This is a genomic window from Streptomyces sp. NPDC050674, from assembly GCF_040654575.1.
Classification (GTDB): domain Bacteria; phylum Actinomycetota; class Actinomycetes; order Streptomycetales; family Streptomycetaceae; genus Streptomyces.
The window spans coordinates 1-112,794 of the sequence record NZ_JBFAIG010000008.1; the positions used below are offsets into that span (position 1 = coordinate 1).

The following is a 112,794-nucleotide window of genomic DNA, read 5'->3' on the forward strand; positions in this document are numbered from 1 at the left end:
GCACCGGGCGCAGCCCCAAGTACGTCCAGTACGAGGGACTCCACCCGGCACGCCGAGAGCACGCACCAGACGCCGCAGGGCCCGCCCTCCGGGCGAACGGAGGGACTTTGCGGACACGACCTAGGGGCGCTTCAGCCGGCTGAAGCGCCCTCGGTGGAAGAGCAGCGGGCCGTCCGGGTCGTCCTCGCCCGGGCCGAGGGCGGTGACCCGGCCGACCACGATGAGGTGGTCGCCGCCGGTGTGGACGGCGTGGACCGCGCAGTCGATCCACGCCACGGCACCCGTCAGACGCGGTGCACCCGACCGCGGCGCCGCGTCGTACGCCACGCCCGCGAACTTGTCCGCACCGCTCACCGCGAACGCCCGGCAGAGCTCGCCCTGGCCCGCGCCCAGGACGTTGACGCAGAACACCCCGGCGCGGGCGATCCGCGGCCAGGTCGTCGACGTCCGGCCGACCATGAAGGCGACCAGGGGCGGGTCGAGCGAGAGGGAGGTGAAGGACTGGCAGGCGAAACCGGCGGGTGGCGCGCCGGGGGCGGCGGGCGGTGCCGTGATCACGGTGACGCCCGTCGCGAAATCGCCCAGGACCCGGCGGAACTCGGCGGGGTCGAGCGGAGCGCGCTCGTCGGCGCCGACGCAGCGCAGGTCGGGGCGCGGCAGCGCCTCGACCGGCTCCGGGGCGGGCGTGCCGACGGACCTGAGGTAGCGCACGGCTGCTTCCGCCGTCCCTGCTTGTCCCATCATCCGAGCATTGAAACTGACAGGCCATCAGATGTGAAGGGCCGGGGACCGGCGGGAAGGGTCAACGGCCCCTGAACTGCGCGTCGCGCCGCTCCACGAAGCTGCGCACGCCCTCCCGCGCGTCCGCCGTCGTCATGTTGATCTCCTGCGCGGCGGCCTCGGCGGCGAAGGCGGTGGCGCGGTCGGTGTCGAGGGAGGCGTTGACGAGCTGCTTGGTCAGGGCGAGGGCGCGGGTCGGGCCGGAGGCGAGCCGCTCGGCCCACGCGTGTGCCGTCTTCTCCAGCTCCTCGTCCCGGACGACCCGGTTGACGAGCCCGAGGCGTTCGGCGTCCGGGGCGGTGAGCGCGTCCCCGAAGAACATCAGCTCCTTGGCCCGCAGCGGGCCGACGAGGCGGGGGAGGAGGTACGCGCCGCCCGCGTCGGGCACCAGGCCGCGTCGTACGAACACCTCGACGAATCGGGCCGACGCGGCCGCCAGGACCAGGTCGCAGGCGAACGCGAGGTGCGCGCCGAGCCCGGCCGCCGTGCCGTTCACCGCGGCGATCACCGGTTTCTCGCAGTCGAGCACGGCGGCGATCAGACGCTGGGCGCCGGTGCGCAGGGTGCGGGCGACGTCCCCGGCGGCGCGTTCGCCGTTCGCGGCGGTGCCCCTCAGGTCGGCGCCGGAGCAGAAACCCCGGCCCGTCCCCGTGATCACGACCGCTCGCACCTCCGTCGTCGCGGACGCCTCCGACAGCAGACGGATGATCTCCTCCCGCCCGCCGGGAGCGAGGGCGTTGAGGCTCTCGGGCCGGTTGAGGGTGACGGACAGGACGTGGTCGCGGGTCGTGTGCAGCACGGCGGCGCCCGTCATCAGCGGCACACCGCCAGCGCGTCCAGCGCCACGGCGCCCTGCCCCCGCGGCAGCACCAGCAGCGGGTTGATGTCCAGCTCGGCGAGCTGGTCGCCGAGTTCCAGGGCCATCCGCTGGACCCGCAGGACGACCTCGACCAGCGCGTCCCGATCCGCCGGCGGCCGTCCCCGCACCCCGTCGAGCAGGGCCCGCCCGCGCAGCCCGGCGAGCATGTCCCGCGCCTGTTCCTCCCCGAAGGGCGGCACTCCGACGGCGGTGTCGCGCAGCACCTCGACGAGCACGCCGCCGAGCCCGACGGTCACGGTCGGTCCGAACAGGTCGTCGTGGGTGACACCGACGACCATCTCGACGCCCTGCTCCACCATCTGGCAGACCAGGACGCCGTCCAGACAGACGTCCTCGTAGCGGGCGATGTCGGTCAGCTCGCGGTAGGCGTCGCGGACCTGGCTGGCCGAGGTCAGCCCGATCTTCACCAGGCCCAGCTCGGTCTTGTGGGCGATCCGGGCGCCGGAGGCCTTCATCACCACCGGGTACCCCACGAGTCCGGCCGCGCGGACGGCCGCCGCCGCGCTGGTCACCAGTTGCTCGCGCGGGACGCGGATGCCGTAGGCCCGCAGCAGCTGCTTCGCCGCGTGCTCGCTGAGCTGCCGGCCGGGCTGCATCAGGGCCTGCGCCTTGCGGTAGGACGGCGAGGGGGTGCGCGGGGCCTCGTCGAAGGGGGAGCGGTAGGCGGCCGCGAAGCGGTGGTGGGCGAGGTGGGCGCGGACGGCCGTGAGGCAGTTGCCGACCGTGCGGAACGTGGCCACGCGGGAGGAGCCGAGCAGGACCTCGCGGTAGGCCGGTTCGGTACCGACCGGCGAACCCCACACCACGCAGACGAGCTTGTCGGTCCCCTCGGCCGCGTCCACCAGGTCGCGCACGAGCCGGTCGCTGAGCGGGGGGAACGGCCCGGTGATCGGGCAGATCAGCACGCCGACGCCGGGATCGTCCAGGATCGCGTCGATGATCTTCCGGCCGCGGTGGTCGCCGACCGGGTGGCCGCCGTTGTCGACCGGGTTGGCGACGGACAGGTACGCGGGGATCCACTGGTGCAGTTCGGCCTGCTTGGCCTCGGACAGGACCGGCAGGCTCAGTCCCGCCCCGGTCGCCAGGTCGGCGACGTGCGCGCCCGTGCCGCCCGAGATCGAGTAGACGACGACCCCTTCGGCGCGCGGCGGCCGCGCCCGGGCCAGCAGGGCGGCCGTGTCCTGGAGTTCGTCGAGCCCGTCGACCCGGATCACGCCGTACTGGCGCAGCGCCGCGTCCACCACCGCGTCCGCGCCGGTCAGTTTGCCGGTGTGGGAGGCGGCCGTGCGGGCGCCGGTCTCGGTGCGGCCCACCTTGACGGCCACGACCGGCACCCCGCGCCGGGCGGCCCGGTCGGCGGCGAGCAGGAAGGAACGGCCGTCCTTGAGCCCCTCCAGGTAGCAGGCGATGGCGCCGACCTCGGGCTGCTCGGCGAACCAGGAGAGGAAGTCGGCGCTCTCCAGGTCGGCCTCGTTGCCGGTGGGCGCCCAGTGGGAGAGGCGGATGCCCAGTTCCTGCAAGGCGAAGACGGGGCGGCCCTGGTGGCCGGACTGGGTGATCAGCGCGATCGCCGGGCCCTGAAGGTCGTCGCGGAACCGCTCGAAGGCGTTGAGGTTGGTGTTGGGCCCCAGCAGCCGCAGCCCGGACCGCTCGACGGCGGCGGCCAGCCGCTGCTGGGCGGCCTCGCCCTCAGGACCGGTCTCGGCGAACCCGGACGCGAAGACGACCGCGAACCGCGTCTTGGCCTCGGCCAGTTCCTCGATCACCGGGAGGGGGTCGCCGACCAGGACCACGGCCAGATCGATCTGCTCGGGCAGGTCGGACACGGCAGGGCGGCAGGGGATGCCGAAGACGGACGGCCGGGTGGGGTGCACCGGGTACAGGCGGGCGCCGACGCGCTCCGCCCAGTCGGCCAGTTGCCGCGTGATGCCGGTGTTCGGGCGGCCCTCGGCGTCCGAGGCGCCGATCACGGCGACGGACCGGGGGCGGAAGAAGCGGTCCAGGTCGGGTGCGTCGGCGTGCAGCGGCCGTCCGCTGACGTCGAGGTCGCCCGCCTGGGCCGGTCTGCCCTGCACGACGGGTCCGGACCGCTCGCCACAGGCGATGGCCCGGGTCCGGCGGGAGTCGGTGGTGAGGGTGCCGTGAGTCGATCCAAGCATCGTTTCCGCCCGCTCCTGTGAGACAGCCGCCAACTGACGCATTGTCAGATTACTGAACTGATGCGACGTCAGGAACGGTGTGAGCGGGCGAAGTTGCCGAAGCCGTCGACCGGGCGGCCCGGGTCGCTCAGCCCGGCAGCCGGGACACGTCCCCCGGGGCGTTCCGCGCGACGGCCTTGGCGATCTTCACCGCGTCCAGTGCCAGCTCGCGGAGGTTGCCGCTGATCGGGTTGGTGAAACCGGTGAAGTACAGGCCGGGGGCGTTCTTCGGGGCGCGGGCGCCGTGGGTGACGGGCCTGCCGCGGTCGTCGAGCACGTCGAGGTGACCGACCAGGTCCTCCAGGGCGCGGACGTACCCGGTGGCGGCGATCACCACGTCCGGGGAGATCCGGGTGCCGTCGGCGAGGGCGACCTTGCCGCCGTCCTCGAAGCCGTCCACGGCGGCCACGACCTCCACCCGGCCCTTGCGCACGGCGTCGATCAGGCCGACGTCCTGCACCGGGATCGCCCCCTGCTTCACCCGTGTGTACAACCCGGTGTCCGGGCGCGGCAGTCCGTGCGCCGACAGGTCGGGCACGGCCACCTTGGCCTGCACCCGGGAGATTCGGTCGACCAGTCCCACCGGCAGCCGGCGGACCAGGACACCGCTGTACTGGGCGGCCCACCCGGCGGTCGAACGGCGCACGATGTGGGGGACGGTGCGCACGGCGAGCCGGACCCGGGCGGCACCGCTCTCCACCAGGTCGACGGCGATCTCGGCCCCGGTGTTGCCCACGCCGACGACGAGGACGTCCCGGCCGGCGTAGGGCTTGCCGTTGCGGTACTGCCCGGCGTGCAGGAACTCGCCGGGGAAGGCGGAGCGGCCGGGCCAGTCCGGCACGCGCGGGGTGTGGTTGTAGCCGGTGGCCACGACCACCGCCGCGCCGGTCAGCTCCCGGCCGCCGGTGGCGCGCAGCAGCCAGCCCGTGCCGTCGGGGGCGCGTTCGACGCGGGACACCTCGACGCCGGTGACGATCTCCAGGCGGTGGTGCTCGGCGTACTTCTCCAGGTACCGCACCACGTCGTCCCGGGACACCCACCGCCCGAACCGGCGCGGCATCGGCAGCCCGGGCAGGGCCGAGAGGCGCCGGGTCGTGTGCAGGTGCAGCCGGTCGTAGTGGCGGCGCCAGGACGCCCCGACGCGGTCGGACTTCTCCAGGACGACGGCCCGTACGCCCCGGGCCCGCAGCGCGTACGCGACGGCAAGCCCTCCGGGGCCGCCGCCGATGACGTAGACGGGGCGGTCGGCGGGGGGCTGCGCGGAGGCGGGTGTGGGGGGTGTGGAGTCGGCCATGAGCGGGAGCGTAATCCCGGGACCGCTTGATGGGTCTCGGTCAAGACCGGAATTGGTTTCGGATTGATCACGGCTGTGGGGGGAGGGAGAGGGGCTCGTGGCCGAAGGGCCTGCTGGTGACGGCTCGGTGATCGTTTCCGGTGCTCGCGCCGGGTCGCGCACGGGGTTTCCCGTGTCCTCGCCGGGTCTTGCGCTTCGCCGTATCTGACGTACCGTCAGATTTCATGGACACGATCTGGCTCACCGGGGCGCAATGGCTGGCCGTGCTGCGGATCGGGCTCGGGTTGTGGTGGCTGGAGAGCTGGCGGCACAAGGACCGCAAGGCCTGGTTCGAACGGGGCACCGGCATCGCGTGGGCGGCCGGCATCGCCGCTGAGCACCGCTGGAAAGCCGTCCGCGCGGGCTTCGAGACGGCCGTCGCGCCGCACCCGCGCGTGACGGCGTACATCGTCGTCTACGCCGAACTGGCCCTGGGGCTGGGCCTGATCAGTGGCTTCCTCACCCCGGTCGCCCTGGCCGGGGGGCTCCTCCTCAACGCCCTCTACTTCACGCTCATGGTCCACGACGTCGCCGAGCAGGGACAGAACTCGATGATGGCGCTCATGTCGGTGGTCGGCCTGTTCGGGATGTCCTGGCAGACGTGGTCGCTGGACAGCGCGCTGGGCCTGTTCTGATGGCCGCCCGCTTCGACCTGCCCGAGCCCGACGCCTTCACGTCGGTGTACTGGGACGCGGCCGCCGAGGGCAGGCTGCTGATCCGCCGCTGCGGGGCCTGCGGCCGGGCCCACCACTACCCGCGCGAGTTCTGTCCCCACTGCTGGAGCGAGGACGTGACCTGGGAGAGGGCGAGCGGCCGCGCCACCCTCTACACCTGGTCCGTCGTGCACCGCAACGACCTGCCGCCGTTCCCCGGCCGCGTTCCGTACGTCGCCGCCGTGGTCGAACTCGCCGAGGGGCCGCGGATGATGACGGAGATCGTGGGGACGGACGACGACCGCCCGCCCGGCGAGGGCCCGCCGCTGTCGGCCGGGGCACGTCTGGAGGTGGCGTTCCGGGAGGGCGTCCCGGTGTTCCGGGTGGTGTCGGGGGTCGGGCCGACGCCGTCCGCCGAGCCGCGCTGAGCGCAGGGGCGGCCGGACGGTGCGGGAGGTCACGCTCTCCTCGTCCCGGCCCACCGGATCACGCCCCACGGGTTTCAATGGGACCCATGGCCCCCCTACGCGACTCCCTGACCGGCTCCGGCCCGGACCTGCACGGCCACGGCCTCCGTCTGCGCCCCTGGGACGCCGGGTCCGGGGCCGACGTCGACACCTGGCTGCGCGGCCTGCGGGATCCGGAGTTCCAGCGCTGGAACACCCCGCTCAGGCCGGTCACGGACCGGGCGAGCGCGCGGGAGTCGCTGCTCGCGCGGGCGCAGAGCGCCATGGAGGGGACGTCGGTGTCGTTCCGCGTCGCGGACGCGCGCACCGATACGGCACTGGGGCACATCGGCGTCAACGAGATCAAGTACCACCTGAAGGCCGCCCGGATCGGCTACTGGGTGCTGCCCGAGGCCAGGGGCCAGGGCGTCGCCACCCGGGCCCTGCTGCTCGCCGCCCGCTGGGCGCTGAAGGAACTGGGGCTGCACCGCCTGGAGTTGGACCACGCGGTCGGTCACGACGTGTCGTGCCGGATCGCCGAGCGGTGCGGGTTCCCCTACGAGGGCACCCTGCGGGGCGCGATCTTCCAGGAAGGGCGCCATGACGCGTTCCGGGACGCCCATCTGCACGCACGCCTGGCCACGGATCCCGAACCGGATCCCGGGGGCCGGTGAGCCGGGCCGGACGGACGGGTGAGCCGGGCCGGACGGACGGGTGAGCCGGGCCGGACGGCCCGATGTGACGCGGGTCATACGCCCCGGGCGGTGAGTCCGCCCGGCCACGCCGGTCATACCCGGCGCCACCACTTACCCGCAACGCCACCGCAGAAGGGACCGGCCGAGATGACCGCACCCGTGAAGGGCCCCGCCAGTTACTTCCCCTCCATCGAGAAGAAGTACGGCCGCCCGGTCTCCGACTGGCAGGACCTCATCCGCACCTCGCCGCTGACGCGGCACATGGAGCTCGTCACCTGGCTCAAGACCGAGCACGGCCTCGGGCACGGCCACGCCAACGCGCTGGTGGCGCACACGCTCGCCGAGGACAGCGGCGCGTGAGCGGGCCGGGCGCCGCCGAAAAACCAGAGGTGCCCGGGAGGCCGCCGACGGCACCATGAACCATGGACACGGACACGGACACGGACACCGAGGCCGCTTCCGCCACCGGCGGGTGGCGCCTCACCCATGACCTCGACGACTTCCTGACCCGCGCGGGCGCCTTCCTCCGCTCCCGCCCGGCGCTGCACACCGTGCCGCTGACGGTCACGGAGACGCTGCGCACGCGCGGGCGGAGCGTGTACGGCGACGGACCGCCGGAGTTCGGCGTACTGGAACGGGACGGGGCGGTCCGGGCGGCCTTCTTCCGCACCCCGCCGCACGGCCTGGACCTCACCTCCCTCGCCCCCGGGGACGCCGACGTTCTCGCCGCGCGCCTGGCCGCCTCCGGCCGCCGTCTGCCCGGTGTCCAGGCGCAGTGCGACACCGCCGCCGCCTTCGCCGAGGCCTGGCAGCGGCACACGGGCACGACAGCGACCCTCCGCCGGCGCCAGCGGCTCTACCGGCTCGGCACCCTGACCCCGCCCGGCCCCGTACCGCCCGGCGGCCCCCGGGTCGCCGTCGCGGCGGACCGCGAGCTCCTCGTGCGCTGGCACGACGCGTTCGGCGAGGACGTCGGCCAGGGCACCGTCCGCGACTCCGCGCAGTGGGCGGACGCCCGGATCGACAGCGGCGCGATCACCTTCTGGGAGACCCCCGACGGCACACCCGTCGCCATGGCCGGCACCAGCCCCCGGGTGGCCGGACAGGTCCGCGTCGCCCCGGTCTACACGCCGCCCCACCTGCGCGGCCGGGGCTACGCGGGCGCGGTGACGACCGAGGTCACCCGCGCCGCCCTGACCGCCGGCGCGGACGAGGTGCTCCTCTTCGCCGACCTGTCCAACCCCACCAGCAACGGCCTCTACCAGCGCATCGGTTACCGGCCGGTGGCGGACTTCGAGGAGTACGACTTCGGCTGACTCCTAGGCGGCGTCGGCCCGGGGGACCACCCTGATGTTGAACGTGTGGGAGCCCAGGCCGTGTGCGATGCCCATGAAGAGGAAGGCGAAGTGCTCCTGGCCGCGGGCCGTGGTGATGTCGCCGATGTCCAGGTGGGACGAGTCAGGCCAGCCGAGGTCGGTGAGCAGGCGCCCGACGGTCCGTTTGGCCTCGGGGTCGTCGCCGGAGAGGAAGACGGTGGACGGGCCGGCCAGACCGTCCGGGGCGATCATCGCGGTCGAGTCCATGGTGCACAGCGTCTTGACGACGGGGGTCAGCGGGAAGGCCTCCTGGATCTGTTCGGCCAGGCTGCTGTTGGGGTGCGAGAGCCGGGTGTAGTCATCGGAGAGTCCGACCCCGACGTCGATCAGCGGTGTCCCGGCCAGGGCGGGTGCCCCGAGGGAGCGGAGCAGGTCCAGGGAGACGTTCCCCGGGGTCGCGTTGACCAGTACCTCCGCGTGGGCCGCTGTCTCGTCGAGGCCTGCCACGGGCAGACCCAGGTCCGTTCGGTCCTCGGGCTTGCGTGAGCCGAGGAGTACGTCGTGTCCCGCCGCGCCCCACCCGTGGGCCAGCGCGCGGGCGACGTTGCCGGTGCCGAGAAGTCCTATACGCATGCTGCGACGCTATGCGGGGTCACAGTCCCGCGGATCGGGCCACGGACCTGTCCGGCCCGGTACCGAGGGCCTAGTTCGGAGGTCGCCGGTCCCCGGCCGCGCGCTCAGGGCCAGAGCAGTTCGCGGGACCATCGCGCCCCGGGCGTCTCTTGAGCCGCCCGCCGGTAGCGGAGCCGGACGTGCCGGCGGCGCTCGTCGCCCTGGAAGAACTCGACCTCCTCGGCCCGCAGCCGGTACAGCGTCCAGGACGGCACGGGTGCCTCGGGCTCCCGCGACGCCCGCTCCCAGGCCGCCTCCGAGGCCCGGGCCAGCTCGTCCAGCGAGGGCAGCGGCTCGCTCTGGTGCCCGGTCAGTGCCGCCGCCAGCGCACCCGTGGAGCGGGCGTGCAGGTCACCCTGGGACTCCGCGGACGGGGCCGCCGACACCGGGCCGCGCACCCGGACCTGGCGGCCCAGCACCGGCCAGTAGAAGGCGAGCGCGGCATACGGCCGCCCGGCGAGGTGCCGGCCCTTGCGGCTGCCGGCGTGGGACGCGAAGGACCAGCCGTCGGCGTCCGCGCCGTGCAGCATCACGATCCGCACGTCGGGCAGGCCCGACTCGTCCGAGGTCGCCAGTGACATGGTGTGCGGCTCGGTCTGCCCGGCCGCCACCGCCGCCGCGAACCACTCGGCGAACAGGGGCACAGGAGTGTCCGGGGCGGTGTCGGGCGCGAAGGCGGGCAGGCCGGTGACCTCCGGGTCCCAGACCCGCAGTGACCTCAGCAGCTCGTGAAGATCGGTTGCCATGCCTCGATTGTCACCGGTGCCGGCATGCGTCGGGGCTGTGCCGCGTCACACCTGCCCCAGGTCCGACGACACCCACCGCTCCGGCCGCATCCGCAGCACCACCTGCTCACCGTGGCCGGTCCAGGCGGAGTCCACATAGCCGTCGACCTTCTCGGCCGGCAGGTAGCGCGCCGAGATCTCCCGGAGCTGTTCGAGGGTGGCGGGGGAGGAGTCGACGACCGGCCCCTCGACCGACACGTACCGGATCGTGGGCTCCAGCCGGTCCACCATCAGCGAGAACCGGCCCGCCGCGCTGATCAGCTCGTTCTTGCGGGAGTCCCGGCCGGTCATGATCCAGATGTCGCCGCCGGGACGGTACTGGTACCAGATGGGCACCGTCAGGGGCGCGCGGCCCGCCCCCGCGTCGACCGCGAGCGCCGCGATGTGCGGTTCGGCCAGGAACTGTTCACGTTCTTCACGGCTCAGGGCCATTCCGGTCTCCTTCGACGAGACGGTCGGCATGCGGAGCACTACAACGCCCCGGCGGGCACCGCCTGTTCCCGGGCCCCGGTCCGGCATGGACCGCCTGTTCCCGGGCCCCGGCCCGGCAGGGACCGCCTGTTCCCCGGCCCGGCGGCGGGCGGCTCTCACCCGGCCCCCAGCACCACCGTCCCCGACGAGCAGAACCAGCCCCCGGTCCCCGACGCCACCGCCAGCCGCGGCAGCGACCCGTCGCCCCGCCACACCTGCCGCTGCCCGCACTCCCCGCGCAGCTGCCGCACCGCCTCCACCAGCAGGAACAGCCCGCGCATCCCGGGGTGCTGGGCCGACAGCCCGCCCCCGTCGGTGTTGACCGGCAGCTCACCTCCCTCGACCCGCAGCCGCCCCCCTTCCACGAACGCCCCGCCCTCGCCCTTGGCGCAGAAGCCGAGGTCCTCCAGCGTCACCAGGGTCATGTACGTGAAGGCGTCGTAGAGCTCGGCGACGTCGATCTCCGACGGCCGTACGCCCGCCCGTTCGAACGCCAGCCGTCCGCTCACCGCCGCCGGTGACACCGTGAAGTCCGGCCACTGGGACAGCGCCGCGTGCGAGAGGGCCTCGCCCGTCCCCAGCACCCACACCGGCGCCGTACGGCAGTCCCGCACGTACTCCCGCGCCGCCAGCAGCACCGCCGCCCCGCCGTCGGAACGGACACAGCAGTGCAGCTTGGTGAAGGGGTCGGCGATCACGGGCCCGGACAGGACGTCGTCGACGGTGATCGGGGTACGGAACATCGCCTCCGGGTTGAGGGCCGCGTTGGCCCGGGCCTGCACCGCCACCTGTGCCAGCTGCTCGATCGTCGTGCCGTGCTCGATCATGTGGCGGCGGGCCGCCATGGCGTACTTGGCGATCAGGGTGTGGCCGTAGGGGACTTCGAACTGCGAGGGGCCGCGGGTGCCGAAGGACAGCGTCCCGGTGCGGCGGCCCGCCCTGACGTCGGCGCGGGCGGTGGAGCCGTAGACGAGCAGCACCGCGCGGGCGTGCCCGGCCTCGATCGCGTCCGCCGCGTGGGCCGCCATGACCTCCCAGGTGGAGCCGCCGACGGAGGTGGAGTCGACCCAGGTGGGACGCAGGCCCAGATAGTCGGCGATCTCGACGGGGGCCAGCGTGCCCAGGCCGGCCGAGGCGAAGCCGTCGACCAGCGAACGGTCCAGGCCGGCGTCCGCGAGGGCGCGGCGGGCCGCCTGGGCGTGCAGCGCGTACGGGGTCGCGTCGTCCACGCGGCCGCAGTCCGAGAGGGCCACGCCGACGACGGCCGCCTTCCTCCGGGAGGTCATGAATCTGACGGTACATCAGATCAGGGCGGACAGGGGCGGCAGGGCTCTGGGATTCCCCGTTCCGGCGCCCTAATATGACGCACCGTCAGATACGGAGAGAGGGGTGCCCATGGACGCCCGCTTCACCGGCGAACAGGACGAGATCCGCCGCACCCTGCGCGCACTGCTCCACAAGCGGTGCGGCCCCGAAGAGCTGCGGGCCGCCGTCGACACCCCGGCCGGGCACCACCGGGCCCTGTGGGCCGCCCTCGCCGAACGGCTCGGCCTGCCCGGGCTGGCCCTCCCCGAGGCCTACGGCGGTGCCGGCTGCTCGGTGACCGAACTGGCCCTGGCCTGCGAGGAGACGGGCCGGTTCCTCGCCCCCACGCCCCTGCTCGCCACCGCCGTCCTCGCCGCCCCGCTGCTGCTCGCCCTCGGCACCGGCGCCCAGCGTGCCGAGCACCTGCCGCGCATCTCCTCCGGCGCGCTCACCGCCGCCCTGGCCGTGCCGGGGCCCGCCCTCGCCACCGCCCTCGCGCTCACCGGCCACGACCGGCGCGGGGCCTGGGCGGGCGGCGGGCGGGCCGGGGGCGTGCAGGCCCGGCGGGCGCAGGGCGGCTGGCGGCTGTACGGGCAGGCCGAGCAGGTTCTCGACGGACACAGCGCCCGGCTGCTGGTGGTCGCCGCGCACGCCGGGGGATTCGCCCGGTCCCGGGTGCTGCTCTTCCTCGTCCGCCCGGACACCGCCGGCCTCACCCGCGTACGGCAAACCGCCCTGGACGCGACCCGCCCGCAGGCCCGGGTGCAACTGCGCGACGTACCCGCCGAGTTGCTGGGCGCCGAGGACACCGACGTGCTCCCCGCCCTCGCCCGGCTCGGTGACACCGCCGCGGCCTGTCTCGCCGCCGAGGCCGTGGGGGCCGCCGACCGGGTGCTGGAGCGGACCGTCGAGTACGTCGGGCAGCGCGAGCAGTTCGGGCGCCCGGTCGGCTCCTTCCAGGCGGTCAAGCACCGGCTGGCCGACGTGTACGTCCAGGTGCAGGCGGCCCGCTCGGCGGCCTACTACGCGGCCTGGGCCGCCGCCGCCCCGGCCGCCGGGGAGCCGGCCGGCGGCCTCGCCCTCGCCCAGGCGCTCCAAGCCCTGCGCCGCGCCGCGGCCGAGGGGATCCAGCTGCACGGCGGCATCGGATTCACCTGGGAGCACGAGGCGCACCTGTACTTCAAGCGTGCCGCGGGCGACGAGCTGCTGTTCGGGCCGGTGCACCGGCTGCGGGCCCACGCGGCCCACGCGGCACACGTCGTCGAGGAGGCCGGCACATGAGGGGTGCGCGCATGGTGCAGAAGGTGTCGTCGACCCGGGGCTTCGCCCGGGTGGCGCCGCACGTGGTGCCCGCCGTCGACCGGGCCGTCCACCGGCTCACCAGGGGAAGGGTGCTGCTCAGCGCGCACCTGCTGCCCGGTGTGGTGCTGACCTCGACCGGGGCGCGCAGCGGACTGCCCCGGCACACCCCGCTGGCCTGCATGCCGGAGGACGGCGGACGTACCTGGATCCTCGTCGGGTCCAACTTCGGGCGGCCGGGGCACCCCGCCTGGAGTCACAACCTGCTCGCGCACCCCGACGCCGAGATCAGCTGGAAGGGGCGGGACGTCCCGGTCACGGCCGTGCTGCTGGCGGGGGAGGAACGGGCGGCGGCGTGGCGGGCGCTGCTGGCGTTCTGGCCGCCGTACGCGGCGTACCAGGCCCGGGTGGAGCGCGAGATCCGGGTGTTCCGGCTCGTACGGAGGTAGGAAGCGCGACAGGCGGTGGTCCACCCGGGTGGACCACCGCCTGCCAGACAGGACTTGGATGGGTAAGAGGCCGTCGCGCCGCGCTACTTCGTCGGCTTCCGGCCGGTGACGCCCAGGTACACCAACAGGGCGAGGTTCGGTTTCAGTTCGGCCTGCTTCACGCCCCAGGAGGAGAAGCCCTTCTGGTGGGAGGCGACGGCCGCGAGCATCGCGACGAGGGAGCCGGCGACGGCCGCCGGGTTCACGTCCTTGTCCACCCTGCCCTTGGACTGGAGCTCGGCGACGGCGTCCGCGAGGGAGTTGTTCACCGAGTTGAGGATCTTCATACGGAGCTTGTAGAACCGCTTGTCGCCCTCGGCGGCACCGAGATCGACGACCCGGAGGATCGCGTCGTTCTTGCGCCAGAACTCCAGGAAGCCGTCGACGAGTTCCTGGGCCGTCTGCCAGCCGGCCTTGCCGGCCCAGGAGCGGCCCTGAAGGAGTTCCGTCAACGCGGCGCCCTCGGTCGCCATTTGCTCGGCGATCTCCAGGACGGCGCCCTCGACGTCCGGGAAGTACTGGTAGAAGGTCGCGGGCGAAGTGCCCGCCTTCCGGGCGACATCGATGACTTTGACGTCCCGGTACGGGGAGGAGCTGAGCATCTCGCTGAGGCAGTCGAGCAGCTTCTGCCGGGTCGCCTGCCCACGCCGGCCGGCCACGCGGCCGTCGACGGTACGCACTTGTCCTGTCATGCCGTCAGCTTACCGAGGCGCGATCGGGGCGCGATTCGGCCGACTGCAAATGGGGTGTGAGGGAGTGCGGAGGCTGGTGTGCCTGGTCTGCGGGGTGCGGCCGTCGCGGTTACGTTGTCGGCATGGCCGAAAACAGGGCATCGGTGTACGCAGAGGGCGTCCCCTGCTGGGTGGACGCGCAGCTTCCCGACGTGGAGGCGGGCAAGCGGTTCTACGGTGAGCTCTTCGGATGGACCTTCGAGGACTGGTTCGGCTCCTTCGCGCAGGCGCTGAAGGACGGCGAGCCCGTGGCCGCACTGGTCCGCAAGGTGGACGGCCGGCTGCCCACCGTCTGGACGGTGTACTTCGCGACCCCGGACGCACCGGCCCTGGCCCGGCGCGTCCGGGACGCGGGCGGGCAGGTGATCTCGGCGCCGGTCCCGGCCGGCGAGCTGGGCGTGACCGCGCTGGTCACCGACCCGGAGGGTGCCGTCTTCGCCCTGTGGCAGCCGGAGGACCACCCCGGCTTCGGCAGGCGGCACGAGCCGGGCACCTTCGCCTGGGCGGAGCTGTACGCCCGGGACACCGAGGCGGCCAACGCCTTCTACGGCGATCTCTTCCACGAGGCCCTGTTCGGACCGGACGCCGAGCCGGACTTCGGCCGTGCCCCGGTCTCGGACGTGTTCCCGGCCGAGATGCCGCCCCACTTCCTCGTGCACTTCGCGGTCGAGGACGTACCGGCCGCGCTGGAGGACGTCAAACGGCTCGGCGGCCGGGTGCAGGCCCCGCCTTTCGTGACCTCGTACGGCGAGGTCGCCGTCGTCACGGACGATCAGGGGGCGTCCTTCGCGCTGTTGCGCCGCTGAGCGGGCATGGTTTTGGTCATTGTTTGGCCGCCTCTGCACTGAGACATCCGAATTGTCACCGGGTTCGCAACCAGGGCTCCGGCCAGGAAGAATCAGGGTGCGTGCCGCCATGGCGGTGCGGTGGTGAGACGCTGCACGAAGGTCGCGTGGAACATGTGGCTTGGCGCGGCTCGTACGGGGAGGTGGCAGGCAGAGTGGTGGATCAGCTGACGCAGCACGATCCGCGGCGGATCGGGCCGTTCGAGGTGCTGGGACGGCTGGGTGCCGGCGGCATGGGGCTGGTCTATCTCGCGCGTTCGGCGTCCGGCCGGCGCGTGGCGATCAAGACCGTCCGGACGGAGCTGGCCGAGGACCAGCTGTTCCGGGTCCGCTTCACGCGTGAGGTGGAGGCGGCCCGCGCCGTCTCCGGCTTCTACACGGCCGCGGTCGTGGACGCCGACCCGCGCGCCGCCGTGCCGTGGCTGGCCACCGCGTACGTGCCCGCGCCCTCCCTCGAGGAGATAGTGAACGACTGCGGGCCGCTGCCCGCCCAGGCGGTGCGCTGGCTGGCGGCGGGCGTGGCCGAGGCGCTCCAGTCCATCCACGGCGCGGGCCTGGTGCACCGCGACCTCAAGCCGTCGAACGTCCTCGTCGTCGAGGACGGCCCCCGGGTGATCGACTTCGGCATCGCCTCCGGCGTGTCGAACACGCGTTTGACGATGACCAACGTCGCCGTCGGCACCCCCGCCTACATGTCCCCCGAGCAGGCCAAGGACTCGCGCAGCGTCACCGGCGCGAGCGACGTCTTCTCCCTGGGCTCGATGCTGGTCTTCGCCGCCACCGGCCACCCGCCCTTCCACGGCGCCAACCCGGTCGAGACGGTCTTCATGCTGCTGCGCGAGGGCCCGGACCTCGAAGGGCTCCCGGACGAGCTGCGGCCGCTCATCGAGTCCTGCATGCAGATGGACCCGACGGCCCGCCCCAACCCGGCCGACCTCCAGGCCCAGCTGGCCCCCCACCTCTTCGGCTCCGGCTCCGACGACAGCGGCACGGCCTCCGCGTGGCTGCCCGAGCGGGCCGTGGGCATGATCGAGTCCCGCCGCAACGGCCGCGCCGCGGGCAAGCCCGCGCCCGGCGCCGGACGCAGCGGCGGCGGACGCCCCGCCCCCGGCCCCGCGCCCATCCCGCCCCCGCCCTCGCACGACCCCGTCGTCCCGGCGCCCGTACCGGCCCCGGCCGGCGGCCCCGACACCGGCCCGGTCCGGCTGGCCGGCGGCCAGGTGCCCATCGGCCCCGGCCCGCGCGTCGCCGACGTGCGTGCCGCCGCCGTCAAGGCGCCCCCGCCGGAGGCCGCCCTCGCCGCCTCCTGGTCCAAGCCCCGCCCCGGCGTCAACGGCACGGACCCCGCGGTGGGCCCGGCCGTCGCCGCGCCCCCGGCCCCGGCGGCACCGCCCGAGCAGGCCGGCGGCTGGCGGCCCTGGCGCTTCCGCATGTCCAACGACGTCTGGGGCACCCCCTCGGTCGCCGACGACCTGGTCTACGTCACCTCCTTCGAGGTGCACGCCCTGGACGTCGCCACCGGCCGCCGCCGCTTCAAGACCCGGGACGTCGCCTGGTCCATGGCGGTCGCGGACGGCCGTATCCACGCCTCCGACGGGCCCACCCTGTTCGCCCTGGACGCCCGGGAGGGCGGTGACCTCTGGCGCCTCCAGACGGACGCCTGGGTGTACTCGCTCAAGGCCGGCCGCGGCACCGTCGTCACCGGCACCCGCGGCGGCGGCGTCCAGGGCTGGGAGGCCTCGGGCGGCCAGAAGCTGTGGGAGATCACCGGCTGCCAGTCCGACTTCGAGTCCCCCGAGGCCGGGCCCGCCCTGCACGACGGCACGGTCTACGTCTGGCAGGACGCCCGGCTGCGCGCCCTGGACGCCCGCACCGGCGAGGAGCGCTGGTCGTACCCGATCGGCGACGCGGCCTCCTGCGGCGGCGTCCCGGTCCGGCTGACCCAGGCCACCGACGGTTACGTCTACGTCTGCGCCGGCACCCGCGTCCTCGCCCTCGACGTGGCCGCCGGGCACGTGAAGTGGCACTTCGAGGCCCCGGCCGTGTTCCTGTGCCCGCCCACCTTCGTCCCCGGCCCGGCCGTCACCGGCGGCGGCATCTACCTCGCCGACTACCTCGGCACGGTCTACGCCCTCGACGCCACCGACGGCCGCGACCGCTGGCGCATCGCCACCGAGGCCCGCTCCTGCGTGGACCCCGTCCTGGTGGCCGCCGGCCATGTCCACGTGGGCAGCGGCAAGGGCCTCTACACCCTGGACGCGGTCACCGGCACGCCCAAGTGGCGCTTCCAGGCGGGCGGCGACATCGTGGGCGCCCCCTCGGTCGCCGAGGGCCGGATCCACTTCGGCTCCACCGACCACCTGCTGTACACCCTGAAGGCCGACGACGGCCGGCTGCGCTGGAAGCTCGCCACCGGCGGCGAGATCACCGGCTCCCCGGTCGTCCGGGACGGGGTGGTCTACGCGTGCAGCAAGGACCGGTGTGTGTACGCCCTGGACGCGGAGAAGGGCACCGGCACGGCACGCACCGCCTGACCGGCCCGGGACGGCCGTCGTACCGGCGTACGGAAGGGGATCCGGACGGCGGCCGCCGCTTCTCGGAAGCGGTCCGTCCACCGCTTCCACCCCAGACGCTACGCCGGGTGCGTACCGGTCGCCATGCAGTGACATGGTCGTGACAGGCGATCACTAGGCTTTCCGTCATGCGGACACGGGGGAGCGGGCTCAGGTTCACGGCGGTGCTGGTGCTGGTGGTGCTGGCACTGACCGGTTTCTCGTCCGGCCGGGGCCGCGGCGGCGGTCACGGGCACGGCGGCGGAGGCGGCGGCGGGTGCAGCAGCTCCCGCCAGGACCACGACAGTTCGAGGTCGTCGACGTCGAGCGGCGGCTCGTACGGCTCGGGCGGTTCGAGTGGCGGTTCGTACGGCTCCGGCGGTTCGAGCGGCGGGTCCTACGGCTCCGACGACGACTACGCGGGCAGCGGCGGCGGCAGTTCCTCCGCCCGCAGGCCGCACTACGGCTCCACGCCGACCTCCTCCTCCGGCAGCGGCACGAAGCGGCTGAAGGACGGCACGGCGAGGCTGCTCGGCTGCGCGAGCCCGGCGGCCCCCTACGCGACCGTCGAGGTCAGCAACCCCAACGGCCGCAAGGCGGACTTCTCGGTCTCGGTCACCTTCGAGGACGCCCAGGGCATCACCGTCGTCAGCCGGTACGGGGAGGTCACCGTCCCCGCGAACGGCACGGCCACCGTCGACGTCCGGGTGGGCGGCAGCGCGGGCCTGGTGGACTCGGTCGACCACTGCGAGGTCGACCGCCAGGCCCTCGTCGACGACTGACGGACGACTGACGGACGACTGACGGAACCGGGGGCTCAGTCCCGCAGCTCCGTCAGGAAGTCGATCAGCGCCTCGTTCACCTCGGCGGGCCGCTCCTGCTGCGTCCAGTGGCCGCAGCCCGGCAGCACGAGCGGCTTGCGGCGCAGGTTCGGCATCAACTCCGGCAGCCGCTCGATCAGTTCGGGCGTGCCCGGGAAGGCCGGCACGAGGTCCCGGTCTCCGTACACGTAGAGCGCGGGCGGGGAGACGACCGCGCCGTGCCAGGGGGCGGTCAGCTCCCAGTTGCGGTCCAGGTTGCGGTACCAGTTGAGCGCGCCGGTGAAGCCAGGCTCGAAGCTCTCGGTGAGCACGTCGAGGTCCTCCTCGGTGAGCCACTCGGGCAGCACCTCGGGGTTGGGCGCGTCCGCGAGCCAGCCGCGCTCCAGGTCGTCCACCAGGGCCTGCTCGGGACGCCCGGCGTCGGGGGCGTCCCCGGAGGCGGAGTACAGCAGCTTGCGCAGGGTCGTGCGGGTGTCGGCGGTGAACTCGGCCTCCGCGGCCCCGGGCTGGTTGAAGTAGTTCCAGTAGAAGTGCCCGCCGAACCGCTCCCGCATGGCCTCCAGCGGTGGCTGTGCGCCCCGGAACGGCGGCGGCACGCTCAGCCCCGCCACCCCGCGCACCACGTCCGGCCGCAGCAGCGCGGTGTGCCAGGCCACCGGCGCGCCCCAGTCGTGCCCGACCACGAACGCCCGCTCCTCGCCCAGCGCGTGGATCAGCCCGACCACGTCCCCCACCAGGTGGAGGATGCTGTACGCGGACACGTCCTCGGGGCGGTCGCTGCCGCCGTACCCGCGCTGGTCGGGCGCGACCACCCGGAAACCGGCCTCGGCCAGCGGACCGAACTGGTGCCGCCAGGAGTGCCAGGACTCCGGGAATCCGTGCAGCAGCACCACGAGCGGGCCCTCGCCCTGCTCCGCGATGTGCAGCTGTATGCCATTGACGTCGATCATCCGATGCTCAACCACGCTCCCGAGCATACGCATGTATGGGCCACCTGCTTCACTCGCGCAACCGGTACTGCCGCGCCCGCCCGGCGAACAGCCGGGCCTGCCGCTCGGACCCCGCGTTCCCGAGTGCGATGAGGTGCGGTGCCTGCGCGATCCCCTGCGCGCGCCCCGCCTCGGTCGCGGCCCACAGGGCCCGCACGGTCCCCTGCACGGCCTCGGTCGGATACCCGGCGAGGACGGCCGCACACGCCGTCGCCTCGCCCACGGCCTCGCCGCGCGCCGTGAGTTGCGACACCAGCCCGGTCTCGTAGGCCCGCCGGGCCGAGATCCGCTCCGCCGTCCCCATCAACGCCATCCGCGCGACCTCCCCGTAGGGCATGCGCTGCGCCATCAGCACGGACTCGTAGGCGCTGACCATGCCGTAGGTGGTGTGCGGGTCGAAGAAGCAGGCGGTGGTGTCGGCGACGACGAACTCCGCCTCGCCGAGCAGGTAGAAGGCCCCTCCGCAGGCCATGCCCCGCACGGCGGCGACGACCGGCTTCCACAGGTCGTTCGCCTTCGGCCCGATGCCCAGCAGCGGATCGTCCTGTGCGTAGGGCGAGTTCGGCTGCGGCACGACGGCATCCCGGTCGATGCCGGTGCAGAAGGCCCGCTCACCGGCCCCGGTGAGGACGATCGCCCGCACGGTGTCGTCGAACCGCAGCTCGCCCCAGGTGGAGGCGAGTTCGTCGGCCATGGCGAGGTCGACGGCGTTGAGCCGCCCGGGCCGGTTCAGCGTCACCACCGCGACCCCGCTGTCCCGGTCGATCCGCAGGAGGACACTGCTCATGACCGCTCCGGGACCCACTGGGGAAGCCCGTCGTGGAAGACGGCCCGCACCCGGGCGCCGATGCGCAGGTGCTCCCCCGGCAGGGAGCCGAGTGGCCGCCCGGCCGCGGGGACCAGATTGCCCACCAGCCGGATCCGGGGCGCCTCGTCCAGCTCGACGACGACCACGTTGTACGGCGCGTGCGCGGCGTAGTCGGGCAGCAGCGGCGGATGGGCGACGACGTAGGACCAGATCCGGCCCCGGCCGGACACCGGCCGCCACTCGCTCGCGAAGGACTGGCAGTGCGGGCAGCAGGGCCGGGGCGGGAAGCGGAGCTCTCCGCACGCCGCGCAGGCCTGGACGCGCAGTTCGCCCTGGGCGGCGTACTCCCAGAAGGGGGCGCCGTCGGTGTCGGGGACGGGACGCAGCATGGGGTGCTCCTCAACTCCTCAGCAGCAGGGCGGAGGTCGGGACCCCCTCGCCCGCGGTGACCAGGCAGACGGAGGCGCCCGGCACCTGCGCGGTACTGGTCCCGCGCAGTTGTCTGACCCCTTCGGTGATGAGGTTGAAGCCGTGCACATAGGCCTCGGACAGGCCGCCCCCGGCGGTGTTCAGCGGCAGCGGCCCGCCGGTCTCCAGCGCCCCGCCCTCGGTGAACGCCCCGCCCTCGCCGCGCGCGCAGAAGCCGTAGCCCTCCAGGGAGAGCAGGACCAGCGGCGTGAAGGCGTCGTAGATCTGGGCGACGTCGACGTCCTCGGGGGTCAGGTCGGAGTGTTTCCACAGCTGCCGGGCGGCGGCCCAGGCGGGGCCGGTGAGGGGGTCGTCGTTCCAGTAGTTGACCATGCCGTGGTGCTGGGCGGGCAGTGACTGGGCGGTGGAATGGACGTACACGGGCCGGCGCCGGCAGTCGCGGGCGCGCTCGGCGGAGACCACGACACAGGCCAGCGCCCCGTCGGTCTCCAGGCAGTTGTCGAACAGGCAGAGCGGCTCGCTGATCCAGCGGGAGGTCATGTACATCTCGCGGGTCAGGGGCCGGTCGTACATGATCGCGGCGGGGTTCTGGTTGGCCCGGTTGCGGCAGGCCAGGGCGACGTTGAAGAGGTGGTCGCGGGTGGCGCCGTACTCGTGCAGATAGCGGCGGGTGAGCATCGCGATCTCGTCGGCGGGCCGCAGCAGCCCGAAAGGCCGGGTCCACTGGGCCGGGGTCGGCAGCTGGACGGCGGTGTTCGTCCAGGGCCGGGGCCCGCTGCCCCGCTTGCGGGAGCGCCAGGCCACCCCGACGCTCGCCTGTCCCGCGGCGATGGCGGCGGCGAGATGGGCGACGGTGGCGCACGAACCCCCGCCCCCGAAGCCGACCTTGGAGAAGAAGGTGAGGTCGCCGAAGCCGCAGGCCTTCGCCAGCTCCACCTCGTCCGTCTCCTCCATGGTGTAGGAGGCGAGGGCGTCGACCTCGCCGGGCGCGATCCCGGCGTCGTCCAGAGCGGCCAGGACGGCGCGGCAGGCGAGGGTGCGTTCGTCCTCCGGGAGCCGTTTGGCGAAGGGCGTCTGGCCGATGCCGACGATGGCGGTGGCGTCCTTGAGGCCTGTCGATCCTGCTGCCATGCTGCGCGCACCTCCGGACCCGAACGGTCGCTGACAGACCGTCAGATTACAGATAATCTGACGGATGGTCAGCTCCTGTGGCGTGGGGAGGCGAGCTGTGCGGGCGGATACGGCATGGGGAAGCGTTCCGGACCTGGTCAGGACGGCGGCCGAGCGGTACGCGGACGTCGAGGCGGTCGTCGAGGGCCGGACCCGCGTCACCTACGCGGAACTGGGCGCCCGCGTGGAACAGGCGGCGGCCGCCTGCCTGGCGCTCGGAACCGAGCCCGGCGACCGGGTCGGCGTCTGGGCCCCGAACTCGCTCGACTGGATCGTCGCCGCCCTGGGCGCCGTCTCGGCGGGCGCGGTGCTCGTGCCGCTGAACACCCGCTTCAAGGGCGCCGAAGCGGCGGACGTGCTGCGCCGCGGCGGCGTGAGGCTGCTGTTCGTCACCGGCACGTTCCTCGGCACGTCGTACGTGGCGACCCTGCGCAGGGCGGCGGGGGACGGCCCGGGGACCGGCCCGCTGCCCGGCCTGCCGGACCTGAAGCACGCGGTCGTCCTCTCGGAGGACGCCCCGGCGGGCTTTTCGACCTGGAAGGAGTTCCTGGCCGACGGGCAGGGGGTCGGCCCGGCGGCCGTGCGGGAACGGGCCGCGGCCGTGCGCGGGTCCTGGCCCTCGGACATCGTCTTCACCTCCGGCACCACCGGCCGCCCCAAGGGCGCGGTCATCACCCACGACCAGACGCTGCGGGCCTTCGACATCTGGGGCGACCTCGCGGGCCTCACCCGCGGCGACCGCTATCTGATCGTCAACCCCTTCTTCCACACCTTCGGTTACAAGGCCGGGGTGATCGCCTCCCTGATGCGGGGCGCGACGATGATCCCGCAGCCGGTGTTCGACGTCGACACCGTCCTGGCCAACATCGCCGCGGAACGGGTCTCGGTCCTCCCCGGCCCCCCGACCCTCCTCCAGTCCCTCCTGGACCACCCCGCCCGGGACGCCCACGACCTCTCGGCCCTGCGCCTGGTGGTGACGGGGGCGGCGGTCGTGCCGCTGCGGCTGGTGGAGCGCCTGCGCGGCGAACTCGGCGTCGGGACGGTCCTCACGGCGTACGGCCTCTCCGAGGCGAGCGGCGTCGTCACCATGTGCCGCCGCGACGACGACCCGGAGGTGATCGCGTCCACCTCCGGCCGGGCCATCCCGGGCACGGACGTACGGGTCGTGGACGCCGAGGGCCACGTCCTGGGGCCCGGGGAGCCGGGCGAGGTCCTGGTCCGCGGCTTCCACGTCATGGCCGGCTACCACGAGGACGAGCGCGCCACCGCCGAGGTGCTGTCACCGGACGGCTGGCTGCGCACCGGCGACGTCGGAGTCCTGGACGCGGCGGGGAACCTGCGCATCACCGACCGCCTCAAGGACATGTTCGTCGTCGGCGGTTTCAACGCCTACCCCGCCGAGATAGAGCGGCTCCTCGGCCTGCACCCGGACGTGGCGGACGTCGCGGTGATCGGCGTGCCCGACGCGCGGCTCGGCGAGGTCGGCAGGGCGTACGTCGTACGGCGCCCCGGCGCCCTGCTGACCGCCGACGACCTGATCGCCTGGTCGCGCAGGGAGATGGCGAACTACAAGGTCCCGCGGACGGTCAGCTTCGTCGCGCGGCTGCCGCGCAACGCCGGCGGGAAGGTGCTGAAGGGCGTGCTGCGCGACGGCGTCACCGGCTGAGCGGCAGGGCCGGGGTGCCGGTGACCGACATCATCAGGGAGTACAGGGTGGTGTCGGCGGCGATGAACAGGCGGTTGCGCCGGGCCCCGCCGAACCGGATGTTGGCGACGGTGCCCGGCACCAGGATGCGGCCCAGCAGCGTGCCGTCGGGGTCGTAGCAGTGCACGCCCCCGTCCAGGGCGGCGGCCCACAGCCGTCCCTGGTCGTCGAAGCGGATGTTGTCGAAGTTGCCCTTCCCGCACGCGGCGAAGACATCGCCGCCGGAGAGGGTGGTCCCGTCCTCGTGGACATCGAAGACGCGGATGTGGTTGGCCACGCTGTCGGAGACGTACAACTGCCGTTCGTCCGGCGAGAAGACCAGCCCGTTGGGTCCCTGGAACCCGTCGGCGACCAGCCGCACCTCGCCGTCGGCGGGGTCGACGCGGTAGACGTTGCGGGCACCGATCTCGCTCTCGCCGCGATGTCCCTCGTAGTCGGTGGCGATACCGAACTCGGGGTCGGAGAACCACACCGACCCGTCCGACCTCACGACGGCGTCGTTCGGGCTGTTGAGCCGCTTGCCCCGGAACCGGTCCGCGATCACGGTCACGGAGCCGTCGTGCTCGGTCCTGGTCACGCGCCGGTTGCCCTGCTCACAGGTGATGAGACGGCCCTGGCCGTCCAGAGTGCTGCCGTTGGGGTACCCGGCGGGGGAGCGGAACACCCCGACGGCCCCGGTGGTCTCGTCCCACCGCAGCAGCCGGTCGTTGGGGATGTCGCTCCACACGAGGTACCGCCCGGCGGGCACGTACACCGGCCCCTCGGCCCAGCGGCACCCCTCGTACAGGGTCTCCAGCCGCGAGTCCCCCGCCTGACACCTCCCTGTCCGGAACCGCTCGTCGAGGGTCTCGTACAGATGGGGCTGCTCGCCGGGCATGGGGGCCGCCTTCGGGATCGGGCCGACGGGTGATCTGCGCGGGTCCACTATCGCGCGCCGCAACGAGCGGCGCACTCTGCCGGGCCTCGCAGTCCAGCAGATAGCAGGACGGCTCCACCAGCCCGCCCTCCGGTGTCGCTCGCCGCCCGCCCCCGGGCCCTGCTCGGTGAAGTGGCGCTCGAACCCCCTGCGCTCGGCCTCCGCCGAGGCGAGCTCATCCTCGAAGCGCTGTCCCGGGTCGCCCTGGGCGACCGGGTGATGCTGGCGCGGCTCAAGGACGCGCACCGTTCCGGCATCCGCGTCGTGACCAGCTCGATGACGCTGATCGAGGCCTACCACGGCCGGGTGAAACGGGCGGCCTGGGCACGGGCGATGTCACGTGTCGTCGTGGAGCCCGTGACCAGGGAGGTCGCCGAGGCGGCTGTCACCCTGCTCCAGGACACCGGGCTGCACGGCCACAGTTACGCGATCGACGCGGCCCTGGCCGTGATCGCGAGCCGGCAGCCCGCGGGCGTGGTGCTCTTCACCTCCGACGAGGACGACATGGGGAAACTGTGCGGACCGGGCGTGCGGGTCGTCGCACTCTGACGCGTCGCCGTCCGCCCGCGGACACACCTCGGCCGCGACGGCTCCCCCTCCGCGCCGCCGCGGCCGAACCCCGTGTTCCGGTGGTGGCTTACTTCGTCGGCTTGAAAGGCTCCGACGTCGCGTGCAGGTCCTTGACCTCCAGCGGCTCCTCGGTCGCGTGCAGGTCCTGCTTCTTGACGGCGCCCTCGTCCTTGGTCTCCAGCGGCTCGTCCGTGGCGTGCAGGTCCTGCGGCTTGAGCTCGTCGCCCATGATCGTCATCTCCCCTTGGCATGGATCAAGCAGTGAGGTCGGCGGGCCCGCCCGGTCACTCCCCCGAGGACGACCGGACGGGCCCACCCGGGCCGCTCGCCCCGGAACATCAGGGCGTGGCCCGTGCGGTGACCCGTCTGCCCCCCGACGCGACGGATCGACTGCGTCCATCATGGCGGGCGGCGATAAACGAATGATGAACGCCCCGACGAGGCCTCAGGCCGCGCGCACCGGGGACAGCAGCGCCCGCACCTCGGTGATCTCGGGCGAGCCCAGCTCCTCGTAGATCGCGGCCGCTTCCTGCCAGCAGACCTGGGCCCGGCCGGTCTGGCCGAGGCCGTCCAGCGCGCGCCCGAGGACCGTGAGGACGTTGCCCCGCCGCCACTGACCGCCGATCCCGCGCAGGACCGTCAGGGCCATCTCGGCGTTGGACGCGGCCCGTGCCGTGCGCCGGGCGGCGAGGTCCACCTCGGCCAGCCGGAACAGGCTCATGCCCTCCCACAGGCGCTGCCTGCTGTCGCGGAACACCTCCAGCGCCTCCTGGAGCCGGTCGGCCGCGTCGCACAACTCGCCGCTCTGGGTGAGGGCGAGACCCAGGGCGTAACGGGCGTTCGCCCCGCGCAGGGCATTGCCCATGCCGTCGTAGATGTCGATGCCCTCCCGGGCCAGCGCGACCGCGCTCTGGGTCCGTCCGGTCGCGAGGTGGATCCGGGACAGGTTGCACAGCGCGGCGGCCTCGCCGGGACGGTCGCCGAGCGCCCGGAAGTGCTCGATGGCCCGGGAGAGATGCTCCTCGCCGTCCGCGTGGCGGTTCTGGTAGAGCGCGATGATGCCACGCGCGTTGCTCGCCCAGCAGACGGGCAGCAGGTCGTCGGCCTCCTGCGCGAGGAGAATGGCGCGCTCGGCCTCCTCCTCGGCCCGTTCGAAACGGCCGCCGACATGATGGACATTGACGAGCGTCATCAGCGCCCGGGCCTCCGCCCGCCCGAGGCCGTGCGACCGGGCCGCGCCGACGAGCGCCTCGGCCGTCGCCTCGTACTCCTTGGAGTTGGCCCCCGACTCCGACAGGTCGTGGGCGGCCCACAGCATGTCGATGGCCCGGGGGAGGGTCTGCGGCAGTCCTGCGGACTGCCGTACGCACGCCAGGAGGCAGATGGCCTCCGCGTACAGCCAGTCCTGCGCCGCGTGCCGGTCGTCGAAGCGCAGCCCCGGGTACGACGTGCGCTCCAGGTGGTCCACCAGCCGGTCGCCCGGGCGCTCGATCGCGTAGACCCCGGCCGCGGACGCCAGATAGAAGTCCAGCAGCCGGGAGAGCGCCGAGCCCCGTTCGCTCGGGGGCAGTTCGTCCCTTTCCGCACAGGCACGCGCGTAGAGCCTGACCAGGTCGTGGAAGCGGTAGCGGCCGGGGGCCGCCGATTCCAGCAGGGAGGTGTCCACGAGGGACTCCAGCAGGTCCTCCGTCTCCTCGGCCGGCAGGTCCAGGACCGCCGCGGCGGCGGCGAGGGAGATGTCGGGGCCGTCCGCCAGGCCGAGCAGGCGGAACGCCCGGGCCTGGGCGGGCTCCAGCTGGCCGTAGCCGAGCTCGAAGGTGGCCGCGACGGCCAGGTCACCGGCCTGGAGCTCGTCCAGGCGGCGGCGTTCGTCGGCGAGTTTCGCCGCGAGGACCGACACCGTCCAGGTGCGGCGGGCGGCCAGGCGGGACGCCGCGATGCGGATCGCCAGCGGCAGGAAACCGCAGGCCGCCACCACGTCCAGGGCGGCCTTCCGCTCGGACGCCACCCGCTCCTCGCCCACGATCTTCGTGAACAGCGCCAGCGCCTCGTCCGGGGACATCACGTCGAGGTCGATCAGATGGGCCCCGGCCAGGTCGAGCATCCGCACCCGGGAGGTGACCAGCGCGGCGCAGCCGTCCGTGCCGGGCAGCAGCGGGCGCACCTGGGCGGCGTCCCGGGCGTTGTCCAGCAGGACCAGCACGCGGCGCCCGGCCAGGACCGAGCGGTACAGGGCCGCCCGCTCCTGAAGGGAGTCGGGGATCGCCGAGTCGGCCGTGCCGAGGGCGCGCAGGAAGGAGCCCAGGACCGTCTCCGGCTCCGCCGCCCGGGCGCCCGCGCCCTGGAGGTCGACGTAGAGCTGCCCGTCCGGGAACGCCGCGCGCGCCTGGTGGGCGACGTGCACCGCGAGGGTCGTCTTGCCGACGCCGCCGATGCCGGCCAGCGCCGAGACCGCCATGACCCGGCCCTCGGCGGAGGCGAGGATGTCGCCCAGCTCGCGCACGAAGGCGGATCGTCCGGTGAAGTCCGGGACGGTGGCGGGAAGTTGCGCGGGGCGTACCGGGGCCGTGGCCTGTTCGGGGGCCGGGGAGGAGGGTTCCGCGAGCCCGGGGTCCGCCTGGAGGATCCGCTGTTGCAGCTCGCTCAGGCCGGGGCGCGGGTCCACACCGAGTTCGTCGGCGAGCAGGCGGCGGGTGTCGGCGTACACGGCCAGGGCCTCGGCCTGGCGGCCGCTGCGGTACAGCGCCAGCATCAGCAGTTCGCGCAGCCGCTCGCGCAGCGGATGGGCCGCGGTGAGGGCCGTGAGCTCGGAGACGGCCTCGGCGTGGCAGCCCTGCTCCAGGTCCATGTCCAGGCGTGATTCGAGGAGCTGGAGCCGCCACTCCTCCAGCCGGACGCGCTGGGCCTCCGCGTAGGGGCCGGGCACGGCGGCCAGCGTCTCCCCGTCCCACAGGGCGAGGGCGCGGCGCAGGGCGGCGCGGGCGTGGTAGAGGTCGCCGGCCGAGCGGGCCTTCTCCGCCTCGGTGGCCAGGTCCTGGGCGACGGTGAGGTCCAGGGCGTCCTCGGCGAGGCCGCGCACCGCGTAGCCGCCGGCCTCGCTGACCAGGACGGCCGGGGCGGCGGCGGTGCCGCCCGGGTCCAGCACCTTGCGCAGCCGGGAGGCATAGGTCCGCACGGCCGCCAGGGCCTGCGAGGGCGGTTCCTCGCCCCACAGGGCGTCGATCAGCTCCGCCGCCGTGGCCGTACGGCCGCCGCGCAGCAACAGGGCTGCCAGCAGGGCGCGTTGCTGAGGTGACCCGGTGGCCACCGGGTCGTCACCGCGCCAGGCGCGCACGGGGCCGAGCACGCTGAAGCGCAGGGCCGCGGACCGTGCCGGTCCGGCCGGCCCGGCCGTCATCGCCGGCTCCGACGTGGAATCGGGACGCCGCTGCTCCGGTACGAGCGGCACACCGTCCGGTACACCGTCCATGCAGTCCCCCTAGACATCCTGAGCAACCAGGCCAGTTTGCCTTGTTGGCGGTGGATACGTCAGCCGTGGGAGACGCCGATCACAGGGTGACACGCGGGAGTCCACAGAGTCTGCACACTCTCCGCGCACGCTTCCGGCCGGACCGCACGGATCGCGCCATCGAGGCCGGACCGGCCCGCGCCCGCAGAGCTGACGCCCCGTCAGATCGGCGCTACCGTGAGCGCCATGGACACCCACGACAGCACGTTTCCGCTGATCATCTCCGTGGACGACCACACCGTGGAGCCCGCGAACGTCTGGCAGGACCGGCTTCCGGAGCGGTACCGGGGCGTCGGGCCGCGGGTCGTCCGGGCCCCCGTGAAGGAGATGACCTTCCTCGGAGGGCGCTTCAAGCCGGTCATGGGGCGACCCGGGGATGACGGCCCCGTCGGCGACTGGTGGGTCTACGAGGACCTGCGCCGGCCCCTGACCCGGCTCGACACCGCGGTCGGCTGCGACCGGGACGAGATCCGGCTCGAAGTCATCACCTACGAGCAGATGCGGCCCGGCTCCTACGACGTCACCGCGCGCCTCGCCGACATGGACGTCAACCACGTCCAGTCCGCCCTGTGCTTCCCGACCTTCCCGCGCTTTTGCGGACAGACCTTCACCGAGGCGAAGGACCACGAGCTGGGCCTGCTCTGCGTGCGGGCCTACAACGACTGGATGGTGGAGGAGTGGTGCGGCCCCGACGCGCACGGGCGGCTCATCCCCCTGCCCCTGATCCCCCTGTGGGACGCCGAACTGGCGGCGGCCGAGGTCCGGCGCAACGCCGCCCGCGGGGTCCGCGCCGTCGCCTTCTCCGAGATACCGCCGTTCCTCGGACTGCCCTCCATCCACACCGACGACTGGGACCCGTTCCTCGCCGCCTGCGACGAGACCGGCACGGTCGTCGCCATGCACATCGGCTCCAGCAGCCGCATGCCCTCCACCTCCGCGGACGCCCCGCCCGCCGTCGGCTCCACCATCACCTACGCCAACTGCTGCTTCTCCATGGTCGACTGGCTGATGAGCGGCAAGTTCGAGCAGTTCCCGAACCTGAGGGTCATGTACGCCGAGGGGCAGATCGGCTGGATCCCCTACATCCTGGAGCGGGCCGACGTGGTGTGGGAGGAGAACCGCGGCTGGGGCGGCGTCGCCGACAAGGTGCACCGGCCGCCGTCCGAACTGTTCGCCGAGCACGTCTACGGCTGCTTCTTCGACGACGCCTTCGGGCTGCGCAACCTCGACTCCATCGGCGTCGGCAACGTCCTCTACGAGACCGACTACCCGCACTCCGACTCCACCTGGCCCAAGTCCCGCGAGGTCGGCGAGGCGCAGATGGGGCACCTGGAGCCCGACGTGGTCGAGCGGATCGTGCGGGGGAACGCCATCGAGCTGCTCGGGCTGACGGACGAAGGGCTGTGGCCGGGCGGCGGCGGAGGCGCGCGGTGAACCTGCGCTACGGGATGCAGCTGCCCGTCCAGTCGCAGAGCACCCTCTACGCGGAGGCCTGGGAGGCCGCCGCCGGGCCCGCCGACCTGCTGGAGATCGCCCGCGCCGCCGACCGGGCCGGGTTCCACTACCTGGCGGCCTGCGATCACGTCGGCGTCCCCCGCAGGCTCGCCGCCGCCATGAGCACCGTCTGGTACGACCCCGTCGCCACCCTCGCCCACCTCGCCGCCGCCACCGAGCACGTCCGGCTGCTCAGCCATGTCGCGATCGTCGGCCTGCGGCACCCCCTCCTGACCGCCAAGCAGTACGCCACGCTCGACCACCTCAGCGCGGGCCGGCTGATCCTCGGGGTCGGCGCCGGGCACGTCCAGGAGGAGTTCGAGGCCCTGGGCGTCGACTTCCACCGGCGCGGTGCCGTGCTCGACGAGTGTGTCGACGCCCTGCGTGCCGCCCTCGGGCCGGAGGAGTTCCCCGAGCACCACGGCGAGCTCTACGCCTTCGAAGGGCTCGGCCAGCGGCCCCGGCCCGTGCAGGACCCCGTCCCCCTGTGGGTCGGCGGCTCCTCGCCGGCCGCCCTGCGACGGGCCGCCCTCAAGGGCGACGGCTGGCTGCCGCAGGGAGATCCGCGGGACCGGCTGCCCGCGCAGATCGCCCGGATCGGGGAACTGCGCGAACAGGCGGGGCGGCGGGACCCGTTCACGGTGGGGGCCATCGCCGAGCCGCTGTACGTCGGCACGCCCCGGTGGGACGTGGGGCGCCGGACCCTCACCGGGGACCCGCGGCGGCTCGCCGAGTCGCTGCGGGCGTACCGCGCCATGGGCGTGCACCAGATCCAGGTGCGGTTCCGCAGCCGGAGCCGCGCCGAACTCATCGACCAGATCACGGCGTTCGGCGCCGGGGTCGCCCCCGAGCTGTGAGGAGAGCCCATGGGCAAGCTCGACGGACGGGTCGTCATCGTCACCGGCGCCGCACGCGGCCAGGGCGAGCAGGAGGCCCGGCTCTTCGCGGCCGAGGGGGCCCGGGTGGTCCTCGCCGACGTCCTCGACGACCGGGGTGAGGCGCTCGCGAAGGAGATCGGCGCGCTGTACGTCCATCTGGACGTGGGGCGGGAGGACGACTGGAGGTCCGCCGTCGCCGCCGCCAAGGACGCGTACGGCCACGTCGACGGGCTGGTCAACAACGCCGGCATCCTGCGCTTCAATTCCCTTCTCGACACACCCCTCGACGAGTTCATGCAGGTCGTCCAGGTCAACCAGGTGGGCTGCTTCCTCGGCATCAGAGCGGTCGCCCCGGAGATGCCCGAGGGGGGCACGATCGTCAACACCTCCTCGTACACCGGCCTGACCGGGATGGCCGCCGTGGGTGCCTACGCGGCCACCAAGCACGCCGTGGTCGGTCTGACCCGGGTCGCGGCCCTGGAGCTGGCCGGGCGGGGGATACGGGTCAACGCCGTCTGCCCGGGGGCTGTCGACACCGCGATGTCCAACCCGGCCCGGCTGGACCCGGACGCCGACCTGGAGGAGACGGCGAAGGGGCTCGACCGGCTGTACCGCAAGCTCGTGCCGCTGGGCAGGGCCGGGCGGCCCGAGGAGGTGGCCAGGCTCGCGCTGTTCCTGACCTCGGAGGACTCCTCGTACATCACGGGGCAGCCGTTCGTGATCGACGGAGGCTGGCTGGCCGGGGTCAGCGTCATCTGACGGGCCGTCAGCTATTGACGCTCCCGGGAGCCGGTGGAACAGTCGGAGCCATAAATCTGACGCTCCGTCAGAACCAGACTCTGGGGCGGTGAACCTCCTTGGAATTCGGCATCTTCGTTCAGGGATACGTCGGCAAACGGGCCGAGACCGACCCGCTGGCCGAGCACAAGGCGCTGATGGAGGAGACCGAGTACGTCATCGAGGCGGACAAGTGCGGCTTCAAGTACGCCTGGGCCTCCGAGCACCACTTCCTGGACGAGTACTCGCACCTGTCCGCCAACGACGTCTTCCTCGGATACCTGGCCCACGCGACCGAGCGGATCCACCTGGGCTCGGGGATCTTCAACCCGCTCGCCCCGGTCAACCACCCGGTGAAGGTCGCCGAGAAGGTCGCGATGCTCGACCACCTCAGCGGCAACCGCTTCGAGTTCGGCAGCGGGCGGGGCGCCGGGTCGCACGAGATCCTCGGGTTCATGCCGGGCGTGACCGACATGAACCACACCAAGGAACTCTGGGAGGAGACCATCGCCGAGTTCCCCCGGATGTGGCTCCAGGACGAGTACCAGGGCTTCCAGGGCAAACACTGGTCGCTGCCGCCGCGGAAGGTCCTGCCGAAGCCGTACGGCCGGGCGCACCCGGCGATGTGGTACGCCGCCGGGTCGCCCCCCTCGTACGCGATGGCGGCGAGGAAGGGGCTCGGCGTGCTCGGCTTCAGCGTCCAGAAGGTCTCCGACATGGAGTGGGTGCTGGAGCAGTACAAGACGGCGATCGTGGACGCCGAGCCGGTCGGGGCCTTCGTGAACGACAACGTGATGGTGACGACCACGGCGATCTGTGCGCCGACCCACGCGGAGGCGGTGCGGATCGCCGCGAGCGGGGGGCTGCACTATCTGCCCTCGCTCGTCTTCCGGTACCACGACACCTTCCCCCGGCCCGAGGGCTTCCCGGTGTGGCCGGAGACGCTGCCGGAGTACACCGAGGAGTTGGTGGAGGTGCTGATCGAGGAGGAGTTGCTGATCTGCGGCGATCCGGACGAGGTGCTGCGGCAGTGCCGGCGGTGGGAGCGGGCCGGGGCCGATCAGCTGAGTTTCGGGTTGCCGGTGGGGGTGCCCAAGGAGGAGACGTTGCAGACGATCCGGCTGGTCGGGGAGCACGTGATTCCCGAGATCGATACGGATCCCGTGCACCGGACTTCGCGGTTCCGTCAGGGGGCCTGAGCGTTCGTCGGCGGGTGCGGCGTTCGTGGTGGCTTGTCGCGCAGTTCCCCGCGCCCCCAGGGCGCCTACTCGAGGGAGTTGAGTGGTCATGCTCGATCACGTGATCAGGGGGGCGACCGTCGTCGACGGGACCGGTGCGCCCGGCTTCACCGCGGACGTCGGCATCAGGGACGGCCGTATCTCCGTGGTGGGGACGGTCACCGAGGAATCACGGTCGGTCGAGGACGCCACCGGCCTCGTCCTCACCCCCGGCTTCGTCGATCCCCACACCCACTACGACGCCCAGCTCTTCTGGGACCCGTACGCCACGCCGTCCCTCAACCACGGGGTCACCACCGTCGCCGGCGGGAACTGTGGGTTCACGCTGGCCCCCCTGCATCCCGACCGGCCCGAGGACGCCGACTACACCCGGCGGATGATGTCCCGGGTCGAGGGCATGGCGCTGGTGGCGCTGGAGGAGGGGGCGCCCTGGACCTGGCATTCGTTCGGGGAGTACCTGGACGCCCTGGAGGGGCGGATCGCCGTCAACGCCGGCTTCATGGTGGGGCACTGCGCGCTGCGGCGGTACGTCATGGGGCCCCGGGCCGTGGGCGGGCAGCCGAGCCGGGAACAGCTCGCCGCGATGGTGCGGCTGCTGCGGGAGGCCATGGACGCCGGAGCCTGGGGGCTGTCCACCACCCAGTCGACCAGCCACTCCGACGGCGACGGACAGCCCGTCGCCTCACGGCACGCCCAGCCGGCCGAGCTGCTGGCGCTGGCGCGGGCCGTCGGGGAGTGCGAGGGCACCCAGATCGAGGCGATCGTCGCGGGCTGTCTGGATCAGTTCAGCGACGCGGAGATCGACCTGTTCGTGGAGATGAGCGCGGTGGCGGGACGGCCGCTGAACTGGAACGTGCTGACGATCGACGCGGCCGTTCCGGAGCGCGTGCCCCGGCAGTTGCTCGCGAGCGAGCAGGCGAGGAAGGCCGGCGGCCGGGTCGTGGCGCTCACCATGCCGATCCTCACGCCCATGAACATGTCCCTTGGCACCTTCTGCGCGCTCAACCTCATCCCCGGCTGGGGTCCGGTGCTCGGGCTGCCCGTGCCCGAGCGGATCGAGAAGCTGCGGGACGCGGCCGTACGGGACGAGCTGCTGCGGCGGGCCCGGTCCAAGGAGGCGGGCGTCTTCCGGCGGCTGGCCAACTTCGGGCGGTACGTCATCGGCGACACCTACAGCGAGGCGAACGCCGGGCTGAGCGGGCGCGTGGTCAGGGACATCGCCGAGGAGCGCGGGCAGGAACCCTTCCAGTGCCTGGTGGAGATCTGCGCCAACGACGGGCTGCGCACGGTGCTGTGGCCGATGCCGACCGACAACGACCCGGCGTCCTGGGCGCTGCGGGCCCAGACCTGGCAGCACGAGGACGTGCTGCTCGGCGGGTCCGACGCGGGCGCGCACCTGGACCGGATGTGCGGGGCGCCGTACACCACCCGGTTCCTCGGGGACTGCCTGCGCGGGCGGCGGCTGGTCGCTCTGGAGCAGGCCGTGAGGATGCTGACCGACGACCCCGCGCGGCTCTTCGGGCTGCGCGAGCGCGGGCGGATCGAGGAGGGCTGGCACGCGGACCTGGTGCTCTTCGACCCGGAGCGGATCGACGCGGGCCCGGCCACCCTGGTGCACGATCTGCCGGGCGGCAGCCCGCGGCTGGACTCCCGGGCGCTGGGGGTGCGGGCCGTGTGGGTCAACGGGGCCGAGGCGATCCGGGACGACGTGGTGACCGGGGCCGTACCGGGCCGGGTGCTCCGCTCGGGGCGGGACACGGAGACGGTGAGCACGAGGTGACGGCACGGCAGCCGCTGTTCGTCGGCGGCTCCTGGGCGGAGCCGGACGGCGGGCACTACGCGGTGATCGACCCGGCGAGCGAGCGGACCGTCGGGTGGGCGCCCGAGGCCTCGCGGGATCAGGTGCTCACGGCCTGCGCCGCGGCCCGCGAGGCCTTCGGGCCGTGGTCGCGCACATCGCCGCAGGAGCGGGTGGCCGTGCTCGGACGGGCGGCGGGGATCATCGCCGCCCGGCTGCGGGAGTACGCGTCGCTGGCCCGGGCGGAGACCGGAGCGACCCTCGCCACCGCACGCGGCATGCAGGTCGGCGTCGCCGCCGCCCGCTTCCGGCGCTACGCGCGTGTGGAGCCCGCCGAGTGGGCGATCCCGCCGCAGATCAACGAGGCGGGGCCGATGGGGAGGGCCGCTGTGCTGGGCGCCCTGGCCGTCCGGCAGCCCGTCGGGGTGGTCACCTGCGTCACCTCGTACAACAATCCCTGGGCGAACGCGGCCGGCAAGATCGCCCCCGCCCTGGCCATGGGCAACACGGTGGTGGTGAAACCGGCCCCGCAGGACCCGCTGTCGGTCTACCGCATGGCGGGGGCCCTGGAGGAGGCCGGTGTGCCGCCGGGTGTGGTGAACGTGGTCAGCGGTGCCCGCACGGAGGTCGGCGAGGCGGCCGTGGCGTCGCCGGACGTCGACATGGTCAGCTTCACCGGCTCCACGGCGGTCGGGCGGCGCATCGCCGAGGTGTGCGGGCGGGACATGAAAAGGCAGTTGATGGAGCTGGGCGGGAAGGGCGCGGCGGTCGTCTTCGACGACGCCGACCTCGCCTCGGCGGTGGCCGGGATCGGGACCACCTTCTCCTTCTACAGCGGGCAGATCTGCACGGCACCGACCCGGGTCCTGGCCCAGCGCGGCATCCACGACCGGCTCGTGGCACAACTGTGCGGCTACGCGGCCCGGTTGAAGGTCGGTGACCCGGACGAGCCGGACACCGTGGTCGGCCCGGTCATCTCGGCGGCGCACCGGGACCGGGTGGAGTCGTACGTCGGACTGGGCCGCGAGGAGGGCGCGGTGGTGGTGACGGGCGGCGAACGACCCGGCCTGCCCAGCGGCTTCTACGTCGCCCCCACCCTCCTGGCCGGCTGCACCAACGACATGCGGGTGGCCCGCGAGGAGATCTTCGGCCCGGTGGTGACCGTGATCCCCTTCGACGAGGAGGAGGAGGCCGTCACGCTCGCCAACGACACCGACTACGGGCTCATCGACTACGTCTGGTCCGGGGACGTGGCCCGAGCCTTCCGGGTGGCACGGCGGCTGCGGGCCGGCGGGGTGGGCGTGAACACCGTCGGGCGGAACATGGAGGCACCCTTCGGCGGCTTCAAGCACAGCGGCGTGGGCCGGGACGTCGGCAGCTACGCGCTGCACGCCTACAGCGAGACGCAGGCGATCGTCTGGCCGGGCTGACGCGGCTCAGGCGTCCAGATCCACCCGCACGGTCAGCAGGTTCGTCCCGAGGGCCCGTACCCCCAGGCTGTTGACCCGGGGCAGCGTCCGCAGCCGGGCCAGGGGGTCGTCCTGCGGCATCAGGTGAGCGGTGCCCTCGTGCCACCGCCCGCGGATGCGGACCCGTACCCGCGGATCGGCCGCGATGTTGCGCACGTACTGCGACCGCTCGCCGAACTCCGACACCAGCCAGAAGGAGTCGCCGACGCGGCGCCCGCCCACCGGTGTCCGGCGGGGCAGTCCGGAGACGCGGCCCGTCGTCTCCAGGACCGTCTGGAGGGGGAGGCGGCGCAGGAGGGGGTTGAGTCGGCGCTGGACGGCCGTGGTCGCGCGGAACCTCAGGTCGGGGCGGCGGGACATCGTCGGCGGGTCTCCTTCACACGAAGCTCTCACAGAACGCGCGATGGTTCCTGCTTCAATGATCCCGGACGCGGCATCGAGGAGAGCGGGTGGCTGCGGATGCGGATCGTGACCTGGAATCTCTGGTGGCGCTTCGGGCCGTGGCAGGCGCGGCAGAAGGCGATCCTCACGGCCCTGCGGGAGCTGCGGCCCGACGTCGTGGGGCTCCAGGAGGTGTGGGCGGCCGACGGCGAGAACCTCGCCGAGTGGCTGGCCGGTGAGCTGGGCCTGCACTGGGCCTGGGGCGCCTCGCCCGCCCCGGAGCGCTGGCAGCGGCGGATCGGGGACCCCACGGTCGGCATCGGCAACGCCGTGCTCAGCAGGTGGCCGGTCGTCGGCCAGGACGTGCTGCCGCTGCCCGCCCCGGCCGACACGGACGACGGCCGCGTGGCCCTGTACGCCCGGCTGGCCGGACCGGCCTACGAGGTCCCCTTCTTCACCGCCCACTTCAGCTCCGCCCTGCACGCCTCGGCGGTGCGCTGCCGGCAGGTCGCCGCGCTCGCCGAGTTCGTCGCCCGGCACGGCGGCGACTCCCCGTTCCCGCCCGTGGTCACCGGCGACCTCAACGCCTGGCCCGACTCCGACGAGATCCGCCTCCTCGGCGGCTACAAGACGGCCCCGACCGTGCCCGGGCAGGTCCTCGTCGACGCCTGGGAGTACGCCGACCCGGCCGCGCCCTGCGCCACCTGGGACGCGGCCAACCCGCACGTGGTGGCCGGCCGCAAACCCGGCGCGCGCATCGACTACATCCACGTGGGCCCGCCCGGCCCCGGCGGACTCGGCCGGGTCCGGGACGTACGGCGGGCCTGCGACGGCCCGGTCGACGGGGTGTGGCCCTCCGACCACGCGGCCGTGGTCGCCGACCTGGCGGACACCCCTAGCGGCGCCCCAGGAACACCGGGTTCGTGAACGCCGCCAGCGGCCCGGGCAGCGGCCCCGCCGCCGCCTCGTGGCGCAGTTCGGCCCGTACGTACGCCGCGTAGGACGGCGTCGTGCGCCACTCGACCGTGCCCGAGCCGGACACCGGCAGCGGGGCGCTGGTGTGGACGACGCCCTGGTCGGTGACGAAGCGGACCGTGCAGCGCGGGGCGCCGGTGACCTCCAGGCGGACGGTGACCGGGCTGTCGGGGTCCACGGTGAGCCGCTCGCCGATGCCCGCGTGCTCGCTGCGTCCGCCGGACACCCGCAGCGACAGCGTGACCCGCGCGGACTCGGCGACGTAGGACCGCCCCGCCCGGATGCCCTCCTGGATCGCCTCCCGGGTCAGGTCGTCGGCCAGGACGACCGTCTGGGGGCTGCCCACGGCGTCCGGGGAGCGGTGGGCGTCACTGCTGCCCATCGCCGGGAGCCAGCCGCGCCCGTCCCGCACGGACGCCACGAGCATGCTGTCCCAGTCGGCCAGCGCCACCTCGTCGTCGGGCGTGTAGGGGCCGTTCCACACCTCCACCGCGTCCGCCTCGTCGAAGCCGAACTTCCAGTTGCAGCCGACGCAGGTGGCGTGCGGATGGGCCGGGACGACCAGGCCGCCGGCGCGGCGGATCTGCCGGGCGAACCGGCCGAAGCGGTTGTCGCGGGCCCGGTAGCGCCAGTCGACGAAGGTGCCCGGGTCGGTGCCGAGCGCGACCACGTGCCCGTTGCGGGTGGTGACCTCCTCGCCCAGCATCACCAGCAGGTCGTCCCCGGCCACGTCGGCCCAGTGGGCGTGCGCGGAGTGCGTGTTGTGCTCGGAGGAGTTGATGAAGTCCAGGCCGGCGGCCCGGGCCAGCTCCCCGATCTCGGCGGGGGTGCGGCGGCCGTCGGAGTGCCAGGAGTGCAGATGGCAGTCGCCCCGGTACCAGGCCCGCCCCCGGCCCTTCGCCCGCTCCGGCGGATACACCGGCCGTGCTCTCTCGCCCGGCTCCCCGTACGTCAGCGTGAGGGTGATCTCGTACGACAGGCCCTGCGGGGCGACCGTGTACGGGCCGAGCGCGATGTGCCAGGTGCCCTCGCGGACCGGGCCGGGGAGGTAGCCGGGCGTCGCGTCGTCCGCCCGGACGAAGAATTCGGTGCGCGCCCCGCCCGACCAGCCGCGGAAGCCCCGGCCGCCCAGTTCGGTGCCGCGCTCGTCGAAGAGGCCGATGTCCAGGGCGTTGCCCAGGGTGCCGGCCGGGACGGACGGCCGGTCGTAGGTGTAGGCGACCCTGAGCTCCCGCACACCGGCCGGGATCTCGACGGGCACGTACACGAAGTCGGGGGAGCCGGGCGGCAGCGTGCCCCGCACGGTCCTGCTCTCCCGGCCCCCGTCGGCCGCTGATGCGAAGCTCACGCTTCCCAAGGTAAGCGCGGCCGCCGCTCCGGTGGCGAACAGAGCGCGCCGTCCCAACCCGCCGTGGCTGTCCTCGCACATGCTGCTGCTCCCCAGGTGTCGTCGGTGACGTGGCACGGGTGGTGCGGGGTGGTGCGTGTGCACCCTTGTAGTCAGCCGTGAACGGGCGTGCAAGGGAGGGGAATTGGACGGCGGGCGGCAGGGAAACAGGCGGGGGGCCCCGGCGGCCGTGTCATGAGAAAGTCCGACCGGTCGGTATGGACACCCGGGCCGCCCTCGGGTAGAGATGGGTCATGCGCATCGCCGTGACGATCTTCCTCACCGACGAGACGATCACCCCGACCCGGCTCGCCCGGGAACTGGAGGATCGCGGTTTCGCCGGGCTGTACCTGCCCGAGCACACCCACATCCCGGTCGAGCGGACCACCCCCTACCCGGCGGGCGGTGAGCTGCCGCCCGAATACGGCCGCACCCTCGACCCGTTCGTGGCCCTCGGCCAGGCCGCCGCCGTCACCGAGCGGCTCGGGCTCGGCACGGGCATCACGCTCGTCGCCCAGCACGACCCGATCGACCTGGCCAAGCAGATCGCCACCCTCGACCATCTCTCCGGCGGCCGGTTCACCCTCGGGCTCGGCTTCGGCTGGAACGTCGAGGAGGCCGCCGACCACGGCGTGCGGTGGAGCACCCGGCGCGAGCTGGTCCGGGACCGGATGGCGCTGATGCGCGCCCTGTGGTCCCGGCAGCCGCTCGCCTACGAAGGGGAGTTCGGCAGCGTCCGGGCCAGCCACGCCCATCCGAAGCCCGTGCAGCAGCCGCGCGGTCCGGTCGTCGGCCCGCGCACGCTCGTCGGCGGGGCCGCCGGGCCCAAGCTGTTCGCGCACATCAGCGAGTACGCCGACGGCTGGCTGCCGATCGGCGGCCGGGGCCTCGGTGAGGCGCTGCCCGTCCTGCGCGCCGCCTGGGCCGACGCCGGCCGTGACCCCCAGGCCCTCCAGGTCGTCCCCTACGCCGTCCACCCGAGCCCGGGCAAGCTGGCCCACTACGCCGACCTCGGCATCGAGGAGGTCGTGGCGCAGCTGCCCCCGGCGGGGGAGGCGGAGGTGCTGAAGACGCTGGACGGCCTGGCCGGATACCTCTGACCAAGTGCCCTGCCGGGCAGGGCACTTGGATCCCCCTACTAAACTGCGGATCAGTTCGCCACGGGGGGAGAGCGTCTTGAGGCTTTGGTGGTTTTCCTGGCTCCTGCGTCATTTCACCGAGTACGGCTACAGCCAGGGGCTGCTGCGCGCCGCGATCGGCACGACGGCCGTACTGGTGACCTCCGCGCTGGTCTGGCTCACCCTGCACTGCAACCGGCCGGCCGCCGTCGCCGCCGCGGGCCTCACCTCGGCCCTGGGCATCGGGTGGCTGGCCTTCCACTGACGGGGCTCCCCTGAGCCTGATCAGCGCACTCGTATGCTCGAAGGATGACGACTCCCGCGACCTCCGGAACCGGCCCCACCGAGAACTCCATGCGTCGCGCCCTGAAACGGGCCAGGGACGGCGTCTCCCTCGACGTCGCCGAGGCGGCGGTGCTGCTCCAGGCCCGCGGTGAGCACCTGGAGGACCTGTCGGCCTCGGCCGCCCGGGTGCGGGACGCGGGGCTGGAGGCGGCCGGCCGGCCCGGCGTCATCACGTACTCCAAGAGCGTCTTCATCCCGCTGACCCGCCTGTGCCGGGACAAGTGCCACTACTGCACCTTCGTCACCGTCCCGGGCAAGCTCCGCCGGGAGGGTCACGGGATGTTCATGTCCCCGGACGAGGTGCTGGACATCGCCCGCAAGGGTGCCGCGCTCGGCTGCAAGGAAGCCCTGATCACCCTCGGCGACAAGCCCGAGGACCGCTGGCCCGAGGCGCGCGAGTGGCTCGACGCGCACGGCTACGACGACACCCTCGCCTACGTCCGGGCCGTCTCCATCCGCATCCTGGAGGAGACGGGCCTGCTGCCGCACCTGAACCCGGGCGTCATGTCCTGGACCGACTTCCAGCGCCTCAAGCCCGTCGCGCCCAGCATGGGCATGATGCTGGAGACCACCGCGACCCGCCTCTGGTCGGAGCCGGGCGGCCCCCACCACGGCTCGCCCGACAAGGAGCCCGCCGTCCGCCTGCGGGTCCTGGAGGACGCCGGGCGCTCCTCCGTCCCCTTCACCTCCGGGGTCCTCATAGGCATCGGCGAGACCTTCGAGGAGCGCGCCGAGTCGCTGTTCGCGCTGCGGAAGGTGTCGCGGGCCTACCACGGCGTCCAGGAGCTGATCATCCAGAACTTCCGCGCCAAGCCGGACACCGCGATGCGCGGCATGCCCGACGCCGAACTCGACGAACTGGTCGCCACGGTCGCCGTCGCCCGCCTCCTGATGGGCCCGAGCGGCAACATCCAGGCCCCGCCCAACCTCGTCGACGACGAGTACGAGCGGCTGATCCGCGCAGGCATCGACGACTGGGGCGGCGTCTCCCCGCTCACCATCGACCACGTCAACCCCGAGCGCCCCTGGCCGCAGATCGAGCGGCTCGCCGAGAAGTCCCGCGCCGCCGGGTTCGAGCTGCGCGAACGCCTCTGCGTCTACCCCGAGTTCGTCCGGCGCGGTGAGCCCTGGCTGGACCCGCGGCTGCGCCCGCACGTGGCCGCACTGGCCGACCCGGAGACCGGACTCGCCCGGCCCGAGGCCCTCCCGCAGGGGCTGCCCTGGCAGGAACCCGAGGAGGTGTTCACGGCCTCCGGCCGCACCGACCTGCACTCCTCCATCGACACCGAGGGCCGCACCTCGGACCGCCGGGACGACTTCGACGAGGTGTACGGCGACTGGGGCGCCCTGCGCGAGGCCGCCGCCCCGGGCATGGCACCCGAGCGCATCGACACCGACGTACGGCAGGCCCTGCGCACGGCGGCCGACGATCCGACGAAGCTCACCGACGACGAGGCCCTCGCCCTGCTGCACGCGGACGGCCCGGCGCTGGACGCCCTCGCCCGGGTCGCCGACGACGTGCGCAAGTCGGCCGTGGGCGACGACGTCACCTACATCGTCACGCGGAACATCAACTTCACCAACGTCTGCTACACCGGCTGCCGTTTCTGCGCCTTCGCCCAGCGCCGCACCGACGCCGACGCCTACACCCTCTCCCTTGACCAGGTCGCCGACCGGGCCCAGCAGGCCTGGGACGTGGGCGCGGTGGAGGTGTGCATGCAGGGCGGCATCCACCCGGACCTGCCCGGCACGGCGTACTTCGACATCGCGCGGGCCGTGAAGGAGCGCGTCCCCGGCATGCACGTCCACGCCTTCTCGCCCATGGAGGTCGTCAACGGCGCGACCCGCACCGGCCTGTCCGTGCGCGAATGGCTGACCGCGGCCAAGGAGGCGGGCCTGGACACCATCCCGGGCACGGCCGCCGAGATCCTCGACGACGAGGTCCGCTGGATCCTCACCAAGGGCAAGCTGCCCGCCGCCGACTGGATCGACGTCGTGACGACCGCCCACGAGCTGGGCATCCGCTCGTCCTCGACGATGATGTACGGCCATGTCGACCAGCCCCGGCACTGGCTCGGGCACCTGCGCACCCTCGCGGGCATCCAGCAACGCACCGGCGGCTTCACCGAGTTCGTGACCCTGCCGTTCGTGCACACCAACGCGCCGGTCTACCTGGCGGGGATCGCCCGCCCGGGCCCGACCATGCGGGACAACCGCGCGGTCACGGCCATGGCCCGGCTGCTGCTGCACCCGTACATCCCCAACATCCAGACCAGCTGGGTCAAGCTCGGCACGGACGGGGCGGCCGAGATGCTCCGCTCGGGCGCGAACGACCTCGGCGGGACGCTCATGGAGGAGACCATCTCCCGCATGGCGGGTTCCTCGTACGGCTCGTACAAGTCGGTCAAGGACCTCATCGCGGTGGCCGACGCCGCGGGCCGTCCGGCCAGGGCCCGGAACACCCTGTACGGGGAGGTCCCCGAGGAGCGGCAGCGGGCTGCGGCGGCCTCGGACGGGCATCTGCCCCAGCTGCTGCCGGTGCTGGACTGACGGCTCCTACTGGCCCCCGGCGTCCGCCGGCTGCTGCTCCGTCAGGGGCCGGCCGGTCGTGGCGCCGGGGCTCGACGGCCGCGCGGGAGGCGTGCCCCGGCCCAGCCACAGCAGCAGCAGACCGAGGGCGCCGGCGATCGCCGGCCAGTAGACGTAGCGGAAGTCCGTGGCGGGCATGATCGGCGGATAACCGAGGATGTAGGCCGCCGCACTCACGCCCAGCGCCCGGACCGGCATCGCGAAGGCGCCCCGGCCCGGCCGGACGGCGAGCACCAGCGCGACGGCCAGCCAGAACCATCCGCGGAACAGCCAGGGCAGGTCGGCGGCCATCCCCTTGACGTACGAACCGAGCATGTCCTCGAGGCGGGGGTGCGCCACCTCGATGCCCAGGTCGTTGCGGGTGACGCCCGCCTTGTAGGGGTAGCCGGTCTCGAACAGCAGCGACGCGAACAGGCGCAGCCGGTACTGGAGGTACTGCGGCACGTGCCCGCCCATCTCCCGCAGCCACAGGGAGGTGATCTCGCCCGAGTCGCCGCGCAGTCCGTCGGCCGGCCGTTCGTAACAGGCCCAGTAGGCGTCCGACAGGGCGCCGATGCGCCGGCACTCGCGCGCCGAGGCCACGAGCCGGTCCCTGAGGGCGGGCGGGACGTCCGCCGACCGCAGCTCGTCCACCCGCAGCACGTGCACCAGGTCGTCCAGCATGATCTGCGCGCCCTGCTTGGTCTGCAACGGCTCGGCGAACAGCGCGATGGCGGCGGCCGGCACGACCAGCGCGGCGGCGAGCGCGGCCGCGCACCGCACCCAGGTGCCGCGCCCGGGGGCACGCCACAGCGCGAGGACGAGCAGGACGAAGACGGGGATCGCGGCGAGGAAGGCGTTCTTGCGCACGAGCATGGCGTAGGCGAGGAACAGCACACCCAGCCAGAGCAGACCCCAGCGCAGGGCGGGACGGACGTCCCGGTCGCGGATCCGCAGCCCCGTGAACGCGACCGCGCACGCGGCGAGCAGCGCCTGCGCCGCGTGGACGTCCTTCCAGACCACTCCGGCGAACGTCAGCACCCACGGGGCCAGGCCGAGTCCGAGCACGGCGAGCGATCCGCCGCGCCTGCCGGTCAGGTCCCACACGCACCGGGCCAGCACCCACAGCGCTCCCCAGAACACCAGCGACTGGAGGACCAGCAGAGACGTGATCGAGCCGGTCACCGCGATGAGCGCCCGCCAGACCAGGCTGAGCACGGGCGGGTGCCAGTCGGTCAGGGGTTTCTTCCCCTCGGCCTGCCGGAGCTGGTCGAGGCTGTCGGGACTCAGGTAGCCGGGCGCGAAGACGAGGATCGTGGCCAGGCAGCACACGGCGGCGACGGCGGCCAGGACCCAGCCCCAGTGCCGCGCCCGAGGCATCCATCCCATTTGTCCCATGTGCCGGATGCTAACGGCTCAGGGGGCGACGAAGACGTAGCGCCGGTAGGCGTAGAAGCGGAACAGGGTCGCGAGCACCCAGCCGAGGATGCGGGCGGTGTTGTCGCTGAGCGGCGAGTCGAGTCCGAGCAGGTGCCGGGAGGCGTAGACGGTCCCGGCGGTGATGGCGAGCCCCACGGCGTTGGCGACGAGGAAGAGGACCAGTTCGCGGGTCACCTTCTCGCGGTGCCGGTCGCGGTAGGTCCAGTAGCGGTTCCCGGCCCAGCTGAACAGCGCGGCGGCGCAGGTCGCGACGACGGACGCCTGGACCGGAGAGGCGCTCATCGGCCCGCCCCGCGCCCCGCCGGGCAGCCCGAAGACCAGCAGGTTGTACCCGCCGTTGTCGACGACGAACGCCAGGGCCCCGACGACGCCGAACTTGGCGGCCTCGCGCCAGACACCCCGCACGGCGTTGCGCACGGAGGCGGCCGCGGAGGTCATGGCGGAGGAGATCGCGGAAGGGATCACGGAGGGAGGAACCGGCACAAAAGGGAGAGTAGCCACCCGGCGTGCCCCCGCTCGGCGGGCTCGCTCATATCGCATCATTTCCTACTATCCGACAGCGCCTCGGGCGAGGAGTGGGAGTGGCAGTGGAACCGACGATCGCGTGTGTCGTGCCGTGTCACAACGAGGAGGCGGCCGTCGGCAAGGTGGTCCGCGACCTGCGCGCGGCCCTGCCCGAGGCCGTGGTCTACGTCTACGACAACGCCTCCACCGACCGCACGGTCGAGGTCGCCCGGGCGGCGGGCGCGATCGTGCGGGAGGAGCCCCGCAAGGGCAAGGGAAACGTCATCCGCCGTGCCTTCGCCGACGTCGACGCGGACGCGCTGCTCATCATCGACGGCGACGACACCTACGACGCCTCCCGCGCCCGGGACCTGGTGGACCTGCTCTTCGAGGGACCGTACGACCAGGTCGTGGGAGCCCGCCGGGTGACCGACGACGGGGCCTACCGGGCCGGGCACGCGGTCGGCAACAGGGTGCTGACCGGGGCCGTGCGGTCCCTGTTCGGCAACGACGTGACCGACATGCTCAGCGGCTACCGGGTCTTCTCACGGCGGTTCGTGAAGTCCTTCCCGGCGCTCGCCCGGGAGTTCGAGACCGAGACCGAGATGACCATCCACGCGCTGCACCTGCGGCTCCCCACGGCGGAGGTGGTCGTCGACTACCGGGTCCGGCCCGCCGGCGGCGAGAGCAAACTGCGCACCTACCGCGACGGCTGGCGCATCCTGCGGGTCATCCTCGACCTGGCCCGGCGCGAGCGCCCCTCGCTGGTGCACACCGTCCTCGCCGGAGTGCTGGCCCTCGTCTCGGTCGTCCTGGGCATCCCCGTCATCGCCGACTTCATCGAGACGGGCACCGTGCCCCGCGTCCCCACGGCGATCCTGGCCGCCGCGATCATGACGATCGCCGCGCTGGTGCTGCTCTCGGGCTACATCCTCGAATCGCTCACGCACATGCGCCAGGAGCAGACCCGGCTGGTGCACCTGTCCTACCCGGCCCCCGTGCGCACCCCGCGCTACACCGCCCGCGGCGCCGGCACGGGCCCGGTCCCGGTCCGCAAGACCCCCGACGGCCCCTGAGACGGCCGAGCGTCACAGAGGCGGGCCGGGAGCCCCCGAGGCGCCGGGGAAGCGGCGGGTGCGCAGTACGATGATCGGAACCCCGTGTCGGTGCGGGGTCCCGTGACTGAGGAGATGCGTGCCGGTGCCTGCCCGACTGCCTTCGTGGGCCTGGGTGACCGGGCTGACCGTGGGAGCGATAGCCGCGGTGACGGTCCTGGGTCTTCAAGCCGACAAGGGCCCGCACCCCACCGCCACCTCGGTCAAGCCGAGCAGCACGGCCTCGGCGCAGCCCACCCCCACCCCCTCGGCGGCCCCGGCGAGGGTTCCCGACGGCTCCGGCACCGGCCGGCGCATCGTCTACTCCCTCGGCGACAAGCGGGTGTGGCTGGTCGACGCCAGCGAGGCCACGCGCCGCACCTTCACCGTCTGGCCGGGCTCGGTCAGCCCCGACCCGGGCAGCTACACGGTGTCCTCGCGCAACCCGGCCACGACCGGCTCGGACGGCGTCCAGATCGAGCACATCCTGTACTTCGCCGCGAAATCCGGCGTCTCCGTCGCCTTCTCCAACGCCGTCGACGGGGCCTCGCCGCCGCCCGCCGCCTCCGGCTCCAGGACGGGTGGAGTCAGGATGCAGAAGGCGGACGGCTCGGCACTGTGGGCGTTCGGCACGGTCGGCACGACCGTGACCGTGGTCAAGTAGCGGCGGCGCTCAGGAGGCGGAGGTCTCCGTCCGCGGCGCCGACAACTGGTTGACGATCAGCACGACACCGCTGAACAGGAAGATCCGCGTCGCGGCGTCCAGCCCGTTCCAGCTCTTCGACTGCCACATCGAGAACCACTCACCGCCGATCGCGATGAACCCGGCCCCGAACAGCAGCATCACCATCAGCAGCCCGTACGTGGACATCCGCCGGGCGCGCAGGTCATCGCGTCTGGCCCACAGCCAGCTCCCGTATATGAGGACCAGCGCGGCCGCGGTCTCCCAGACGATGATCCCGACGTAGGCGGCGTCCTGGAGCCCCTGGCTCGTGATCGCCCGCCACATCAGGTCCTCGTCCTTGAACGTGGTGTCCATGGCCAGCACGTGCCGGACGAACTGCTGGTTGGTCCCGAAGTCGGTGATGTTCCCGAAGGCGACGAGCGCCATGTAGAGGGCGATGGTCGCGGTCAGCAGGGTGGCGGCGAGCGACAGCGTGCCGCGTGATGTGGAGGTGGCCATGCCGATCATTCTCCCCGCGTGCGGACCTCCGGTGTACCCCACGGGAGTTGGGCGAGAATGACGAGCGGAGTCCGGCAGGGCGAGTCGAGGGGACGTACGGATGGCGCAGGCGAGACCGTCCATGCAGGAGCTGATCCGGCAGCGCGGCCGGGCCGGGTTCGTCGGCCGGAGCACCGAACGGGCCGCGTTCCGGGCCAACTTCACCGTCGCGCCCCATGACGAACGCCACCGCTTCCGCTTCCACGCGCACGGCAACGCGGGCGTCGGAAAGACCTTCCTGCTCCGCGAGTGGGAGCACATCGCCCGCGAACAGGGCGCCCTGACCGCGTACGTCGACGACAGCGCGGGCGGTGTGCCGGAGGTGATGGCACAGATCGGCCGTCAGTTCGCCGCCCAGGGCGCGCGGTTGAAGGAGCTGGAGCGTCTGCTCGCCGCGCACCGGGAGCGTCGGCACGAGGCGGAACTGGCCGCGCTGGCGGTCCTGGACACGCAACCGGAGGCGTCCGCCCCGTCCATGGGCGGCAGGATGGTGGCACGGGCCGGACTGGTCGCCGCCGGCCTGGTGCCGATGGTCGGACCGCTCGCCGGGATGCTGGACGCCGACCAACTCGCCCAGGTCGCCGACCGGTTGCGCGCCAGCCTCATCGCCCGCTTCCGCAACCACGAGGACCTCCAGCTGGTCCTCGCCCCCGAGCAGGTGCTCACACCCGTGCTGCTGCGCGAACTGTCGGACACCTCCGCCCCCTGGATCGCCCTCTTCCTGGACACCTTTGAGCGGACGGGCCCGCACCTGGACGTCTGGCTGCACGAGATCATGACGACGGACCGCCATGGTCCCCTGCCCGCCACCACGGTGGTGGCCACCGCGGGCCGCACTCCGCTGGACCCGGCCCGCTGGGGCGGTCTGGCGGACTTCGTCACCGAGGTGCCGCTCGCACCCTTCACGGAGACGGAGGCACGCGGCCTGCTGGCGGCCAAGGGCGTGACCGCCGAACCGGTCGTCGAGGAGGTGCTGCGCCTCACCGGCGGCCTCCCCGTCCTGGTCTCCACCCTCGCAGAGTCCCGCCCCACCGACCCGGACGACGTGGGCGACCCGAGCGTCACGGCCGTGGACCGCTTCCTTGAGTGGGAGGAGGATCCGGTGCGGCGGACCGCCGCCCTGTCCTGCGCCCTGCCCAGACAGCTGGACGGGGACGTGTTCCGGGCGGTGGCCCAGTGCCCGGAGGAGGACCTGGAGCGCGTCTGGTCGTGGCTGCGGGGCATGCCGTTCGTCACCGACCGCGCCGGCGGACGCCTGCGCTACCACGACGTCGTACGGGCCCCCATGCTGCGCGCGGAGCGCCACCGGTCCCCGCGCGACTGGGTGCGGTGGCAGCGGCGCCTGGCGGAGCTGTTCGGAGGCTGGCGCGAGGAGGCCGCGGCGGGCCGCGGCACCGAGGAGCTGTGGGCCGACGACGCCTGGCGGGAACTGCGGCTGGAGGAGACCTACCACCTGCTGTGCGCGGGGGAACGGGACGCGCTGCCCCAGGCGTTGCGCGACTTCGTCCAGGCGTGCGACGCGGGCGTGGCCGGGCGGTGGGCGCGCGCGCTGGTGGACGCCGGAGGTGACGCGGACGCGGAGGCGGCGTCCCGGTGGGGCGCCGAACTGACCACGGCCCTCGACACCGAAGGGGTCGTCGCCGCCCTCGGGCTGCTCCTGCGCCGTGCCGGACTCGACCCGCGGACCCAGGCCAGGGCCCGGGTCGTGCGGGGCGACGAACTGCGCGGCGAGGGCGCGTACGAGCAGGCCCTCGCCGAGTACGACCGGGCCGTCGCCCTGGACCCGGAGTCGGCCGTCGCCCACCGGAACCGGTCGGGCATCCGGGGAGACCTGGGCGACCACGACGGGGCGATCGCCGACCTGGACCGGGCCGTCGCGCTGGAACCCGGCAACGCCTGGTATGTCGCCCTGCGCGGCGAACACCAGCGGATCGCCGGACGCGACGCCGAAGCGCTGCGGGACCTGACCAAAGCCGTCCGCCTCGACCCCGCCCTCGCCTTCGCCTGGGCCTCCCGGGGCGCCACCCACGAGCGCGCCGGAGACCACGAGAAGGCCCTCGCCGACCTCGGGCGGGCCCTGGACCTCGACCCGGACTACGCCTGGGCGCTCGCCCGCCGGGCCCGGGTGTGGCGTGCCCGGGGAGACAGGGGCCGTCAACTGGCCGACCTCGACGGCGCCCTCACCCTGCTCCCCGACTGGCCCTGGGCCCGCTGCGAACGGGGTGACGCGCTGCGCGCCGCCGGCCGCGACGAGGAGGCGGTCGCCGACCTGGACATCGCCCTCACCCTGGACCCCGCGTACGCGTCGGCGTACGCGAGCCGGGGCGCGTCCCTGGCCCGCCTCGGCCGCCATCCGGAGGCCCTGGCCGACCTGAACCGGGCGGTGGAGATGCGGCCGGGCTACGTCTGGGCGTTGTGCCGCCGGGCCGTGCTGCACGCGGCCATGGGGCGGCCGGAGGAGGCCCGGGCCGATGTGGAACGCGTCCGGGAACTCGACCCCGGGGCGGTGCCGGGTCTGGTCAGCGAGCTGCCGTGAACTTCAGGAACGCGGACCAGGCGTCGCCGGTGAACGACAGTCGGGCGCCGTCCTTGTTCTTGGAGTCGCGGATGTGGATGGGACCCTGAGCGGGGGATATGGCGGCCTCGACGCAATCGGGCCCGTCGTTGCTGCTGTAGCTGCTCTTGAACCAGGCGAGTTCAGTGGTCACGTCTCGTCTCCCAGAACTTTCTCAATGAAGGCCAGGGACTCTCGGGGTGAGAGGGCCTGCGCCCGGATCATTCCATAGCGCATGTCGAGGATCTGGGCGTCCCGAGGCTCGCTGATCACGCGGCTGTGCAGCTGGGCTTCGGAGTGGCCCAGCACCTTGCCGTCCTGGAATTTCAGGAGCCGAAACGGACCTGCCATGCCCGCGTGGTCCTCCCGATCCGTAGGCATGATCTGGATGGACACGTGCCTCAACCGGGCTACGTCCAAGAGGTGTTGGAGCTGGCGGCGCAGTACCATTCTGCCCCCGACCGGCCGCCGCAGGGTCGTCTCTTCCTGGACAAAGGTGATGAGCGGGCGTGGTACGCGGTCGAAGACGGCCTTCCGCGCCATGCGCGCTGCGACGTGCCGTTCGATCTCGTCCTTCGTGTAGGCGGGACTGCGCATGGCGTACAACGCCTGGGCGTACTCCGGTGTCTGGAGCATCCCGTTGATCTGGTGGGTGTCGTAAGCCCCGAGTTCGAGGGCCTCGTCCTCCAGCTTGGCCAAGTCCCGCACCGTCTTCGGATACCGCGCCCTCTCCACGTCCTCCTTCATCACGGAGATCTTGCCGCCCGCGCCCAGGACCTCATCGGCCTTGTCGAGAAAGTCCGGCTTGGGGATGCGCCGCGCCCGTTCGACGGACGACACCATCTCCTCCCCGTAGCCGATCGCCGAGCCCAGCTCCGCCTGCTTGAGCCCCGCCGCCTCGCGCCACATCTTGATCTGCCGCCCGACCGTCCTGAGCACGGCCGCCGCTTCCTCGTCCTCCACGCCTTCCCCTCCTGACGTACGAGCCGTACGACCCCGTCAGGCGTCCGGACAGTCACGCTCCGTACCGAGGTCATAACTGTTCAGGGTAGGGACGGGCGACCACGCTGGGTGACATGAGTCAGAAATCCCTCACCGAAATCGGCGCCCCCGTACGTCACTTCACGCTCCAGTTGTCCGCCACTCGAAGAGGCGCTCGACTGGCCCGCCTGCTCACCGAACGCCAGCTCGACGAGTGGGGCGAGCCCTGTGACGCCGCCGCGCAGGTGATGGCGGAGCTGGCGTCGAACGCGGTGCTGCACGGACGCGTCCGGGGCAGGGACTTCCGGCTGGCCCTGAAGCTGTACGCCGACCGCACGCTCCGCGTCGAGGTCACCGACGCCCGGGGCGACCGGCCCCCGCGGCTCCCCGGCCCGGCCCCGGACGACGCGGAGGGCGGGCGCGGGCTGCGGATCGTCTCGGCGTACGCGCACCGCTGGGGTGTGGTGGAGGCACCGGCGCACGGCAAGACGGTCTGGGCCGAACTGTCGTTGGGCGGGCGGCACTTGCCGGGGAACGCGGTCTAGGGTGATCCGATGGACGTGGGGGCGGTGGTGATCGCCGTGGCCGGTGTGGCGGGGACGCTCGGGGGCGCCCTGCTCACCCAGCGCGGGGCGGAGAAGGCCAAGCGGCGCGAGCTGGAGATGGCGCGGGACCTTCAGGAGGCGCGCGAGAGCCGCGAGTTGCGGCGGAGTTGCTACACGGCCCTGCATCGCGACGCCCGGCAGTTCTGCACGGCGCTCAGCAGGCACCTCTACGTCCTGCGCGACCGGACGCCCGGCGACGAGGACGTCCAGGCGCTGGAAGTCGCGAAGGACACCTACCGCGACCGCTGGTCCGAGGCCCTGATGATCGCGCCGGACGGTGTGATCACCCCGGCCCGGGAGGTGAACGGGGCCCTGAACCGGGTCTACGGGCAGGTCAAGCGCCTGGAGCAGGGGAACCCCCGGCCGGGCGAGACCCTGCGGTCGGCGGCCGAGGCGCAGCACGGCGTCTGGCCGCTGATCGGCGCCACGCGTGAGGCGATGCGCCGGGACCTGGGTGTGACGGAGACCTCGGCGGCCGACCACGCGACGCGGACGCCCTCCTCCTACAGTGACCTCACCGCCCTGCTCCGCGACTTCGAGGAGCCGGACCGCACCCCGTGACGGAGATCGGCATGAGCGACAAGCGCGAGGCGTACGAGGAGACCGGTGAGGTCCGCGCGTTCTGGGGCCGGCTCGGTCTGCCGGGCCTGATCGACGTCCACACGCACTTCATGCCCGAGCGGGTCCTGCGCAAGGTGTGGCAGTACTTCGACACCAACGGGCCGCTGATCGGCGGGCTCGAGTGGCCGATCACCTACCGGAAGGAGGAGGCCGAGAGGGCCGCGCTGCTGCGGGACTTCGGCGTCCGGGCCTTCACCTCGATGCTCTACCCGCACAAGCCGGGCATGGCCGGGTGGCTGAACGGCTGGGCGGCCGACTTCGCCCGCCGCACCCCCGACTGCCTGCACACCGCCACCCTCTACCCCGAGCCGGAGGTGGAGACTTACGTCCGCGAGGCCCTCGAAGCGGGGGCGCGCGTGTTCAAGGCGCATGTGCAGGTGGGCGCCTACGATCCGGCCGACGCGCGTCTCGACCCGGCGTGGGGTCTGCTGGCCGAGGCGGGCACCCCGGTGGTGATCCACTGCGGCTCCGGGCCCGCGCCCGGCACGCACACCGGCCCCGGACCCGTCGCGCGGGTGCTGGCACGGCACCCGCGACTGCGGCTGATCGTCGCTCACATGGGCATGCCCGAGTACGAGGAGTTCCTCGACCTCGCGGAGCGGTACGACGAGGTGCGGCTGGACACGACGATGGCGTTCACCGACTTCACCGAGGACTTCATGCCGTTCCCGCGCCGGGCCCTGCCCCGGTTCGCCGCACTCGGCGACCGCATCCTGTTCGGCTCCGACTTCCCCAACATCCCCTACCCGTACCTGCACCAGCTCCACGCGCTGGAACGGCTGGGCCTGGGCGACGACTGGCTCCGGGCCGTGTGCCACGACAACGCGGCCGCTCTGTTCACCCGATGAGCCGCTCCCGCACCCACGCCGGGTCGGGGTTGGTGCGTAGACGACCGGCCGGCCGTCGGCCGCGCTGCGTCGCTGTGCCTCGCCCGCGTCGAGGGACCGGGGGAAGACCAGCGGGGAGTGCGTGCCCGCGAGGAGGAGGAAGAACAGGAGCGTGACCACGGCCCAGCCGGTGCTCCCCGTGAGGAACAGCCCCGCGGCACCGGCCGCGCCGGAGAGCACCAGCAGCACCGGCAAGGTCCATGCGCGCTTCATGGAAGCGAAGGGTAACCGCCGTGCGGGCGTCGGCCTCAGCGCAGCCGGTCCACGTACGTGTCCGTGCCCGGCACCGTCGGGACGAACGGGGCCACCAGCTCCACTCTCCCGAGGCCCGGCTCCGCCACCGCCGCGTCGAGGCCCGTGAACCAGGGGTCCCAGCACTCCCGCGGGTCCGTCTGGAGGAACCACAGCAGCGTCAGGCGGGTGCCGACGCCCTCGACCTGTTTCACGTAGGTCATGCGGTCGCCGGGCAGGGGCGTCGGGCTGAAGACCGTCACCAGCGCGGCCGGGGAGCCCGCCAGGCGCCCGGGCAGGTGGCGGGTGCGCAGCCACTCCAGGAGCGCGGCGCGCCGCTGCGGGCTGTCCGCCTCCACGACCTGGAGCACCAGGCCCGCGTAGGGGTGGTCGAGGGCGTGGACGTCACGGGGACCGGCCGCCCCGTCGCGGTACACCGTCGCCTCGTGGTTCTGGAACGCCGTGAAGACGTGCGTGCGGTCGTGGTAGACGCGGGCGTCCCGGTTGAGGCGCTTGTTGATGGCGACCGTCCAGCGCATGTGGTCGTCGTAGCGGCCCGCGGTGATCCAGTACGTGGAGAGGTAGCAGCCGGCGGTGACCGGCCGGGCGATCGCCGACTTCGCGGGGTAGCGCAGGAGTTGCAGGTCCCGGGTCGCCACCCAGCGGCGGCCCGCGTACATCCAGGGCATGGCCATCGCCCCGGCGTAGTAGTGGTCGTCCTCGTACCAGCGGTTGTACGCGTACTCGTGGCCGGGATGCGGCTCGACCATGGTGATGAGGGCGTGCCCGGGGTGGGTGCCGTAGGGGCCGACGGCGGCCAGTTCGGCGTACAGCTCGCTGCGGGTGTCCTCGCTCATGCCTTCCCCTTCGTCGGCGGCTCGCCCATACTCTGACGCTCCGTCAGATAGAGCGCCAGGGTTCCGGTCCGGGGAGGTCCTGCCATGTCACTGCTCGCGGGGAAGACGGTCGTGGTGTCGGGGGTCGGGGCCGGGCTCGGGCGGCAGGTCGCGGCGGCGGTCGTACGGGACGGCGGGCGTGCCGTGCTCGGCGCCCGGACGCGGGCGAGCCTGGCGAAGACGGCCGCCGAGCTCGACCCGGGCGGGGCGCGCACCGCGTTCCGGGCCACGGACATCTGCGACGAGGCGCAGTGCGAGGCGCTGGCGGAGGTGGCGCGGGAGCGGTTCGGCGGGATCGACGCCGTGGTGCACGTGGCCGCGCTCGACAGCTGCTTCGGCGGTCTCGAGGACGCCGACTTCGCGTCCTGGCGGACCGTGCTGGAGGTGAACCTGCTGGGCACGCTGCGCATGACACGGGCCTGTCTGCCGTCGCTCAAAGTGCGGGGCGGGTCCGTGGTGTTCGTGGGGACGCAGTCGGCGGTGGCGGCCCCCTCGCAGGTGCGGCAGGCGGCGTACGCGGCGTCGAAGGGGGCACTGACGAGTGCGATGTACTCGCTGGCGCGGGAGCTCGGGTCGTACCGGATCCGGGTCAACACCGTGCTGCCGGGCTGGATGTGGGGGCCACCGGTGCGGGCGTACGTGCGGTACGCGGCCCAGTCCGAAGGGGTGCCGGAGGCGACTGTCCTGGAGCGGCTGACCGGGCGGATGGCGCTGCCCGAACTGGCCTCGGACGCCGATGTGGCCGACGCGGCGGTGTTCCTGGCGTCGGACCGGGCGCGGTCGATCACCGGACAGTCGTTGCTGGTCAACGCCGGGGAGCTGATGCGCTGAGTTCATATGGATGAACCAAGGCCATCACATCGAACATTTTTACCTCCCTTTGACCTTACGCTCACTTGTCGTGTTCACGCGGTAGCGCCCACGATGAGCGCCGGGCTGATCCCTGGGAGGGCGCACATGAACGGTCTCGACTGGGCCGTGCTCATCGGCTACTTCGCCGTGATGGTCGCGATCGGCGTCTGGTCGCACAAACGCGTCGACAACGTCAGCGACTTCTTCACCGCCGGCGGCAAGATGCCCTGGTGGCTCTCCGGCATCTCGCACCACATGTCGGGCTACAGCGCGGTGATGTTCACCGGGTACGCGGGCATCGCCTACACCTACGGCGTCACGTCCTTCGTCACCTGGTCCTTCCCCATCGCCCTCGGCATCGCCATCGGGTCGAAGCTGTTCGCCCCGCGCATCAACCGGCTGCGCTCCCGGCTCCATGTGGCCTCCCCGCTGGAGTACCTGAAGAACCGCTACGACCTCAAGACGCAGCAGGCGCTGGCCTGGTCCGGGATGCTGCTGAAGATCGTGGACGTGGGCGCGAAGTGGGCGGCGATCGCCACGCTGCTGTCCGTCTTCACCGGCATCTCCCTCAACCAGGGCATCCTCATCACCGGCGCCATCACGGCGATCTACTGCACCATCGGCGGCCTGTGGGCGGACGCGCTGACCGAACTCGGCCAGTTCGTCATCCAGTTGCTGGCCGGCGTCGCGATGTTCGTCGCGGTCGTCGTACGCCTCGACGACCACGGCGGCTTCTTCGGCGTCTGGGACTCGCCCGAGCTCCAGGGCCACGAGAAACCGCTGGTCGGGCCGTACGGCACGGTGTTCCTGCTGGCCTTCCTCTTCATCAAGCTCTTCGAGTACAACGGCGGCATGCTCAACCAGGCCCAGCGCTACATGGCCACACCGAACGCCAAGCAGGCCGAGCGGTCGGCCCGGCTGTCGGCGATCCTCTGGCTGGTCTGGCCGCTGGTGCTGTTCTTCCCCATGTGGATGTCGCCGCTGCTGGTCGAGTCACAGAAGCCGGACGGCTCCGACTCCTACGCCCTGATGACCGAACAGCTCCTGCCGCACGGCCTGCTGGGCCTGGTCATCGTCGGCTTCTTCTCGCACACCATGGCCATGTGCTCCTCCGACGCCAACGCCATCGCGGCCGTCTTCACCCGGGACTGTGCGCCGGTGATCTGGGCGCGGGCCCGGGCCTGGAGCGAGAGCCAGGGCCTGCGGGTCGCCCGGATCGCGACGGTCGTCTTCCTCGGTCTGTCCATGGCGGCGGCGACACAGGTCAACTCGCCCACGTTCAACGACATCATCACGGTCGTCATCAAGTGGGTGGCCGGCCTGATGGGCCCGATGGCGATCCCGATGATGCTGGGCCTGCTGCGCGCGTTCCGCCGCTCCGGCCCGACCGCGGCCCTGGTCAGCTGGTCGATGGGCCTGCTCGCCTTCTGGCTGGTGAACTACCCGATCCACTGGAACGTCGAGGGCGGCGTGCCCCTCCAGTACCAGGTCTCGATCCCGCTGGCCGTCTCACTGGTCCTGTACATCCTCGTCGGCTTCCTCCGGCCGGAGGACACACCGGAGCGGCTGGCGATCATCGAACGCATCAACACCGACGACGACGGATCGGCCGCGGCCCGGATCCCCGCCCCGCCGTCCCCCACGGACGAGGTGGTCCGCACCGCCAAGGACTGACCCCGCTGCCACGACCGGGCGGTACACCCCCGCACGAGGGGGTGTACCGCCCGGCCGCATGGACGTGGGTCCGTCGGGTCAGGCCCTCGGATAGCGGGCCAGCCAGCCGGGGGAGGAGCCCGCCGGGCCGTGCAGGGCCGGGCCCTGGGTCATCTCCATGGCGAAGTCGTCGGCCAGTTCCAGAATGGTGGGGCGGCCCTCCAGCTCGGCCAGCCAGCCCGGCGGCAGGGCCGTCTCGCCGTGCAGGGCACCGAGCAGGCCGCCGGTCAGCGCGGCGGTCGTGGCGGACGGGCCGTCGTGGTTCACCGCGAGACACAGCCCGTGCCGGACGTCGGCCGCGACCAGCGCGCAGTACACCGCGGCGGCGACGAGCCCCTGCGCCGTACCCGCCCCGGCCAGCTCCGCCACGCGTTCCGGACCGGGCATCCCCTGCCGCACCGCGCCCAGCGCGTGCTGCAACGCCTCCGACACCGGCTGGTGCCCCGGTCGCGCGGCCAGCAGCCCGAAGGCCCGCTGCACGGCACCGTCGAGGCTCTCGCCCAGCGCCAGCGCGTGCACGATCACGGCGTACGCGCCCGCCGCGAGGCAGGCCGTGGGATGACCGTGGGTCTGCGCCGCGCACTCGACGGCCAGCTGGGCCACCAGCTGCGGCTCCCAGCCCACGAGCAGCCCGAAGGGAGCGGACCGGGCCGCCGGCTCGGGTCCGGCCTCACCGGGGTTCTTCGGCGCCTCCGGCGTGCCCATGGTCGGATCGCCGAGCCCCAGCAGCAGGGCGCGACTGGGGTCCCGCCGCGCGTACAGCCACTCCTCCCGCGCCAGCCACCCGTCCTCCTTGCGGCGCTCGTCGGGCCCCCAGTCGCGCTGGGTCGCGGCCCAGCGCAGATACGCCCGGTGCAGATCGGTCGGCGGATGCCAGGCACCGGTGTCCCGCCTGACCTGCGCCCGGATCAGCCCGTCGACGGAGAACAGCGTGAGCTGGGTGAGGTGCGTGACGGCGCCGCGTCTGCCGTAGGCAGGGGCCAGGTCCACCAGGCCCTCCGCCCCGTGCGCCTCCCTGATCCCGTCCAGGGTCAGCCCGTCGACCGGCGCCCCCAGCGCGTCGCCCACGGCCACGCCGAGCAGGGTCCCCCGCACCCGGCTGCGGAAGTCCTGCTGCTCTGTACGGCCCCAGACGGCGCCGGCAGTCGCACCCACCTAGACCTCCCCGGGGCACCGTCCATACGTACGACAGCTCAGCACTGTAATCGAACGGGAACGAGGGGTTCGGAGGGGCGCGATCCGGCGGACCGCGCACCGGTCAGCGCAGCTCCTCCGGGCAGGGAGTGCCCCGCGGGAACTGGTACGGCGCCGCCAGGCGATACGTCCCGGCCCTGGGAGCCAGCAGCTCCGTCCACTTGTCGCCCTGCGCGTCCTCCTCCGTCTCCGCCAGGCAGCCGTTGACGTTCACGTACGTCTTCGGCTCGTCCTCGGGACGGTTCGCGGACTCCTCCGTCTCCTGCGGCGGCTTCAGGCTCTTGCCCTGCGCGTCGACGATGCTCAGCCACGGCGAGTACGGGATGCGGACCAGGATCCGGCCCGCCTTCTTCACCTGGAGGACCATCTCGCCCTGCTCGGCCCGCTCGACCACCGCGTTCGGCTCGGCCAGCTGGGTGGGCGCGGTCACCTTGAACAGCTGCCAGGTGTCGTTGCCCCAGATCTGCGTCAGATACGGCAGCCCGCGCCGCACCAGAGCCCGCTCCCGCTGCCCCCCGTCACCGTCGGGCTCGCCCTTCGGCAGCACGACGTAGTGCACGGCCCAGCGCTTCAGCCACTCGTGGTAGTTCGCCGAGTTGAGGGTGTCGTCGTAGAAGAGGGGGTTGCGCTCCATGTCGGCCTGCCGGTTCCAGCCGCGGGCCAGATTGACGTACGGGGCGAGCGCGGAGGCCTCACGGTGGGAACGCGCGGGGACGACCTCGACCCGGCCCTTCTCGGCACCGACCTGCTGCAACTCGTTGACCAGCGGCGCCAGCTCGCGCGACCAGGACGCCGCCGGGGCCGTGTGCACGATGTCGTCGACCGTCTTGAAGCCGATCCACACCCCGAAACCGCACAGCGCCACCACCGCCGCGTACCACTTGCGGCTGCGCGGCACCGTGAACGGCAGCGCGGCGACCAGCGTGACCCCGGCGAACAGCATCGCGAGACGCGTGATGTTCGAACCGATCTGGGAGCTGATCAGCCACACCAGCACGACCCCCAGGCCGTACACCGCGGCCGTGAGCCGGACCGTCTTCCACTCCTGCGGGACCAGCAGACAGGTGAGGACCGAGAACGCGAGCGGCAGCAGCACCGAGCCGATCATCATCGGCTGCGTCCCCGAGAACGGGAACAGCCACGCCGACAGCGCCACCACCGCCGTGGGCGCAAGCCCCAGCGCCCACGCGCCCGGCCGCCGCTTCTGAAGGAACAGCGCCACCGCCACCAGGCCCACGAAGAGGCCCGCGACCGGCGACGCCATGGTGGCCAGCGCGGCCAGCGGCGCCGCGCTCAGGGCCTTCGCCCAGCGCTTGTACCGCCACCGGTACGGCCAGCAGAACACGACGGCGACCGCGCCGAGCGCGAACATCATGCCGAGACCGAACGTCACCCGCCCGGACACCGCGTTGCAGAAGAGCCCGAACACGCCCGCCAGCGACGCCCACAGCGGATTGCGGACCGAACGGCTGCGCAGCAGGAGCAGCGTCAGCAGCCCCGCCGAGACCGTCCCCGCGATCATCATCGTCGTCCGCACGCCCAGCACGGACATCAGATACGGCGACACCACGCTGTACGACACCGGGTGCATGCCGCCGTACCAGGCGAGGTTGTACGCCGAGTCCGGATGCCGGCCGACGAACTCCGCCCAGGCGTCCTGCGCGGCAAGATCGCCCCCGCTGTTCGCGAACGTGAAGAACCAGAGGATGTGCAGCACCGCGGCGAGGCCCGTGATGGACAGGACCGGGTGCCGCAGCATGCGCTCACGCAGCGCCAGCACGGAGGCGGGCCACTCGAACCGGGCCCCGCCGTCCGCAGGCGTTCCCGGTGTCTCGCGCGGCTGTGCTGTTCCAGATGTCTCAGGCGTTTCGGGCAGGCGTATTCGCGGGCCTGATACCGAGCCCGGATCGGCGTCGTCTGCGCGTGTCGGCTCCGCAGTGGCCACTCGAAGGCACTCCCCGTGTCCCGTCTTCTGTTCTCGGCTTCGCCGCCGCGCCGCCGCGAACGGCGACCTGTCCCGATTCGGGACGCTAGCACGCACCCCGCCGGGCAGCGCCCGGACGGGCCGTTACCGGCGGGGTGCGGTGGTGCGGGCTCGCGCCCCGGGTCAGCCCAGTCGTGTGAGCTTGGCCGTGAAGCCGGGCTCCACCAGGTCCTTCTTCAGGGCGACCGGCACCTTGACGGCACTGGTGGTGCCGTCGCCGACGGTGAGCGTGCCCACCTTCGCCCCGGCCTTGGCCGTGTGCGGCAGGTCGTCCCCGGCGAACGTCAGCTTGACGGACAGGCCCGCCCAGCCCACGGCCGTGACGTCCTCGGTGACGGCGACCGGGGTGCGGCCGCCGAGACCGTCGTCGGCGTAGCCCACGACCTCGCCCTTCTTCAGGATCGTCGCCGACTCCAGCGCGCCCTGCGCGGCCCGGATCAGCTTGTCGCCCTCGTGCAGCGCGGCGCCCAGGATCGTGTTGTCCGGGCCGCCGGCGGGCTGGCGCACGACCGCGCCGATGATCCGGTGCGTCTCGCCGTTCACGTCCTTCCTGGCCGCGAAGACGAGGTTGCCGAGCGCCGAGGTGGTGGTGCCGGTCTTGATGCCGGTGACGTCGTTGGAGCCGACCAGGCGGTTCCAGTTGTCGTGCTTCGTGCCCTTGTAGTCGACGTACGACATCATCGCCGCGACCTCACGGAAGGCGGGCTGCTGCATGGCGGCCCTGGCGAGCTTCACCTGGTCCACGGCCGTGGAGACGGTCGTGTTGTTCAGGCCCGACGGGTCGGTGTACGTCGTGTTCTTCATGCCGAGGTCCTTGGCGGCGTCGTTCATCTTCTGCACGAACGCCTTCTCGGACCCCGCGTCCCAGCGGGCGAGCAGTCGCGCCACGTTGTTCGCGGACGCGATCAGGATGCTCTCCAGGGCCTCCCGCTCGGTGATCTTGTCGCCCTTCGTGACGTCGACGGTGGACTCCTGTCCGGCGTCGGACTGGTCCTGGGCGGCCTGGTCGATCGGGATCTTCGGACCGTCCTCGCCGCTCTTGAGCGGGTGGTCGCGCAGGACGAGGTAGGCGGTCATGACCTTGGCGACGCTCGCGATCGGCACGGGCTTCTGCTCGCCGGAGGACCCGAACGTGCCGATGCCCTGCACGTCCAGCGCGGCCTGGCCCTGGGTGGGCCAGGGGATGTCGACCTTGCCGCCCTTGAACGTGTAGCTGTCCTCGGCGGTGAGTTCGAGGGTCGGTGAGGGCAGCGGGCGCACACTCTGCACGACCGCGAAGACCACCACGAGCAGCAGCACCAGCGGCGTCCAGATCTTCACCCGCCGGGCCGCCGTCCGCAGCGGGGTCTCCGGGGGCGGCGGGGTGTTCGTCAGCTCGGCCAGCAGGTCCAGCGGCGGCTTCGGCGGCAGCGGCTGCTGCGTGGTCCGCTCGGGGCCGACGGTGGGCACGGGCGCGGTGGCCTCGGCCGGGGCCGGCTTCCTGGCCGCCGGTTCGTCCAAGGGCTTGAGCGCGACGAACTTGCTGGTCCGCTCGGCGTCCTTCTCCGGCACGTCCGTCTTCGGAACGTCCGTCTTCGGGAGGTCCGACTTGGGGAGGTCCTTGGTCCCGGCTCCGAGCTTCAGCATGGTGGTGGGCTGATCGACCGGGGGCCGCAGGGCCTTGAAGACGGCGGTGGGCTGGTCGACGGGCCGTTCGGCGGCGGCCTTCGGTGCGCCCTCGGCTTCTTCGTCAGCAGGCGTGACCGCGGAGGCGGGCTCGGCACTGCTGGAAGCCCGGGGATCAACCGGCTTGGACGCCTTGGTGGGGGGCTTTCCGTCGGCGTCGGTCGTGGCGGCGGCACCCTTGGCGGAACGGTCCGCCTCCGGCTCGTCGGCGTCCTTCACGGCCTCCCGGGCCACCTCGGCCCGCCCGACCGCACGGCGCCCGGCAGCACCGCCGTCCGCGCCACCTTCGACGCCCTCACGGCTCCCGGCGGACTCGTCCACCGGCTCGGCGGTCTTCCCGGCGGGGGTGGCCTTCCCGGCCTCGGTGGTCTTCCCGGCCCGGGCGGTCTTGTCCGCCTGCCCGGCGGTCTCGCCGCCCTTAACGGACCCTCCCGCCTCTGCGGTGGTCTTCCCGGCCCGGGCGGGCTCGTCCGCCGCCGCGCTGGTCTTGCCGGCCTCGGCGGGGGTGTTCGCCTGCCCGGTGGTCTTGCCGGCCTTAGCGGGGCCTCCCGCCTCTGCGGTGGTCTTCCCGGCCCGGGCGGGCTCGTCCGCCGCCGCGCTGGTCTTGCCGGCCTCGGCGGGGGTGTTCGCCTGCTTGGTGGTCTTGCCGCCCTTAACGGACCCTCCCGCCTCTGCGGTGGTCTTCCCGGCCCGGGCGGGCTGGTCCGCCGCCGCGCTGGTCTTGCCGGCCTGGGCGGGGGTGTTCGCCTGCTTGGTCGTCTTGCCGGTCTCGGTGGGCTGGTCCGCCGCCGCGCCGGTCTTCCGGGCCTCCGTGGGCTCGGCCGCCTCCGTGGCGGGCTTTCCAGCCTCGGCGGGCTCGTTCGCCGCCGCGGTGGTCTTTCCGGCCTCGGTGGGCTTGTTCGCCTGCCCGGTCGTCCTGCCGACCTCGACGGGCTCGTCCGCCTGCCCGGTGGTCTTGCCGTCCTCAGCGGGCTTCCGCGCCTCTGCGGCGCTCTTCGGGGCCCCGGTGGGTTCGTCCGCCTCCGCGGTCGTCTTCCGGGTCCCCGTGGACTCGTTCGCCGCCGCGGTGGTCTCCCCGGTCCCGGCGGACTCATCCGCCTGCCCGGCCTCAGCGGGCTTCCCCGCCTCTGCGGTGGTCTCCCGGGTCTCGGCGGGCTCCCCCGCCTCCGCGGTCGTGGCCCCGGCCTCGGTGGGCTCGGTGGGCTCATCCGTGCGCCCGGTGGCCCCCTGGCCGCCCTGGGCGCCCTCGTCGCCAGGCTCCTGGTCCGCCGAAGCGACCCACGCGGCCACGGCGTCCCGCAGCCGCCCGTCACCGCCCCCCGCGTCGGAGGACACCGCGTCGGAAGACCCGGCGTCGGCGGACCCCGCGTCGGAGGACCCCCCGTCCGACGACCCGGCGTCAGCCGCCGCGTCCCCGGGGCCCGAGTCGTTCGCCGAGCGCCCGGTGTTGCCCGGGTCCTTCGCCGAACGGGTGGACAGCACGCGGGTCGCCGTATCGGCAGCACCCCGCGTCGAGGACTTCTCCGCGTCCCGGGACACCGCGAGCCGCGGGTCGGCGGATTCGCTCCTGGCCTCCGGAACCGGACTCGCGCTCCCCGACGTCCTTCGTGCCGACGACTCGCGCTGCTTCGACCTGTCGGGGGACTCGCCCGCCACCGATGCCTCCTCCTCGCGCCGCACTCCCCGCGTACGCGTACCGAACCGTGAACCGCCGCCCGTGACACCGCTCGGCGCTGTCCGAACCATGTACCAGTGTCCTGTGTGCGGGCCAAACCCAGTCGGTAGACGAGAACGACATACCTACTGGTTCCACTACGAACCGGTCACGCACCCTCGACAGACCAATGTGAGAGGGGTCACCCTGTCTTTCATCCACGCGGGGAGGCATGGATGGGCAGGAGCCGCAGAACACTTCCGGAGGAGCTTCTGCTGCTGGCGTTGGACCCGACCACGGGTACCACCGCACAGCCGCAGTCGCTCGACCTCGGTCTGGCCGGAGCACAGCTAGTAGAGCTGGCGCTGGCCGGACGGATAGCCCCAGACGGGGATCGTATCGCCGTGGTGGCACCACGGCCGACTGGAGATCCGACGTTGGACTGCGCGTTGGAGTTGCTGCGAAGGCGTGGCGCTCCCGTGCGGGCAGTGAACTGGATTGGCGGGCCGCGACTGGGGCTGCGCCAGACCTACCTCTCGCATCTGGAGCGGTGCGGCATGGTGCATGCCGTGGCCGGCCAGATGTGCGGAGTGCTGCCGACGACTCGCTACCAGGCGACGGACACCGAGATCAGCCGGGAGATCAGGGCCCGGCTGGACTCCGCGATCCGCACCGGCGTACCGCCGGACCCGCGGACCGCGGCCCTCGCCGCACTCGCTCACGCGGTCGGTCTCGGCAAGCACCTGTACCCGGGCAACGAGGGGCGTTCCTCTCGATCCCGGCTGCGGGACCTGATCAGGCACGACCCCATGGGCGGTCTCGTCGCGCACGCGGTGATGGACGTCCAGAACGGCGTCGCGGCCCAGCCGCGCCGCAACCCGGCACCGCCCGGCCGTCAGGCCGCGGGCGGAGCCAGGCCCGCACCGGAACCCGCCCGCGGCGTTCCGATGCAACCGCGCCACGGATCCATGGCGCGCGCCGTGGCCCACTGAGCCGCGCCGCGCCCGCACGGCCTACGACCGGTGCACGCACCACGGGACCCACGAACCCGGTCACGGGAGCCGCTGTCCGAGCGGGGCGAAGAGAGCGCAGACTCTCTTCGCCCCGCTCGGCGTGCCGTGCCCGAACTGGCGTGTACCCGTCGCATATCCACCGTTTCCCAGCGGTAGTAAGCACCTTGGTGGCAGTCTGCTCAACAGCAGATACGCAAAGTAGAGGCACGCAGCCGGAGGTGCACGTCCCGTGGCGTCCAATGTCAATCCCACCGTCAGGCGGCGCCGGCTCGGCCAGGAGCTCCGCAGGCTCCGCGAGCTCAAGGGCATGACGGCCGAAGAGGTGGCCGAGCGGCTGCTGGTGTCGCAGTCGAAGATCAGCCGGCTGGAGAACGGGCGGCGCAGCATCAGCCAGCGCGACGTCCGCGACCTGTGCGGGGTCTACGAGGTCGAGGACCAGCGCATCGTCGACTCGCTGATGCAGATGGCCAAGGACTCCCGGCAGCAGGGCTGGTGGCACGCCTTCGGGGACATCCCCTACAGCGTCTACATCGGCCTGGAGACCGACGCCGAGTCGCTCAGAGTCTACGAACCCCAGATCATCACCGGCCTGTTGCAGACCAGGGCGTACGCCGAGGCCATCATCCGCGGCGGTTCGCCCGAGGCGTCGGAGGCGGACAACGACAAGCGCGTCGAGGTCAGGCTGCGCCGGCAGGGACGTATCACCGCCGAGACGGAGCCGCTGCGGCTGTGGGTGGTGCTGGACGAGGCGTCCCTGCACCGGGTCGTCGGCAGCCGCCAGGTGATGCGCGAACAGCTGGAGCACCTCATCGAGATGTCGCAACTGCCCCACATCACCGTGCAGGTCCTGCCGTTCGAGGTCGGCGCGCACGCGGGCATCAACGGCCAGTACTCCATCCTGGAGTTCGCCGACGCGGCCGACTCCAGCGTGGTCTACATCGAGGGCGTCACCAGCGACCTGTACCTGGAGAAGCCGCTCGACGTGCAGAAGTACACGGTGATGTACGAGCACCTGCGCGCCCAGTCGCTGAACGTGGACCAGTCCCGGCAGCTCATCGAGAACGTGGCGAAGGAGTACGCGCGCTGAGCCGTCACGGGAGGACGACCTTCCGCCGGGCAAAACGCGGGATGCTACCCCGTGACACGCCTGGCTGGAAGACTCCCCTGGAATATGCCATCCGGTCGAGTGAATGACTGCTCCGAACGAGGATGTGGGCGAGTAGCGTCGATCACGCCAACCACCAGCACGGGTTGGCGTAAACGCAACTGGCAACGGAGCGATCATGGCAATTCGTCTGGGCGCCACGGAAACGTGGACGACGTCCTCCTACACCAACAACAACGGTGCGTGCGTGATGGTCAGGTCGACCGTCGACGAGGCCCTGGAGCTCGGGGACACCAAGATCCCCGAGGGCCCCAAGCTGGCGTTTCCCGCCGACGCGTGGAGCGCCTTCGTGGCCTCGGTCAAGGCCTGACCACCGACCGACAGCACCACGAGCGTCACCGGCAGAGCCCTCTCGACCAGCATCGCCGTCCTTGCCGAGAGGGCTCCGCCTGTGCCCGGAGACGGGTTTCCGAGACAGCTCAGCTCACCGGGAACGCCACGTCACACACCGGGTCCTCGGGGCCGGCCGCCGCCCAGTCCGCGAAGTAGAGCTCCCGGCAGGGGCCGGTCGCCGTCAGTCCCCGCGCCGCCATCCACTCCTCCACCGCCTCGAACGCGGCCAGGATCTGCGGGTACGCCACCTGCGCCTTGGTGATCCTGGTGAACGCCAGCCGCCGGGCCGGTTCCACCCGTACCGCCGTCTCCCACGCCCTGCCCCGCCGCTGCGCCCAGGCCCGGGCCGCGGCCTCGTCGGCCACCGGCACACACGCCTCAGCGGGGCCGTCGCTCTCCATCGACACCTCCGCGTGATAGGCGACGTACGGCACCCCGGTCATGCCTCCGCACTCCCGGGCCGCCTCCTCCAGCCGTCCCAGTGCAGCCCCGATCCACGCCGGCAGCTCGGCCGCCAGCGTGTGCCGCTTCTCGGAGACCACCACCTGGGCGGGCACCTCCACCGTCTCGACCGTGAACGTCCCGTACATCTCGGAGCTCCTCCCCGACAGTCGTCCACGGAGGTATGCGGCGAGCGTCCGCTGTCCCGCCACCCGCGCCTCGACGTCCGCCCAGTACGTGCCGAGCAGCTCGGCGGCCGTCGGCCCGTCGCCCGCCGCGACCACCTCGGCGATCCGGGCGAGCGGCATGTCCAGCTGCCGCAGCAGCGCCACGAGCCGGGCCCGTTCGACCTGACCCGCGTGGTAGTAGCGGTAGCCGGTGCCCGCGTCGACGTGCGCCGGGGCCAGCAGGCCCAGCCGGTCGTACAGCCGCAGCGCCTTCGCCGACAGGCGGGCGCGCGCGGCGAACGCCCCGATGGTGAGCAGTTCCAGGTCCCGTTCCGGTCCGTCCACCACGGCATCCTCCGTCACCGGGCGGCTCTTCCGCCCGATGACGAGGACACTCGGGCCTGACCCAGGGGCAAGGTCAACGCCCCGCCGGCGCCCTTCTAGGCCAGCTGGGCCTCGATCGCCGCGACGACCTCCGCCGCGTCCGGCTCGGTCTGCGGCGAGAAGCGGGCGACCACCTGGCCGTCCCGGCCGATGAGGAACTTCTCGAAGTTCCAGCGGATGTCCCCGCTGTGCCCCTCGGCGTCGGCGAAACCGGTCAGGCGCTGGTACAGCGGGTGCCGCCCCTCGCCGTTGACCTCGACCTTCTCGGTCATCGGGAAGGTCACGCCGTACGTCGCCGAGCAGAACTCGGCGATCTCGTCGGCGTTGCCGGGCTCCTGCCCGAGGAACTGGTTGCAGGGCACGCCGAGGACGGAGAAGCCGCGCCCGGCGTACTGCTCGTGGAGCTTCTCGAGGCCCGTGTACTGCGGGGTCAGGCCGCACTTGGAGGCCACGTTCACCACGAGCACGGCCTTGCCCGCGTACTGGGACAGGTCGGCGGAGCCGCCCTGGAGCGCACCGATCTCGACGTCGAGGGGAGAGGAACCGTTGGTAGTCGTCATGAGCAGACCCTAGCTCCGCCGGGTGCCGGGCCTCTGGGGGGCCTCGGTGGCCTCCACCAGCACCTGCCCCGCCGCCGTCCGCGAGTACAGCACCGACCTGCCCGCCCGCCGCCGCTCCACCAGACCGGCGTCCAGCAGCACCCGCAGATGCCGCCCGACGGAACCGAGGCCCTGCCCGGTCACCGCGACCAGCTGGCTGGTGCTCAACGGCGAGCCGAGCCGGACCAGCACACCGGCGCGGGCCGTGCCGAGCAGCGCGCCGAGGCTCGCGGGCACCGGTCTGCCGCCGGGGTCGGCCAGCGCCCCGGCGCACGGGTAGACCAGCGCGTACCGGTCCGTGCCCTCCCACGCCACCCAGCCGATGCGCTGCGTCGTGATGGGCACGAACACCAGCTCGGCACCGGACAGCTCGCGCGGCGGGTACTCGTGCGCGTTGACCTGGAGCCGGTTCTCCCCGAGCCACTGCGTCCCCGGCCGCAGCGTGTCCAGCGCCGACGCCCAGCCGCCCCGGCTGACCTGTGCGGTCCGCGCGACCACATCGGCTTCCAGAACGCGCCGGCGTTGGGGCCAGTACGGCTGTACCGCCGTCGTCCAGACGTACGTCAGGAGGTCGGCGGCGCGCTCCGGGAGGTCGTCGCGGTGCAGCGGAGGCGGGACCGGGCCGCGCAGCGAGACGGTGAGGTCCGTGCGGGCCGCCACCGGGTCGGCCGCCCGCACCCGCGCGACGCCCCGCTCGAAGGTCTCCCCGTCGCGCGGGGCGGGGGACAGGAAGTCGGCCGTCCACTCCCGCCCGATCCCCGCGCTGATCAGCTGCGCGGTCACCGGGTCCCGGGCCAGCCGACGCCGGTAGGACGGCAGATGGGCGTCGAGCCACCGCCGCTCGCCGGGGTGTGCCGCCTCGGCCGAGTGCAGCAGCCGCAGACTCGCGAAGGCCTCGGCGAACGGCGAGATCACGAACCGGCTCCGCGCCAGGGTGTCGGCGTTGATCTGCCACCAGCCCACGGAGCACCCCCTCCCCGACGTTTCGCGCCTGCGCGAAACAATAACCACGCGGGCGGGGCCGCCGAAGACTCCGCCCATGCGCAGTTACCGCGATCTGTTCCGCACACCCGAGTTCACCCCGTTCTTCCTGGCCGCGTCGGCGCAGCAGGTCGCCCAGACGATGGGCAACCTGGCCCTGGGCATCCTGGTGTACCGGGCGACCGGGTCACCGCTGCTGTCCGCGGTGAGCATGTTCGGCTCCTCGCTGGTGCAGGTGCTCGGCGCGACCTTCCTGCTCTCCGCCGCCGACCGGCTGCCCCCGCGCGCGGCCCTGACGGCCCTGTCCCTGCTGTTCGCCGCGGCCACCGCCGCACTGGCCCTGCCCGGTCTGGCCGTCTGGGCGGTCCTCGCGATCGTCGTCGCCAAGGGGCTGGTGGAATCGGTGGGCGGGGGAGTGCGCTGGGGCCTGCTGAACGAGATCGTCTCCAAGGACGGCTATCTGCTCGGCCGCTCGGTGTTCAACATGATGAGCGGCCTCATGCAGATCACCGGCTACGCGACCGGCGGCGCGCTCGTGGCCCTGCTGTCCCCCCGGCTGTCCCTGCTGGTGGCCGCCGCCCTCTACGTGACGGCGGCCGCGGTCGTACGCCTCGGACTGACCCGCCGCCCGCCCCGGACGACGGGCCGCCCCTCGGTGTCGGCGACCTGGCGTGCCAACGCCCTGCTCTGGTCCTCCCCGCCCCGACGGCAGGTCTACCTGGCCCTGTGGGTCCCCAACGGCCTGGTCGTCGGCTGTGAATCCCTCTACGTCTCCTACGCACCCGCATCCGCAGGCACCCTCTTCGCCTGTGCCGCGTTCGGCATGCTGGCCGGGGACGTGCTGGTCGGCCGGGTGCTGCCGCCCGGCCCGCGTTCCCGCCTCGGCTTCCCGCTCCTGCTGCTCCTGGCCCTGCCGTACGTGCCGTTCTTCCTGCACCCGGCGCTTCCGCTGGCGGCGGCCGCGGTCACCCTGGCCTCCGTGGGGTTCGGCGCGGCCCTCGTGCAGCAGGAGCGACTGGTGGCCCTGACGCCCGACGACCTCACGGGCCACGCCCTGGGGCTGCACTCGGCCGGGATGCTCACGATGCAGGGGGTGGCGGCGGCGCTGGCGGGGTCGCTCGCCCAACTGACCTCCCCGGCTTGGGCGATGACGGCGATGGCCGGGGCCTCGGTGGGCGTGACGTTGCTGCTGAGGGGCGCGGCGGGGAGGGCGGAGCTGAAGACGGTGCCCTGCTGAGGGAGGTCCGCGGGCGGCGGCTGACGGAAAGGCCAGTACGCCAGTAGGCCACCAGGCCAGTCGGCGAGTCGGTCATCCGGTCAGTCGTTCAGCCGGCGCCCGGGCCCCTCGCGGCCTCCACGAACACCTCGGGGACCTCGTTGTCCACCACGACCCGGGACAGCAGGACGGCCAGCCGGTCCCGCTCGGCGCCGCTCAGCCCGGACGGCAGAGCCTCCATCCGACGGCAGGTCTCGGCGTAGAACTTCCGGGCGAGCGCGGCCCCTTCGTCGGTCAGCCCGACCCGCACGGCCCGCCCGTCGCGCGGGTCGGACTCCCGCCGTACCAGCCCGCGCCGGACCGTCCGGTCCACCAGCCCGGTCAGACTCGACTTCGCCAGCCCGAGCGTCTCGCCGAGCTCGCTCATCCCGTACGGCTGCGCCATCAGCACGCACAGCAACTGCCCCTGCTGCGGCGTCAGTCCGTACGTACGGCTGGCCTCCGCGTACACACCGTCGACCAGGAACGCCGCGCGCACCAGCGCGGCGACGACTCCCACCTGACCGGTTGCCCCGTTCCCCATCGGGTCAGGGTACCGACCGGTCACTCCTCGTCCGGGGCCTCGCCCTCGATGAGGCGTTCGGCGATGTCGTCGGCCCACTCCTGCGCCCAGCGGCGCAGCCCGGGCACGGACGCCGGGTCGAGACCGTGGACGGTGAACGCCCTGTCGTCGAGCCAGTCCGTGCCGGTCAGCCGTGCCTGGAGGTCGGTGAGGTCGAAGGTGCCGGGGGCGTGGCGGCGGCCGAGTTCCTCCAGTTCGGGGTGGCTCCAGCGGGCCGAGGCGGCGTGCACGTCGACCAGGTCGCGTGCCAGTCCGCGGTCGGCCAGGTCCCGCACCCGGGTGCCGATCAGATCGTCCAGGGCGAGCGCCGGACCGAGCGCCGTCTCCACGGGCGGGCGCCACAGCATCTCCTTGCGGACACGGACCTCGCACTCCGTGCCGCTCGCCGCGTCCGTGACCAGGAACTGCGCGGTCAGCGGCTCGGTCTCCAGGGTCCGCACGAGCCAGCCGCGCCCCACCAGGCCGGACCGGACGGCCCCGGCGATGACGTCCATCGCGGCCGGGTGCTCGGTCGCCAGGTCCACGTCCGGCCCGGCCCGCTCGACGAGCCCGTGCGCCAGCACCCCGTAGCCGCCGCCGAGAACGAGGGAGTAGGCCTCACCCACCCCCAACAGATCCCCGAGAAGCCGACCGACGGGCTCGGGCACGGGGGGAGGGACGGACATGCCCCGATTATCCCGTGACACCGAACCAGCACTGCCCCCACCGACCCGGACGGGTGACGCCCCCCGGCCATCTCGGGGACGCGGGGAACGCCGCGACAGGCCGCCGGGGCGAGGCTCTTTCTTGGGGGCGCGGGGAACTGCGCGACCAGCCCCCACGGCGCCGCACGTTCCCGGGGGACGCGGGGAACATCGCGACAGGCCGCCGGGGCGAGGCTCCTTCTTGGGGGCGCGGGGAACTGCGCGCCGAGCCTCCACGGCGCCGCACCCGCTCAGACAGGGGCGCGGGGAACTGCGCGACCCCTGCCCAACCCCACCCGCACGGGACGACATACCTACACCTTGCGCCCCACCCCGCAATACGCATCCACGGCGACGCCCCCGAAACCGGCGTCACCCGAAGCCCCCGGCCGCCACTCGGGAACCCGGACCACACCGGGCTCCACCAGCTCCAGCCCCTCGAAAAACCCGGCGATCTCCGCGACGGCACGGACGTGATACGGCACCGCCCCACTGGAGTTGTACGCCTCGGACGCGGCGATCATGCCCTCACTGGTCGCGGTGCTGTCACTGATCACCAGGTGGCTGCCGGACGGCAGCCCGGCCATGAGCCGCCGCACCAGATCGCGCGCCTGCTCGTAGTCGGCCACATGACCGAGGGTGTTGAGGATCATCAGGCCGACCGGCCGGGAGAGGTCGAGCGTGCCGGCGGCGGCCTCAAGGACGGCCTCGGGGTCGTAGAGGTCGGCGTCCAGATACGCGGTCCTGCCCTCGGCGGTACTGGTGAGCAGGGCGTTCGCGTGCGCCAGCACGATGGGGTCGTTGTCGACGTACACGATCCGGGCGTCGGGAGCGACGCGCTGCGCGACCTCGTGGGTGTTGTCGGCCGTGGGCAGACCGGTGCCGACGTCGAGGAATTGCCGTACCCCCTGCTCACCGGCCAGATACCCGACGGCCCGGCCCAGGAACCGGCGGCTGGTGACCGCCACGTCCACGAGCCCCGGGAAGATCGACTTGATCTGGTCCCCGATCTCGCGGTCGACCTCGTAGTTGTCCTTGCCGCCGACGAAGTAGTTCCAGAAGCGGGCCGAGTGCGGCTTGGAGGTGTCGATACGTGCGCGCAGCCTGTCATCGGACACGGCGTGGCCTCCTGGGGGGGGTGGGAAGGGGGGACCGGCCCACCAACCTAGGTGAACCCGCCGCCGCGCTCGCGGAGTTGCCCTCCCCGCCTCCGGCCTGCCGTGGAGTTTCGGCCACGGCCGCCCGCTACACCCCGCGGGAGGCGAAACCGCCCAGGTCCGCGCCGCCCTCGTGCCCGTGGTGCCGGGTGACCAGCCAGAACGCCCACGCCAGGGACCACAGCAGCAGCCCGGCGGCGACCGGCGTACCGAAGATGACCAGCAGCCCGGCTCCGATGTTGGCCCCGATGCCTCCCGCGGTCAGGATCCGCCACCCCACCCCGGCCATGAGCCCGAGCACCACCAGCGGCCCGAGCACCCCCCACCACCGCCGGTCCAGCGCCCCCCGCAGCGAGGCCCGCACGAGCACCCCCGCACCGGCCGCCGCCAGCGCCAACGCGAGCCCCCCGGCGACCGCGGCCACACCGTCCGCGATGTCCCACGGCTGGAACGCGTAGTCCAGTTCACTGGCCGGCAGCCCGTCGTAGTTCTGCTGCCCCATCAACCCCCAGGCGGCCACGGGTACCCCACCGACGAGCGCGACCCCGGCCCCGAACAATCCCCGTTTCGTCATACGTCAAGGATCGACGGGCAGCGGAGGGACGTCATGAGCACGCGTACTCATGTACGACACGCGCCGACGGCCGACTGTGAACCGCCGGCCCGGCGCCCGCCGGGACCGCGCCCGTGGCGCGACGGCGGGTGTGCCGTCGCGCCGGGCGCTCAGGACGGGGCCACCGCGCGGCCCGTCTGAGGGGAGATCGCTCCCGCGCACAGGCCTCGGGAGGCCAGGCCCTGGGCGATGCGCGGAATGGCCGCCAGGGTGTTGGCCGGCCAGTCGTGCATCAGGATGATCTGCCCGTTGGTGAGGCGGGCGGCGGACTGGACGATCGCGTCGGTGCTCGCGCCGTTCCAGTCCTGGGAGTCGACGTTCCAGATGATCTCGGTCAGGCCGTACCGGGACGCGACCGACTTGACCGTCGCGTTCGTTTCGCCGTACGGGGGCCGGAACAGTTTCGGCGTGCCGCCGCCCGCGCTGGCGATGGCCTGCTGGGTGCGGGAGATCTCGGAGTCGATCTGCGCCTGGCTCAGCCGGGTCAGGTGCGGGTGGGTGTAGCTGTGGTTGGCGACCCACATGCCGGCGCTCACCTGGGCCCGGACCAGGGCCGGGTCGGCGGCCGCGTTGCGGCCCTGGTTGAACATGGTGGCCCGCAGGCCGTTCTGCCGGAGCGCGCCGAGCAGTCGCGTCGTGGTGCCGGAGGGGCCGTCGTCGAAGGTGAGTCCGACGTAGCCGGCACCGCAGGCGGCCGCCCGTGCCGGGGTGGCGGTCGAGGCCGTGGTGGCCGTGACCACGAGGGCCGCGGCCGCCGCGACGACGATCGGCACGCGCTTCGCCGTCACGGCCCCACCCGGATGCTGGAGCTGCCGCTGCTCCGGTATCCCTCGGTCGCCATGATCATGTAGTACTTGAAGTTGCCCAGGGGCATCCCGGCCCGGGCCCACGCGTCGAAGTGGTTGCCGGTGGTGATGGTGCCGCCCGTCCGCTTCGACTGCCGCACGCTCCAGTACTGGTCGAAGGTGCGCACGCCCTCGACGGACGGGGCGTTGTACCGCGTCGTCTTGTAGATGTCGTACGTGCCGCCGTCGCTGGTGACGGTGCCCTTGTACGTGCCCGTGGGCCGGTAGGTGCCCCAGTTGTCGACGATGTAGTACTCGACGAGCGGGTTCGCGGTCCAGCCGTAGAGCGTCAGGTACGCGTTCCCGGACGGGTTGAACGAGCCCGAGTAGGTCACCGTGCGGCGGGCGCCGGTGCTCCAGCCCTTGCCGGCGACGAAGTTCCCGGTGTTGCGCCATGAGGTGCTGTAACTGCCGCCGGAGGACAGGGTCATGGAGACCGTGCCCGGCGCGTCCGTCCAGAACGAGTAGTGGTAGCCGTTGTTGGTGCCCGTCTGGTTCGTGGTGACGACGGTGTCGGCGTGCGCGGTGCCCGGCATCGTGAGGGCCGCGGCCGCGACCATCAGCATCGTGAAGACGCCGCTGAGGAGCAGCCGCAAGCGGCCGGATGACTGGTTCATGGGGTGCTTCCTCCATGTCCTCGTGGGGTGGGTCTATGGGGGAGCTCTGTCATCCGGGAGTGTTGGCCTGCCCCTGTCAACTGTCAATGGTTTCGGCGTTTGTCGCGAAAGCTTCGGCACCATCCGGGAAAGCCGAAAGGCGAATAGCTGCTGCTCACACGACAGTTGGCGGCTCGATGTCGTCGAGTGTCCAAAGTCATCCGCCGCCGCATGGGCGGAGGGATGGGCTCCGCTCGCCGAATGTTTCGGAGGTCTTCCGGAGCAAGACGCATCACCGCACGGGCCCCGGCCCCCGGGCTTTCCGCACCGTCAGGGCAGGTCCCGGCGGATCAAGGCGCGGGCGAAGGGTTCTCCGGTGGCCCGCGCGAAGGCCATCCGCTCGCGCACCTCGACGAGGGTGCGGGGGCGGTAACCGGGGCCGCCGCAGCAGCTCTTGTGGAAGCGCACACCGGCGTGCAGCAGCACAGAGAGGGTCCGCCAGGCGGCGGTGTCCCGCCTCTTGGGTGCCGCGAAGGCGGAGCCCACGTGGATCAGCGGTCCGGCGCAGCGCGGACAGACCCGGCCGGAGTCGTGCCGGCCGGGGTGGGGCTGCTTGTACGAGGCCCGGCAGGGCAGGCAGACGTACGAGGTCTTTCCATGGGCCATGCGGCAAGGGTAGAGCCGCAGCCGGGCCGGGCTCGAGGCGTTTCCGGCGGTCAGGACCATGCCGACGGCGCACCCACCCCCAGGACGCCGAGCATCGCCCGGGTGGCCGGGCTGGGGTTGAAGCGGCTCCACACCAGGTACTCGGTCCGACGCGGTCCGTCGGCCACCGGGACCAGCGCCAGCCCGGGGTCTCCGGCGGCCCGGGGCCGGATGAACGCCGACGGCAGCAGCGCGATGCCGAGCCCGCGCGCGATCAACTGGGTGATCAGCTCGACGACTCCGGCTTCGTACGCGACCTCGCGCGCCAGGCCCGCCGCGGCGAAGGCCTGATCGGACTGGGCCCGGGCGGGCGTACCGCTCACGAAGTCCACGAACGTCTCCTCGGCGATGTCCCGCAGCGTGACCCGGCCGGATTCCGCCAGCCGGTGCCCGGCCGGCACCACCAGCACATGCTGGTCGTGACCGAGCACGACGGCCTCCACACCGACCGGCGGTTCGCCCTCCGGCACGCCGAGGAAGGCGATGTCGAGCTCGCCCCCGCGGACCGCCGCCGCCAGGTCGTCACTGCGTCCGGACCGGAGGGCGACGCGGACGTCCGGATGCCGCGCGCGGTACCGCTGAAGCAGCTCGGGCACGTCGACGGCGGCCGTCGTCACGATCACACCGACGGCGAGCCGGCCGCGCACCACGCCGGTCGCGGCGGCGGCGTCGGCGGCCGCGCGGTCCGCGGCGGCCAGACACTCGCGTGCGCCGGCGACGAACGCCGTGCCCGCGGGCGTCAGTTCGACCCGTCGGCTGGACCGGGCGAACAGCTTGACCCCGAGCTCCCGTTCGAGGGCGGCGATCCGGTGACTCAGCGACGACTGCACCACGAAGCAGCGTTCCGCTGCGCGGGTGAAGTTGCGGGTTTCGGCCACGGCGACGACGTAGCGCATCTGCTGGAGGTCCACCCATCCATCGTTCTGGCTCATGGCTGCGATGACAAGCATGTGTTGGACACATGGAAGGGCGTTTCTGAGACTTCATCACATGCAGACCCCGCCCACGTCGACCGCGCCGGTGCCCGGCAGCCCGGGCATCTCGCACGCCCCGCGGCCGGCCACCACCGCCGCCCTGACCGCGCTCACCGCGCTCGCCCCCGCGTCCTGGGGCACCACGTACGTCGTCACCACGCAACTGCTCCCGCCGGGACATCCGCTCTTCGCCGGGATGCTCCGCGCCCTGCCCGGCGGGCTGCTCGCGCTGGCGATCACCCGCGTCCTCCCGCGCGGGGACTGGTGGTGGAAGGCCGCCGTCCTCGGCGCGCTCAACATCGGCGCCCTGTACCCCCTCCTGTTCGTCGCGGCCGAACGACTTCCCGGCGGTGTCGCCGCCACCCTCGGCGCGGCCCAGCCGCTGCTGGTCGCCGGGCTGGCCGTGGCGCTGCTCCAGGTCCGGCCGACGGTCTGGCGCCTGACCTGGGGTGTCCTCGGCGTGGTCGGCGTGGGACTCGTCGTGCTGGGGCCACAGGCCCGGCTGGACGCCGTCGGCGTCCTGGCGGGCCTCGGCGGTACGGCCACCATGGCTGCCGGGATCGTCCTCACCAAGCGGTGGGGACTCCCGGCCGGGGTCGGTCCGCTCACCCTGACCGGCTGGCAACTGACGGCGGGGGGCCTGCTGTTGCTTCCCCTCGTCGCGATCGAGGGGACGCCGCCGCGCATCGACGCCGGAGCCGCCGGGGGATACCTGTGGCTCGGCAGCGTGGGCGGACTGATCGCCTCCACGCTGTGGTTCCGCGGTGTCGGACGACTGCCCGTCGGCGCCTCCGCACCGCTGGTGCTGCTGTCCCCGCTGGTCGCAGCGGTGATCGGCGCGGCACTTGGCGAGTCACTGAGCCCGCCCCAGACCTTCGGCTTCGTCCTCGCCCTGGCCGCGTTGCTCGCGGCGCAACTCGATTCACCACGCCTGCCGGGCCGCACGGCACGCCCCGGGCGGAGAGAACCACAACCCCGAAACACCGGCTCGCACAACGACCACACACGAGAGGGACGGACCCGATGAGGACAACGACGGACCACGGCATGACGATCGCCGTGGTGGGCGCCACCGGGATGGTCGGCAGCCGGGTGACCGACGAGGCCGGCGCCCGGGGACACCGGGTGCTCGCCCTGTCCCGGAAACCGGCGGACACGCCCACCGGGAACTCGAACGTGACGCCGCTCGCGGTGGACACGACCGACGCGGACGCGTTGCGCGAGGCACTCGCGGGCTCCGCTTCCCACCGGGCCGCGGACGCCGTCGTCCTGGCGGTGCGCACCGTACCGGTCGACGAGCGGTTCCTGGTCGGCGCCACCCGTACGGTGCTGGACACGGCGGCTCGGCTCGGCATCCGCGTCCTGGTCGTCGGCGGCGCCGGCGCACTGCGCAGCCCCGGCGACCGCGACCTGCTGGTCGCGGACAACCCAGCGTACGTGCCGCCCGACATCAAGGCCGTCGCCGCCGCCGGGGTCGCCCAGCTGCGGACCTGCCGTTCCCACACCGACGCCGACCACGTCTACCTGAGCCCACCGGCCCTGCTGGAACCCGGCATACGAACGGGCCGCTACCGACGCGGCACCGACACCCTGCTCCTCGACGCGGACGACCGCTCCTGGATCAGCGCCGAGGACCTGGCGGTGGCGGTGATCGACGAACTCGAGACCCCGGGTGCCGACCCCTTGATCACGGTCGTCCACGACGGTCAACACAGTCCGGCATGAACAGGGCGGGCCGTCGGCATGGGCAGGGTGCCTCCTGGGCCGACACCGTCGGCCACTCATCTGCTCACTCTTGACCGCCATGTACTTTGTATCGCAAAGTTGGCAGGACAGGCCGTCCGGCGGTTCGCTCACCAGCGCTGCCGAAGCGACAAGCGGGGGAGACATGGGGACACCCACATCGAGCGGCGCGCCATCCGAACCGAGGGCGGACGCTGCCGCCCTGTTGGCCGCGACGGAAGGCCTCCGGGCCAGCACCCGCACGCAGATGAACGGCGCGTGGGTCCCCCTGCTCGGCTTCGGACTCCTCGCACTGGCGGCCGCTCCGATAGCCCGGTACGCCTTCAACTTCGGAGCCCACGGGCGCAACGTCGGGTCCTATCCCACCTTCGCCTACGCCGAGCTGACCGGCCTGTGCGTCGTCCACGAACCGGGAACCCCCTGTCTGCAAGGCGAGTTCGACGGAGCCGTCCTGCGCTTCGCGGCCTGGGGTGTGTGGTTCGCGCTCCTCCCTCTCGCCTGGTTCCTCTTCGCCCGCTGGTACCGCCTGCGGGGGGAGGACCGGGGCATCGTCCCCCGGCGCGGCATGTGGGTCGGCGCCGCCGCCGCAGCCACCGCAGTCATCACGACAGCCCTGGTGGCGCTGCTGTTCGGCAGGAACCAGTCGTGGGAGGCCATGCTGCTGGAAAACAGGTATGCCTCCCCGTGGTACCTGGTCGGCATCGGTCTCGTCGCCCTCGGCGTTGCCGAACGCAGTTGGATCGCCGCAGTGGCCGGCACCGCTCACACCCTGGTGCTCACCGCATACCTGGGAGCTTCCTGGGGCAGTGGCTGGTTCCCTTGGTACCAGCCCGCTGCCCCCGGCTGGGTCGACGGACCGCAGGCCAAGGCCCTCCTGCTCGCCGCCCTCCTGCTGCTCGCCGGTCTGTGCGAGTGGGCGATGACGGTCCGCCGCCGGGACGCGGGCGGTATCGGTGCGCGTACGGTCGTCTCATGAGTGTCGAGGACTCGACCGCCGCGCGGGACGACCAAGAGGGACCACATCCCACCCAGGCACTGGATGACACCGTCCACCAGCGCGTGCGGCTCGGTGTCCTCACCATCGCCAGCGAAGCCGACCGGGTCGAGTTCGGCTTCCTGAAGAAGCAACTGGCTGTTACCGACGGCAACTTGTCCCGGCACCTGAAGGTGCTGGAGGAGGCGGGAATGATCAGTACGGAAAAGGGCTACGCGGGTCGACGCCCCCGGACGTGGATCACCCTCACGCGCGAGGGCGCACAGGCCCTGGACACCGAACTCCGTGCTCTGCGCGCACTCGTGCTGCGCCTGGAAAGCCCGCGCCCCGTGTCGGGGCCACGCGACGGCTGATCACCGCTCGGAGAGTGCGATCCGGACGCGACCCAGCGGCGCCGTCGCGTGGTCCTGTCGAACCTGCCGGGCCGTGCATGAACGCCCACGTCCGCCGCTGTTGATTTCGACCATGGGTCAGCCGGAGCTAGCGCTTCTTACGGATCCTGCGCTTCTTCTCCTTGGCTTCGTTCTCCTTGCGCTGTGCCACACCGTACGCAGACCACGGTCCCTGATGGACCGGACACCGGGAGGTGCCGGTCACCACCTTCCGCTGGCAGCGCCCGCCTGTCTTGGTCGGCGCACCACACTTGGCCATGCCACTTCCCCCTCCGGTCTCGACACGCGGTACCTGGAGCTTCAGAAACCGTGGCTCGGCTTCCGTCGGCAGGGAAGGCGCATACCGGATCGCCGGGTGCGCGCGGGCGTACGTCGGGCGCCACTGGCTCGGCAGACCGTACAGCTCTGGACTGACAGAGCTGCTCGCTAGCCTGTTCGCGTGACCCCTACCGATGACCGGGCTTTCCCCGAGGCCCTCGCCGCCTCTCTGGCACTTCCCTTCGACTACGGCGACGGCGACGGCGACGGCGTCGACTTCGAGGCGTTCCCGGCCTTCCTGTCCGCCGAGGAGACCACCGACTGGTTCCGCGCCTGGACGGGCAACGGAGAACTGGACGGCGACAGCTTCCGCGTGTTCGGCCAGGACGGATCGGGGGGTCATGCGGCGTTCTGGCTCGTCCACCCCGACCGCCCGCTCGTCGAGCAGCCTGTGGTCTTCCTTGGGTCCGAGGGCGAGACCGGTGTCCTGGCGCGCGACCTGTGGGCGTTCCTGTGGCTGCTGGCCGGCGGATACGGGCCCTGGGAGGCGGCCACCTCGTACGAGACCGACCGGACCGCGCACCCCGACCAACGGCTGACGGCCGTAGCCGAACGATTCGCCGCCGGCCACAAGCAGTCGGCGGCTGAAGTCATCGAAGAGGCGACCCGGGAGTATCCGGACTTCGACGACACCATCATGGAGCTCTGCCGCTGAAGGGTCCCCGGCCGCCCGCACGGACCCGCTCCGCTCGGTCCTCGGGCCGCCGCCGCGACGGCACCGCGCCGGACCGCCGTCCCGCCGGTGCCCTCGGCGCGCCGCTGGCTAGTCTGCACACGTGATGACCGAGTTGGCCTTGCTGTCCCAAGTCGCCTGGCACGGGCGGGAGATCACCGCGCCGCGGCTGCGGGGACTGTTGGCGTTGCTCGCGGAGGACCTGCGCGCCGGCTGTAGCACGGGGCGGCTGGTCGAAGGGCTGTGGGCGGACGAACTGCCCGAGCGGCCGGGCAAGGCGGTGCAGGTCCTGGTGTCACGGCTCCGGGCCCAGCTGGGTGCCGATCTGGTCGTGAGCACGCCGACGGGATACCGGCTGGCACTGGACGAGGAACAGGTCGACAGTTCCGCGCTGCTGCTGCGCGAGGCCGCCGGCGCCGAGCGCGCGCGGGCGGGCGATCACGAAGGCGCCTTGCAGCAGGCCGAGTCGGGCCTGGCCCTGTGGGACGGGAGCGTGGGCGCCGCCGCGGGAGAGGACCTGCGCGATCCGGTGGTGGCCCTGCGCACCGCTCGGGTACGGGCGTTCCGCTCGCTGGTCCGCTCCCGGGCGCTCGCACTCGCCCGGCTGGGGCGGCGCGAGGAGGCAGCGGCACCGCTGGCCGAGCTGGCCGGTGAACTGCCGCGCGACGAGGAGGTGCTGGCGGAGCTGTTGCGCTGTGAGGCCGCCACGACAGGGCGGGCCGCCGCGCTGACCCGCTACGACACCTATCGCCGCGAGCTGCGCGATGAGCTGGGCACCGACCCGGGACCCAGGCTCAGATCCGTGTACCAGGAGTTGCTGCGCGCGGACGTGCCGCCGGTCCGCCACGGCGTCACACACGAGCCGAACCCCCTGCTGGGCCGGGACGCCGACATCGCTGCCGTGGCCGCGCTGCTGCGTGACGCCCGGGTGGTCACCGTCGTCGGTCCCGGCGGTCTTGGCAAGACCCGCCTCGCCCATGCGGTGAGCCGCGCGGCCGAGCAGCCGGTGGTCCACTTCGTCACGCTGGCCGGTGTCATCGCCGGCGACGACGTGGCCGGTGAGGTGGCCTCCGCCGTCGGCACCGCGGAAGGGCGGCAGTTCGCCGGCGGCGGCGACGCGGTGAGCGGCATCGTCGCCGCGCTGGGACCGGGGCCGGTCCTGCTCGTCCTGGACAACTGCGAGCAGGTGATCCACGGCGTGGCCGATCTCGTACAGGCGCTGGTGTCGCGGTCGAAGGGGCTGCGGATCCTGGCCACCAGCCGGGCCCCGCTGGGGCTGACCTCGGAGTCCGTGTACGCGCTGCCTGAGCTTTCCCTGGCGACCTCGGCCGAGTTGTTCGAGCAGCGCGCCCGGGCGGCCAGACCCGGCGTGGAACTGCCCACCGGCCCGGTCACCGAGATCTGCCGCCACCTGGACGGGCTGCCGCTGGCCGTGGAACTCGCCGCGGCCCGGGTGCGGGTGCTGTCCGTGACCGACATCGCACACCGGCTGCACAACCGCTTCACGCTCCTGCGCGGCGGCGCCCGAGACGCTCCCGAGCGGCATCGCACGCTGCGGGCGGTGGTCGAGTGGAGCTGGAACCTGCTGGAGCCCGACGGCAGGGCGGCGATGCGGGCGCTGTCGGTGTTCCCGGGCGGCTTCACCGAGGAGTCGGCGCGGTACGTGCTCGGCGAGACCGGCGACGAGGACGCCTTGGCCCTGCTGGAGCAGCTGGCCGACCAGTCCCTGATCAAGGTGGACGACAGCCCGTCCGGAGTGCGCTTCTCCATGCTGGAGACGCTGCGGGAGTTCAGCGCCGGCCGGCGGGCGGAGGCGGGCGAGGAGGAGGCGGTGACCGGCCGGTTCCTGACCTGGGCCCGCGATTTCGGCCGCGCCCACCACGATGTGCTGTTCGGCGGCGACCCGTTGCCCGCCTGGCGCCGGATGCGGGCCGAGCAGGACAACCTCGCCCTGGCCCTGCGGCACGCGCTGGACCGTGGCGACGGGCCGGCCATCGCGGCCGTCACCGCCGTGCTGGCCTCGCTGTGGGCCACCGACTCCCACTTCGCCCGCCTCGCCGCCCTCGCCGCCGACACCGCCGGGCCGCTGTCCCATTTCCGCCCCGGACCCGACAACCCCGAGGACGTGGAACCGGCCCGCAGCGCGGCGGCCGTGTGCGCAGCCAGTCTCTTCATGGGCTTCGGCCCGCACGCCCTGCGCCAGCTCGTCACGCTGCGCCGGCTGCCACCCGCCCGCCCGGACACCCTGCCCCGGGCGATGGCGGTCGTGCTGTGCGCCGTCCCCGGCATACGCCCGCCCGAGTACGCGCGGCTGGAGGAACTCTGCGACGCCGACGAGCCCATGCTGGCGGGCATCGCGGCCGGCGTCGCCAGCTACGTATGGGAATCCGAGCACCAGACGGAACGCGCGCTGGACTGCGCCCGGCGGATGCTCGGCGCGCTGGAACCGCTCGGCAATCCGGCCATGCGGCTGCTCGGGCACGGCAGGATCAGCGAGCTGTGCCTGCAGTCCGGGCGCGGCGCGGAGGCGTACGACCATCTGCGGGCCGCGCGGGACGAACTCAGCGAGTTCGGCGCCTGGTTCGACCTGGCCGGCATCGGCTGGGGGCTGGTGCTGGCCTGTCTGCACCGCGGGGAGTTGGACGAGGCGGAGTACTGGCTGGGGCTCACGGCCGCGGACCAGCAGCCGGAGGCCGCCCAGGCGTACACGCCCGATCATCCGGCCCGGGCGGAGATCGCGCTGGCCCGGGGGCTGACCGAGGTCGGGCTCGGACTGTGGCGGCAGGCCGTGGAGGGGGTGCGGGAGGCCGGCTTGCTGTATGCCGACGATCCGTTCATGGAGCCGTGGCTGCTTCAGGTGCAGTCGGCCGCGGTGGCGGCGCACGCACAGCACGGACGGCTGGAGCCGGTGGCGAAGCTGGCCGCGGAGTTGCGGGAGCGGCTGCTGGAGATGCTGTCCGGCCCGTCGGGCCCTTCCGGTGACCGGGCGCCGGTGGAACTGCCGGTGTACGGCACGGTCCTGCTCGCCCTGGGCTTCGCCGGGCTCGCCCGCGGCGATACGGCGGCCATGCGGCTGGTGGCGCTGGCGGAACGGATGCCGGTGGTACGGGAGTTCCCCACCCTCTCCCTGGCCCGGTCCCGGCAGGCGGCCGAGAACGCCGACAGGGCGGCGTACGCCGACGCGGAGTCGGAGTACGCCGCCCTGGGGCGGGAGGAACTGCGGGCAGCGGCGCTGCGCGAGCTCAACTCCGCGGCTCGCGGTTGAACAGGGACCGGGACCACCAGTAGCCCAGCAGGCTCAGGACCAGGCACCAGGCGACGGCGAGGACGGCGTTCTTGGTGCCGATCCCGGTGCCCAGGAGGAGGCCGCGCAGGGTCTCGATGGCGGGCGAGAAGGGCTGGTACTCGGCGAACCAGCGGAGCCAGCCCGGCATGGCGTCCACCGGCACGAACGCGCTGCCCAGGAGCGGAAGGATCATCAGGGGCTGGGCGAGGTTGCTGGCCCCTTCGGCGTTGGGGGACGCCAGGCCCATGCCGACCGCGAGCCAGACCAGCGCCACGCTGACCAGCGTCAGCAGGCCCACCGCCGCGAGCCACTCGAGCGGCGTCGCGTCAGGCCGGAAGCCGATGGCCACACCTACGCCCAGGACCACGGCCAGGGCCAGCAGCGACTGGATCACGCTGCCGGCCACATGGCCGATCAGCACGGAGGTGCGGGAGACCGCCATGGTGCGGAACCGGGCGATGATGCCCTCGGTCATGTCCATGGCCACGGACACGGCGGTGCCGATCGCGATCCCGCCGATGGTCATGAGCAGGATGCCGGGGACGAGGTAGGCGACGTACTGGGAGCGGTCCGCGGTGCCGCCGTTGATGCCGGCGCTCATCACATCGCCGAAGACGTACACGAAGAGCAGCAGCAGGATGACGGGGGTGAGGAGGAGGTTGAGCGTGAGGGAGGGGTAGCGACGGGCGTGCAGGAGGTTGCGCCGCAGCATGGTGAGGTTGTCGCGGAAGGTGTGAGTGACGGCGCTCATCGGACGCTCTCCTTGGGGGTGGCCTGCGGGGACGGGGCGGGGGCGGGCCTGCCGGTCAGGGCGAAGAACACGTCGTCCAGGTCCGGGGTGTGCACGGACAGTTCGTCGGCCTCGATGCCGGCGGAGTCCAGCCAGTCGAGGATCGCGCGCAGCTCGCGCTGGCTTCCGCCACTGGGGATCTGGAGGCTGAGCGTCTCGTCGTCGCGGGTGGTCTCGCGCAGCGCGGTCGCCGCCCGTTCGTACGCCACCGGGTCGGAGAAGCGCAGCCGCACGTGACCGCCGGGGACGAGCCGCTTGAGCTCCTCGGCGCTGCCCTCGGCGACGAGCTTGCCGCCGTTGAGCACGGCGATGCGGTCGGCGAGTTCGTCGGCCTCCTCCAGGTACTGGGTCGTGAGGAAGACGGTGACGCCGTCGGAGACGAGTGCGCGGATGATCTGCCACATGGTGTGACGGCTGCGCGGGTCGAGTCCGGTGGTCGGCTCGTCGAGGAAGATGATCCGCGGGTCGCCGACCAGGGTCATGGCGATGTCGAGGCGGCGCTTCATGCCGCCGGAGTAGGCCGAGGCGGGTTTCTTCGCGGCCTCGACGAGGTCGAACCGCTCCAGCAGCTCGGCGGTGACCCGGCGCCCCTCGCCGCGGGAGAGGTGGTGCAGGTCGGCCATCAGGAGCATGTTCTCCTCGCCGGTGATCAGACCGTCCACGGCGGAGAACTGGCCGGTGACCCCGATCGCGGCGCGCACCGCCTGGGCCTCGGCGGTGAGGTCGTGCCCCGCGATCCGCGCCTGTCCGCCGTCGGCGGAGATCAGCGTGGACAGGATGTTGACCGCGGTGGTCTTGCCGGCGCCGTTCGGCCCGAGGAGGGAGAACACCGTACCGGTGGGCACCTGGATGTCGATGCCGTCGAGGACGGTCTTGTCCCCGTAGGACTTGCGCAACCCGGTGGCTGCGATGGCGAGTTCGTGACCTGTCGTCGTCATGCCGCAGAGCGTGCGGCCGAGGCGGTTCAGTACGGCCTCAACGGGGTTTCAGTCCATGGGCGAGGGGTTTCAGGGCCCTGAAACCCGCAGGTGCCTGAAAGACATCGGCCGTCAAGGCCCGCTCGTAGCCGCTGCTGTCCGCCGTTGTTGATGCCAGCTGTGGGTCAGGTCGGCCGAGGCACCTGCCGCGCGGTGCTGTTTGCCCTGGTCAGGGCAGCACGGTGAGCCACTTGGTCCGGCTCATGCCGCCCTGTGTCGGACCGTCCGCTCACATCGCTCACCCGCTGCCGGCTGCTGAGCAGCGCGTGGGTCAGATCTGGCCGAGGTCGATCCGTACCGGGAAGGGGGCCGCTACCTTGAGGACGCCGGTGAACACGTCTCCGTCCCGGTAGGTCTTGGTCGCGGGGTCGAGGACGTAGGTGTACACGAGAGGAACGCCTGTCGCGGCCTGCTCGATCCGCCAGTAGAAGCCGATGCCCGCCTTGGCGTACTGGTCGACCTTCACGATCCGGTCGGTGGTCTCCGAGCCCGGTGCCACTACCTCCGCGACCAGCAGCACGTGCTCAGGGCGGGTGGGAATGATGTCGATCGTGTCTGCGCGGTACACGATGACGTCCGCGCGGCGATTGGTGAGTGGGACGTCCTGAAGCCGGACGTCGAAGTCCGTGTCGGCGTTCCACTCCGGGCCCGCGGCGGCATCGAGGGCGTTGGCGAGAATCCGGGCGAGCCGGTTGTGCCGCTTGGACGCACTCGGAGTCACGACGACCATGCCGTCCACGATCTCGATACCGGCGCACTGCTCCTCGGACCAGGACTCGTACACCTCCGCCGTGATCTGCTCATGCATCCATGCCGGGGCCACCATCTCGGCCGCTATGAAGCACCTCCTGGACGCTGTGCTGCGGGCACGATCCCGCTGGATTCAGCGTACTGTCTGCCGTCCGTCCGGCGCGCTTGTCCCGCTCACGCACCCTCCCCGTCGGCCGCCGTCCGGCCAGCGCGCCCACGGCAAGAGTGAGGAACCGGCACGGTGGCCTCGTCACCAGGGGACCGGAACAGTCCAGCGGCAACACTGACCCATTGCGGCAGCCGTCGCGGTACCGCGGGCGCCGATACGGCGCGTCGGGGACCTGTCCCGTTCGGTACGCGTCCGCTGCCCGAGGCGGATGGGGTGATCGCCGAGGCCGCCGCCAGGTCTGTACCGCACGCCGACGGCGCCTCTGAGAACGCCGTGATTCGAGTGGGCTACCGACCCCGACTCCACCACCCGGCTGAGGCGTTCTCCCGTCCCGACGAGGCGAACGCCGCTCGCTGTCAGGAAGCACGGGCCACGGCGTAGTGCGCTCGGCGGGGTGGGACCCGGTCCAGCGGCCCGCTCCGTCGAGCGCGATCAGCCGTTCGCGATCCCGTCCCGGGGGCGGTAGCAGGCAGGGACGGGTCGCACGGACCGCGGTGCTGCCGGATGTGTCGCCGTCATGACGGTGCCCTCATTTCGCGGCTCCGACCCGGACCAGCGTGCAAGGAGGACCACTGACGGGCCCCTCGTCCGGGATGTCGCACAAAGTTCGGTACTTCGTTCAGCGATCGAAGGTATGGCCCTGCCTGCCGAGCGTCAATAACTCCGCCGAAGAAGGTGCTTTCGCGCCGGGCGACCGGCAGTCCTTCACCCTCGCCCGCTGCCCCGTGTTACCCAAACGTGATGGCCTGCTTCTCGCGCAACCTCTTGACCAGGGGGGACGGCGGGCGCTCATATGACCTCCCCATCACTGACCACTTGAGGGAGGTACGGCCGTGGCACATCCTTGCGGCCAACGATTAGCCCGCACCTCTCCTTGCGAAAGCCGGGCGAAGTGAGCGCCCGTACTCCCTGCGACGCCGCCGGGTCCGGGTTCGCGCCCCGGAGCCGGAGTTCTCACCCCTGCTGAGCGCGGTCCGCCAGGGCCTGCTCGCAGTGGGGGAGTGAAGCCGCACCCTGCTCCTGGAGCCGTCGAGGAGTGGAACGAGGGTGCGGCCCGACCGGAGCACCTCCGGTCGTCATCGAGCCGGACCCATCGCCCGCGTCGGCCGGGCGACATCAGCGCCACGACCACTTCACCGGCCCCTCCCAGATTCCGCCCTGCCCTCTGATCCGCTCCTCGGTGCCGAGCACCTCGCCGGCTCCCCGCCCTCCGTGTCCGGCCGTTCCCGGCCGCACTCCACCCTGACCACCCTCTGACAGCGCGCGCCACGCATGTTCAATATTTCGAACGTTGGTCGGCCTGCAGAACGGCATCACTTTCCTGGTTTCGGACGGAACGTCAGAAGCCGCAGCAACCGAGTCCCGTCCCCGGGCCGGCTCAACGAAGGAGATCAAGCATGCTCAGCAGAAGAAACTTCCTCACCGCCGCGGTCGGTGTGGCGGCTGCGACCGGACTCGCGGCCTGCGCCAAGGAGGACGGCAGCGCTGCCGCCGCCGGCAGCGGCAGCAAGGCGCTCACCCTCGGCTTCTCCCAGGTCGGTTCGGAGAGCGGCTGGCGCACCGCCAACAGCGACTCGGTGAAGTCGGCCGCGAAGGAGGCGGGGTACACCCTCAAGTTCTCCGACGCCCAGCAGAAGCAGGAGAACCAGATCTCCGCGATCCGCAACTACATCGCGCAGAAGGTCGACGTCATCGCCTTCTCGCCGGTGGTCGTCACAGGGTGGGACGCAGTGCTCAAGGAGGCCAAGGCCGCGAAGATCCCGGTGGTCCTCACCGACCGCTCCGTCGAGACCTCCGACGACTCCCTGTACGTGACCCTGGTGGGCTCCGACTTCACGGACGAGGGCCGGCGCGCCGCCAAGATCCTGGAGAAGGTCCTGGAGAAGGCAGGCCACAAGGGCGCCGTGAAGATCGCCCAGCTGGAGGGCACCACCGGCGCCGCCCCCGCGATCGAGCGCGCCAAGGGCTTCAAGGAGGTCATGGACGCGGACCACGCGGACGACTGGAAGGTCGTCGTCAGCCAGACCGGTGACTTCACCCGGGCCGGCGGCAAGCAGGTCATGGCGGCCTTCCTCCAGTCCAACCCGGACATCAACGTGCTCTTCGCGCACAACGACGACATGGCCATCGGCGCCATCCAGTCCATCGAGGCGGCCGGCAAGAAGCCCGGCAAGGACATCCTCATCGTCTCCATCGACGGCGTGAAGGACGGCTTCGTCGCCATGTCCGAAGGCAAGATCAACGCCATCGTCGAGTGCAACCCGCTGCTCGGCCCGCAGTTGATGGAGGTCGTGAAGAAGGTCAAGGACGGCGAGACGGTCGAACGCTGGATCAAGACCAAGGAGAGCGACTTCATGCAGGACCAGGCCAAGGACGCGCTCCCCTCCCGCAAGTACTGACCGACCGTCCCCACCGGCGGGAGCCTCCGGACGGCCGACATCCCTCGGCCGGGAGGCTCCCCGCGGACCTGGACCATTCACGAGGAGCGCTGCCATGGCAGAGCCGCAACCCGTCCTGGAGATGACGGGCATAGTCAAAGCGTTTCCGGGGGTACGTGCTCTGTCGGGCGTCGACTTCCGGCTCTTCCCCGGCGAGATCCACGCCTTGATGGGCGAGAACGGTGCGGGGAAGTCCACTCTCATCAAGGTGCTGACGGGCGTCTACTCCCTGGACGGCGGCACGATCACCCTGGACGGCGAGTCCGTACGGTTCGGCAGCCCGCTCCAGGCGCAGCAGGCCGGCATCAGCACGGTCTACCAGGAGGTCAACCTCTGCCCCAACCTGTCGGTGGCGGAGAACATCTTCATCGGACGCGAACCCACCCGCGCCGGCCGCATCCAGTGGAAGCGGATGCGCAAGGAGGCGGCGGAGCTGGTCGACCGGCTCGGACTCGACGTCGACGTCGCCGCGCCGCTGTCCTCGTACCCGCTGGCCGTGCAGCAACTGGTCGCGATCGTACGGTCGGTGGGCACCGGAGCCCGGGACGGCGCGGGACTCGGCACCAAGGTGCTGGTCCTCGACGAGCCGACCTCCAGCCTCGACCGCGACGAGGTACTCGAACTGTTCCGCCTGATGCGCCAGTTGAGGGACGAGGGCGTCGCGATCCTGTTCGTGTCGCACTTCCTCGACCAGATCTACGAGGTCTGCGACCGGATGACCATCCTGCGCAACGGCACCCTGGTCGGCGAGCACCTGGTCCGCGACCTCGACCAGGTCGGGCTGATCGAGCTGATGATCGGCAAGGCCCTGGACCAGCTCGAGGAACTGCACGAGCACCAGCTGCGCTCCGACGTCGGCGACACACTGGTCAAGGCCGAGGGGCTCGGCCGCACCGGCGGGGTCGCCCCCTTCGACCTGGAGATCAACAAGGGCGAGGTGCTCGGACTAGCCGGCCTGCTGGGATCGGGCCGCACCGAACTCGCCCGGCTGCTGTTCGGCGCCGACCAGCCCGACAGCGGCAAGGTGACCATCGGCGGCAAGCAGGTCTCGATGAGCGCCCCGAACGACGCCATCGAGGCCGGTGTGGCGTTCTGCTCGGAGAACCGCAAGAGCGAGGGACTGGTCCCCGACCTGACGGTGCGCGAGAACATCATCCTCGCTCTCCAGGCGGCCCGCGGCTGGACCCGGCCCATCCCGGCCTCCCAGCGCGACGCACTCGTCGCCACGTACATCAAGGCACTGGACATCCGCCCGGCCGACCCGGAGGCCCGCGTCGGCCGGCTCAGCGGCGGCAACCAGCAGAAGGTACTGCTCGCCCGCTGGCTGATCACTCAGCCGAAGTTGCTGATCCTGGACGAGCCGACGCGCGGCATCGACATCGGCGCCAAGACGGAGATCCAGAAACTGGTGGTGTCCCTCTCCGAGGACGGCATGTCGGTGCTGTACATCGCGGCCGAACTGGAGGAGGTGCTCCGGCTCAGCCACACCATCGGAGTGCTGCGCGACCGCCGGCTGGTGGCGCGGCTGACCAACGGGCCGGAGATCACCACCAGCAAGATCCTCGAGACCATCGCGAGCGGAGAACACCAGTGACCACCACCTCCCGCTGGCGAGCACTGACGCATCACCACCTGTTCTGGCCGGTCGCGGTCCTGATCGCCCTGCTGCTCGTCAACGTCCCCTTCACGCCCGACTTCTTCTCGGTCAACATGACGGACGGCCACCTCTACGGCAGCCTCGTCTCCATCGTGCTGTTCGGCTCACCGCTGATCCTGGTCGCGGTCGGCATGACCCTGGTCATCGCCACCGGCGGCATCGACCTCTCCGTCGGTGCCGTGGTCGCCATCACCGGCGCCCTGACCTGTTCGTACATCAGCGACCAGGCCGACCAGAACACCCTGTCCGCGGTGTTCCTGGCGATGGGCATCGGGCTGGTGGCCGCGGTCGTCTGCGGTCTGTGGAACGGCTTCCTGGTGGCCAGGATGGGAATCCAGCCCATCATCGCGACCCTCATCATCATGGTCGCGGGCCGAGGTGTCGCCCAGCTGATCACCGACGGCCAGATCATCACCATCAACAGCGAGCCGTACAAGCTGATCGGCGGCGGCTACTGGCTGACCCTGCCCTTCTCCGTCTTCGTGGTGGCCGCGGTGGTGGCCGTCACCGTGGCGCTGACCCGCCGCACGGCGCTCGGCCTGCTGGTCGAGTCGGTCGGCGGCAACGCCGAGGCCAGCCGCCTGGTCGGCATCAGGGCCACGCGCATCAAGATCATGGTCTACATGTTCTGCGCGCTGTGCGCGGGCATCGCGGGCCTGATGATCAGCTCCAACACCTCGGCCGCGGACGGCAACAACGCCGGTCTGTGGATCGAACTCGACGCGATCCTCGCCGTGGTGATCGGCGGCACCTCGCTGCTCGGCGGCCGGTTCTCCATCGGCGGCACGGTGGTCGGCGCCCTCGTCATCCAGACCCTGACCACCACGATCTACACCATCGGCGTGCCGACCCAGACCAACCTGGTCTTCAAGGCCGCCGTCGTCATCATCGTCTGCCTGCTGCAGTCCCCGAAGTTCCGGGCCAAGGTCTTCGGCGCGAAGGGCCCCAAGGGCCCGCGCCGGGACGCCGCCCCGGTGGAGCCCGCTCCGGCGGCCGGCGCCGTCCCGAAGATGGAGGTGTCGCGATGAGCGCGACCGCCCAGACCCCCAAGGCGGCTCCGAGCGGCAGCCTTGCCTCCCGTGCCCGTGGCGCGCGCCTGCTCGGCGACCGGCGTCTGCCCGTCCTGGTCACGGCCGCCTTGTTCATCGCCATGTACGTCGGTGGCCTCAGCCGGTACCAGAACTACGGGTTCGGCGAACCCCAGGTGTTCCTCAACCTGTTCATCGACAACGGCTATCTGCTGGTCGCCGCCATCGGTGCCACCTTCGTCATCATGTCGGGCGGCATCGACCTGTCCGTGGGCTCGGTGATCGGCTTCACCACCATGTTCACGGCGTGGCTGGTGGAACGTCAGGGACTGCCACTGCTCCTGGTCGTCCCCCTCGCACTGGCCGTCGGCGCCTTCGGCGGTTTCCTGATGGGCTACGTGATCCACAACTTCGAGATCCAGCCGTTCATCGTCACGCTCGCCGGGCTCTTCCTCTTCCGCGGACTGTGCCTGGTCATCAGCAAGGAGTCCATCTCCATCAACGACGCCTCGGTGGGCACCCTGGCCCAGACGCGAGTGTCACTGGGCGTGGGGGACCTGTCGATCGGCGCCGTCGTGGCCCTGGTCGTCCTCGCCGTCGCCGCCTACGTGCTCCACTGCACCCGCTTCGGACGCCGTGTGTACGCCATCGGCGGCAACGAGCAGTCGGCTCTGCTCATGGGCCTTCCGCTGGGCGGCACGAAGATCGCCGTGTACACGGTGAGCGGCTTCTGCTCGGCCCTGGCGGGTCTGCTGTTCATGCTGTACATCCAGTCGGGCGACCCGCTGCACGCCGTCGGCATGGAACTCGACGCCATCGCCGCCGTGGTCATCGGCGGCACCCTGCTGACCGGCGGTTCCGGGTATGTGCTGGGCACGCTCTTCGGGGTGCTGGTGCTCGGCCTGATCAAGAGCGTCATCACGTTCGAGGGGACGCTCAGCTCCTGGTGGACGAAGATCGCCACGGGAGTGCTGCTGTGCGCCTTCATCCTGATCCAGCGGACCATGACGGCACGCCGGAAGACCTGACGGGCACCGCTGAGAGCCGCGACAGCGTCGAGTGAGCCGACGCCGTCGGCGCGGCGGCCACGAGTGCAACGGAAAGCCGGAGAAAGGACAGGAAACGCACATGCGTACGCTTCTCTCCAGGCTGTCGGCGATATTGCTCGCCGCCTGCCTCCTCTTCACAGGCCAGGCCCTGACCACACCTCAGCGGGCCGCCGCCGCCGACCCGGGCTACCTGATGACGCACTTCATCGGGGAGGGTTCGACCGGTCAGCAGATCTACTTCTCGCACAGCACGGACGGCCTGAACTGGAGGGACCTCAACGGCGGCGGGATGACCCTGCGTTCCACGGTGGGAACCCGTGGGGTGCGCGACCCCGCACTGGTCAGAGCCCCCGGCGGGGGCAAGTACTGGATCATCGCGACCGACCTGTGCATCGGCTGCGGGCAGTCATGGGACGACTCCATGAACAACGGCAGCCGCAACCTCGTGGTGTGGGAGTCGACGGACCTGGTCACCTGGTCGCAGCCGTGGCTCCTCAACGTCGCCGGCGCCATCCCCGACGGGCGCAACGCCTGGGCGCCGGAAGCGATCTGGAATGCCGAGACCAACGACTACGTCCTGTACTGGGCGACGAACGCGACCCGGGACGGCGTGCTCAAGCACCGCATCTACTACGCCCGCACCACCGACTTCCGCACCATCACCACCCCGCAGCTCTACATCGACCGCCCCGGCACCCAGAACATCATCGACACCCAGATCGTCGAGGTGCCCTCCGGCGTCGGTGACTTCCGCTACGTGCGGGCCTCCGGCGACGGCCAGATCACGCTCGAAGGCAGCAACTCGATCCTCGGTACGTGGACCGATCTCGGCAACCTCTCCGGCATCGGCCTGACCGGCTCCCAGGTCGAAGGCCCGATGTGGATGAAGTTCAGGGACCGCGACGAGTGGACCCTGTACCTCGACCAGTACGCCTCCGGACGGGGCTACATGCCGGTCACGACGACCAACCCCTCCGCCCCCGGCACCTACCGCCTCCCGGCATCGGGAAGCTACAACCTGGGCGGCACGAAGAAGCGCCACGGCGCGATCCTCACCCTCACGGCAGCCGAGGAGAGCCGTGTACTCGCACGCTGGCCCAACACCCCGGCCAAGCGGCTCCAGTCGTTCAACTTCCAGGATCGCTACGTCCGGCACACCGACTTCGACGTGCGCATCGACCAGAACGTCACGGGCCCGGACGCCCAGTTCCGGCTGAGGCCCGGCCTGGCGGGCTCGGGCACGGTCTCCTTCGAGTCGGTGAACTTCCCCGGCCATTTCCTGCGGCACTCCAACTACGACTTCCAGCTGGCCCACAACGACGGCACCCCCCGGTTCGCCGCGGACGCCACCTTCCGCCAGGTCGCCGGCCTCGCCGACCCGACATGGTCGTCCTTCCAGTCGTACAGCCACCCCGACCGGTACATCCGCCACTACGCCTACGAACTCCGCCTCGACCCGATCACCACCACGACGGCCCGCAGCGACGCCACCTTCCGCGTGACGAACTGACCCACACCGACAGGCGATCGTCATGAAGTGACGCGCCCAACGCCTGCGCGAGGTCCCTCGGCCATGGCGGGGCCGCAGGCGGTTGTGTCCGCGGCGCCGTTTCGGGCCTCGCAGCCTGAGCGGTGCGCGGCTGCCATGTCCGCTGAGTCCTCGTACAGGTCACCACCCCGGTGACCTGTACGAGGCTGTGACGTGTCTCACCGGAACTCGCTTGCACCGTACGTCAGTTCAAGACGTGACCACAGATATGCGAACCCGGGTGCGAAACGGAGATCCGGGCGCCTTCGCGGAACTCTTCGACGAGTGCGCCCGCGCGGTGTACAACCACGCCTTCCGGCTGACCGCAGACTGGTCGCTGGCCGAGGACGTGATGTCCACGACCTTCATGGAGGCGTGGCGGCGCCGGGCCTCGGTCGAGGCCGAAGGCGGCTCGCTGCGGCCGTGGCTGCTGGGGATCGCCACCAACGTCGCCCGCTCCCACCACCGCAGCAACCGCCGCTACCGCAACGCGGCGAGCGCCGCGGCAGCCGCGAATGCCGCCGAGGAACGGGTCGAGGACCACGCCGAGGAGACCGCCGGACGCCTGGACGACCGGCGCCGTATCAACGCCACGCTCGCCGCCCTCAGCCTGCTCAAGCGCCCCGAGCGCGAGGTCCTGACGCTGTGCCTGTGGGAGGGGATGGAGTACGCCGAGGCGGCCCGCGCCCTCGGCATCCCGGTCGGCACCGTCCGCTCCCGCCTCTCCCGCGCCCGCGCCAAGCTGCGCAAGCTCACCGACGCGCAACTGCTCGGAGAAAAACGGGAACCCACCCGCACGAACCGGCAGATAACAGGTGATCGCGGATACGCGGTCCGGTCCGCACAGGAAGGAAACCGATGAACGCCAGCCCCTCCCACCGGCCCCACCCGGCCGAGTGGACGGAGACGCAGAGTCTGCTGCCCTCCGCCGAGCGGGATCTGCCGGCGGGCCGCCACCAGTTCCACAAGGAGCAGATGATGGCCCGGATCCACGAAGACCTGCGCACCTCCTCCCGTACGTCCGCCACCTCTCCGGTCGCGCCCGTGAAGCGCTCCAACCCGTTCCTGCGCCGTACGGTCCTGCTCCCCGCCGCGGCCTTCGCCCTGGCCGGCGCGGTCGTGGGCGGTCTCGCCCTCACCGGCGGCGGCGCGGACGACGGCAGGACCGCCCTGGCCACCGGCCCCGCACTGACCACCCGCATCGGCGTCGCCGACCCCAAGGGCGCCCCCCAGCTCCTCGAACGCATCTCCCTGGCCGCCGCCGACACCTCCGCGCCCGCCCCGCGCAAGGGCCAGTACATCTACATCGCCTCGAAGGTGGCCGACACCTACATCAAGACCGTCGGCGACAAGAGCGAGGTGGTCAGCGACGAGCTGCACGCCCGCCAGGTCTGGAACTCCCTCGACGGCAGGGACGGCTGGCTGATCGAGGCCGGCAAGACGAGCGACAAGGGCATCACCCTGAAGGGCGACACCCCGTTCACCGGCGCCTACAACGCCCTGGCCGAGCTGCCGACCGACCCCGACGCGCTGCTCCAGCGGATCTACCGCGAGTCGGACGCCGTCCGGGACCCCGAAGTCCCCCGCGACCAGGCCGCCTTCGTCGCGATCGGCGATCTGCTGTTCGAGAGCTACCCGCCCGCCGAGGTCGGCGCCGCCCTCTACAAGGCCGCGGCCAAGATCCCCGGCGTCATCGCGGTGAACGACGCGGTCGACGCCACGGGCCGGCACGGGGTCGCGATCGCGCGGGAGAACGACGGCGAGCGCATCGAGTGGATCTTCGACAAGAAGACGCTGCGGTTCCTCGGCCAGCGCATCGTGGTGGTCAAGGCCACGGCGGACGATCCCCTCAAGGTCGGTACCGTCACGCACACCAGCGCGATCACCGAGCGCGCGGTCGTCGACGCCAACAAGCAGCTCCCCGGACAGGCGAGCTGAATGCGCGACAGAACCGCGAGCGCCTCGCTGGCCGCCCTGCTGGTGGCGGGGCTGATGACGGGCGTCTCGGTGGCGGCCACGGGCTCCGGCCTCGGCGTACGGACGCAGGACACCGCCACGGTCGCGGCGCCCGGCGGCTCCGTCCTCGGCGCGCGGACCGCCGGCTCCGCCTCCGCGGCCGGCCGGTACGTCACCCTTCTCACCGGTGACCGGGTCCGGCTGGACGCCCGGGGCCGGGTCACGGGCGTACGCCGGGCACCGGGCCGTGAGCACGTCCCGGTGTCCGTGCGCGGCGTCTGGGGCGATCAGTACGTCGTTCCCGCCGACGCCGCCGCCCTGATCGGCCAAGGCGTCCTGGACATGCGGCTGTTCGACGTCAGCGGCCTGATACGCGCAGGCTACGACGACACCCGGCGCCGCACGCTCCCGCTGATCGTGTCGTACGAGGGCAGGTCCGCCCAGCGCCGGAGCACCCAGAAGTCACTGGTCGCGGACGCGGACGCCACCGTGCGCCGGGAGCTGCCCAGCGTGGCGGGCGCCGCGATCACCGTGCCCAAGGCCGGAGCCGACGACATGTGGCAGGCCCTCACCGCGGAGCAGGGAGTCGCGCGGGTCTGGCTGGACGGCCGGTTCAAGGCGCCGGCGGACGAAGACGGCGCGAACGCGCGGGAGTTGGGCGGAGGCGTCGCGCAGATCGGCGCCCCGGCCGCCTGGGCGGCCGGATACGACGGCAAGGGCGTCAAGGTCGCCGTCCTGGACACCGGCATCGACACCACACACCCGGACCTCGCCTCGGCGGTGACGGCAGCGAAGGACTTCAGCGGCACCGGCAGCACCGACGACAAGGCCGGCCACGGCACGCATGTCGCGGCGACGGTGGCAGGCTCGGGAGCCCGCTCCGGCGGGCGTTACAAGGGAGTCGCACCCAGCGCGAAGATCCTCAACGCGAAGGTGCTGAACGACGACGGCGAGGGCACCGACTCGTCCGTCATCGCCGGCCTGGAGTGGGCCGCCGGGCAGGGCGCCAAGGTGGCCAACCTCAGCCTGGGCCAGGTCGACACCCCGGGGGAGGACCCGGTCGAGGCGGCGGTGAACGCCCTCTCGAAGAGCACCGGCATGCTCACCGTCGCCGCGGCCGGCAACGAGGGCCCCGACGCGGGAACCGTCGACTCCCCGGGGGCCGCGGAGTCGGCGCTCACCGTGGGCGCCGTCGACGGCGAGGACCGGCTCGCCGACTTCTCCAGCACCGGCCCGACCGCCGACACCGCTCTGAAACCGGACCTCACGGCGCCGGGCGTGGACATCGTCTCGGCTGGGGCGGCACACGGCCACATGGGCGACCCGGCGGCCGACGGCTATGTCTCCATGTCCGGTACGTCGATGGCAACGCCGCATGCCGCGGGGGCGGCCGCGATCCTCGCCCAGCGGCACCCCGACTGGACCGGCGCACGGATCAAGCAGGCGCTCACCGCGTCCACCACCCCGACCACCGGCGCGACCGGCTACCAGCAGGGGACGGGCCGGCTCGACGTGTCCCGGGCACTTCAGGGGGCGGTGGCGAGCGAACAGACCTCCGTGTCCTTCGGCAAGCAGCTGTGGCCCCACACCGACGACCGGCCGGTCACCCAGCACATCACCTACCGCAACGACGGCGACCACCCCGTCACCCTCGACCTGACGGCCACCGCGACCGGCCCCGGAGGCAGCACGGCCCCCGAAGGCATGTTCACGCTGAGCACCACCCAGCTCACCGTCCCGGCGGGCGGCACCGCCGGCGTCGACCTCACCGCGGACACCGGCGTCGAGGCGGCGGACGGCACCTACTCGGGCGCGCTGGTCGCCACCGCGCGGAACGGCGCCGACCCCGCGGCCGTACGGACCGCCTTCGGCGTCGTACGCGAGGCCGAGTCATACGACCTCACCCTGAAGTTCCTCGACCGCGGCGGCCGGCCCGTGAGCGCTCCGCTGACCGAGATCCTCGGGTACTCGGGCACGTACTGGACCACGAACCTCAAGGACTCCGAGCAGATCTCCAAGGGCGTGTACCGGGTGCGGGTCCCACGCGGCGACTACGTCGTGGACACCGTGCTGGACGACGCCGGGGGCACCTCCGCGCTGGTCCGGCCGCGGCTCTCGCTGACCGGGGACACCACGGTCGTCCTCGACGCGCGCAAGGCGAAGCCGGTCGCGATCACCGCGCCGCAGGGCGCGAAGATGTCCGACGGCCAGCTCAACCTAGCCGTGGGCACCGGGGACACTGGGGGCGAACCGCACAACAGCACCCTGTTCTGGGGAACGTTCAAGAACCTGCGCACCGCGACCCTCGGACCGAAAGCCCCGGCCGGGAGACTCAGCACGCAGCTCGGCGGCCTGTGGCAGAAGGGCAGCACCACCTACCACCTGCTCCACAACCTGCCCGACCGCTTCCCCACCGGCTACCGGCACACCACGCGCACGAACGAACTGGCCCTGCTGAAGCGCAACTTCGGCTCGTCCGCCGCCCACCGCAAGGGCATCGTCAACGTCCTGTGGAGCAGCCCCACCCTGTCGCTGGGCACGGTGAGCGACCCCTTCCCACTGCCGACGACCGCGAAGATCTACGTCACCACGCCCAAGGGCTTCAAGTGGACGGCCAACCTGGGCCAGCGAAACGCCACCGGAGACGACGACGTCTTCTACGGCACGGAGAGCCCGAAGTCGTACCGGTCGGGCCAGACCTACACGGCCACGTACAACGTCGGCGTCTTCAGCCCGATCACCGGCGGCCGGTACGGCGCACAACGCGACGGCGACACCCTGAACCTGTGCATCCCCGACCTCGCCGACGGGGCCGGTCATCCCGCCTCCTCCGTCGCCGAACGCCACACCACGGTGACCGCGAACGGCAGCACTCTGCTCGACAACGACGGCGACCTCTGCCAGACCGTGGAGAAGCTCCCGTCCGTCCCGGCCCGCTACACGATCCGAACGAACCTGACCCGCCCGCCAGGCATGGCCACGACCACGAGCCGCCTGACAGCGGCCTGGACCTTCACGTCCAGCCCGTCCGACTCCGGCCCCCTGCCCCTCTCCACGGTCCGCTTCCACCCGAAGCTGACCCCGACCGGCACGGCTTCGGCAGGCCGCCGCACCACGATCCCCCTCTCCCTCCAGGGCCCGGCGGCCGCTCACCTCAAATCTCTGACGGTGAGGGTCTCCTACGACGCCGGCAAGACCTGGTCCCCCGCCCCGGTGACCACCACCCACGGCAAAAGGACCCTCACCCTGACCCACCCGGAAAACGCCCGCTCGGTCTCCCTCAGATCCACCCTGACCGACACCACCGGCAACACCTACGCGGTGACGATCCTGAAGGCATACCTCCTGACCTGACGTGGTCCAGACACTCCTCGACGCGGTCACGCATCATCTGGAGCACTTCGCCGCTGCCGACCGATGACCAACGACCGGGACCGGGCCATCGCCGACCGGCTCGGGACCATGATCCGGGGCAGCGGGGGAGTGGCCGGCCCCGAGCTCTTTGAAAAGGACCGGGCGGGCTCGTAGCAGCATGGACGCGGCACGGCGCCTGAAACGACGAAGGACCAGCCCGGGAGGAAACCCCTCCTGAGCTGGCCCCTTCTCTCTGTGCCCCCGGCAGGATTCGAACCTGCGACACCCGCTTTAGGAGAGCGGTGCTCTATCCCCTGAGCTACGAAGGCAGTGGCAGTGGACGCAAGCAGCGACGTGCCCGTGGTCCGGGAGGACCACAGGCGTCAGCGTACCGGATGTGGGTCGGGCGGGTGTGGGGGTCAGGTCAGGGGGACGTGGGTGAAGCGGGACGCCGTGTGGAGGTCCGTCTGGATGCGGGCTGCCGTGGCCGTCAGTTCCGGGAGCAGGTCCGTCACGCACTCCCTCGCGGTGCGGCGGCTCGCGTGCATCGCCGTGTTCAGGGCCGCCACGACCCGGCCCGACCGGTCGCGGACCGGGACGGCGATCGAGCGGAGGCCCTCTTCCAGTTCCTCGTCCACCAGGGCGTAGCCCTGCGAGCGGACCGAGGTCAACAGGTGTTCCCACGTCCGCTTGTCCGTGATCGTGCGCGGGGTGAAGGACCGCAGGTCCTGAGCGCCCCGGACGGTTTCCGGCGCGTCCGCCAGCAGGACCCTGCCCAGTGCCGTCGCGGGGGCCGGCAGACGTGTGCCCACCGTGATGTTCACGCTCATCACCCGGGTCGTGGCCACCCGGGCCGTGTACTGGATCTCCTCGCCGGAGGCCGACAGCACCGCCACTGACGTCGACTCGTGGATGCGGGACGTCAGGTCGGCCAGGTGGGGCTGGGCGATCTCGGGCAGAGACGTGCGGGACAGGGGCGGGAAGCCCAGGGAGAGGACCCGGGGGGTGAGGGTGAAGACGCGGCCTGTCGTGGTCACCAGGCCCAGGTGCTCGTAGGTGATCAAGGCCCGGCGCGCCGTCGCCCTGGCCAGGCCCGTCGCCCGGGCCACCTCCGTGAGGGTCAGCTCCGGCCTGCCCTCGCCGAAGGCCGTGAGGACCGTCAGCCCCCGGGCCAGGGATTCGATGAACGCGCGGCCCAGGCGCTGCTTCGACGCGCCGGTCCACAGCGCCAGGTCCGACGGGGGAGGGCCGGGCGCGAGGTGCGGGGCGGCGTGGAGTTCGCGTTCCATCGCCGCCACCGCGGACCGCAGCCTCGGCAGCAGTGTCGTCCGCAGGGTGCGTGCGGTGTGCCGGCTCGTGTGGCTGACCACGCTCGCCACGCTCGCGATCCGGCCGTCCGGGCCGGGGGAGCGGACCGGTACCGAGATCGCTACCAGGCCCGGCTCGATCAGCTGGTCGTCCAGGGCCCAGCCGTTCTCCGACGCCTGCGCCGTGCGGCGCGCGAAGTCCTCGTCGTGCCCTCCGTCCGCTCCGCGTGTGCGGGGCGGTACGGCCGTGAAGGACAGGTCCCTCGGGTCCGCCGCCCTGCGGTCCCGCCAGCGTTGCCAGTCGGTGGCCGTCCACTCCGTGGCGAACAGCGGGCCGGGTGCGGTGCGTTCGGCCGGGAGCAGGTCGCCGATGCGGAAGCTGAGGGACATCGCGCGGCGGCGGGTCGCCTGGTGGATGAAGCGGATGCCGTCGCGGTCGGCGACCGCCAGGGAGACCGACTCGTCCAGTTCGTCGGCCAGGGCGTCCGCGTGCGGGGAGAGCAGGGCGGGCAGGCGCAGGGCCGACAGGTAGGCGTTGCCCAGGTCCATCAGGCGCGGGGACAGGTGCACGTCCCGGCCGTCGAAGCGGACGTAGCCCATGCGGGCGAGCGTGGCCGTGATGCGGTCGACCGTGGAGCGGGCGAGGCCGGTGGCCCGTTCCAGGCCGCTCAGGCTCAACGTGCCGCTGGCTTCCGTCAGTTCCCGCAGCACCGCGATGCCGCGGATGAGGGGAGTGACCGTCTCGGCGGGGGCCCCTCCCTCCGGGAAGGTGCTCGCCGTACCAGCGCCCGGGGCACCCAGGGTCGCCCTCCGCGCCGCCGACGCGGCCGTCTCCTCGACCGGTGGCCCCTTCTCGTCGGCCGGCGGGGCGGACCCCTCCGGGGTCTCGGACTCGGGCTTCGCTGGCATCGGCTCTCCGGTACGGCGCTCGCGACGGTCGCGGCAGGCCCACCGTAATCCGGAAACGGCGGCCCGGAGACCGGGAGGGACGCCATGCACCTCTTGCCCCGCGCCTGACAGGTACGACCTGCCCCTACTCCCTTGTCACCCGCACTCGACGACCATCCTCCACCCCCGCGCCGGCCGCTCCCGCCCCCACCCCCTCCACCTCGATCGTGATCCCCCTCGCCGCGTCCCGGAACGTCTCCCCGGGCGTGAGCGGCGCGTCCGACAGTTCCGCGTGGACGTTCGGCGCGCGGGTGCAGCCGCCGCTGTCGCGGCGGGAGTCGTGGACGGTGACCGGGCCCATGCCCGTGTCCACCTCCGCGTCGACCTTGTAGACGAGCACGCCCGGGCGGCACACGGTCTCGTCGTTGCCGGCGCGGGTGCGCAGTTCGACGGCGTAGCCGGTGGTGCCGTCCAGGGGGACGAAGACCAGCTTGGAGCCGCCCGCCCGGGCCAGGGGCGTCAGGGTGTACTCCGTGACGCCGGGGGCCGCGGCGCAGTGGACCTGGGCGGCGTCCAGCCAGCCCAGCTTCCACTTGTGCCAGCCGAGGAAGTCGTTGTTGGCGCCCCAGTCCTCGCTCATGATGTCCCAGTGGCCGACCGCGCCCCCGCCCTCCGCGGTGTACAGGTCGGGCAGGCCGAAGACGTGGCCGTTCTCATGGGGGAGGACGCGGTAGCCGGTGCGGTCGTAGGAGCCGGAGCCGTCGTCCTGGCGGGAGTAGACGAAGGAGGCGTTGGCCACGGGTATGCCGTCGGCCAGGGGGGCATCCTTGTTGCCGGCGAAGGTGACGGACAGGACCGTGTCCAGGGCGGAGGGACCGGCGTTCGGGGTGACCAGGACGTTCAGCAGGTCGTACGCGCGGAAGTCGACCTTCGGGTCGGCCGCGGCGACCAGGTCCTGGACCAGCGCGCGGTAGCCGGGCTCGAACGGGGCCCCGCGCTCTATGCCGTACTCCCGGAAGGACTTCGGCATCCGCAGCCAGCCCGGTATCGGGGTCTCGGGGCGGTAGTCGAGGCGGCCGTAGGAGCTGGTGCGGAACCACTCGCGGGTCTGCGGGAAGAACTCGTGGAAACGGTCCTGGGCGTCGCCCTCGCCGGGCGCGTCCGAGAAGTCGATCATCAGGGTGAGGGCACGGACGGTGCCGGTGGAGCGGGTGTAACCCGTGGAGGTGGGGATGCCCTCGGACATCTGGACCTCGCGGGCGCCGCGGATCATGCAGGGGCCGTGCGCGGGGGTGTGGGACAGGACGATCGGGCCGGCTCCCGCCGTACTGGTGCCCGGGGTGAGACGGCCCGTGCCGGCCGAGGTGCTGACCGTGAAGGTCAGGGCCGACACGCAGGCCAGGGCGGCCAGCCGGCGGCGGGGTATCCGGTGGCCGGCCGGGCCCCTGCCGTCCCGGCGGGGGCGCCGTGGCCGCGGTTGCCTGCAAGGGACCTGCAAGGGACCTCCCGCGCCACGGCAGCCGCCGGTGTCCGGCTGCACCCTTGCGCTCACCCTGCGTCGCGGGGTGGGGGGACGCGCGCTGGAGGAGACCGATCGTGGGTTTCCCGCCGGTAGCGGCCCGAGGGTCTTGTGAGCCAGGTCACAAACAAATTCCGCGCGAGCGGGAAATACCGGGGACCCAGTCCCCGTTTAGCCATGTGTCCGATCGAAACGGGGACCCGCTCCCCGGATCGCAGCATCATCAGTCCGACGGAACCAGGAGTACGCCGTGCAGACCGCCAGCCCCGAAGCGCGCAAGGTGCCCCGGCCCCGCGCCGACGCCCTGCGCAACCGGGAGCGGATCGTCACCGCCGCCCGGGAGATGTTCGTCGAGCACGGCCCCGAGGTGCCGCTCGACGAGATCGCCCGCCGGGCCGGCGTCGGCAATGCCACGGTGTACCGCAACTTCCCGGACCGCGACGCCCTCGTCCGCGAGGTCGTCTGCTCCGTCATGGACCGGACGGCCGCGGCCGCCGAGGCCGCTCTCGAGGAGACCGGTGACGCGTTCGAGGCGCTGGAGCGCTTCGTGCACGCCGCCGCCGACGAGCGGATCAGCGCGCTGTGCCCGATGGTCTCCAGCACGTTCGACCAGCACCACCCGGATCTGGAGGCCGCGCGCGAACGGGTCGAGCGGCTGATCGCGGAGGTCATGGACCGCGCCAGGTCGGCCGGACAGCTCCGGTCCGACGTGGACGTGGGGGACGTCATGATCGCCGTGGCCCAGCTCAGCCGGCCCCCGGCCGGTACCGACTGCTTCCGGGCCGACCGCTTCGTCCACCGCCATCTTCAGCTGCTCCTGGACGGGCTGCGGGCTCCCGCCCGCTCCGCCCTCCCGGGCGCGGCCGTGACCATGGAGGATCTGCGCCGGCCCTGACCGTTCCACCCGGCCGATCGGTTGCGTCCGATCGCCCGGCTCCGCCCGATCGCCCGGCTGTGTCCGATGAGTTCAGGCCGCCCCACCGGTCTGAAACCTGAACGAACGACCCGAACGACTCGAACAACCCGACCGACCCTGCGGCCGTCCCCCTGGACGCGCCGTCGGTACGCGACACCCTGCGCGACCCTTTTCGTCCCGAAGTACCGAATTTTTCCGTCACGAAGTCCCGAAGTGGGTATCCCCATGTCTGAAACAGCCTCGAAGGCCCTGGGTGCACCGGTGAGAGAACCGGACGCCGGCCGCTGGAAAGCGCTCGTCTTCATCGCGCTCGCCCAGCTGATGGTCGTCCTGGACGCCACCATCGTGAACATCGCCCTGCCCTCCGCCCAGCAGGACCTCGGCATCTCCGACGGCAACCGGCAGTGGGTCGTCACGGCCTACGCCCTCGCCTTCGGCGGTCTGCTCCTGTTCGGCGGCCGGATAGCCGACCTGTGGGGCCGCAAGCGCACCTTCGTCCTGGGTCTCGCGGGCTTCGCCGCGGCCTCCGCCCTCGGCGGCGCGGCCACCAACGAGGCCATGATGTTCGGCTCCCGTGCCCTCCAGGGTGTCTTCGGCGCCCTGCTCGCGCCCGCCGCGCTCTCCCTGCTCGCGGTGATGTTCACCGACGCCAAGGAGCGCGCCAAGGCGTTCGGCATCTACGGCGCGATCGCCGGTGGCGGCGGCGCGGTCGGCCTGATCCTGGGCGGCTTCCTCACCGAGTACCTCGACTGGCGCTGGACGTTCTTCGTGAACATCCCGTTCGCCATCGTCGCCGCGGCCGGTGCCTACTTCGTCATCCGTGAGCCCGAGGGCGGCCGCAACCGCTCCCCGCTCGACGTCCCCGGCGTGATCCTGTCCACCCTGGGCCTGGTCGCCCTGGTCTACGGCTTCACCCGCGCCGAGTCCGACGGCTGGAGCGACTCGGTGACCGTCGGCATGTTCGTCGCCTCGGTCGTGCTGTTGGCGTCCTTCGTGCTCGTCGAGGCCAAGGTCAAGGCCCCGCTGCTGCCGCTGCGCGTGATCACCGAGCGCAACCGCGGCGGGATCTACCTCTCCCTCGGTCTCGCGATCATCGCGATGTTCGGCCTGTTCCTCTTCCTGACCTACTACCTCCAGATCGTGAAGGGCTACTCGCCGGTCAAGACCGGGTTCGCCTTCCTGCCGATGATCGCGGGCATGATCACGGGCTCCACCCAGATCGGCACCCGTCTGATGACCCGGGTCGCGCCGCGCCTGCTGATGGGCCCCGGCTTCCTGGTCGCCGCGCTCGGCATGCTGCTGCTGACCCAGCTGGAGATCGGCTCCTCGTACGCGGCCCTGCTGCTGCCGGCGATGCTGCTGCTCGGTCTCGGCATGGGTACGGCGTTCATGCCGGCCATGTCGCTGGCCACCCAGGGCGTCGAGCCGCGGGACGCCGGTGTCGCCTCCGCGATGGTCAACACCTCGCAGCAGGTGGGCGGCGCGATCGGCACGGCCCTGCTGAACACCATCGCCGCCTCGGCGACCACGGCGTACGTCGCCGACCACATCGCCGGCGCGACCAGCCGGTCCCAGCAGCAGCTGGTCCAGCTGGAGGCCATGGTGGAGGGCTACACCAGCGCCATCTGGTTCGCCGTCGGCATCCTGGTGGTGGCCGCCGCGATCGCCCTGACCTTCGTCAACGCCGGCCGTCCGGGCGGTACGACGGTGGCGTCCTCCGAGGAGGGTGCGGCGGACGAGGTGCCGGTTCCGGTCGTCGCCCACTGACGGCCGCGCACGCCACCCCTTCGGGCCATCCGTAGGCACGGGGAAGGGGACGCCCCGTACCTATGGAATCCAGGACCTGCCCCGGCCCCGCGTCAGCGGAGCCAGGGCAGGTCCGCCCCCGCTTCGGCCGGCTGAAGTCCCTCGGCGACGATCCGCATGATCTCGCCGAGGGACTTCTGCTGTTCCGGGGTGAGCCGGTCGAAGACCGCCTGGCGCACGGCCTCCACATGGCCCGGCGCGGTCTTCCGCAGCACGTCGAGACCCTCGTCCGTGAGGACGGCGAACTGGCCCCGCTTGTCGTCGGGGCAGTCCTCGCGCCGGACCCAGCCGTTCTTCTCCAGGCGCGCGATCGCGTGCGAGAGCCGGGACCGGGTGATCTTCGCCAGCATGGCGAGCTCGGTCATCCGCAGCCGCCGCCGCGGCGCCTCGGCGAGCTTGACCAGAAGGCCGTAGTAGACGTGCGGCATGCCCGCGTCGCGCTGGAGCTGACGGTCGAGGTGGTCGTCGAGGAGGGTGACGCCCTCCAAGAACGAACGCCAGACACGCTGCTCCTCGTCGGTGAGCCAGCGCGGTTCCTGGGGCTCCGCGGCGGAGCCGGGTGTCGGTGCGGATGCGGGTGCCTTCATATGTCCCACTCTACGTGGACCCTTCTTGAACTTTAAATAAATGGCTCGTACAGTTTTGTCAGGAACCATTGTGGAAGGAGCCGCAGCATGTCCGCCGCCACTCAGGAGCGCATGCCCGCTCTGTACCTCAGCCACGGCGCGCCGCCCCTGGCGGACGACCCCGTCTGGCCCGGTGAACTGGCCGCCTGGTCCGCCGGACTGCCGCGCCCCAAGGCCGTCCTGATCGTCTCCGCCCACTGGGAGGAGGCCCCGCTCGCCCTCGGTGCCACCGAGACCGTCCCGCTCGTCTACGACTTCTGGGGCTTCCCCGAGCACTACTACCGGGTGACGTACGACGCACCCGGCGCACCGGAGCTCGCCGAGTCCGTACGCAAGCTGCTGCGCGCCCCCGGCATGCCCGTCCAGGACGTCCCCGACCGCGGTCTCGACCACGGCGCCTACGTCCCCCTGGTCGAGATGTACCCGGACGCCGACCTCCCGGTCCTCCAGGTGTCCATGCCGACGCTCGACCCGGTGAGGCTCATGGAGATCGGCCGCAGGCTCGCCCCGCTGCGGGACGAGGGCGTGCTGATCGTCGGCTCCGGCTTCTTCACCCACAACCTGGCCGCGCTCCGTCAGGGCGGCGTCCCCGCCTGGTCGGCCGAGTTCGACGACTGGGGCCGCCGGGCGCTGGAGGCGCGCGACGTGGACGCCCTGCTCGACTTCACCCGCAAGTCACCCGCGGGGCAGCTGGCCCACCCGCGCACCGAGCACTTCGCCCCGCTGTTCGTGACCATGGGCGCGGCCGACGCGGCCGGTGAGCTGGACGCCCAGAAGTCGGTGATCGACGGGTTCTGGATGGGCCTGGCGAAGCGGTCGGTCCAGTTCGGCTGAGCACCTAGAGCGGCTTCTCGTACCAGGCCACGTCCCAGTAGCGGCCGAACTTGCGCCCGACCTCCCGGTACGTGCCGACGTGCCGGAAACCGAAGCGCTCGTGCAGCCGGGCCGACGCCTCGTTCGGCTGGGCGATGCCCGCGTAGGCCCGGTGCAGGTCCTCGCCCGACAGGGCCTCGAAGAGAGCCGCGTAGAGGAGGGTGCCGACGCCGCGGCGGCCCGCGTCCGGGGCGACGTACACGGACGTCTCCACGGAGGTGGCATAGGCGGGCTTCGGCCGGAAAGGGCTGGAAGTGGCGTACCCGAGGATCCGCTGTGCACCCGGTTCCCTGGCAACCATCAGCCGGTGCGGCCCGTCTTCAAGGTGGGAGAGCAGCCAAGGGCGGCGCTCCTCCGGAGTGAAGATCACGGTGTCGAATGTGATCGCCGTCTCACGTACATAGTGGTTGTAGAGGGCTGTGAGAGCTTCGAGGTCGTCCTCGACTCCTGGTCTGACCTGCACCTCTGTACGCTCCGACGGCATCCGGCCTCCCTGTGTGGCCGGACAGGGTACTGCATGATCAGAAAAATCGGAGGCCGGGTTGGGAATTCTGTCCTGATTCCAGTCGTTGTTTCCATCGGATGCAGGGCACCCGAGGAGAGTCCGGAAGGTCCCGGAAGACGGAGTCCCGCGTCCGAAGGACCACCCGCTGACCTCACCATCGCAAGGGAGCTCGCATGGCAACCCGTGCCGTCGCCCGTCGTCAGTCCGCCACCGGCGAGACGGCCGACGCGGCAAGCAGTGTTCGCGCCCATGGCGGCGAGATCGCCGACCGCGACCTGGTCGGCATGTATCTCGACGAGATCGCGCGCACACCGCTGCTCGACGCCGCCAAGGAAGTCGAGCTGTCGCAGATCATCGAAGCGGGTGTGTTCGCCCAGCAGATCCTCGACGGCCTGGAGGAGAACAAGGCCGGGGCCTCGCCCGAGGAGCTGCGGGCCCTGGTCGACGCGAGCGAGCGGGCCAAGGATGTCTTCATCCGCTCGAACCTGCGCCTGGTCGTGGCCGTCGCCCGCCGCTACCCCCGCAGCGGCCTGCCCCTGCTGGACCTGATCCAGGAGGGCAACGCCGGCCTGGTGCGCGCGGTCGAGAAGTTCGACTACCGCAAGGGCTTCAAGTTCTCCACGTACGCGACGTGGTGGATCCGCCAGGCCATCACGCGCTCGATAGCCGACCAGTCCCGCACGATCCGCCTGCCCGTCCACCTCGTGGAGGAGCTCGGCCGGATCCGCCGTGTGCAGCGCGAGTTCAACCGCGAGCACGGCCGGGACCCGGAGCCCGCGGAGATCGCGGCCGAGCTCGGCTCCACGCCCGAGCGCGTCACCGACGTGCTCGACTGGGCCCGCGACCCGGTCTCGCTGAACATGTCGGTGGACGACGAGGGCGAGACCCAGTTCGGCGACCTCCTGGAGGACACCTCCGCGGTGTCGCCCGAGCAGTCGGTGCTCACCCTGCTGCGCAGCGAGGAGCTCGACGACCTGATCGGCCGCCTCGACCAGCGCACGGCCTCGATCATCAAGATGCGCTACGGCATCGAGGACGGCCGGGAGCGCACGCTGACCGAGGTCGGCAAGGAGCACGGCCTGACCCGCGAGCGCATCCGGCAGATCGAGAAGCACGCGCTGCTGGAGCTGAAGAAGCTGGCCCGCAGCACCGGGTTCGACGCGGCGGCGTGACCACCGCCCGCCCCCGCCCCGCCTCCGGCACGTGTCCGCGCGGGCGGCGCGAGGCCGGTGAGCACGGTGAGCGTCCGGGCGTACGACCCGTCCCCACAGCCGGTGGGTGACGGAGCGTGTGCGCCCGGAGGGCACCGCGTACGCCGGGTGGCGAAAGACAGCGCAAACATGGCGTTGTAACGCCGCTTCAATCCGCGGAGTCAGGGAACAAGACTTCTGGGTCCACCAGTTCGGACCCGGGTCGCACCCTGACCCACCAGCCAAAGTCCCGTCGCACTCCCCCCGGCGCCGGGACTTTCCCCGAGGCCGGGCCTCGGCGTCCTTCCCCCCGGACGCCGGGCCCGGCTTTCGTCGTGCCCGGTTCGTCGCACGGGTTCGTCGTGTCTCGCCGGATGTCGTTTCCGGAGGGTGTTCCGGATGCCGTTCCGGAGGAGGGCATTCCAGAAGGGTTGGAGAGCGGGCCACCCCGTACCTGAACCACGGGGTGGCCCGCCAGATGGCAGATTGTGTCACATGGGCATAGCCTGCCGGGCGTGAGCAGCACCACCCCGCCCCCGTCTCCGCCCTCACTGACCGAGCGGCGCAAGGCCGAGACCCGCATGGAGATCGCCCGGGCCGCGGCCGGCCTCTTCGTACGGCACGGTCTGCGCGCCACCCGCGCGGAGGACATCGCCCAGGCCGCCGGCATCGCCCCGCGCACCTTCTACCGGTACTTCGCGACCAAGGAGGAGGCCGTCGCCCCGCTCTACGCGGCCGGCGCCCAGCGCTGGGTGGAGGCGGTACGCGCCGCCCCCGCCGGCACCGGAGTGCTCAGAGCCCTGGAGCAGGGGGTCCACCACACCCTCACTCCCGGCCTCGGCGTCTCGGCGGCCTCCTGGGAGTGGGTCCGCACGCTGCTGCGCCTGGCCGAGGCGAACCCGTCGCTGCGCAGGGTGTGGGCGGAGGTGTGCCAGACCTCGGAGCGGTTGCTGGGCGAGGTGCTGGCGCACCGGGTGACACGTGCAGACGCGACCCGGGGCTCCCGGACGCCAGAGGCTCGGAGCAGCGGCGACAACGTTGCCGGGGTGGGGGAGGAGACCACGCGGGCGACTGGCGGGGAACCCTCCGCCGTCAGCCCCGAGCTGCGCTTCGCCGCCGCCGTGGCGAGTGCGGCCGTCCGTGCCGCCCTGGAGGCCTGGGCCGAGGGGGACGGGCCCGTGGAGGGACCGGAGGGTCCGGCGGGACTCGCCCTGCGCAATCTCGCCGCGCTGCGGGACTTCCCCTGGGCGCCGTGAGGAGGTGGTCCTGAGTCCTGAGGGCATCCGTGCCGGACCGTGACGTCCGGCACCGGGCGCGCCGTCAGCTCACCTCCCCGCCCGAGCCGCGGCCCTCGCCCGCCGCTCGGCTCAGCCGCGCCCCCAGCTCCCGCACCGCCGTCACCAGTTCCTCCGGCTGGTGCACCACGAAGTCGCACTCCAGCATCGCCAGCCGGAACGCCACCCACTGAACGGCGTCTCCGGCCGACCCCCGCAGCCGGCACCTGCCCTCGTCCAACGGCTCGGGCGTGCCCAGCCAGCGCGGCACCCGGGCGGCGACGAAGCCGGCCGGCGCGGCGAACGTGACCTCGAAGTCGTAGGTCTGCTGCTGCCGTTGCACGGAGCGCCGCAGGTACTCCGCCGCGTCCCCCGTCGGCAGCTCCCGCGGTGCGAACCGGGCCCCGGTGGCGAACGGCTCGCTGACCCGGTCGACGCGGAACGTGCGCCAGTCGTCGCGGTCGATGTCGTAGGCGACCAGGTACCAGCGGCGGCCCGTCGAGACCAGCCGGTACGGCTCTGTCAGACGCCGTGACTCGGTGCCGTCCGCGGCGCGGTAGGCGAACCGCAGCCGTTCGTGCCCGGCCACCGTCGAGGCCATGACGGTCAGGGTCTCGGGCGCGATGCTCGGCCCGTCGCCGCTGGTCAGCGGGGTGGTCGCGGCCTGGAGAGTGGTCACGCGGTGGCGCAGCCGGCCCGGCAGCACCTGCTCCAGCTTGGCCAGCGCCCGCACCGACGCCTCGTCCAGGCCCTCCACGGCGTGTCCGGCCCCGGCGCGCAGCCCGACCGCGATGGCTACGGCCTCCTCGTCGTCGAGCACGAGCGGCGGCATGGCCTTCCCCGCGACGAGCCGGTAGCCGCCGTCGGAGCCCTTGGTCGCCTGCACGGGGTAGCCCAGTTCACGCAGCCGGTCGATGTCGCGCCGGACCGTGCGGCGGGAGACCCCGAGCCGCTCGGAGAGCTCGCCGCCGGGCCATTCGCGGGGCGTCTGGAGGAGGGAGAGGAGCGTCAGGAGCCGTGCCGGGGTGTCCGTCGTCATGCCGACGAGGATGCCGTACCACTAGGACATGATCTGACCTATTGCCCGTCTACCTTCACAGCATGAACTCCACCGACACCACCCCGGGCACGGCGGGCGGCGGGACCGACCGCCGGCGTTGGTTCGCCCTCGCGATCGTGATGACCGCGGCCTTCATGGACCTCGTCGACGTGACGATCGTCAACATCGCCATCCCGTCGATCCAGCGCGACGCGGGCGCCTCCTTCAGCCAGATCCAGTGGATCACCGCCGGGTACGCCCTCGCCTTCGCGGCAGGGCTGATCACCGGCGGGCGGCTCGGCGACATCCACGGCCGCAAGCGGATCTTCCTCGTCGGCATCGGCGGCTTCACGGTCGCCTCCGCGCTGTGCGGCCTCGCGGTGAACCCGGAGATGCTGGTCGCCTCGCGCTTCCTCCAGGGCGGCATGGCGGCGCTGATGGTGCCGCAGGTGCTGTCGATCGTGCACGCGACCTTCCCGGCGCACGAGCGGGGCAAGGTGTTCGGGCTGTTCGGCGCGGTCGTCGGTCTCGGGGCCGTGTCCGGGCCGCTGCTCGGCGCGCTGCTGACCGAGTGGAACCTGTTCGGCTGGGAGTGGCGGCCGATCTTCCTGATCAACCTGCCCGTGGGTGTCGCGGGCCTGATCCTCGGCAGCCGTTTCATCACCGAGTCGAAGGCGCCGCGCGCCCTGAAGCTGGACCTGGTGGGCATCGCGCTGGTGACGCTGGGCCTGCTGATGCTGATCTACCCGCTCACCCGGGGCCGTGAGCTGCACTGGCCGGTGTGGGGGTACGTCTCGATGGCCGGCTCGCTCGTCGTCCTCGCGGTGCTGGTGGCGTACGAGAGGCGCAAGGCGGCGCGGGACGGTTCCCCGCTGGTCGAGCTGTCGCTGTTCAGGGTGAAGAGCTTCGCGGCCGGGATCGCGGTGCAGACCGTCTTCGGTGTCGCGCTCGGCGTGTTCTTCCTGGTGTGGACGCTGTACATGCAGGCCGGGCTGGGCTGGAGCCCGCTCAAGGCCGGACTGACCGGCGTGCCGTTCTCGATCGCCGTGTCGCTGGCCGCCGGGATGTCGGTGCAGAAGCTGGTCCCGCGTTTCGGCCGCAAGGTGCTCCAGGCCGGTGCGCTGGTGATGGCGGCCGGGGTGCTGCTCTACATCTGGGAGTCCGGGCACTACGGCCTGGACATCGCTCCCTGGCAGATGGCGCTTCCGCTCGTCGTGATGGGCGTGGGCATGGGGCTGATCGTCGCGCCGCTGACCGACGCGATCCTCTCGGAGGTGCCGCGCGAGCACGCCGGTTCGGCGTCGGGGCTCATCAACACCGTGCAGCAGATGGGCAACGCGCTGGGCCTCGGCCTGGTGTCGGTGGTCTTCTTCGGCACGATCTCCGACCATCTGCGGCGGGAGCAGATCGGTCCGGCCTTCGCGGACGCGTTCCAGAACGCGCTGGGCTGGGTCGCCGCGCTGATGGGCGCCATCTTCCTGCTGATGTTCGCGCTGCCGAAGCGGCCCGCGCAGCACGTGGAGGGGGAGCAGGCGCCGGTGGAGGAGAGGGAGCCGGTGCTGGTCTCCTGAGCCGCCGGCCGCCCCTCGGGCTCGGCACCTCCGGGTGCCGGGCCCGCCTGCGTTTCCGGCCCTGCCCGAGCCGATGCCCGGGCTGAGACCGGAGTTCATGCCCGGGTCCGAGTGCACGCCCGAGTCAACCCGGAGCTCATGCCCGGATCCGAGCCCGCCCGAGCTCATGCCCGGGTCCGAGTCCACGCCCGAGCCGCGCTCGAGTGCATGCCCGGGTCCGAGCCCACGCCCGGGCTCATGCCCGATTGGGTCCGAACCTGTTTACTTCGCGGACATCTCGGCGTAGCCTCCCGCTGAAACCACACGTTCGGGCATGAGGCGGAGGCGAACGGACATGTACGCACCGGAGCGGCAGCAGGAGATTCTCCGGCTCGCCCGTGACGGCGGCCGAGTGGATGTCGTGTCGCTGGCCGAGGAGTTCCAGGTGACGGCGGAGACGATCCGCCGGGACCTGAAGGCCCTCGACCGCGCGGGCCTGGTCCGCCGCGTGCACGGCGGGGCCATCCCCGCCGGGCGCCTCGACTTCGAGCCGGATCTGGCCGAACGCGAGACGACCGCCGCCGACGAGAAGGACCGGATCGCCAAGGCGGCCCTCGCCGAACTCCCCGCTGAGGGCACGGTGATCCTCGACGCCGGGACGACGGTGGCCCGGATGGCCTCCGCCCTCCCGCTGGAGGCCTCCCTCACCGTCGTCACGCACAGCCTGCCGATCGCGGCCCGCCTCGCCGACCACCCCGGCATCCAGCTCCACCTGGTCGGGGGGCGCGTACGGCACCGCACCCGCGCCGCCGTGG

General features: G+C 72.3%; 101 protein-coding genes and 1 tRNA gene (1 of these 102 only partly in view). 55 read left to right on the top strand and 47 right to left on the bottom strand.

The features are described 5' to 3' along the window. Positions 1-120: 120 nt before the first annotated feature. The 4 genes from AB0I06_RS15045 to AB0I06_RS15060 form a co-directional block, all read right to left on the bottom strand. Positions 121-741 (bottom strand): flavin reductase family protein, encoded by a 621-nt coding sequence (locus tag AB0I06_RS15045; protein ID WP_363119468.1) that lies wholly within the window; start codon positions 739-741, stop codon positions 121-123. Between the two features lie 61 nt (positions 742-802). After that, positions 803-1,594 (bottom strand): enoyl-CoA hydratase-related protein, encoded by a 792-nt coding sequence (locus AB0I06_RS15050; protein WP_363119216.1) that lies wholly within the window; start codon positions 1,592-1,594, stop codon positions 803-805. Next, entirely contained in the window at positions 1,594-3,819 is a 2,226-nt protein-coding gene (locus AB0I06_RS15055; RefSeq protein WP_363119217.1) for an acetate--CoA ligase family protein, read from the bottom strand. The genes AB0I06_RS15050 and AB0I06_RS15055 overlap by 1 nt, the downstream gene beginning before the upstream one ends. 127 nt (positions 3,820-3,946) lie before the next feature. Then, positions 3,947-5,152: an NAD(P)/FAD-dependent oxidoreductase gene (locus AB0I06_RS15060; protein WP_363119218.1), complete on the bottom strand. Its 1,206-nt coding sequence runs from the start codon at positions 5,150-5,152 to the stop codon at positions 3,947-3,949. 224 nt (positions 5,153-5,376) lie between these two features. On the opposite strand from AB0I06_RS15060, the gene AB0I06_RS15065 reads away from it, so the two are divergent. From AB0I06_RS15065 to AB0I06_RS15085, 5 genes are all read left to right on the top strand, one after another. Beyond that, positions 5,377-5,826, top strand: a complete 450-nt coding sequence (locus AB0I06_RS15065; protein ID WP_363119219.1) for a DoxX family protein — start codon at positions 5,377-5,379, stop codon at positions 5,824-5,826. After that, positions 5,826-6,272, top strand: a complete 447-nt coding sequence (locus AB0I06_RS15070; RefSeq protein ID WP_363119220.1) for a Zn-ribbon domain-containing OB-fold protein — start codon at positions 5,826-5,828, stop codon at positions 6,270-6,272. Before AB0I06_RS15065 ends, AB0I06_RS15070 begins: the two co-directional genes overlap by 1 nt. A gap of 86 nt (positions 6,273-6,358) precedes the next feature. Next, entirely contained in the window at positions 6,359-6,964 is a 606-nt protein-coding gene (locus AB0I06_RS15075; protein ID WP_363119221.1) for a GNAT family N-acetyltransferase, read from the top strand. Positions 6,965-7,132: 168 nt separating this feature from the next. Further along, the gene (locus AB0I06_RS15080) at positions 7,133-7,345 is read left to right on the top strand and encodes a DUF4287 domain-containing protein (RefSeq protein ID WP_363119222.1); all 213 of its coding nucleotides are present in this window, start codon (positions 7,133-7,135) and stop codon (positions 7,343-7,345) included. 62 nt (positions 7,346-7,407) lie between these two features. Then, positions 7,408-8,301 (top strand): GNAT family N-acetyltransferase, encoded by an 894-nt coding sequence (locus AB0I06_RS15085; RefSeq protein WP_363119223.1) that lies wholly within the window; start codon positions 7,408-7,410, stop codon positions 8,299-8,301. 3 nt (positions 8,302-8,304) lie between these two features. Here the strand turns inward: AB0I06_RS15085 and AB0I06_RS15090 are convergent, their stop codons facing one another. The 4 genes from AB0I06_RS15090 to AB0I06_RS15105 all read right to left on the bottom strand — a co-directional run bounded on the left by AB0I06_RS15090 (position 8,305) and on the right by AB0I06_RS15105 (position 11,515). Then, positions 8,305-8,934 (bottom strand): NAD(P)-binding domain-containing protein, encoded by a 630-nt coding sequence (locus tag AB0I06_RS15090; RefSeq protein WP_363119224.1) that lies wholly within the window; start codon positions 8,932-8,934, stop codon positions 8,305-8,307. 104 nt (positions 8,935-9,038) lie between these two features. Next, positions 9,039-9,719 carry a pyridoxal 5'-phosphate synthase gene (locus AB0I06_RS15095; RefSeq protein ID WP_363119225.1) on the bottom strand — a complete coding sequence of 227 codons (681 nt, stop codon included), beginning with the start codon at positions 9,717-9,719 and terminating at the stop codon, positions 9,039-9,041. A 45-nt stretch (positions 9,720-9,764) separates the two neighbouring features. Then, complete coding sequence (locus tag AB0I06_RS15100; RefSeq protein ID WP_363119226.1) at positions 9,765-10,190, bottom strand: pyridoxamine 5'-phosphate oxidase family protein; 426 nt, start codon at positions 10,188-10,190, stop codon at positions 9,765-9,767. A gap of 155 nt (positions 10,191-10,345) precedes the next feature. Continuing rightward, entirely contained in the window at positions 10,346-11,515 is a 1,170-nt protein-coding gene (locus AB0I06_RS15105; RefSeq protein ID WP_363119227.1) for an acetyl-CoA acetyltransferase, read from the bottom strand. A 109-nt stretch (positions 11,516-11,624) separates the two neighbouring features. On the opposite strand from AB0I06_RS15105, the gene AB0I06_RS15110 reads away from it, so the two are divergent. Then, positions 11,625-12,815 (top strand): acyl-CoA dehydrogenase family protein, encoded by a 1,191-nt coding sequence (locus AB0I06_RS15110; RefSeq protein ID WP_363119228.1) that lies wholly within the window; start codon positions 11,625-11,627, stop codon positions 12,813-12,815. Then, a complete protein-coding gene (locus tag AB0I06_RS15115) occupies positions 12,812-13,282 on the top strand; it encodes a nitroreductase/quinone reductase family protein (protein WP_363119229.1) in 471 nt (156 codons plus the stop codon). The genes AB0I06_RS15110 and AB0I06_RS15115 overlap by 4 nt, the downstream gene beginning before the upstream one ends. Before the next feature lie 83 nt (positions 13,283-13,365). On the opposite strand, the gene AB0I06_RS15120 is transcribed toward AB0I06_RS15115, so the two are convergent. After that, positions 13,366-14,013, bottom strand: a complete 648-nt coding sequence (locus tag AB0I06_RS15120; protein WP_363119230.1) for a TetR family transcriptional regulator — start codon at positions 14,011-14,013, stop codon at positions 13,366-13,368. Positions 14,014-14,135: 122 nt separating this feature from the next. On the opposite strand from AB0I06_RS15120, the gene AB0I06_RS15125 reads away from it, so the two are divergent. From AB0I06_RS15125 to AB0I06_RS15135, 3 genes are all read left to right on the top strand, one after another. Beyond that, positions 14,136-14,858: a VOC family protein gene (locus tag AB0I06_RS15125; RefSeq protein ID WP_363119231.1), complete on the top strand. Its 723-nt coding sequence runs from the start codon at positions 14,136-14,138 to the stop codon at positions 14,856-14,858. A 194-nt stretch (positions 14,859-15,052) separates the two neighbouring features. Beyond that, positions 15,053-17,431: a serine/threonine-protein kinase gene (locus AB0I06_RS15130; RefSeq protein ID WP_363119232.1), complete on the top strand. Its 2,379-nt coding sequence runs from the start codon at positions 15,053-15,055 to the stop codon at positions 17,429-17,431. 167 nt (positions 17,432-17,598) lie between these two features. After that, positions 17,599-18,231, top strand: a complete 633-nt coding sequence (locus AB0I06_RS15135; protein ID WP_363119233.1) for a hypothetical protein — start codon at positions 17,599-17,601, stop codon at positions 18,229-18,231. Between the two features lie 35 nt (positions 18,232-18,266). Here AB0I06_RS15135 and AB0I06_RS15140 read toward each other — a convergent pair whose 3' ends face one another. From AB0I06_RS15140 to AB0I06_RS15155, 4 genes are read right to left on the bottom strand one after another with little or no spacing between them, the layout of a single operon-like run. Beyond that, positions 18,267-19,220, bottom strand: a complete 954-nt coding sequence (locus AB0I06_RS15140; protein WP_363119469.1) for an alpha/beta hydrolase — start codon at positions 19,218-19,220, stop codon at positions 18,267-18,269. 49 nt (positions 19,221-19,269) lie between these two features. Next, positions 19,270-20,046, bottom strand: coding sequence for an enoyl-CoA hydratase/isomerase family protein (locus AB0I06_RS15145; protein ID WP_363119234.1), 777 nt, complete (start codon positions 20,044-20,046; stop codon positions 19,270-19,272). Beyond that, positions 20,043-20,456 (bottom strand): OB-fold domain-containing protein, encoded by a 414-nt coding sequence (locus AB0I06_RS15150; RefSeq protein ID WP_363119235.1) that lies wholly within the window; start codon positions 20,454-20,456, stop codon positions 20,043-20,045. Before AB0I06_RS15150 ends, AB0I06_RS15145 begins: the two co-directional genes overlap by 4 nt. A gap of 10 nt (positions 20,457-20,466) precedes the next feature. Next, positions 20,467-21,627: a lipid-transfer protein gene (locus AB0I06_RS15155; protein WP_363119236.1), complete on the bottom strand. Its 1,161-nt coding sequence runs from the start codon at positions 21,625-21,627 to the stop codon at positions 20,467-20,469. 97 nt (positions 21,628-21,724) lie between these two features. Here AB0I06_RS15155 and AB0I06_RS15160 point away from each other — a divergent pair, with 97 nt between their 5' ends. Beyond that, positions 21,725-23,332, top strand: a complete 1,608-nt coding sequence (locus tag AB0I06_RS15160) for a FadD3 family acyl-CoA ligase (protein WP_363119237.1) — start codon at positions 21,725-21,727, stop codon at positions 23,330-23,332. Here AB0I06_RS15160 and AB0I06_RS15165 read toward each other — a convergent pair. Then, on the bottom strand, positions 23,322-24,248 hold the full coding sequence (locus tag AB0I06_RS15165; RefSeq protein WP_363119238.1) for an SMP-30/gluconolactonase/LRE family protein: 927 nt from the start codon (positions 24,246-24,248) through the stop codon (positions 23,322-23,324). The two genes, AB0I06_RS15160 and AB0I06_RS15165, sit on opposite strands and share 11 nt — an antisense overlap. A gap of 132 nt (positions 24,249-24,380) precedes the next feature. On the opposite strand from AB0I06_RS15165, the gene AB0I06_RS15170 reads away from it, so the two are divergent. Continuing rightward, entirely contained in the window at positions 24,381-24,836 is a 456-nt protein-coding gene (locus AB0I06_RS15170; RefSeq protein ID WP_363119239.1) for a hypothetical protein, read from the top strand. A gap of 88 nt (positions 24,837-24,924) precedes the next feature. On the opposite strand, the gene AB0I06_RS15175 is transcribed toward AB0I06_RS15170, so the two are convergent. Beyond that, positions 24,925-25,095, bottom strand: coding sequence for a hypothetical protein (locus AB0I06_RS15175; protein WP_363119240.1), 171 nt, complete (start codon positions 25,093-25,095; stop codon positions 24,925-24,927). Positions 25,096-25,302: 207 nt separating this feature from the next. Then, the gene (locus AB0I06_RS15180; RefSeq protein WP_363119241.1) at positions 25,303-28,326 is read right to left on the bottom strand and encodes a BTAD domain-containing putative transcriptional regulator; all 3,024 of its coding nucleotides are present in this window, start codon (positions 28,324-28,326) and stop codon (positions 25,303-25,305) included. A gap of 225 nt (positions 28,327-28,551) precedes the next feature. Between AB0I06_RS15180 and AB0I06_RS15185 the strand changes: the two genes are divergently transcribed. From AB0I06_RS15185 to AB0I06_RS15210, 6 genes are all read left to right on the top strand, one after another. Continuing rightward, on the top strand, positions 28,552-29,799 hold the full coding sequence (locus AB0I06_RS15185) for an amidohydrolase family protein (RefSeq protein ID WP_363119242.1): 1,248 nt from the start codon (positions 28,552-28,554) through the stop codon (positions 29,797-29,799). 14 nt (positions 29,800-29,813) lie between these two features. Then, positions 29,814-30,716 carry a TIGR03619 family F420-dependent LLM class oxidoreductase gene (locus tag AB0I06_RS15190; RefSeq protein WP_363119470.1) on the top strand — a complete coding sequence of 301 codons (903 nt, stop codon included), beginning with the start codon at positions 29,814-29,816 and terminating at the stop codon, positions 30,714-30,716. 9 nt (positions 30,717-30,725) lie between these two features. Continuing rightward, positions 30,726-31,496, top strand: a complete 771-nt coding sequence (locus tag AB0I06_RS15195) for an SDR family NAD(P)-dependent oxidoreductase (RefSeq protein ID WP_363119243.1) — start codon at positions 30,726-30,728, stop codon at positions 31,494-31,496. A gap of 98 nt (positions 31,497-31,594) precedes the next feature. After that, positions 31,595-32,713 carry an LLM class flavin-dependent oxidoreductase gene (locus AB0I06_RS15200; RefSeq protein WP_363119244.1) on the top strand — a complete coding sequence of 373 codons (1,119 nt, stop codon included), beginning with the start codon at positions 31,595-31,597 and terminating at the stop codon, positions 32,711-32,713. An 88-nt stretch (positions 32,714-32,801) separates the two neighbouring features. Beyond that, positions 32,802-34,532, top strand: coding sequence for a D-aminoacylase (locus AB0I06_RS15205; protein ID WP_363119245.1), 1,731 nt, complete (start codon positions 32,802-32,804; stop codon positions 34,530-34,532). After that, positions 34,529-35,980, top strand: coding sequence for an aldehyde dehydrogenase family protein (locus AB0I06_RS15210; protein WP_363119246.1), 1,452 nt, complete (start codon positions 34,529-34,531; stop codon positions 35,978-35,980). The genes AB0I06_RS15205 and AB0I06_RS15210 overlap by 4 nt, the downstream gene beginning before the upstream one ends. A 6-nt stretch (positions 35,981-35,986) precedes the next feature. Here AB0I06_RS15210 and AB0I06_RS15215 read toward each other — a convergent pair whose 3' ends face one another. Further along, the gene (locus AB0I06_RS15215; RefSeq protein ID WP_363119247.1) at positions 35,987-36,379 is read right to left on the bottom strand and encodes a nitroreductase/quinone reductase family protein; all 393 of its coding nucleotides are present in this window, start codon (positions 36,377-36,379) and stop codon (positions 35,987-35,989) included. A 99-nt stretch (positions 36,380-36,478) separates the two neighbouring features. Between AB0I06_RS15215 and AB0I06_RS15220 the strand changes: the two genes are divergently transcribed. Beyond that, positions 36,479-37,327 carry an endonuclease/exonuclease/phosphatase family protein gene (locus tag AB0I06_RS15220; protein ID WP_363119248.1) on the top strand — a complete coding sequence of 283 codons (849 nt, stop codon included), beginning with the start codon at positions 36,479-36,481 and terminating at the stop codon, positions 37,325-37,327. On the opposite strand, the gene AB0I06_RS15225 is transcribed toward AB0I06_RS15220, so the two are convergent. Next, on the bottom strand, positions 37,296-38,804 hold the full coding sequence (locus AB0I06_RS15225; protein ID WP_363119249.1) for a CehA/McbA family metallohydrolase: 1,509 nt from the start codon (positions 38,802-38,804) through the stop codon (positions 37,296-37,298). The genes AB0I06_RS15220 and AB0I06_RS15225 overlap by 32 nt on opposite strands. 212 nt (positions 38,805-39,016) lie before the next feature. On the opposite strand from AB0I06_RS15225, the gene AB0I06_RS15230 reads away from it, so the two are divergent. From AB0I06_RS15230 to AB0I06_RS15240, 3 genes are all read left to right on the top strand, one after another. Then, positions 39,017-39,862, top strand: a complete 846-nt coding sequence (locus AB0I06_RS15230) for an LLM class F420-dependent oxidoreductase (RefSeq protein ID WP_363119250.1) — start codon at positions 39,017-39,019, stop codon at positions 39,860-39,862. Positions 39,863-39,938: 76 nt separating this feature from the next. Beyond that, positions 39,939-40,145, top strand: coding sequence for a hypothetical protein (locus AB0I06_RS15235; protein ID WP_363119251.1), 207 nt, complete (start codon positions 39,939-39,941; stop codon positions 40,143-40,145). A 44-nt stretch (positions 40,146-40,189) separates the two neighbouring features. Next, positions 40,190-42,775 (top strand): bifunctional FO biosynthesis protein CofGH, encoded by a 2,586-nt coding sequence (locus AB0I06_RS15240; protein ID WP_363119252.1) that lies wholly within the window; start codon positions 40,190-40,192, stop codon positions 42,773-42,775. A 6-nt stretch (positions 42,776-42,781) separates the two neighbouring features. Here AB0I06_RS15240 and AB0I06_RS15245 read toward each other — a convergent pair whose 3' ends face one another. Together AB0I06_RS15245 and AB0I06_RS15250 are read right to left on the bottom strand one after the other, a co-directional pair. Next, positions 42,782-44,191, bottom strand: a complete 1,410-nt coding sequence (locus AB0I06_RS15245) for a hypothetical protein (RefSeq protein WP_363119253.1) — start codon at positions 44,189-44,191, stop codon at positions 42,782-42,784. 18 nt (positions 44,192-44,209) lie between these two features. Beyond that, positions 44,210-44,698, bottom strand: coding sequence for a GtrA family protein (locus tag AB0I06_RS15250; protein WP_363119254.1), 489 nt, complete (start codon positions 44,696-44,698; stop codon positions 44,210-44,212). Positions 44,699-44,814: 116 nt separating this feature from the next. Between AB0I06_RS15250 and AB0I06_RS15255 the strand changes: the two genes are divergently transcribed. Both AB0I06_RS15255 and AB0I06_RS15260 read left to right on the top strand, forming a co-directional pair. After that, positions 44,815-45,813 carry a glycosyltransferase family 2 protein gene (locus AB0I06_RS15255; protein ID WP_363119255.1) on the top strand — a complete coding sequence of 333 codons (999 nt, stop codon included), beginning with the start codon at positions 44,815-44,817 and terminating at the stop codon, positions 45,811-45,813. 118 nt (positions 45,814-45,931) lie between these two features. Beyond that, complete coding sequence (locus AB0I06_RS15260; RefSeq protein ID WP_363119256.1) at positions 45,932-46,495, top strand: hypothetical protein; 564 nt, start codon at positions 45,932-45,934, stop codon at positions 46,493-46,495. A gap of 9 nt (positions 46,496-46,504) precedes the next feature. On the opposite strand, the gene AB0I06_RS15265 is transcribed toward AB0I06_RS15260, so the two are convergent. Further along, positions 46,505-47,014, bottom strand: a complete 510-nt coding sequence (locus AB0I06_RS15265; RefSeq protein WP_363119257.1) for a DUF2165 domain-containing protein — start codon at positions 47,012-47,014, stop codon at positions 46,505-46,507. Between the two features lie 100 nt (positions 47,015-47,114). Between AB0I06_RS15265 and AB0I06_RS15270 the strand changes: the two genes are divergently transcribed. Next, positions 47,115-49,589: a tetratricopeptide repeat protein gene (locus tag AB0I06_RS15270; RefSeq protein WP_363119258.1), complete on the top strand. Its 2,475-nt coding sequence runs from the start codon at positions 47,115-47,117 to the stop codon at positions 49,587-49,589. On the opposite strand, the gene AB0I06_RS15275 is transcribed toward AB0I06_RS15270, so the two are convergent. Beyond that, the gene (locus tag AB0I06_RS15275) at positions 49,573-49,761 is read right to left on the bottom strand and encodes a DUF397 domain-containing protein (protein ID WP_363119259.1); all 189 of its coding nucleotides are present in this window, start codon (positions 49,759-49,761) and stop codon (positions 49,573-49,575) included. The two genes, AB0I06_RS15270 and AB0I06_RS15275, sit on opposite strands and share 17 nt — an antisense overlap. Beyond that, positions 49,758-50,570, bottom strand: coding sequence for a helix-turn-helix transcriptional regulator (locus AB0I06_RS15280; RefSeq protein WP_363119260.1), 813 nt, complete (start codon positions 50,568-50,570; stop codon positions 49,758-49,760). Before AB0I06_RS15280 ends, AB0I06_RS15275 begins: the two co-directional genes overlap by 4 nt. 113 nt (positions 50,571-50,683) lie before the next feature. On the opposite strand from AB0I06_RS15280, the gene AB0I06_RS15285 reads away from it, so the two are divergent. From AB0I06_RS15285 to AB0I06_RS15295, 3 genes are read left to right on the top strand one after another with little or no spacing between them, the layout of a single operon-like run. Continuing rightward, a complete protein-coding gene (locus AB0I06_RS15285) occupies positions 50,684-51,133 on the top strand; it encodes an ATP-binding protein (protein WP_363119261.1) in 450 nt (149 codons plus the stop codon). A 9-nt stretch (positions 51,134-51,142) separates the two neighbouring features. Next, on the top strand, positions 51,143-51,754 hold the full coding sequence (locus tag AB0I06_RS15290) for a hypothetical protein (protein WP_363119262.1): 612 nt from the start codon (positions 51,143-51,145) through the stop codon (positions 51,752-51,754). Between the two features lie 11 nt (positions 51,755-51,765). Then, positions 51,766-52,662 (top strand): amidohydrolase family protein, encoded by an 897-nt coding sequence (locus AB0I06_RS15295; protein ID WP_363119263.1) that lies wholly within the window; start codon positions 51,766-51,768, stop codon positions 52,660-52,662. Between the two features lie 287 nt (positions 52,663-52,949). On the opposite strand, the gene AB0I06_RS15300 is transcribed toward AB0I06_RS15295, so the two are convergent. Beyond that, positions 52,950-53,789, bottom strand: coding sequence for a hypothetical protein (locus AB0I06_RS15300; protein WP_363119264.1), 840 nt, complete (start codon positions 53,787-53,789; stop codon positions 52,950-52,952). A gap of 84 nt (positions 53,790-53,873) precedes the next feature. Here AB0I06_RS15300 and AB0I06_RS15305 point away from each other — a divergent pair, with 84 nt between their 5' ends. Together AB0I06_RS15305 and AB0I06_RS15310 are read left to right on the top strand one after the other, a co-directional pair. Continuing rightward, entirely contained in the window at positions 53,874-54,659 is a 786-nt protein-coding gene (locus AB0I06_RS15305) for an SDR family oxidoreductase (RefSeq protein ID WP_363119265.1), read from the top strand. Between the two features lie 126 nt (positions 54,660-54,785). Further along, complete coding sequence (locus AB0I06_RS15310) at positions 54,786-56,354, top strand: sodium:solute symporter family protein (protein ID WP_363119266.1); 1,569 nt, start codon at positions 54,786-54,788, stop codon at positions 56,352-56,354. Positions 56,355-56,432: 78 nt separating this feature from the next. Here AB0I06_RS15310 and AB0I06_RS15315 read toward each other — a convergent pair whose 3' ends face one another. From AB0I06_RS15315 to AB0I06_RS15325, 3 genes are all read right to left on the bottom strand, one after another. After that, positions 56,433-57,548 (bottom strand): ADP-ribosylglycohydrolase family protein, encoded by a 1,116-nt coding sequence (locus AB0I06_RS15315; protein WP_363119267.1) that lies wholly within the window; start codon positions 57,546-57,548, stop codon positions 56,433-56,435. 103 nt (positions 57,549-57,651) lie between these two features. Beyond that, positions 57,652-59,532 carry an MFS transporter gene (locus AB0I06_RS15320; RefSeq protein WP_363119268.1) on the bottom strand — a complete coding sequence of 627 codons (1,881 nt, stop codon included), beginning with the start codon at positions 59,530-59,532 and terminating at the stop codon, positions 57,652-57,654. Positions 59,533-59,694: 162 nt separating this feature from the next. Further along, entirely contained in the window at positions 59,695-62,718 is a 3,024-nt protein-coding gene (locus tag AB0I06_RS15325; protein WP_363119269.1) for a D-alanyl-D-alanine carboxypeptidase, read from the bottom strand. Between the two features lie 408 nt (positions 62,719-63,126). Between AB0I06_RS15325 and AB0I06_RS15330 the strand changes: the two genes are divergently transcribed. From AB0I06_RS15330 to AB0I06_RS15340, 3 genes are all read left to right on the top strand, one after another. Next, positions 63,127-63,882, top strand: coding sequence for a GPP34 family phosphoprotein (locus AB0I06_RS15330; protein WP_363119270.1), 756 nt, complete (start codon positions 63,127-63,129; stop codon positions 63,880-63,882). A gap of 250 nt (positions 63,883-64,132) precedes the next feature. Continuing rightward, on the top strand, positions 64,133-64,990 hold the full coding sequence (locus tag AB0I06_RS15335) for a helix-turn-helix transcriptional regulator (RefSeq protein WP_363119271.1): 858 nt from the start codon (positions 64,133-64,135) through the stop codon (positions 64,988-64,990). Positions 64,991-65,186: 196 nt separating this feature from the next. After that, the gene (locus AB0I06_RS15340; protein WP_102912542.1) at positions 65,187-65,378 is read left to right on the top strand and encodes a DUF397 domain-containing protein; all 192 of its coding nucleotides are present in this window, start codon (positions 65,187-65,189) and stop codon (positions 65,376-65,378) included. A 109-nt stretch (positions 65,379-65,487) separates the two neighbouring features. Here the strand turns inward: AB0I06_RS15340 and AB0I06_RS15345 are convergent, their stop codons facing one another. From AB0I06_RS15345 to AB0I06_RS15355, 3 genes are all read right to left on the bottom strand, one after another. Continuing rightward, the gene (locus AB0I06_RS15345) at positions 65,488-66,372 is read right to left on the bottom strand and encodes a MerR family transcriptional regulator (RefSeq protein WP_363119272.1); all 885 of its coding nucleotides are present in this window, start codon (positions 66,370-66,372) and stop codon (positions 65,488-65,490) included. 77 nt (positions 66,373-66,449) lie between these two features. Then, a complete protein-coding gene (locus tag AB0I06_RS15350) occupies positions 66,450-66,953 on the bottom strand; it encodes a glutathione peroxidase (RefSeq protein ID WP_363119273.1) in 504 nt (167 codons plus the stop codon). Positions 66,954-66,962: 9 nt separating this feature from the next. After that, entirely contained in the window at positions 66,963-67,955 is a 993-nt protein-coding gene (locus tag AB0I06_RS15355; protein WP_363119274.1) for a helix-turn-helix domain-containing protein, read from the bottom strand. 76 nt (positions 67,956-68,031) lie between these two features. Here AB0I06_RS15355 and AB0I06_RS15360 point away from each other — a divergent pair, with 76 nt between their 5' ends. Continuing rightward, complete coding sequence (locus AB0I06_RS15360) at positions 68,032-69,210, top strand: MFS transporter (RefSeq protein WP_363119275.1); 1,179 nt, start codon at positions 68,032-68,034, stop codon at positions 69,208-69,210. An 88-nt stretch (positions 69,211-69,298) separates the two neighbouring features. On the opposite strand, the gene AB0I06_RS15365 is transcribed toward AB0I06_RS15360, so the two are convergent. From AB0I06_RS15365 to AB0I06_RS15400, 8 genes are all read right to left on the bottom strand, one after another. Next, the gene (locus tag AB0I06_RS15365; protein WP_363119276.1) at positions 69,299-69,772 is read right to left on the bottom strand and encodes a MarR family transcriptional regulator; all 474 of its coding nucleotides are present in this window, start codon (positions 69,770-69,772) and stop codon (positions 69,299-69,301) included. 20 nt (positions 69,773-69,792) lie between these two features. After that, complete coding sequence (locus AB0I06_RS15370; protein WP_363119277.1) at positions 69,793-70,476, bottom strand: hypothetical protein; 684 nt, start codon at positions 70,474-70,476, stop codon at positions 69,793-69,795. Between the two features lie 332 nt (positions 70,477-70,808). Beyond that, positions 70,809-71,612 (bottom strand): SAM-dependent methyltransferase, encoded by an 804-nt coding sequence (locus tag AB0I06_RS15375; protein WP_363119278.1) that lies wholly within the window; start codon positions 71,610-71,612, stop codon positions 70,809-70,811. Between the two features lie 127 nt (positions 71,613-71,739). After that, entirely contained in the window at positions 71,740-72,225 is a 486-nt protein-coding gene (locus AB0I06_RS15380; protein WP_363119279.1) for a hypothetical protein, read from the bottom strand. A gap of 149 nt (positions 72,226-72,374) precedes the next feature. Next, on the bottom strand, positions 72,375-73,052 hold the full coding sequence (locus AB0I06_RS15385) for a polysaccharide deacetylase family protein (RefSeq protein WP_363119280.1): 678 nt from the start codon (positions 73,050-73,052) through the stop codon (positions 72,375-72,377). Then, positions 73,049-73,726, bottom strand: coding sequence for a glycoside hydrolase family 11 protein (locus AB0I06_RS15390; protein WP_363119281.1), 678 nt, complete (start codon positions 73,724-73,726; stop codon positions 73,049-73,051). The genes AB0I06_RS15385 and AB0I06_RS15390 overlap by 4 nt, the downstream gene beginning before the upstream one ends. A gap of 309 nt (positions 73,727-74,035) precedes the next feature. Beyond that, positions 74,036-74,371 carry a deoxyxylulose-5-phosphate synthase gene (locus AB0I06_RS15395; RefSeq protein ID WP_363119282.1) on the bottom strand — a complete coding sequence of 112 codons (336 nt, stop codon included), beginning with the start codon at positions 74,369-74,371 and terminating at the stop codon, positions 74,036-74,038. 50 nt (positions 74,372-74,421) lie between these two features. Then, entirely contained in the window at positions 74,422-75,321 is a 900-nt protein-coding gene (locus AB0I06_RS15400; RefSeq protein WP_363119471.1) for a LysR family transcriptional regulator, read from the bottom strand. Between the two features lie 79 nt (positions 75,322-75,400). Between AB0I06_RS15400 and AB0I06_RS15405 the strand changes: the two genes are divergently transcribed. The 6 genes from AB0I06_RS15405 to AB0I06_RS15430 all read left to right on the top strand — a co-directional run bounded on the left by AB0I06_RS15405 (position 75,401) and on the right by AB0I06_RS15430 (position 82,769). After that, entirely contained in the window at positions 75,401-76,411 is a 1,011-nt protein-coding gene (locus AB0I06_RS15405) for an EamA family transporter (RefSeq protein ID WP_363119283.1), read from the top strand. Then, positions 76,408-77,109, top strand: coding sequence for an NAD(P)H-binding protein (locus AB0I06_RS15410; RefSeq protein ID WP_363119284.1), 702 nt, complete (start codon positions 76,408-76,410; stop codon positions 77,107-77,109). Before AB0I06_RS15405 ends, AB0I06_RS15410 begins: the two co-directional genes overlap by 4 nt. A gap of 265 nt (positions 77,110-77,374) precedes the next feature. Then, the gene (locus AB0I06_RS15415; RefSeq protein ID WP_363119285.1) at positions 77,375-78,103 is read left to right on the top strand and encodes a hypothetical protein; all 729 of its coding nucleotides are present in this window, start codon (positions 77,375-77,377) and stop codon (positions 78,101-78,103) included. Continuing rightward, a complete protein-coding gene (locus tag AB0I06_RS15420) occupies positions 78,100-78,474 on the top strand; it encodes a transcriptional regulator (protein ID WP_363119286.1) in 375 nt (124 codons plus the stop codon). Before AB0I06_RS15415 ends, AB0I06_RS15420 begins: the two co-directional genes overlap by 4 nt. A gap of 478 nt (positions 78,475-78,952) precedes the next feature. After that, complete coding sequence (locus AB0I06_RS15425; protein WP_363119287.1) at positions 78,953-79,486, top strand: SMI1/KNR4 family protein; 534 nt, start codon at positions 78,953-78,955, stop codon at positions 79,484-79,486. Positions 79,487-79,607: 121 nt separating this feature from the next. Continuing rightward, the gene (locus tag AB0I06_RS15430; RefSeq protein WP_363119288.1) at positions 79,608-82,769 is read left to right on the top strand and encodes a BTAD domain-containing putative transcriptional regulator; all 3,162 of its coding nucleotides are present in this window, start codon (positions 79,608-79,610) and stop codon (positions 82,767-82,769) included. Here AB0I06_RS15430 and AB0I06_RS15435 read toward each other — a convergent pair. The 3 genes from AB0I06_RS15435 to AB0I06_RS15445 all read right to left on the bottom strand — a co-directional run bounded on the left by AB0I06_RS15435 (position 82,747) and on the right by AB0I06_RS15445 (position 85,395). Then, positions 82,747-83,541, bottom strand: coding sequence for an ABC transporter permease (locus AB0I06_RS15435; protein WP_363119289.1), 795 nt, complete (start codon positions 83,539-83,541; stop codon positions 82,747-82,749). The two genes, AB0I06_RS15430 and AB0I06_RS15435, sit on opposite strands and share 23 nt — an antisense overlap. Continuing rightward, positions 83,538-84,518 carry an ATP-binding cassette domain-containing protein gene (locus AB0I06_RS15440; RefSeq protein WP_363119290.1) on the bottom strand — a complete coding sequence of 327 codons (981 nt, stop codon included), beginning with the start codon at positions 84,516-84,518 and terminating at the stop codon, positions 83,538-83,540. Before AB0I06_RS15440 ends, AB0I06_RS15435 begins: the two co-directional genes overlap by 4 nt. A gap of 310 nt (positions 84,519-84,828) precedes the next feature. Next, positions 84,829-85,395 (bottom strand): Uma2 family endonuclease, encoded by a 567-nt coding sequence (locus AB0I06_RS15445; RefSeq protein WP_363119472.1) that lies wholly within the window; start codon positions 85,393-85,395, stop codon positions 84,829-84,831. Positions 85,396-86,873: 1,478 nt separating this feature from the next. On the opposite strand from AB0I06_RS15445, the gene AB0I06_RS15450 reads away from it, so the two are divergent. The 8 genes from AB0I06_RS15450 (at position 86,874) to AB0I06_RS15485 (ending at position 98,486) form a co-directional block, all read left to right on the top strand. Then, on the top strand, positions 86,874-87,875 hold the full coding sequence (locus AB0I06_RS15450) for an ABC transporter substrate-binding protein (protein ID WP_363119291.1): 1,002 nt from the start codon (positions 86,874-86,876) through the stop codon (positions 87,873-87,875). Between the two features lie 94 nt (positions 87,876-87,969). After that, the gene (locus tag AB0I06_RS15455) at positions 87,970-89,508 is read left to right on the top strand and encodes a sugar ABC transporter ATP-binding protein (RefSeq protein ID WP_363119292.1); all 1,539 of its coding nucleotides are present in this window, start codon (positions 87,970-87,972) and stop codon (positions 89,506-89,508) included. Then, complete coding sequence (locus tag AB0I06_RS15460; protein ID WP_363119293.1) at positions 89,505-90,599, top strand: ABC transporter permease; 1,095 nt, start codon at positions 89,505-89,507, stop codon at positions 90,597-90,599. Before AB0I06_RS15455 ends, AB0I06_RS15460 begins: the two co-directional genes overlap by 4 nt. Then, positions 90,596-91,627, top strand: coding sequence for a galactofuranose ABC transporter, permease protein YjfF (yjfF, locus tag AB0I06_RS15465; RefSeq protein WP_363119294.1), 1,032 nt, complete (start codon positions 90,596-90,598; stop codon positions 91,625-91,627). Before AB0I06_RS15460 ends, yjfF begins: the two co-directional genes overlap by 4 nt. A gap of 100 nt (positions 91,628-91,727) precedes the next feature. Further along, a complete protein-coding gene (locus AB0I06_RS15470) occupies positions 91,728-93,158 on the top strand; it encodes a glycoside hydrolase family 43 protein (RefSeq protein ID WP_363119295.1) in 1,431 nt (476 codons plus the stop codon). Positions 93,159-93,393: 235 nt separating this feature from the next. Further along, a complete protein-coding gene (locus AB0I06_RS15475; RefSeq protein WP_363119296.1) occupies positions 93,394-94,038 on the top strand; it encodes an RNA polymerase sigma factor in 645 nt (214 codons plus the stop codon). Next, positions 94,035-95,114: a CU044_5270 family protein gene (locus tag AB0I06_RS15480; RefSeq protein WP_363119297.1), complete on the top strand. Its 1,080-nt coding sequence runs from the start codon at positions 94,035-94,037 to the stop codon at positions 95,112-95,114. Before AB0I06_RS15475 ends, AB0I06_RS15480 begins: the two co-directional genes overlap by 4 nt. Beyond that, positions 95,115-98,486 (top strand): S8 family peptidase, encoded by a 3,372-nt coding sequence (locus AB0I06_RS15485; RefSeq protein WP_363119298.1) that lies wholly within the window; start codon positions 95,115-95,117, stop codon positions 98,484-98,486. It abuts the gene before it with no gap. Positions 98,487-98,742: 256 nt separating this feature from the next. On the opposite strand, the gene AB0I06_RS15490 is transcribed toward AB0I06_RS15485, so the two are convergent. The 3 genes from AB0I06_RS15490 to AB0I06_RS15500 form a co-directional block, all read right to left on the bottom strand. Continuing rightward, a tRNA-Arg gene (locus AB0I06_RS15490) sits at positions 98,743-98,815 on the bottom strand. 90 nt (positions 98,816-98,905) lie between these two features. Then, a complete protein-coding gene (locus AB0I06_RS15495) occupies positions 98,906-100,702 on the bottom strand; it encodes an IclR family transcriptional regulator C-terminal domain-containing protein (RefSeq protein ID WP_363119299.1) in 1,797 nt (598 codons plus the stop codon). Positions 100,703-100,826: 124 nt separating this feature from the next. Continuing rightward, entirely contained in the window at positions 100,827-102,074 is a 1,248-nt protein-coding gene (locus AB0I06_RS15500; protein ID WP_363119300.1) for a M6 family metalloprotease domain-containing protein, read from the bottom strand. A 376-nt stretch (positions 102,075-102,450) separates the two neighbouring features. On the opposite strand from AB0I06_RS15500, the gene AB0I06_RS15505 reads away from it, so the two are divergent. Next, a complete protein-coding gene (locus AB0I06_RS15505; protein ID WP_363119301.1) occupies positions 102,451-103,095 on the top strand; it encodes a helix-turn-helix domain-containing protein in 645 nt (214 codons plus the stop codon). Positions 103,096-103,341: 246 nt separating this feature from the next. Then, positions 103,342-104,883: an MFS transporter gene (locus AB0I06_RS15510; protein WP_363119302.1), complete on the top strand. Its 1,542-nt coding sequence runs from the start codon at positions 103,342-103,344 to the stop codon at positions 104,881-104,883. Between the two features lie 92 nt (positions 104,884-104,975). Here AB0I06_RS15510 and AB0I06_RS15515 read toward each other — a convergent pair whose 3' ends face one another. Continuing rightward, positions 104,976-105,509: a MarR family transcriptional regulator gene (locus AB0I06_RS15515; RefSeq protein WP_363119303.1), complete on the bottom strand. Its 534-nt coding sequence runs from the start codon at positions 105,507-105,509 to the stop codon at positions 104,976-104,978. A gap of 87 nt (positions 105,510-105,596) precedes the next feature. Between AB0I06_RS15515 and AB0I06_RS15520 the strand changes: the two genes are divergently transcribed. Further along, complete coding sequence (locus tag AB0I06_RS15520; protein WP_363119304.1) at positions 105,597-106,382, top strand: class III extradiol ring-cleavage dioxygenase; 786 nt, start codon at positions 105,597-105,599, stop codon at positions 106,380-106,382. A 4-nt stretch (positions 106,383-106,386) separates the two neighbouring features. Here AB0I06_RS15520 and AB0I06_RS15525 read toward each other — a convergent pair whose 3' ends face one another. Further along, the gene (locus AB0I06_RS15525; RefSeq protein ID WP_363119305.1) at positions 106,387-106,905 is read right to left on the bottom strand and encodes an N-acetyltransferase family protein; all 519 of its coding nucleotides are present in this window, start codon (positions 106,903-106,905) and stop codon (positions 106,387-106,389) included. A gap of 194 nt (positions 106,906-107,099) precedes the next feature. Here AB0I06_RS15525 and AB0I06_RS15530 point away from each other — a divergent pair, with 194 nt between their 5' ends. Both AB0I06_RS15530 and AB0I06_RS15535 read left to right on the top strand, forming a co-directional pair. Further along, positions 107,100-108,098: a sigma-70 family RNA polymerase sigma factor gene (locus AB0I06_RS15530; RefSeq protein WP_097217153.1), complete on the top strand. Its 999-nt coding sequence runs from the start codon at positions 107,100-107,102 to the stop codon at positions 108,096-108,098. A gap of 599 nt (positions 108,099-108,697) precedes the next feature. Continuing rightward, the gene (locus tag AB0I06_RS15535) at positions 108,698-109,372 is read left to right on the top strand and encodes a helix-turn-helix domain-containing protein (RefSeq protein ID WP_363119473.1); all 675 of its coding nucleotides are present in this window, start codon (positions 108,698-108,700) and stop codon (positions 109,370-109,372) included. Positions 109,373-109,436: 64 nt separating this feature from the next. Here the strand turns inward: AB0I06_RS15535 and AB0I06_RS15540 are convergent, their stop codons facing one another. Beyond that, positions 109,437-110,429 carry a YafY family protein gene (locus AB0I06_RS15540; protein ID WP_363119306.1) on the bottom strand — a complete coding sequence of 331 codons (993 nt, stop codon included), beginning with the start codon at positions 110,427-110,429 and terminating at the stop codon, positions 109,437-109,439. A gap of 62 nt (positions 110,430-110,491) precedes the next feature. Between AB0I06_RS15540 and AB0I06_RS15545 the strand changes: the two genes are divergently transcribed. Both AB0I06_RS15545 and AB0I06_RS15550 read left to right on the top strand, forming a co-directional pair. Beyond that, positions 110,492-112,000, top strand: coding sequence for an MFS transporter (locus AB0I06_RS15545; RefSeq protein WP_363119307.1), 1,509 nt, complete (start codon positions 110,492-110,494; stop codon positions 111,998-112,000). Positions 112,001-112,334: 334 nt separating this feature from the next. Further along, positions 112,335-112,794, top strand: partial view of a DeoR/GlpR family DNA-binding transcription regulator gene (locus AB0I06_RS15550; protein ID WP_363119308.1) — the 5' portion only. It continues 302 nt past the right edge of the window; only the first 460 of its 762 coding nucleotides appear in the window; the start codon lies at positions 112,335-112,337; the stop codon falls past the right edge of the window.

What these genes read in the sequence shown, in the direction of transcription:
- AB0I06_RS15195 (WP_363119243.1), top strand. Translation starts at nt 30,726, where the DNA reads ATGGGCAAGCTCGACGGACGGGTCGTCATCGTCACCGGCGCCGCACGC.
- AB0I06_RS15340 (WP_102912542.1), top strand. Translation starts at nt 65,187, where the DNA reads ATGGCAATTCGTCTGGGCGCCACGGAAACGTGGACGACGTCCTCCTAC.
- AB0I06_RS15530 (WP_097217153.1), top strand. Translation starts at nt 107,100, where the DNA reads ATGGCAACCCGTGCCGTCGCCCGTCGTCAGTCCGCCACCGGCGAGACG.
- AB0I06_RS15055 (WP_363119217.1), bottom strand. Translation starts at nt 3,819, where the DNA reads ATGCTTGGATCGACTCACGGCACCCTCACCACCGACTCCCGCCGGACC.
- AB0I06_RS15470 (WP_363119295.1), top strand. Translation starts at nt 91,728, where the DNA reads ATGCGTACGCTTCTCTCCAGGCTGTCGGCGATATTGCTCGCCGCCTGC.
- AB0I06_RS15360 (WP_363119275.1), top strand. Translation starts at nt 68,032, where the DNA reads ATGCGCAGTTACCGCGATCTGTTCCGCACACCCGAGTTCACCCCGTTC.
- AB0I06_RS15310 (WP_363119266.1), top strand. Translation starts at nt 54,786, where the DNA reads ATGAACGGTCTCGACTGGGCCGTGCTCATCGGCTACTTCGCCGTGATG.
- AB0I06_RS15140 (WP_363119469.1), bottom strand. Translation starts at nt 19,220, where the DNA reads ATGATCGACGTCAATGGCATACAGCTGCACATCGCGGAGCAGGGCGAG.
- AB0I06_RS15065 (WP_363119219.1), top strand. Translation starts at nt 5,377, where the DNA reads ATGGACACGATCTGGCTCACCGGGGCGCAATGGCTGGCCGTGCTGCGG.
- AB0I06_RS15230 (WP_363119250.1), top strand. Translation starts at nt 39,017, where the DNA reads ATGCGCATCGCCGTGACGATCTTCCTCACCGACGAGACGATCACCCCG.
- AB0I06_RS15245 (WP_363119253.1), bottom strand. Translation starts at nt 44,191, where the DNA reads ATGGGACAAATGGGATGGATGCCTCGGGCGCGGCACTGGGGCTGGGTC.
- AB0I06_RS15150 (WP_363119235.1), bottom strand. Translation starts at nt 20,456, where the DNA reads ATGCTGCGTCCCGTCCCCGACACCGACGGCGCCCCCTTCTGGGAGTAC.
- AB0I06_RS15265 (WP_363119257.1), bottom strand. Translation starts at nt 47,014, where the DNA reads ATGGCCACCTCCACATCACGCGGCACGCTGTCGCTCGCCGCCACCCTG.
- AB0I06_RS15105 (WP_363119227.1), bottom strand. Translation starts at nt 11,515, where the DNA reads ATGACCTCCCGGAGGAAGGCGGCCGTCGTCGGCGTGGCCCTCTCGGAC.
- AB0I06_RS15145 (WP_363119234.1), bottom strand. Translation starts at nt 20,046, where the DNA reads ATGAGCAGTGTCCTCCTGCGGATCGACCGGGACAGCGGGGTCGCGGTG.
- AB0I06_RS15060 (WP_363119218.1), bottom strand. Translation starts at nt 5,152, where the DNA reads ATGGCCGACTCCACACCCCCCACACCCGCCTCCGCGCAGCCCCCCGCC.
- AB0I06_RS15350 (WP_363119273.1), bottom strand. Translation starts at nt 66,953, where the DNA reads ATGACGACTACCAACGGTTCCTCTCCCCTCGACGTCGAGATCGGTGCG.
- AB0I06_RS15510 (WP_363119302.1), top strand. Translation starts at nt 103,342, where the DNA reads ATGTCTGAAACAGCCTCGAAGGCCCTGGGTGCACCGGTGAGAGAACCG.
- AB0I06_RS15540 (WP_363119306.1), bottom strand. Translation starts at nt 110,429, where the DNA reads ATGACGACGGACACCCCGGCACGGCTCCTGACGCTCCTCTCCCTCCTC.
- AB0I06_RS15410 (WP_363119284.1), top strand. Translation starts at nt 76,408, where the DNA reads ATGAGGACAACGACGGACCACGGCATGACGATCGCCGTGGTGGGCGCC.
- AB0I06_RS15045 (WP_363119468.1), bottom strand. Translation starts at nt 741, where the DNA reads ATGGGACAAGCAGGGACGGCGGAAGCAGCCGTGCGCTACCTCAGGTCC.
- AB0I06_RS15295 (WP_363119263.1), top strand. Translation starts at nt 51,766, where the DNA reads ATGAGCGACAAGCGCGAGGCGTACGAGGAGACCGGTGAGGTCCGCGCG.
- AB0I06_RS15115 (WP_363119229.1), top strand. Translation starts at nt 12,812, where the DNA reads ATGAGGGGTGCGCGCATGGTGCAGAAGGTGTCGTCGACCCGGGGCTTC.
- AB0I06_RS15175 (WP_363119240.1), bottom strand. Translation starts at nt 25,095, where the DNA reads ATGACGATCATGGGCGACGAGCTCAAGCCGCAGGACCTGCACGCCACG.
- AB0I06_RS15125 (WP_363119231.1), top strand. Translation starts at nt 14,136, where the DNA reads ATGGCCGAAAACAGGGCATCGGTGTACGCAGAGGGCGTCCCCTGCTGG.
- AB0I06_RS15290 (WP_363119262.1), top strand. Translation starts at nt 51,143, where the DNA reads ATGGACGTGGGGGCGGTGGTGATCGCCGTGGCCGGTGTGGCGGGGACG.
- AB0I06_RS15420 (WP_363119286.1), top strand. Translation starts at nt 78,100, where the DNA reads ATGAGTGTCGAGGACTCGACCGCCGCGCGGGACGACCAAGAGGGACCA.
- AB0I06_RS15185 (WP_363119242.1), top strand. Translation starts at nt 28,552, where the DNA reads ATGGACACCCACGACAGCACGTTTCCGCTGATCATCTCCGTGGACGAC.
- AB0I06_RS15095 (WP_363119225.1), bottom strand. Translation starts at nt 9,719, where the DNA reads ATGGCAACCGATCTTCACGAGCTGCTGAGGTCACTGCGGGTCTGGGAC.
- AB0I06_RS15100 (WP_363119226.1), bottom strand. Translation starts at nt 10,190, where the DNA reads ATGGCCCTGAGCCGTGAAGAACGTGAACAGTTCCTGGCCGAACCGCAC.
- AB0I06_RS15450 (WP_363119291.1), top strand. Translation starts at nt 86,874, where the DNA reads ATGCTCAGCAGAAGAAACTTCCTCACCGCCGCGGTCGGTGTGGCGGCT.
- AB0I06_RS15545 (WP_363119307.1), top strand. Translation starts at nt 110,492, where the DNA reads ATGAACTCCACCGACACCACCCCGGGCACGGCGGGCGGCGGGACCGAC.
- AB0I06_RS15190 (WP_363119470.1), top strand. Translation starts at nt 29,814, where the DNA reads ATGCAGCTGCCCGTCCAGTCGCAGAGCACCCTCTACGCGGAGGCCTGG.
- AB0I06_RS15330 (WP_363119270.1), top strand. Translation starts at nt 63,127, where the DNA reads ATGGGCAGGAGCCGCAGAACACTTCCGGAGGAGCTTCTGCTGCTGGCG.
- AB0I06_RS15495 (WP_363119299.1), bottom strand. Translation starts at nt 100,702, where the DNA reads ATGCCAGCGAAGCCCGAGTCCGAGACCCCGGAGGGGTCCGCCCCGCCG.
- AB0I06_RS15405 (WP_363119283.1), top strand. Translation starts at nt 75,401, where the DNA reads ATGCAGACCCCGCCCACGTCGACCGCGCCGGTGCCCGGCAGCCCGGGC.
- AB0I06_RS15415 (WP_363119285.1), top strand. Translation starts at nt 77,375, where the DNA reads ATGAACGGCGCGTGGGTCCCCCTGCTCGGCTTCGGACTCCTCGCACTG.
- AB0I06_RS15300 (WP_363119264.1), bottom strand. Translation starts at nt 53,789, where the DNA reads ATGAGCGAGGACACCCGCAGCGAGCTGTACGCCGAACTGGCCGCCGTC.
- AB0I06_RS15090 (WP_363119224.1), bottom strand. Translation starts at nt 8,934, where the DNA reads ATGCGTATAGGACTTCTCGGCACCGGCAACGTCGCCCGCGCGCTGGCC.
- AB0I06_RS15085 (WP_363119223.1), top strand. Translation starts at nt 7,408, where the DNA reads ATGGACACGGACACGGACACGGACACCGAGGCCGCTTCCGCCACCGGC.
- AB0I06_RS15485 (WP_363119298.1), top strand. Translation starts at nt 95,115, where the DNA reads ATGCGCGACAGAACCGCGAGCGCCTCGCTGGCCGCCCTGCTGGTGGCG.
- AB0I06_RS15440 (WP_363119290.1), bottom strand. Translation starts at nt 84,518, where the DNA reads ATGACGACGACAGGTCACGAACTCGCCATCGCAGCCACCGGGTTGCGC.
- AB0I06_RS15455 (WP_363119292.1), top strand. Translation starts at nt 87,970, where the DNA reads ATGGCAGAGCCGCAACCCGTCCTGGAGATGACGGGCATAGTCAAAGCG.
- AB0I06_RS15155 (WP_363119236.1), bottom strand. Translation starts at nt 21,627, where the DNA reads ATGGCAGCAGGATCGACAGGCCTCAAGGACGCCACCGCCATCGTCGGC.
- AB0I06_RS15075 (WP_363119221.1), top strand. Translation starts at nt 6,359, where the DNA reads ATGGCCCCCCTACGCGACTCCCTGACCGGCTCCGGCCCGGACCTGCAC.
- AB0I06_RS15240 (WP_363119252.1), top strand. Translation starts at nt 40,190, where the DNA reads ATGACGACTCCCGCGACCTCCGGAACCGGCCCCACCGAGAACTCCATG.
- AB0I06_RS15070 (WP_363119220.1), top strand. Translation starts at nt 5,826, where the DNA reads ATGGCCGCCCGCTTCGACCTGCCCGAGCCCGACGCCTTCACGTCGGTG.
- yjfF (WP_363119294.1), top strand. Translation starts at nt 90,596, where the DNA reads ATGAGCGCGACCGCCCAGACCCCCAAGGCGGCTCCGAGCGGCAGCCTT.
- AB0I06_RS15480 (WP_363119297.1), top strand. Translation starts at nt 94,035, where the DNA reads ATGAACGCCAGCCCCTCCCACCGGCCCCACCCGGCCGAGTGGACGGAG.
- AB0I06_RS15215 (WP_363119247.1), bottom strand. Translation starts at nt 36,379, where the DNA reads ATGTCCCGCCGCCCCGACCTGAGGTTCCGCGCGACCACGGCCGTCCAG.
- AB0I06_RS15220 (WP_363119248.1), top strand. Translation starts at nt 36,479, where the DNA reads ATGCGGATCGTGACCTGGAATCTCTGGTGGCGCTTCGGGCCGTGGCAG.
- AB0I06_RS15520 (WP_363119304.1), top strand. Translation starts at nt 105,597, where the DNA reads ATGTCCGCCGCCACTCAGGAGCGCATGCCCGCTCTGTACCTCAGCCAC.
- AB0I06_RS15535 (WP_363119473.1), top strand. Translation starts at nt 108,698, where the DNA reads ATGGAGATCGCCCGGGCCGCGGCCGGCCTCTTCGTACGGCACGGTCTG.
- AB0I06_RS15270 (WP_363119258.1), top strand. Translation starts at nt 47,115, where the DNA reads ATGGCGCAGGCGAGACCGTCCATGCAGGAGCTGATCCGGCAGCGCGGC.
- AB0I06_RS15525 (WP_363119305.1), bottom strand. Translation starts at nt 106,905, where the DNA reads ATGCCGTCGGAGCGTACAGAGGTGCAGGTCAGACCAGGAGTCGAGGAC.
- AB0I06_RS15435 (WP_363119289.1), bottom strand. Translation starts at nt 83,541, where the DNA reads ATGAGCGCCGTCACTCACACCTTCCGCGACAACCTCACCATGCTGCGG.
- AB0I06_RS15135 (WP_363119233.1), top strand. Translation starts at nt 17,599, where the DNA reads ATGCGGACACGGGGGAGCGGGCTCAGGTTCACGGCGGTGCTGGTGCTG.
- AB0I06_RS15380 (WP_363119279.1), bottom strand. Translation starts at nt 72,225, where the DNA reads ATGACGAAACGGGGATTGTTCGGGGCCGGGGTCGCGCTCGTCGGTGGG.
- AB0I06_RS15285 (WP_363119261.1), top strand. Translation starts at nt 50,684, where the DNA reads ATGAGTCAGAAATCCCTCACCGAAATCGGCGCCCCCGTACGTCACTTC.
- AB0I06_RS15365 (WP_363119276.1), bottom strand. Translation starts at nt 69,772, where the DNA reads ATGGGGAACGGGGCAACCGGTCAGGTGGGAGTCGTCGCCGCGCTGGTG.
- AB0I06_RS15370 (WP_363119277.1), bottom strand. Translation starts at nt 70,476, where the DNA reads ATGTCCGTCCCTCCCCCCGTGCCCGAGCCCGTCGGTCGGCTTCTCGGG.
- AB0I06_RS15390 (WP_363119281.1), bottom strand. Translation starts at nt 73,726, where the DNA reads ATGAACCAGTCATCCGGCCGCTTGCGGCTGCTCCTCAGCGGCGTCTTC.
- AB0I06_RS15165 (WP_363119238.1), bottom strand. Translation starts at nt 24,248, where the DNA reads ATGCCCGGCGAGCAGCCCCATCTGTACGAGACCCTCGACGAGCGGTTC.
- AB0I06_RS15395 (WP_363119282.1), bottom strand. Translation starts at nt 74,371, where the DNA reads ATGGCCCATGGAAAGACCTCGTACGTCTGCCTGCCCTGCCGGGCCTCG.
- AB0I06_RS15515 (WP_363119303.1), bottom strand. Translation starts at nt 105,509, where the DNA reads ATGAAGGCACCCGCATCCGCACCGACACCCGGCTCCGCCGCGGAGCCC.
- AB0I06_RS15205 (WP_363119245.1), top strand. Translation starts at nt 32,802, where the DNA reads ATGCTCGATCACGTGATCAGGGGGGCGACCGTCGTCGACGGGACCGGT.
- AB0I06_RS15110 (WP_363119228.1), top strand. Translation starts at nt 11,625, where the DNA reads ATGGACGCCCGCTTCACCGGCGAACAGGACGAGATCCGCCGCACCCTG.
- AB0I06_RS15180 (WP_363119241.1), bottom strand. Translation starts at nt 28,326, where the DNA reads ATGGACGGTGTACCGGACGGTGTGCCGCTCGTACCGGAGCAGCGGCGT.
- AB0I06_RS15120 (WP_363119230.1), bottom strand. Translation starts at nt 14,013, where the DNA reads ATGACAGGACAAGTGCGTACCGTCGACGGCCGCGTGGCCGGCCGGCGT.
- AB0I06_RS15225 (WP_363119249.1), bottom strand. Translation starts at nt 38,804, where the DNA reads ATGTGCGAGGACAGCCACGGCGGGTTGGGACGGCGCGCTCTGTTCGCC.
- AB0I06_RS15305 (WP_363119265.1), top strand. Translation starts at nt 53,874, where the DNA reads ATGTCACTGCTCGCGGGGAAGACGGTCGTGGTGTCGGGGGTCGGGGCC.
- AB0I06_RS15080 (WP_363119222.1), top strand. Translation starts at nt 7,133, where the DNA reads ATGACCGCACCCGTGAAGGGCCCCGCCAGTTACTTCCCCTCCATCGAG.
- AB0I06_RS15050 (WP_363119216.1), bottom strand. Translation starts at nt 1,594, where the DNA reads ATGACGGGCGCCGCCGTGCTGCACACGACCCGCGACCACGTCCTGTCC.